Annotated in this window: 107 protein-coding genes, 12 tRNA genes, 3 rRNA genes, 2 pseudogenes, 1 riboswitch and 3 other annotated features (2 of these 128 only partly in view); of the genes and pseudogenes, 15 read left to right on the top strand and 109 right to left on the bottom strand. The window is 40.4% G+C overall.

All coding sequences use genetic code 11. The annotated features are described in order from the left end of the window. The 5 genes from ACSVI6_RS04860 to ACSVI6_RS04880 all read right to left on the bottom strand — a co-directional run. On the bottom strand, positions 1-3,540 hold the start of the coding sequence (locus ACSVI6_RS04860; RefSeq protein WP_491720567.1) for a mucin-binding protein. Its footprint begins 22,518 nt before the window's first position; the window shows 3,540 of its 26,058 coding nt (coding positions 1-3,540); it begins with the start codon at positions 3,538-3,540; its stop codon lies beyond the left edge, outside the window. Between the two features lie 207 nt (positions 3,541-3,747). Next, the gene (glnA, locus tag ACSVI6_RS04865) at positions 3,748-5,091 is read right to left on the bottom strand and encodes a type I glutamate--ammonia ligase (protein WP_491716348.1); all 1,344 of its coding nucleotides are present in this window, start codon (positions 5,089-5,091) and stop codon (positions 3,748-3,750) included. A 33-nt stretch (positions 5,092-5,124) separates the two neighbouring features. Then, a complete protein-coding gene (locus ACSVI6_RS04870; protein WP_491716349.1) occupies positions 5,125-5,505 on the bottom strand; it encodes a MerR family transcriptional regulator in 381 nt (126 codons plus the stop codon). 87 nt (positions 5,506-5,592) lie between these two features. Continuing rightward, positions 5,593-6,513 (bottom strand): tRNA (adenosine(37)-N6)-dimethylallyltransferase MiaA, encoded by a 921-nt coding sequence (miaA, locus tag ACSVI6_RS04875; protein WP_491720568.1) that lies wholly within the window; start codon positions 6,511-6,513, stop codon positions 5,593-5,595. Continuing rightward, positions 6,514-7,248 (bottom strand): glycerophosphodiester phosphodiesterase family protein, encoded by a 735-nt coding sequence (locus ACSVI6_RS04880; protein WP_491720569.1) that lies wholly within the window; start codon positions 7,246-7,248, stop codon positions 6,514-6,516. A 113-nt stretch (positions 7,249-7,361) separates the two neighbouring features. On the opposite strand from ACSVI6_RS04880, the gene ACSVI6_RS04885 reads away from it, so the two are divergent. Then, the gene (locus tag ACSVI6_RS04885) at positions 7,362-7,538 is read left to right on the top strand and encodes a DUF3042 family protein (RefSeq protein ID WP_491716352.1); all 177 of its coding nucleotides are present in this window, start codon (positions 7,362-7,364) and stop codon (positions 7,536-7,538) included. Between the two features lie 37 nt (positions 7,539-7,575). Here ACSVI6_RS04885 and ACSVI6_RS04890 read toward each other — a convergent pair whose 3' ends face one another. From ACSVI6_RS04890 to ACSVI6_RS04920, 7 genes are all read right to left on the bottom strand, one after another. Further along, positions 7,576-7,971, bottom strand: coding sequence for a rhodanese-like domain-containing protein (locus ACSVI6_RS04890; protein ID WP_491716353.1), 396 nt, complete (start codon positions 7,969-7,971; stop codon positions 7,576-7,578). A 28-nt stretch (positions 7,972-7,999) separates the two neighbouring features. After that, positions 8,000-8,977 (bottom strand): ROK family glucokinase, encoded by a 978-nt coding sequence (locus tag ACSVI6_RS04895; protein WP_491716354.1) that lies wholly within the window; start codon positions 8,975-8,977, stop codon positions 8,000-8,002. Positions 8,978-8,979: 2 nt separating this feature from the next. Next, positions 8,980-9,207, bottom strand: coding sequence for a YqgQ family protein (locus ACSVI6_RS04900; protein WP_491716355.1), 228 nt, complete (start codon positions 9,205-9,207; stop codon positions 8,980-8,982). 34 nt (positions 9,208-9,241) lie between these two features. Beyond that, entirely contained in the window at positions 9,242-9,856 is a 615-nt protein-coding gene (locus ACSVI6_RS04905; RefSeq protein WP_491717299.1) for a rhomboid family intramembrane serine protease, read from the bottom strand. 75 nt (positions 9,857-9,931) lie between these two features. Then, positions 9,932-10,456 carry a 5-formyltetrahydrofolate cyclo-ligase gene (locus tag ACSVI6_RS04910; RefSeq protein ID WP_491716356.1) on the bottom strand — a complete coding sequence of 175 codons (525 nt, stop codon included), beginning with the start codon at positions 10,454-10,456 and terminating at the stop codon, positions 9,932-9,934. Between the two features lie 47 nt (positions 10,457-10,503). Then, positions 10,504-10,653 carry a 50S ribosomal protein L33 gene (gene rpmG, locus ACSVI6_RS04915; RefSeq protein WP_219054531.1) on the bottom strand — a complete coding sequence of 50 codons (150 nt, stop codon included), beginning with the start codon at positions 10,651-10,653 and terminating at the stop codon, positions 10,504-10,506. Between the two features lie 128 nt (positions 10,654-10,781). Then, a complete protein-coding gene (locus ACSVI6_RS04920) occupies positions 10,782-12,842 on the bottom strand; it encodes a peptidoglycan D,D-transpeptidase FtsI family protein (protein ID WP_491716357.1) in 2,061 nt (686 codons plus the stop codon). Between the two features lie 124 nt (positions 12,843-12,966). Between ACSVI6_RS04920 and ACSVI6_RS04925 the strand changes: the two genes are divergently transcribed. Then, on the top strand, positions 12,967-15,585 hold the full coding sequence (locus tag ACSVI6_RS04925; RefSeq protein ID WP_491720570.1) for a YfhO family protein: 2,619 nt from the start codon (positions 12,967-12,969) through the stop codon (positions 15,583-15,585). Between the two features lie 51 nt (positions 15,586-15,636). Here ACSVI6_RS04925 and greA read toward each other — a convergent pair whose 3' ends face one another. The 8 genes from greA to ACSVI6_RS04965 all read right to left on the bottom strand — a co-directional run bounded on the left by greA (position 15,637) and on the right by ACSVI6_RS04965 (position 23,429). After that, positions 15,637-16,113: a transcription elongation factor GreA gene (gene greA, locus ACSVI6_RS04930; protein WP_491716359.1), complete on the bottom strand. Its 477-nt coding sequence runs from the start codon at positions 16,111-16,113 to the stop codon at positions 15,637-15,639. 23 nt (positions 16,114-16,136) lie between these two features. After that, entirely contained in the window at positions 16,137-16,811 is a 675-nt protein-coding gene (udk, locus tag ACSVI6_RS04935) for a uridine kinase (protein WP_491716360.1), read from the bottom strand. A gap of 15 nt (positions 16,812-16,826) precedes the next feature. After that, on the bottom strand, positions 16,827-17,957 hold the full coding sequence (mltG, locus tag ACSVI6_RS04940) for an endolytic transglycosylase MltG (RefSeq protein WP_491720571.1): 1,131 nt from the start codon (positions 17,955-17,957) through the stop codon (positions 16,827-16,829). A 43-nt stretch (positions 17,958-18,000) separates the two neighbouring features. Beyond that, entirely contained in the window at positions 18,001-20,415 is a 2,415-nt protein-coding gene (gene pheT / locus ACSVI6_RS04945) for a phenylalanine--tRNA ligase subunit beta (RefSeq protein ID WP_491720572.1), read from the bottom strand. A 13-nt stretch (positions 20,416-20,428) separates the two neighbouring features. Next, the gene (gene pheS / locus ACSVI6_RS04950; RefSeq protein WP_491719569.1) at positions 20,429-21,469 is read right to left on the bottom strand and encodes a phenylalanine--tRNA ligase subunit alpha; all 1,041 of its coding nucleotides are present in this window, start codon (positions 21,467-21,469) and stop codon (positions 20,429-20,431) included. A gap of 42 nt (positions 21,470-21,511) precedes the next feature. Beyond that, positions 21,512-21,729, bottom strand: a binding site (T-box leader). Between the two features lie 43 nt (positions 21,730-21,772). Continuing rightward, positions 21,773-22,111 (bottom strand): winged helix-turn-helix transcriptional regulator, encoded by a 339-nt coding sequence (locus ACSVI6_RS04955; RefSeq protein WP_491716364.1) that lies wholly within the window; start codon positions 22,109-22,111, stop codon positions 21,773-21,775. 52 nt (positions 22,112-22,163) lie between these two features. Beyond that, a complete protein-coding gene (locus tag ACSVI6_RS04960; RefSeq protein ID WP_491720573.1) occupies positions 22,164-22,649 on the bottom strand; it encodes an HD domain-containing protein in 486 nt (161 codons plus the stop codon). Positions 22,650-22,661: 12 nt separating this feature from the next. Beyond that, on the bottom strand, positions 22,662-23,429 hold the full coding sequence (locus ACSVI6_RS04965) for a TrmH family RNA methyltransferase (RefSeq protein WP_491720574.1): 768 nt from the start codon (positions 23,427-23,429) through the stop codon (positions 22,662-22,664). A gap of 93 nt (positions 23,430-23,522) precedes the next feature. Here ACSVI6_RS04965 and ACSVI6_RS04970 point away from each other — a divergent pair, with 93 nt between their 5' ends. Next, entirely contained in the window at positions 23,523-23,795 is a 273-nt protein-coding gene (locus tag ACSVI6_RS04970; RefSeq protein ID WP_491716367.1) for an acylphosphatase, read from the top strand. A gap of 77 nt (positions 23,796-23,872) precedes the next feature. Next, positions 23,873-24,787, top strand: coding sequence for a membrane protein insertase YidC (yidC, locus tag ACSVI6_RS04975; RefSeq protein WP_491720575.1), 915 nt, complete (start codon positions 23,873-23,875; stop codon positions 24,785-24,787). A gap of 44 nt (positions 24,788-24,831) precedes the next feature. On the opposite strand, the gene ACSVI6_RS04980 is transcribed toward yidC, so the two are convergent. The 27 genes from ACSVI6_RS04980 to ACSVI6_RS05110 all read right to left on the bottom strand — a co-directional run bounded on the left by ACSVI6_RS04980 (position 24,832) and on the right by ACSVI6_RS05110 (position 50,046). Beyond that, positions 24,832-26,394 (bottom strand): sensor histidine kinase, encoded by a 1,563-nt coding sequence (locus tag ACSVI6_RS04980; protein WP_491719570.1) that lies wholly within the window; start codon positions 26,392-26,394, stop codon positions 24,832-24,834. Further along, on the bottom strand, positions 26,391-27,077 hold the full coding sequence (locus ACSVI6_RS04985) for a response regulator transcription factor (RefSeq protein ID WP_491716370.1): 687 nt from the start codon (positions 27,075-27,077) through the stop codon (positions 26,391-26,393). The genes ACSVI6_RS04980 and ACSVI6_RS04985 overlap by 4 nt, the downstream gene beginning before the upstream one ends. Before the next feature lie 141 nt (positions 27,078-27,218). Next, complete coding sequence (gene rpmF, locus ACSVI6_RS04990) at positions 27,219-27,401, bottom strand: 50S ribosomal protein L32 (protein WP_491716371.1); 183 nt, start codon at positions 27,399-27,401, stop codon at positions 27,219-27,221. A gap of 53 nt (positions 27,402-27,454) precedes the next feature. Then, positions 27,455-28,012, bottom strand: coding sequence for a DUF177 domain-containing protein (locus tag ACSVI6_RS04995; protein ID WP_491720576.1), 558 nt, complete (start codon positions 28,010-28,012; stop codon positions 27,455-27,457). A 76-nt stretch (positions 28,013-28,088) separates the two neighbouring features. Next, on the bottom strand, positions 28,089-29,231 hold the full coding sequence (locus ACSVI6_RS05000; protein ID WP_491720577.1) for a nucleotidyltransferase: 1,143 nt from the start codon (positions 29,229-29,231) through the stop codon (positions 28,089-28,091). Positions 29,232-29,234: 3 nt separating this feature from the next. Further along, positions 29,235-29,966, bottom strand: coding sequence for a class I SAM-dependent DNA methyltransferase (locus ACSVI6_RS05005; protein WP_491719573.1), 732 nt, complete (start codon positions 29,964-29,966; stop codon positions 29,235-29,237). After that, on the bottom strand, positions 29,966-30,322 hold the full coding sequence (gene rsfS, locus ACSVI6_RS05010) for a ribosome silencing factor (RefSeq protein WP_491717300.1): 357 nt from the start codon (positions 30,320-30,322) through the stop codon (positions 29,966-29,968). The genes ACSVI6_RS05005 and rsfS overlap by 1 nt, the downstream gene beginning before the upstream one ends. Before the next feature lie 6 nt (positions 30,323-30,328). Continuing rightward, positions 30,329-30,952: a bis(5'-nucleosyl)-tetraphosphatase (symmetrical) YqeK gene (yqeK, locus tag ACSVI6_RS05015; protein ID WP_491716375.1), complete on the bottom strand. Its 624-nt coding sequence runs from the start codon at positions 30,950-30,952 to the stop codon at positions 30,329-30,331. Then, a complete protein-coding gene (locus tag ACSVI6_RS05020; protein WP_491717301.1) occupies positions 30,945-31,577 on the bottom strand; it encodes a nicotinate-nucleotide adenylyltransferase in 633 nt (210 codons plus the stop codon). Before ACSVI6_RS05020 ends, yqeK begins: the two co-directional genes overlap by 8 nt. A gap of 12 nt (positions 31,578-31,589) precedes the next feature. Beyond that, entirely contained in the window at positions 31,590-31,901 is a 312-nt protein-coding gene (yhbY, locus tag ACSVI6_RS05025; protein WP_491716376.1) for a ribosome assembly RNA-binding protein YhbY, read from the bottom strand. Between the two features lie 10 nt (positions 31,902-31,911). Next, positions 31,912-33,030 carry a ribosome biogenesis GTPase YqeH gene (gene yqeH / locus ACSVI6_RS05030; protein ID WP_491716377.1) on the bottom strand — a complete coding sequence of 373 codons (1,119 nt, stop codon included), beginning with the start codon at positions 33,028-33,030 and terminating at the stop codon, positions 31,912-31,914. 2 nt (positions 33,031-33,032) lie between these two features. Continuing rightward, positions 33,033-33,560: a YqeG family HAD IIIA-type phosphatase gene (locus tag ACSVI6_RS05035; protein ID WP_491716378.1), complete on the bottom strand. Its 528-nt coding sequence runs from the start codon at positions 33,558-33,560 to the stop codon at positions 33,033-33,035. A gap of 117 nt (positions 33,561-33,677) precedes the next feature. Beyond that, positions 33,678-34,034 (bottom strand): 50S ribosomal protein L20, encoded by a 357-nt coding sequence (gene rplT, locus ACSVI6_RS05040; RefSeq protein ID WP_491716379.1) that lies wholly within the window; start codon positions 34,032-34,034, stop codon positions 33,678-33,680. A gap of 36 nt (positions 34,035-34,070) precedes the next feature. Next, a complete protein-coding gene (gene rpmI / locus ACSVI6_RS05045) occupies positions 34,071-34,262 on the bottom strand; it encodes a 50S ribosomal protein L35 (RefSeq protein ID WP_491716380.1) in 192 nt (63 codons plus the stop codon). Between the two features lie 46 nt (positions 34,263-34,308). Continuing rightward, positions 34,309-34,818 (bottom strand): translation initiation factor IF-3, encoded by a 510-nt coding sequence (infC, locus tag ACSVI6_RS05050; protein WP_491720578.1) that lies wholly within the window; start codon positions 34,816-34,818, stop codon positions 34,309-34,311. 35 nt (positions 34,819-34,853) lie between these two features. Next, positions 34,854-34,983 (bottom strand) — a sequence feature (ribosomal protein L20 leader region). A gap of 45 nt (positions 34,984-35,028) precedes the next feature. Further along, positions 35,029-36,972: a threonine--tRNA ligase gene (thrS, locus tag ACSVI6_RS05055; protein ID WP_491720579.1), complete on the bottom strand. Its 1,944-nt coding sequence runs from the start codon at positions 36,970-36,972 to the stop codon at positions 35,029-35,031. A 356-nt stretch (positions 36,973-37,328) separates the two neighbouring features. After that, positions 37,329-38,243: a primosomal protein DnaI gene (dnaI, locus tag ACSVI6_RS05060; protein WP_491716383.1), complete on the bottom strand. Its 915-nt coding sequence runs from the start codon at positions 38,241-38,243 to the stop codon at positions 37,329-37,331. 20 nt (positions 38,244-38,263) lie between these two features. Beyond that, positions 38,264-39,670 carry a DnaD domain protein gene (locus ACSVI6_RS05065; protein WP_491720580.1) on the bottom strand — a complete coding sequence of 469 codons (1,407 nt, stop codon included), beginning with the start codon at positions 39,668-39,670 and terminating at the stop codon, positions 38,264-38,266. Continuing rightward, complete coding sequence (nrdR, locus tag ACSVI6_RS05070; protein ID WP_491716385.1) at positions 39,670-40,155, bottom strand: transcriptional regulator NrdR; 486 nt, start codon at positions 40,153-40,155, stop codon at positions 39,670-39,672. Before nrdR ends, ACSVI6_RS05065 begins: the two co-directional genes overlap by 1 nt. An 18-nt stretch (positions 40,156-40,173) precedes the next feature. Further along, complete coding sequence (coaE, locus tag ACSVI6_RS05075; RefSeq protein ID WP_491720581.1) at positions 40,174-40,764, bottom strand: dephospho-CoA kinase; 591 nt, start codon at positions 40,762-40,764, stop codon at positions 40,174-40,176. Next, positions 40,757-41,596 (bottom strand): bifunctional DNA-formamidopyrimidine glycosylase/DNA-(apurinic or apyrimidinic site) lyase, encoded by an 840-nt coding sequence (gene mutM, locus ACSVI6_RS05080; protein WP_491720582.1) that lies wholly within the window; start codon positions 41,594-41,596, stop codon positions 40,757-40,759. Before mutM ends, coaE begins: the two co-directional genes overlap by 8 nt. A gap of 14 nt (positions 41,597-41,610) precedes the next feature. Continuing rightward, the gene (gene polA, locus ACSVI6_RS05085) at positions 41,611-44,250 is read right to left on the bottom strand and encodes a DNA polymerase I (protein WP_491720583.1); all 2,640 of its coding nucleotides are present in this window, start codon (positions 44,248-44,250) and stop codon (positions 41,611-41,613) included. A gap of 120 nt (positions 44,251-44,370) precedes the next feature. Next, positions 44,371-45,069 carry a Bax inhibitor-1/YccA family protein gene (locus ACSVI6_RS05090; protein ID WP_491719579.1) on the bottom strand — a complete coding sequence of 233 codons (699 nt, stop codon included), beginning with the start codon at positions 45,067-45,069 and terminating at the stop codon, positions 44,371-44,373. 89 nt (positions 45,070-45,158) lie between these two features. Then, on the bottom strand, positions 45,159-46,490 hold the full coding sequence (gene murC, locus ACSVI6_RS05095) for a UDP-N-acetylmuramate--L-alanine ligase (protein ID WP_491716390.1): 1,332 nt from the start codon (positions 46,488-46,490) through the stop codon (positions 45,159-45,161). Between the two features lie 72 nt (positions 46,491-46,562). Further along, entirely contained in the window at positions 46,563-49,004 is a 2,442-nt protein-coding gene (locus ACSVI6_RS05100; RefSeq protein ID WP_491720584.1) for a DNA translocase FtsK, read from the bottom strand. A 63-nt stretch (positions 49,005-49,067) separates the two neighbouring features. Continuing rightward, entirely contained in the window at positions 49,068-49,703 is a 636-nt protein-coding gene (ytpR, locus tag ACSVI6_RS05105) for a YtpR family tRNA-binding protein (RefSeq protein WP_491720585.1), read from the bottom strand. Between the two features lie 22 nt (positions 49,704-49,725). Next, positions 49,726-50,046: a thioredoxin family protein gene (locus ACSVI6_RS05110; protein WP_491716393.1), complete on the bottom strand. Its 321-nt coding sequence runs from the start codon at positions 50,044-50,046 to the stop codon at positions 49,726-49,728. Between the two features lie 117 nt (positions 50,047-50,163). On the opposite strand from ACSVI6_RS05110, the gene ACSVI6_RS05115 reads away from it, so the two are divergent. Beyond that, entirely contained in the window at positions 50,164-50,475 is a 312-nt protein-coding gene (locus ACSVI6_RS05115) for a hypothetical protein (RefSeq protein WP_491716394.1), read from the top strand. Here ACSVI6_RS05115 and trmB read toward each other — a convergent pair. Genes trmB through ACSVI6_RS05130 form a run of 3 tightly spaced genes read right to left on the bottom strand, consistent with a single transcriptional unit; the run spans position 50,462 to position 53,045 of the window. Further along, the gene (gene trmB, locus ACSVI6_RS05120) at positions 50,462-51,106 is read right to left on the bottom strand and encodes a tRNA (guanosine(46)-N7)-methyltransferase TrmB (RefSeq protein ID WP_491716395.1); all 645 of its coding nucleotides are present in this window, start codon (positions 51,104-51,106) and stop codon (positions 50,462-50,464) included. The two genes, ACSVI6_RS05115 and trmB, sit on opposite strands and share 14 nt — an antisense overlap. 11 nt (positions 51,107-51,117) lie before the next feature. After that, on the bottom strand, positions 51,118-52,314 hold the full coding sequence (locus ACSVI6_RS05125) for an ABC transporter permease (RefSeq protein ID WP_491720586.1): 1,197 nt from the start codon (positions 52,312-52,314) through the stop codon (positions 51,118-51,120). Continuing rightward, a complete protein-coding gene (locus tag ACSVI6_RS05130; protein ID WP_491720587.1) occupies positions 52,314-53,045 on the bottom strand; it encodes an ABC transporter ATP-binding protein in 732 nt (243 codons plus the stop codon). Before ACSVI6_RS05130 ends, ACSVI6_RS05125 begins: the two co-directional genes overlap by 1 nt. A 125-nt stretch (positions 53,046-53,170) precedes the next feature. Here ACSVI6_RS05130 and ACSVI6_RS05135 point away from each other — a divergent pair, with 125 nt between their 5' ends. From ACSVI6_RS05135 to ACSVI6_RS05145, 3 genes are all read left to right on the top strand, one after another. Continuing rightward, entirely contained in the window at positions 53,171-53,599 is a 429-nt protein-coding gene (locus ACSVI6_RS05135; RefSeq protein WP_491720588.1) for an HIT family protein, read from the top strand. A 2-nt stretch (positions 53,600-53,601) separates the two neighbouring features. Continuing rightward, complete coding sequence (locus ACSVI6_RS05140) at positions 53,602-53,907, top strand: hypothetical protein (protein ID WP_491720589.1); 306 nt, start codon at positions 53,602-53,604, stop codon at positions 53,905-53,907. Positions 53,908-54,033: 126 nt separating this feature from the next. Further along, a complete protein-coding gene (locus ACSVI6_RS05145; protein WP_491716400.1) occupies positions 54,034-54,933 on the top strand; it encodes a peptidylprolyl isomerase PrsA in 900 nt (299 codons plus the stop codon). Between the two features lie 59 nt (positions 54,934-54,992). On the opposite strand, the gene ACSVI6_RS05150 is transcribed toward ACSVI6_RS05145, so the two are convergent. From ACSVI6_RS05150 to ACSVI6_RS05165, 4 genes are all read right to left on the bottom strand, one after another. Beyond that, entirely contained in the window at positions 54,993-57,134 is a 2,142-nt protein-coding gene (locus ACSVI6_RS05150; protein WP_491720590.1) for a transglycosylase domain-containing protein, read from the bottom strand. Between the two features lie 133 nt (positions 57,135-57,267). Further along, the gene (gene argS, locus ACSVI6_RS05155) at positions 57,268-58,968 is read right to left on the bottom strand and encodes an arginine--tRNA ligase (RefSeq protein ID WP_491720591.1); all 1,701 of its coding nucleotides are present in this window, start codon (positions 58,966-58,968) and stop codon (positions 57,268-57,270) included. A 243-nt stretch (positions 58,969-59,211) separates the two neighbouring features. Beyond that, positions 59,212-59,282 (bottom strand) — tRNA-Gly (locus ACSVI6_RS05160). Positions 59,283-59,351: 69 nt separating this feature from the next. Then, positions 59,352-60,272, bottom strand: a complete 921-nt coding sequence (locus tag ACSVI6_RS05165; protein WP_491716403.1) for an L-lactate dehydrogenase — start codon at positions 60,270-60,272, stop codon at positions 59,352-59,354. A 147-nt stretch (positions 60,273-60,419) separates the two neighbouring features. On the opposite strand from ACSVI6_RS05165, the gene ACSVI6_RS05170 reads away from it, so the two are divergent. Beyond that, positions 60,420-60,758, top strand: a complete 339-nt coding sequence (locus tag ACSVI6_RS05170; protein ID WP_491716404.1) for a DUF1516 family protein — start codon at positions 60,420-60,422, stop codon at positions 60,756-60,758. Between the two features lie 39 nt (positions 60,759-60,797). On the opposite strand, the gene ACSVI6_RS05175 is transcribed toward ACSVI6_RS05170, so the two are convergent. Genes ACSVI6_RS05175 through asnB form a run of 4 tightly spaced genes read right to left on the bottom strand, consistent with a single transcriptional unit; the run spans position 60,798 to position 66,217 of the window. Beyond that, a complete protein-coding gene (locus ACSVI6_RS05175; protein WP_491716405.1) occupies positions 60,798-61,511 on the bottom strand; it encodes an aspartate/glutamate racemase family protein in 714 nt (237 codons plus the stop codon). Positions 61,512-61,516: 5 nt separating this feature from the next. Beyond that, on the bottom strand, positions 61,517-62,767 hold the full coding sequence (locus ACSVI6_RS05180) for a carboxylate--amine ligase (RefSeq protein ID WP_491716406.1): 1,251 nt from the start codon (positions 62,765-62,767) through the stop codon (positions 61,517-61,519). Between the two features lie 4 nt (positions 62,768-62,771). After that, on the bottom strand, positions 62,772-64,310 hold the full coding sequence (locus ACSVI6_RS05185) for a UDP-N-acetylmuramoyl-L-alanyl-D-glutamate--2,6-diaminopimelate ligase (protein ID WP_491720592.1): 1,539 nt from the start codon (positions 64,308-64,310) through the stop codon (positions 62,772-62,774). Between the two features lie 26 nt (positions 64,311-64,336). Beyond that, complete coding sequence (gene asnB, locus ACSVI6_RS05190) at positions 64,337-66,217, bottom strand: asparagine synthase (glutamine-hydrolyzing) (RefSeq protein ID WP_491716408.1); 1,881 nt, start codon at positions 66,215-66,217, stop codon at positions 64,337-64,339. 249 nt (positions 66,218-66,466) lie between these two features. On the opposite strand from asnB, the gene ACSVI6_RS05195 reads away from it, so the two are divergent. Further along, positions 66,467-66,551: transfer RNA gene (locus tag ACSVI6_RS05195), tRNA-Leu, on the top strand. Positions 66,552-66,588: 37 nt separating this feature from the next. Here ACSVI6_RS05195 and ACSVI6_RS05200 read toward each other — a convergent pair. The 17 genes and pseudogenes from ACSVI6_RS05200 to ACSVI6_RS05280 all read right to left on the bottom strand — a co-directional run bounded on the left by ACSVI6_RS05200 (position 66,589) and on the right by ACSVI6_RS05280 (position 84,368). Next, positions 66,589-67,095, bottom strand: a complete 507-nt coding sequence (locus tag ACSVI6_RS05200) for an NUDIX domain-containing protein (RefSeq protein WP_491720593.1) — start codon at positions 67,093-67,095, stop codon at positions 66,589-66,591. 16 nt (positions 67,096-67,111) lie between these two features. After that, positions 67,112-68,179, bottom strand: coding sequence for a dihydropteroate synthase (gene folP, locus ACSVI6_RS05205; RefSeq protein WP_491719592.1), 1,068 nt, complete (start codon positions 68,177-68,179; stop codon positions 67,112-67,114). A gap of 1 nt (position 68,180) precedes the next feature. Beyond that, positions 68,181-69,515, bottom strand: coding sequence for a bifunctional folylpolyglutamate synthase/dihydrofolate synthase (locus ACSVI6_RS05210; protein WP_491719593.1), 1,335 nt, complete (start codon positions 69,513-69,515; stop codon positions 68,181-68,183). Then, positions 69,516-70,561: pseudogene (folE, locus tag ACSVI6_RS05215) on the bottom strand (GTP cyclohydrolase I FolE). It lies immediately after the preceding gene. Between the two features lie 5 nt (positions 70,562-70,566). Further along, positions 70,567-70,923 (bottom strand): dihydroneopterin aldolase, encoded by a 357-nt coding sequence (gene folB / locus ACSVI6_RS05220; protein WP_491719594.1) that lies wholly within the window; start codon positions 70,921-70,923, stop codon positions 70,567-70,569. 110 nt (positions 70,924-71,033) lie between these two features. Then, entirely contained in the window at positions 71,034-72,284 is a 1,251-nt protein-coding gene (gene purD / locus ACSVI6_RS05225; protein ID WP_491720594.1) for a phosphoribosylamine--glycine ligase, read from the bottom strand. Between the two features lie 20 nt (positions 72,285-72,304). Next, complete coding sequence (gene purH, locus ACSVI6_RS05230; protein ID WP_491720595.1) at positions 72,305-73,837, bottom strand: bifunctional phosphoribosylaminoimidazolecarboxamide formyltransferase/IMP cyclohydrolase; 1,533 nt, start codon at positions 73,835-73,837, stop codon at positions 72,305-72,307. A gap of 1 nt (position 73,838) precedes the next feature. Beyond that, the gene (gene purN / locus ACSVI6_RS05235; protein ID WP_491716415.1) at positions 73,839-74,435 is read right to left on the bottom strand and encodes a phosphoribosylglycinamide formyltransferase; all 597 of its coding nucleotides are present in this window, start codon (positions 74,433-74,435) and stop codon (positions 73,839-73,841) included. Next, on the bottom strand, positions 74,410-75,444 hold the full coding sequence (gene purM / locus ACSVI6_RS05240; protein ID WP_491719596.1) for a phosphoribosylformylglycinamidine cyclo-ligase: 1,035 nt from the start codon (positions 75,442-75,444) through the stop codon (positions 74,410-74,412). Before purM ends, purN begins: the two co-directional genes overlap by 26 nt. After that, positions 75,445-76,893, bottom strand: a complete 1,449-nt coding sequence (gene purF / locus ACSVI6_RS05245; RefSeq protein WP_491716417.1) for an amidophosphoribosyltransferase — start codon at positions 76,891-76,893, stop codon at positions 75,445-75,447. Next, complete coding sequence (gene purL / locus ACSVI6_RS05250; RefSeq protein ID WP_491720596.1) at positions 76,869-79,094, bottom strand: phosphoribosylformylglycinamidine synthase subunit PurL; 2,226 nt, start codon at positions 79,092-79,094, stop codon at positions 76,869-76,871. Before purL ends, purF begins: the two co-directional genes overlap by 25 nt. Before the next feature lie 5 nt (positions 79,095-79,099). Continuing rightward, a complete protein-coding gene (gene purQ, locus ACSVI6_RS05255; RefSeq protein WP_491716419.1) occupies positions 79,100-79,765 on the bottom strand; it encodes a phosphoribosylformylglycinamidine synthase subunit PurQ in 666 nt (221 codons plus the stop codon). 6 nt (positions 79,766-79,771) lie between these two features. Beyond that, positions 79,772-80,020 (bottom strand): phosphoribosylformylglycinamidine synthase subunit PurS, encoded by a 249-nt coding sequence (gene purS, locus ACSVI6_RS05260; RefSeq protein WP_491716420.1) that lies wholly within the window; start codon positions 80,018-80,020, stop codon positions 79,772-79,774. A 13-nt stretch (positions 80,021-80,033) separates the two neighbouring features. Then, positions 80,034-80,741: a phosphoribosylaminoimidazolesuccinocarboxamide synthase gene (purC, locus tag ACSVI6_RS05265; protein ID WP_491716421.1), complete on the bottom strand. Its 708-nt coding sequence runs from the start codon at positions 80,739-80,741 to the stop codon at positions 80,034-80,036. Positions 80,742-80,754: 13 nt separating this feature from the next. After that, on the bottom strand, positions 80,755-81,876 hold the full coding sequence (gene purK / locus ACSVI6_RS05270) for a 5-(carboxyamino)imidazole ribonucleotide synthase (RefSeq protein ID WP_491719598.1): 1,122 nt from the start codon (positions 81,874-81,876) through the stop codon (positions 80,755-80,757). Next, entirely contained in the window at positions 81,860-82,345 is a 486-nt protein-coding gene (gene purE, locus ACSVI6_RS05275; RefSeq protein ID WP_491719599.1) for a 5-(carboxyamino)imidazole ribonucleotide mutase, read from the bottom strand. Before purE ends, purK begins: the two co-directional genes overlap by 17 nt. A 163-nt stretch (positions 82,346-82,508) precedes the next feature. Next, positions 82,509-84,368 (bottom strand): S53 family peptidase, encoded by a 1,860-nt coding sequence (locus ACSVI6_RS05280; RefSeq protein ID WP_491716423.1) that lies wholly within the window; start codon positions 84,366-84,368, stop codon positions 82,509-82,511. Between the two features lie 314 nt (positions 84,369-84,682). Here ACSVI6_RS05280 and mscL point away from each other — a divergent pair. Then, positions 84,683-85,033: pseudogene (mscL, locus tag ACSVI6_RS05285) on the top strand (large conductance mechanosensitive channel protein MscL); the annotation flags it as partial. A 185-nt stretch (positions 85,034-85,218) separates the two neighbouring features. Then, on the top strand, positions 85,219-85,854 hold the full coding sequence (locus ACSVI6_RS05290) for a deoxynucleoside kinase (protein ID WP_491720950.1): 636 nt from the start codon (positions 85,219-85,221) through the stop codon (positions 85,852-85,854). Between the two features lie 67 nt (positions 85,855-85,921). On the opposite strand, the gene pepV is transcribed toward ACSVI6_RS05290, so the two are convergent. Then, positions 85,922-87,328 (bottom strand): dipeptidase PepV, encoded by a 1,407-nt coding sequence (gene pepV / locus ACSVI6_RS05295; RefSeq protein WP_491720597.1) that lies wholly within the window; start codon positions 87,326-87,328, stop codon positions 85,922-85,924. 115 nt (positions 87,329-87,443) lie between these two features. Between pepV and ACSVI6_RS05300 the strand changes: the two genes are divergently transcribed. Further along, the gene (locus ACSVI6_RS05300) at positions 87,444-88,271 is read left to right on the top strand and encodes an NAD(P)H-hydrate dehydratase (RefSeq protein WP_491719601.1); all 828 of its coding nucleotides are present in this window, start codon (positions 87,444-87,446) and stop codon (positions 88,269-88,271) included. 36 nt (positions 88,272-88,307) lie between these two features. On the opposite strand, the gene ACSVI6_RS05305 is transcribed toward ACSVI6_RS05300, so the two are convergent. Further along, a complete protein-coding gene (locus ACSVI6_RS05305; protein WP_491716426.1) occupies positions 88,308-89,984 on the bottom strand; it encodes a putative polysaccharide biosynthesis protein in 1,677 nt (558 codons plus the stop codon). A 162-nt stretch (positions 89,985-90,146) separates the two neighbouring features. After that, positions 90,147-92,567 carry a leucine--tRNA ligase gene (leuS, locus tag ACSVI6_RS05310; RefSeq protein ID WP_491716427.1) on the bottom strand — a complete coding sequence of 807 codons (2,421 nt, stop codon included), beginning with the start codon at positions 92,565-92,567 and terminating at the stop codon, positions 90,147-90,149. A 51-nt stretch (positions 92,568-92,618) separates the two neighbouring features. Further along, positions 92,619-92,835: a binding site (T-box leader), on the bottom strand. Positions 92,836-92,899: 64 nt separating this feature from the next. Here leuS and mnmM point away from each other — a divergent pair. Further along, positions 92,900-93,487: a tRNA 5-(aminomethyl)-2-thiouridylate-methyltransferase MnmM gene (gene mnmM / locus ACSVI6_RS05315; protein WP_491720598.1), complete on the top strand. Its 588-nt coding sequence runs from the start codon at positions 92,900-92,902 to the stop codon at positions 93,485-93,487. Positions 93,488-93,497: 10 nt separating this feature from the next. On the opposite strand, the gene ACSVI6_RS05320 is transcribed toward mnmM, so the two are convergent. The 16 genes from ACSVI6_RS05320 to ACSVI6_RS05395 form a co-directional block, all read right to left on the bottom strand. Further along, positions 93,498-94,970, bottom strand: coding sequence for an MDR family MFS transporter (locus ACSVI6_RS05320; RefSeq protein WP_491719604.1), 1,473 nt, complete (start codon positions 94,968-94,970; stop codon positions 93,498-93,500). A 62-nt stretch (positions 94,971-95,032) separates the two neighbouring features. Further along, the gene (gene metK / locus ACSVI6_RS05325; protein ID WP_491716430.1) at positions 95,033-96,226 is read right to left on the bottom strand and encodes a methionine adenosyltransferase; all 1,194 of its coding nucleotides are present in this window, start codon (positions 96,224-96,226) and stop codon (positions 95,033-95,035) included. 2 nt (positions 96,227-96,228) lie between these two features. Next, positions 96,229-96,310, bottom strand: a riboswitch (SMK box riboswitch). Positions 96,311-96,424: 114 nt separating this feature from the next. Continuing rightward, positions 96,425-96,509 (bottom strand) — tRNA-Leu (locus tag ACSVI6_RS05330). A gap of 16 nt (positions 96,510-96,525) precedes the next feature. Further along, positions 96,526-96,596: transfer RNA gene (locus tag ACSVI6_RS05335), tRNA-Cys, on the bottom strand. Between the two features lie 72 nt (positions 96,597-96,668). After that, positions 96,669-96,741 (bottom strand) — tRNA-His (locus ACSVI6_RS05340). 12 nt (positions 96,742-96,753) lie between these two features. Next, positions 96,754-96,824: transfer RNA gene (locus ACSVI6_RS05345), tRNA-Trp, on the bottom strand. 6 nt (positions 96,825-96,830) lie between these two features. After that, positions 96,831-96,913, bottom strand: a tRNA-Tyr gene (locus ACSVI6_RS05350). Between the two features lie 5 nt (positions 96,914-96,918). Further along, positions 96,919-96,991 (bottom strand) — tRNA-Phe (locus tag ACSVI6_RS05355). A gap of 47 nt (positions 96,992-97,038) precedes the next feature. Continuing rightward, positions 97,039-97,112, bottom strand: a tRNA-Asp gene (locus tag ACSVI6_RS05360). 42 nt (positions 97,113-97,154) lie between these two features. Then, positions 97,155-97,226, bottom strand: a tRNA-Glu gene (locus ACSVI6_RS05365). Positions 97,227-97,239: 13 nt separating this feature from the next. Continuing rightward, positions 97,240-97,330, bottom strand: a tRNA-Ser gene (locus ACSVI6_RS05370). 5 nt (positions 97,331-97,335) lie between these two features. Next, positions 97,336-97,408, bottom strand: a tRNA-Asn gene (locus tag ACSVI6_RS05375). A gap of 6 nt (positions 97,409-97,414) precedes the next feature. Then, positions 97,415-97,531, bottom strand: a 5S ribosomal RNA gene (gene rrf / locus ACSVI6_RS05380). A 71-nt stretch (positions 97,532-97,602) separates the two neighbouring features. Then, a 23S ribosomal RNA gene (locus tag ACSVI6_RS05385) occupies positions 97,603-100,518 on the bottom strand. Positions 100,519-100,739: 221 nt separating this feature from the next. Continuing rightward, a 16S ribosomal RNA gene (locus ACSVI6_RS05390) occupies positions 100,740-102,315 on the bottom strand. The 16S, 23S and 5S rRNA genes sit together here with 10 tRNA genes alongside, the layout of an rRNA operon. Before the next feature lie 301 nt (positions 102,316-102,616). Continuing rightward, entirely contained in the window at positions 102,617-103,207 is a 591-nt protein-coding gene (locus ACSVI6_RS05395; RefSeq protein WP_491716431.1) for a peptidylprolyl isomerase, read from the bottom strand. Between the two features lie 175 nt (positions 103,208-103,382). Here ACSVI6_RS05395 and ACSVI6_RS05400 point away from each other — a divergent pair, with 175 nt between their 5' ends. Then, positions 103,383-104,021 (top strand): VTT domain-containing protein, encoded by a 639-nt coding sequence (locus ACSVI6_RS05400; RefSeq protein ID WP_491716432.1) that lies wholly within the window; start codon positions 103,383-103,385, stop codon positions 104,019-104,021. Between the two features lie 23 nt (positions 104,022-104,044). Here ACSVI6_RS05400 and ACSVI6_RS05405 read toward each other — a convergent pair whose 3' ends face one another. The 15 genes from ACSVI6_RS05405 to comGA form a co-directional block, all read right to left on the bottom strand. After that, positions 104,045-104,671 carry a TIGR01906 family membrane protein gene (locus ACSVI6_RS05405; RefSeq protein WP_491716433.1) on the bottom strand — a complete coding sequence of 209 codons (627 nt, stop codon included), beginning with the start codon at positions 104,669-104,671 and terminating at the stop codon, positions 104,045-104,047. After that, complete coding sequence (locus tag ACSVI6_RS05410) at positions 104,664-105,446, bottom strand: TIGR01457 family HAD-type hydrolase (protein ID WP_491720599.1); 783 nt, start codon at positions 105,444-105,446, stop codon at positions 104,664-104,666. The genes ACSVI6_RS05405 and ACSVI6_RS05410 overlap by 8 nt, the downstream gene beginning before the upstream one ends. Before the next feature lie 19 nt (positions 105,447-105,465). Further along, complete coding sequence (locus ACSVI6_RS05415) at positions 105,466-106,038, bottom strand: YutD family protein (protein WP_491716435.1); 573 nt, start codon at positions 106,036-106,038, stop codon at positions 105,466-105,468. A gap of 14 nt (positions 106,039-106,052) precedes the next feature. Continuing rightward, positions 106,053-107,444, bottom strand: a complete 1,392-nt coding sequence (locus tag ACSVI6_RS05420) for a bifunctional metallophosphatase/5'-nucleotidase (protein WP_491720600.1) — start codon at positions 107,442-107,444, stop codon at positions 106,053-106,055. Positions 107,445-107,458: 14 nt separating this feature from the next. After that, the gene (locus tag ACSVI6_RS05425; RefSeq protein ID WP_491719607.1) at positions 107,459-108,067 is read right to left on the bottom strand and encodes a metallophosphatase; all 609 of its coding nucleotides are present in this window, start codon (positions 108,065-108,067) and stop codon (positions 107,459-107,461) included. 102 nt (positions 108,068-108,169) lie between these two features. Further along, complete coding sequence (locus tag ACSVI6_RS05430; RefSeq protein WP_491720601.1) at positions 108,170-109,534, bottom strand: amino acid permease; 1,365 nt, start codon at positions 109,532-109,534, stop codon at positions 108,170-108,172. 208 nt (positions 109,535-109,742) lie between these two features. Further along, positions 109,743-110,936, bottom strand: a complete 1,194-nt coding sequence (locus tag ACSVI6_RS05435; protein WP_491716439.1) for an acetate/propionate family kinase — start codon at positions 110,934-110,936, stop codon at positions 109,743-109,745. A 23-nt stretch (positions 110,937-110,959) separates the two neighbouring features. Then, positions 110,960-111,988, bottom strand: coding sequence for a class I SAM-dependent methyltransferase (locus ACSVI6_RS05440; RefSeq protein WP_491720602.1), 1,029 nt, complete (start codon positions 111,986-111,988; stop codon positions 110,960-110,962). Between the two features lie 85 nt (positions 111,989-112,073). Beyond that, positions 112,074-112,238, bottom strand: a complete 165-nt coding sequence (locus ACSVI6_RS05445; RefSeq protein WP_491719441.1) for a hypothetical protein — start codon at positions 112,236-112,238, stop codon at positions 112,074-112,076. A 6-nt stretch (positions 112,239-112,244) separates the two neighbouring features. Next, positions 112,245-112,685: a competence type IV pilus minor pilin ComGF gene (locus tag ACSVI6_RS05450; protein WP_491716441.1), complete on the bottom strand. Its 441-nt coding sequence runs from the start codon at positions 112,683-112,685 to the stop codon at positions 112,245-112,247. Then, complete coding sequence (locus ACSVI6_RS05455; RefSeq protein ID WP_491716442.1) at positions 112,651-112,836, bottom strand: hypothetical protein; 186 nt, start codon at positions 112,834-112,836, stop codon at positions 112,651-112,653. Before ACSVI6_RS05455 ends, ACSVI6_RS05450 begins: the two co-directional genes overlap by 35 nt. Continuing rightward, positions 112,829-113,260, bottom strand: coding sequence for a competence type IV pilus minor pilin ComGD (gene comGD / locus ACSVI6_RS05460; protein ID WP_491716443.1), 432 nt, complete (start codon positions 113,258-113,260; stop codon positions 112,829-112,831). The genes ACSVI6_RS05455 and comGD overlap by 8 nt, the downstream gene beginning before the upstream one ends. Then, positions 113,247-113,558 (bottom strand): competence type IV pilus major pilin ComGC, encoded by a 312-nt coding sequence (comGC, locus tag ACSVI6_RS05465; RefSeq protein WP_491716444.1) that lies wholly within the window; start codon positions 113,556-113,558, stop codon positions 113,247-113,249. The genes comGD and comGC overlap by 14 nt, the downstream gene beginning before the upstream one ends. Further along, positions 113,558-114,547 (bottom strand): competence type IV pilus assembly protein ComGB, encoded by a 990-nt coding sequence (gene comGB / locus ACSVI6_RS05470; RefSeq protein WP_491716445.1) that lies wholly within the window; start codon positions 114,545-114,547, stop codon positions 113,558-113,560. Before comGB ends, comGC begins: the two co-directional genes overlap by 1 nt. After that, positions 114,540-115,343, bottom strand: the 3' portion of a protein-coding gene (gene comGA, locus ACSVI6_RS05475; protein ID WP_491720603.1) for a competence type IV pilus ATPase ComGA. The gene runs 177 nt beyond the window's last position; only the last 804 of its 981 coding nucleotides appear in the window; its start codon lies beyond the right edge, outside the window; its stop codon occupies positions 114,540-114,542. Before comGA ends, comGB begins: the two co-directional genes overlap by 8 nt.

The following is a 115,343-nucleotide window of genomic DNA, read 5'->3' on the forward strand; positions in this document are numbered from 1 at the left end:
TTGGGAGCTAGCTTGCAGGGCAGCACTAGCGGCAATGCTGGCGTAAGATGATGCAAATGAATTTTCGTTCGTTGCTCCAGAATAGTTCCCGTTCGAATTATATTGCACCGCTTGGTTCGCATGTGAACTGGCTTGGGAACTAGCAGAACTAATTACGGAATTCAAACTATTGATGGCACTAGCAGCACTGCCATATGCCATACTGGCACTGTTGGCCAAGCTACTCTGGTTATTAGCATCGGAATTCAACGAGTTTAACCCATTCCCATTGAAATTAGATGCAATCACATTTTGGGCGCTAGCGATGGCCGAATTCCCAGTGATGGTTGCAGCAATGCTATTGACGCTTCTGGAATTATCCATTGCAGAATTGTAGATACTATTCGTTCCACCAGTGGCTGAATTAGTAGCACTGGCGTCGCTACTAACGTTATTACTTGCACTGACAGCACTGACCGCACTATTCCCAGTTGTTGAAGCTGATTGAGCCGTGCTATTGGCAGAACTGGCGTTGGCTGAGGTATTTGCAGTTTGGGAAGCAACAACGACGCTGTTAGCCCCAGAATTGGCCTGGCTAATTGCGTTGGCAGCTGAACTAACAACGCTCATATAACTGTTTGCTTGGGATGCTGCAGTATCAGCAGCTGATCTTTGGCCACTGGCAATTTGGGAAAAGCTACTTGCCGATTGCGCATTTTGGCTCGCCAAAGAAGCGTAGCTAGAAGCGCTTTGGGCGGCAACTGAAGCGGCACTTGAGTTGCCCTGCGACATGTAGCTATTCGCACTACTGGTTTGTGCAGTGGCGGCTGCGTTATTGGAACTCGCCGAACTAGCGGCAGCACTCGCTGCATTTGCCGCTGATTGGGTATTGCTGGCAGCCACACTCGCCGTTGAACTTAAAACACTAATTTGAGCATTAGCACTTTGGGCCGATTGACTGGCAGTGCTGGCCTGGGAGGCATATGATTGCACCGCAGGATTACCAGAGTTAGCACTAGCTAACGAGCTTAGTTGTGAATTTTGGCTACTAGCGCTATTAACCGCATTGCTAGCGTTACTACTGTTATTTTGAACACTACTGGAATCCTGACTCGCAGTCGTTGCATCACTTTGGGCCCCTGAAGCATACGATGAGGCACTAGCAGAAGCGCTCGCGGCGTTGTTGGCGTACGATGAGGCTAAACTCCCCTGGTCAACGTTGTATACGACGGTCGTAACGATGTTGCCAGTGCTATCACTAACGTTACTAGTCGTTGCTACGCTAGTTTGATTTGCAGTATATCCGCTAATCGTTGGTGAAGGAACAGCGGCAAATGAATCGCTACCCTGAGCAGTCCATTTTCCGTCAGTGACCTTCCCAGTAACTTTATTAGTGGTCTGAATCTGGTTAAACGTAATCGTTTGGTTCACATCATTCGCAGCAGATGATCCATTTGCGTATTGATAATGGATGGTCCGATTTACGGTTTTAGTATTAGTTACCTGAGTAGTTCCTTCGTGCAAGAGCACGTAGTAGTTTTGATCCACTAAGTCGTTATTATCAAAGTAAGTATTGTCGGAGCTATTGGTAAAGCCATCACTATCTAAGACATAACCACTATTAAGATAACTATTCAGGCGATTCTTGGTGTTGTAGTTTAGACTTCCACCACTATCCCCTTCCAAAGTATCCCGTTGTAAAATTTGGCCAGTCGTCTGATCGACGTAGTTAATATTGGCTTTTTGAATCGAGGTGTAGGTCATGCTGTTTAACTTAATTGTTTGGGTCGCTGCAGAATAACCAGTCGCTGCCGTTAAGTTAAAGTAGGTTGCTGGATCGTTTTGATCATAGGTAATTCCCTGCGAAAATGTAACTGAGTTAGCACCACTACTATCATAGATGGTCGCAGTTAATGTTCCCTGTCCAGCAGTACTGGAAGGAGTGTAGGAAATCACGATCCGATGTGCATTCCCATCGGTTGCATTGATTCCACTATTGGCGTCAATACTTTGAACGGTATCTTCGTTAATATGTCCGTAACCGCTAGAATCGGTATTTACAAATGCCCCGTAGGGTGATGGATATGAATCTCCAGCAGACTTAATCTTGGTCCCGAAAATTCCGTTCAAATAGTTGCGATAAATATCTTTTTGATAGGTATCCAAATCCCCATCCAATTGCGTCGTCGTATTTCCGTTGGCAGGAATATCGGGGAACGTATCGAGCTTAAAACCAACGGCATTCGGAATTCCGTTGATCCCAATTCCACCACCAGCAAGCCCCTGTTGATTTCTAGAACCCTTGTAGAGCACGAACCCGATCCCATCAGCGTTACTACTGAGGGTCACATTACCGTCCAGTGTAAAGGACTGTCTTAGGTCCAGTGAACCATTGTAGGCAACATTGGTACTCTGGGATTTGTCATTAGTCAGAGTCAGGGTATTCGATGAAATGTCTAGGGATGGGACTGGATTATTTCCAGTTAGCGTGGAGGTCCCATTGGCAGTCCCGTTCAGAGTGAAGCTAGTTCCGAACTGTTGAGGACTATTCAAAGTCGTTTGGGTCCCAGAAAGATCTTTATTAACAGTGGTAGTGGTGTTATTTGGGGTCACTTTAGAATAGTCAGTCGTTTGGGTCGTGGTATCGCCAATTCGATCACTTAGCCCCGCAGCGTCCACTTGATCTGGATATTCACTGTTCATGACCACTACGGCGTTGCTGGCGGCCAGATAGGCGTTCGACATCATGGAATAGTAAGCCGAATTAGCAGCGACTAAAGAAGCCAGTGAATTTTGATCACTAGCATTAAGTACTTCGGCAGTGAGTTTGGTGGAAAGTAACTGCGCAGCAGTACTTTCGGCACTCCCGTTGGCGCTGTAGGATTGAGCCACTTGGTAGGCAGACGAAACAGCACTAACGTTACTATCGTTAGCGCTGATGGCTCCACTATTTTGAATCGTGACTAATGCCAAGCTATTAATGGCACTAGCATATGAGTCAATCTTTGCAAGGCTACTCTTCACCTGTGCAATCGCACTGGCATTGCTTTGGTGCGCAGCATCAGATTGGCTATCCGCTGATTGACTAGTGTTATCACTACTACTGGATTGATCGGCACTAGCACTCGATTGACTATCGTTGCTAGTACTATCCAATGCACTAGTCGTACTTGCTGAGCTCTGGGTATTACTGATAACACTCGAACTGGTGGTTGAATCAGCACTCACCGAAGCATCAGTGGTGCTGAGTGCAGAACTACTAGAGCTGGCACTTTGTACACTATCTCTCTGTTCGCTGTTACTATTTGTAGCATTAATCGAACTTGATTGCACTGCATTGGTTGATGATGAAGCAATACTTGACTCGTCATCATCGGCATTACTATCACTTGCCGATTGAGTTAGCGTACTGGCATTAGCGGTTGCATCTTCATGCGCGATTACGCTACCTCCGCCCATTACAGTCAGCATTGATAGCGATACCACTACCCAATGCTTTTTAATCTTTTTAAGCTTTTTCTTATCGTTTACCTTGTTAAATCTAAGTTTATTATAAAGCATTCTAACATTCCCTCTTCGCAATCCATTTACGGCACTATACACTTAATATCATACAAAATGAGCACTCACATGTAAAGGTCTTTATAATTATTAAAGGTAAACGAGGGCAATAAATATACATATTATATATATTCATCATATTTATAATCAATAAAAAAAGAGACCATGGAATAAAACCATAGTCTCATCGATAAATTAATTTTTATTTTAATAGTGTTCCATGTATTGCTTACGTTCCCATTCAGAAACTTGAATCTTGTATGCGTCATATTCAAGGTGCTTAGCAGTCGTGAAGCCCTTGATCAAACGTTCGCCAAGTGCGTTCTTAATAACGTCGTCCTTAGCTAATTCATTCAAAGCATCCTTTAATGTTTCTGGAAGACTTTCGATATCGTTATCAGATCTTTCTTCTGAATCCATCTTGTAGATATTACGGCTAGTTTCAGGCATTGGCTTGATCTTGTTCTTTAATCCATCTAAACCAGCTTCTAGTAGCACTGCAATGAACATGTATGGATTAGCAGTAGGATCACCACTCCGTAGTTCCAAACGAGTCCCCATTCCACGAGAAGCAGGGATCCGAACAAGTGGTGAACGGTTTGAAGCAGACCATGCAATGTAAACAGGAGCTTCATAACCAGGTACTAAACGCTTGTATGAGTTAACGGTTGGATCACCAATTGCAGCAATGGCCTTGGCATGCTTCAATAATCCACCCAAGAAGTAATAAGCAGTTTCTGATAATTCTAATTCACCATTTTTGTCAAAGAAGGTGTTACCATCTTCGTTAAATAATGACATGTTCATATGCATCCCTGAACCATTAATTCCACTAAGTGGCTTTGGCATAAAGGTTGCATATAAACCATGCTTCTTAGCAATCGTCTTAACCACGATCTTAAAGTTTTGGATATTATCTGCAGTTTCTAACGCATTTGCGTATTTGAAATCAACTTCATGTTGACCTGGAGCAACTTCGTGATGGGCAGCTTCAACATCAAAGCCCATCTTTTCCAATGTAAGCACAATTTCACGACGACAATCTTCACCTTGATCCATTGGAGCACGGTCAAAGTAACTACCTGAATCATTCAGCTTTGTAGTAGGATTGCCATTTTCATCCATCTTGAACAAGAAGAATTCTGGTTCTGGTCCAATGTTAAATGATGAAAAACCAGCCTTTTTCATGTCTGATAAGACCCGAACAAGGTTATTTCTAGGGTCCCCTTCAAAGTATTCTCCGTTTGGCTTTCTAACTGAACAAATCACTCCAGCAATCTTGCCATGTTCTTCACTCCATGGGAATGTCATCCAAGTAGAAAGGTCTGGGAATAGGTACATATCACTTTCTTCAATTCTAACGAATCCTTCAATTGAAGAACCATCGAACATAATCTTATCATCCAATAATTCATCTAATTGACTAATTGGTAATTCGACGTTCTTAACAGTTCCGAATAGGTCGGTAAACATTAATCTTAAAAAGTTAACGTTATCTTCCTTAACCATTCGTCTGATGTCATCTTTTGTGTAATCATGCTTAGTTGCCATAAATAAATCGCTCCTCACGTTGGAAATCAATTTTTACATCGGATTGTTAAAAGGGTTACCATTATCAGCTAGTCCACCGAGATTTAAAAACTCCTTATGCAATAAACGCCTTGCTTCATCATCTGAAATCGACTTCGATAATGATTCTTGTTCCTGCTTGCGTTTAGCCTCTCGTTTGGCAAAGACCGCTTGAATATCCGCAATGTTAAACCCTTCTCCTAAGAAGTCCTTAATCTCCAAGATTCGATCGATATCATTTAGAGAATACATGCGACGGTTCCCCTCGTTACGCTTGGGTAATACCAATCCCTGTTCCTCATAATATCTAATTTGTCTTGCAGTCAAGTCGGTTAATTTCATTACAGTTCCAATCGGCAATACCGATAATGAACGGCGTAGTTCTTTTTCGCTCATAACGTTTCCCTCCAACATCTATAATCATATCATCTTTTTTCCATCCGTCAAGGATTTATGTTACTTTTTATAACATCAGAACCCGTTTTATTTATTTAACCACGTTTGAACGGTTTCTTCAACCATTTTTAATGTCGTCGGGTGTTGTAATAAGTTAAACCACTTAACATTCATTTTATTCCGAAACCAGGTTAGTTGTCGTTTGGCATAGTGTCTTGAATCCTGTTTTATTTTAGCAACTGCGACGTCTCGTTCAATGGCTCCACTTAAGTATGGATACAGTTCTCGATAACCAATCCCCTTTCCAGCAGGTAAATCGGTTCCACCTTGTGCCAATAGCCACTGGGCTTCATCGAGCAATCCGTCTTGTAACATCAAATCAACGCGTTGGTTAATCCGCTCATAGACTAACGCACGTTCTGCATTCAATCCGATCAAAAGCGAGTCATATTGATTCGATGCCAATTGGGGTTGTTCAGAGAATCGGTGCCCCGTCTTTTGGTAAACCTCTAATGCCCGAATTACCCTGCGAACGTTGTTAACTGGAATTTGCGTTGCAGCAACGGGATCAACTTGCTTTAAACGTTGCCACATTGCGTAGTTACCAATCGACTGCGCCCGAGCTTTTAATTCAGTTCTGAGCTTTCGATCGGCTTCATCATCGCCCCCCAAAGCGAGGTTATCCAAGAGGGCCTGCAAATAAAAGCCAGTCCCGCCAACAATAATTGGTAACCGTCCCCGTGCGCTAATGTCATCGATCCAATGGGTCGCATCTGCAACAAAATCAGCAGCTGAGTAGCGTTCGTTAACATCTTTGATATCGATTAAATGATGGGTAACACCATTCATTTCCTGAGGCGTCACCTTAGCCGTTCCAATATCTAAATGACGATAAACCTGCATCGAATCTCCTGAAATAATCTCGCCATTGAATTGCTTTGCTAATTGAATGGATAATGCTGTTTTACCAACCGCAGTTGGCCCTACGATTCCTAATACCTTTTGCAATTAAATATCCCCTTGAATTTTTTTGCGCATTTGCAACGCTAGCCGCGGATAATCAGTGATCAATCCGTGATAGTGACGATGCAAACAAAATGCGATTTCGAACTTTTGGTTGACGGTCCACGGTCTGAAGTAACGATGGAAACTAAAAATGGGGTGGGCCATCAATATCCTAACTTCTGGATGAAAATTATGAATTAATTTTTGTTTAAATAGATGCCGCATCGAACGGTAATGATAAATCATCAGTCCCGCAGTTTCGACCTGCGGAGCTAGTCGAGCCATCTGCTCCGTAGTCGCCAGGTTAAAGCTAGAGTAAATCAAACTAAAATCATAATCATGGGTCGCAAAGTAGTTAGCAACTAATTCCTCAATCCCTTGATAATGAATATGATCAGTTTTAATTTCTAGGTTCAAGGCCCCCGTAAAATGATTTTGCACCAAGCATTGGACCATTTCATCCAATGTCGGAATCCTCTGCTTGCCTAATTTCGGATGGGTTTGATTAGCATTTAGCTGTTTTAATTCTGCCAAAGTAAAGTCCTTAACTAAACCATGCCCATTAGTGGTTCTTTGAACATCCTCATCATGAATAATAACTAACTGCCGATCCTTTGTTAAATGAACATCAGTTTCAATTCCATCTACGCCCATTTGAATCGCCATTTCAAATGCTACCAAGGTGTTTTCCGGTGCATCATGTTTAGCGCCACGGTGTGCAAAAATCATTGTTTTCATAATTAACAGCATCCTTTGCCTTAAATATTAAAATTCTTATCCATCATACTGGATAAATTACTATAAATAAAGCATAATATAATTGAAAGTAAATCTAAAGAGGAGGCTTTATTATGCGCAATTTCAGTAAAGGATTTTTAGCTGGCGTATTCGCAACTGTCGGTTGTGTTGCAGGTGCAATGTTTTCATTCAAAAAAGCAGTCGTTGATCCAATCGAAGATCAAGAAGCTAAGTATGAAGAAAACAGAAAGCGTTCATTAAGAAAGAGCCGTTCTGCACACCAAGGCTAAATCAATAATAACTAAAAAAAGAGGTGCTTATATTAAACTAAGCATCTCTTTTTTTAGTCTTGCCATTCCAATTTCGATAACCATTTTTTAAGACGTAGATCTGACGATACCCCTTTTTATGCAAAAGCAGTGCCGCGCGTGTACTAATGGTTTGCCCTTGATCATATAAAATGACTGGTAAATCAGGCCGAATATCGCCATAAAATTGACGAATAGTAGAATACGGAATACTCCGTGCTCCCAAGATATGGCCAGCGTTAAAATCACGTTTTTCACGCAGATCAACAATTTGGGCGCGTCGTTTTAACGCGTTAAATTGGGTTTCATCAATTACATTTGCGACTTGTTTTAGTCGGTAACGATTAATGAGAAACCATGCCCCCCAAACGGCTAAAATAACAATAAGCGTAATGAAAAATGTTAAGCCTGACAAAATTTAATCAGTCCCCTCATGCAAAAAATTATTTGCTACTTCCAAATGCCTTTTCAGCTAATTCGGCAGCTCCCATTACCCCTGCATCGTTCCCTAATTGGGCTAAACGAATGCGAGTAGAGTCACGAACTGGCTTAAATGCATTTTCTTGGAAGTATCTAGTCGTTGGTTGTAAGAGGGTATTTCCAGCGTTAGAAACCCCTCCACCAATCACGATACTTCCTGGGTTAAAGATGTTTCCGATGTTTCCTAATGCAAGTCCTAAGTATGAACAAACTTGATCTACGACTTGGTTAGCTAAAATGTCACCATTATCTGCTAAGTAGAAAATGATCTTAGAAGTAATTTCTTCGCGGGCATCTTCTAATTCCTTTAACCGAGAAGTCCCAGTAAAGTTAGCAGCTAAGTCCTTGGCAACGTGAACGATCCCAGTAGCAGAAGCGTATTGTTCTAGACAACCACGCTTTCCACAAGTACATAGGTAACCGTTTTGAACTACGGTAATGTGACCAATTTCACCAGCAGCACCGTTGATTCCGTGAACTAATTCACCATCAACGATAACTCCACCACCGACTCCGGTTCCTAAGGTAACGAAGACAACATCGCTTTCCTTACTTCCGGCCCCGCGCCATGATTCACCTAATGATGCAGCGTTGGCATCGTTATCAGCAACGAATGGAAGGCCAACACCCTTTTCAATTTGTTCCTTAATTGGTTGTGGAGTGGTCCAATTGAGGTTATATGCCCCTGTAACAGTTCCCTTTTCACGGTTTACAGTTCCTGGGGTCCCCATTCCAATTCCAATGAAATCACTTTTAACGTGGTTAGCATTATCCATGGTTTCATTGATTGACTTAATAATATTTGGAACGATGTGACTACCATTTTCACTAACGTCAGTATCAATTTTCCACTTGTCCAAAATTTGACCGTCAGTAGTTAAAAAAGCCATCTTGGTAGTAGTCCCACCTAAGTCAATTCCAATTAATTTATTTGCTGCCATTACTAAATTCCTCCTAAATCGTGTTTCCGCGCTTCTTTTCGTTCTTCAATCCTATGTTCATGATTCAGAACTAATTTTGCGTTGATAAAAGATTTGTCAGAAATAACGTGAGCCTCGTGTAAATGATCCAATTCGAGGGCCATTACTTCGATATCCCACAGTCGTTTTCCAACATAAACATAAATTCCAAATTGTTTTAGTAATTGTTGAACATCATACAACGTTTTCATTGTCCCACATCCTAAAGTAAAATGCACTAATAATTTAGTACTTTCCAACATATCCGACATAGAATAAGGCTACTGCGATGATAACTAGTGTGATTGTAGCTAAAATCTGCTTAGGTAATGAAATAAAGCGCTTTCTTGGTAGCCCAACAAAATAGGCGGATAGGAACCCACCTACTAAACCACCAATGTGCCCTGCGATATCGATGCTGGATGAAAAAAGATTAAATCCTAAGTTCAACAAAATAAAGAAAATAAATGATCTCGTCATTTGCTTAATATATGGATTTTCCCAAAAGACTTCTCCAATCATCAAAAAGGAGCCGAACAATCCAAAGATCGCAGTACTAGCCCCTGCGGACAGCCCATCATTAAATGCAAAACTAGCTAAATTACCAACAATTCCTGAGATAAAGAAAATCAAAGCGAACCGAGTGTGGCCAAATAACGTTTCTAGTTGAGTTCCCATATAGTATAACGTAATTCCGTTAAATAAAATATGGGTAATGCTCAGGTGAATAAAGATCGGGGTTACTAATCGCCAGAGCTGACCATCAATAATCAACGGATTATATTTAGCCCCGAAGCGAACTAGATTAGCAACATCGGCAGTTCCACCATCCAGACTCATCACTATGAACACCAATCCCATTATCCCTAATAGTGTATAGGTAACGAACGGTTTCGAATTGATTTGTGCTCCCCTATTTTTCAAAAATGCACCCCATTAGCTAATAATTGTTTTTACCCTTATATCATACTTGTTTACGTCCCAATTGGGAACCGCACACAATTGAGCAGGTAAAGCTAAGCTAATCGTATTGCCTAAATAATCAGCCAAGTAACGATCGTAAAATCCGCCCCCAAAGCCAAGTCGGTCATGGGTCTGGGTGGCAAACGAGAGCCCTGGTACAATGATCAGGTCAATCAAATGCTTTTCGATCACCAGTCCATTCGTTGGTTCCATAATCCCGAACTTCGTTTTAAACAGTTTTGTCGTGGCATCATAAGTAACAAATTCCATTTGAAAGTCGGGTAGCGTGCGCGGTACTACGACGCGTTTACCAGCCTTTAAAGCTTGTGCAATGATTGGAGCGGTATCAAGCTCAATCGCAGAACTAAGCGTAATTGCGACTGTCTTAGCAGATTGCCAATCTGGATGCGTAAATAGCTGTTGATATAAATTTTGATCTACATGCTGTGTGTTTTTTAAAGCCGCTATAATTTGATTTCTAAGTGCTTTTTTATTCATTTTAATTATCCTAGATAATAAAAAAGGTTTGGGTTAACCCCCAAGCCTTATTTTGTTTCACGGTGTAAAGTAACTTTACGGTCACGTGGACAATACTTCTTTAGTTCTAGACGATCGGGGTTGTTCCGACGGTTCTTGCTAGATAAGTAGTTACGTTCGTGACATTCAGTACATTCTAAGGTAATGTGTACGCGCATTATTATCCCCCCAAACATTAATTAGTTTTTTAATTGAGTTTAACAACTATTGACTAAATCATTCTATCATTTTTTCAGTCATTTTGCTAGTAATTTCAAAAAGATTGTTAAGGAAAATTACTTAACAGTTAATTTGCATTGCTCAATGTCGAAGTTGATTGGACATATTTCCAGTAAGCAGCGTAAATTTCCTTCGCCAAATTAGTGTTATTGTCTTCTGCATCGGTTGGCAAGTTCGGAATTGCTAGGGCCACCACCACTTGTGGATCTGATGAAGGGGCATACGAACCTAAACTCAGTGTAACCGTTTCGTTACCGTGTTTACCACCATAGTAAGTTTGCGCAGTCCCCGTCTTAGCTGATACGGATGGCTTGATCGTATTTAAGTTAATTCCAGTCTTGTACTCATTAGTCCCATGGACAACATCATAGAATCCATCGGTAACGACCTTCTTTTGGGCCTGCGTCATGTTGATTTCGTTCAAGACCTTTGGTTCGAATGAATACTTCACCCGTCCTAGCTTACCACTCGCAGTCGTTCCTCGAATCGATTGGACGATATGAGGTTGTAGGCGATAGCCACCATTTGCAATCGTCGAAATATATTGTGCAATCTGTAAAGTAGTGTATGCATCATAGTTCCCAAATGAAAGGTCTAAGGCATGCCCGATATTAGCAGCGCCACCTAGCCCTTGAATTCCGGCTGATTCTCCAGGAATATCAATTCCCGTTTTCACACCGAGACCAAATTGATTAAAGTAACCACGCATCGTATTAAAGACGTCTGGGTTCATGGTCAACGGACCACCTTCGACATACTTAAAGTGGCCTTCCTTCATGGCTAATTGCATCATATAGGAGTTAGATGAAACTTCCAAAGCGGTCGAAGCATCGATATTCATGTTCGCTTCACCATTTTTATTAAACCAAGAAGTCTTCTTAGTTCCACCAGTGATAATTGGTTTTTCAGTCAAAATATCGTTCGTCGGTGTAATCACACCATCCATCAACGCTCCTGACACGGTTGCTCCCTTTACCACGGACCCCATAACGATGGAGTTATTAATCGCCCCTAGTTCATTGGAAGTGACCTTACCAGTCTTTGGATCGCGATTGACACCGGCCATCCCGATGATCGCACCTGTATGGGGATTCATTACCACGGCATAAGCACCAGTTGAATCACCAACACTACCACTTTCAGCATCGCGCACTAAACTTTGCAATTTGTTTTGGAACTTATTATTGATGGTCAACTGCAGGTTATCACCCTTTTGTCCACCATACTTTTTAATTTCTTTGGTCACACTAGTGCCCCTTGTTACTTCCACTTGGGTCTGGGCCTTCGTTCCCATTAACGTTGGTTCATACAACTGTTCCAAATAACTTTGTCCAACGCTATCATTTCTAGAGTATCCTTCAGAAAGCAATTCATTGATCCGATCACTAGGCAAACCGACCTTTTCAGATGACACCGTTCCGATGATACTTTGAATGGCACTGCCCTGTGGATATTCACGTGACCAACTCGTCCCAATTTGAATCCCAGGCATTTCGGAGATGTGCTCACCGACTTCAGCCACTTCCTTGTTACTTACGTTATTGGTCTTAATGTAAGTCGTTGAAAGTTGATAAGCCCCGTTCATCTTGGTATAAATCGTTGCTGGATTCTCCATTTTACTATTTAAATCAACGTTTTTTAAAACGTAGTCGACTTCTTTTTCAGTCAAATTATCAGTCGTGTAATTACCATTGAGCTTATTTTTAACGTTTTCAGCGTTAGTAGGATTGGCAATATAGTAATTCGCCATTTGCCGTTTGGTTAAGGTATCGGTCGGTACGGTAATGTATTGACTTAATGCATTTGCAATTTCATACATTTTAGATGGTAAAACATTGATCCCCTTAGTGTATGTAATCGCGCGGTGTGTATTATTACCAACTAATAACTGTCCCGTCGAATCATAAATCATCCCCCGTTGGACATTATCAGTTTTGATCGTCGTATCTGAACGATTAACTTCAGCCTTGTATTGATTCCCATCGATCACTTGCAAATACGCTAATTTACCAATTAACGCAGCAAACAAGATTCCAACGATTACGAATATAAAATTCAATCGGAATGAAATCTTGGATTCACCATCTTTTTTATGGTGACTAAAAAGGCCCTTAAAAAAATTATTCAAAACAATTAAATCCCCTTACGCATTTCATAATTATTCCTATAATGATATTTTATTTACTTCTGATTGATTGTACAATAAAATTATTGCTTTTTTAACTTATTTTATATTTGAGGTGCGAAATTTAATGAAACGCTTTTGTAAAACTTATTGGTTCTTATTTCTCAGTTTTTTAATTCCATTTGTTATTATGGCATGTTACTTCGCTTATCGCAACATGGCGCCATTTGGTGACCAAAGTATTTTAACTGTCGATATGGGCCAACAATACGTCGATTTTTATGCCTATTTTAAGCACGCCATCATCTCAGACCCGACCAGCATCTTTTATTCATTCTCTAAAGCTCTCGGGGGTGAAATGGTCGGTTTATGGGCTTATTACTTAACTAGTCCCATTAACTTAATATTATTATTGTTCCCGTTAAAAAACCTCGCAAGCGGCATTTTATTGGTCACCTTAATCAAATACGGATTGTCAGGACTGAGCTTTGGTTATCTCGTTTTCAAAAAAACCGCTACTTCAAAGATTTTAATCCCAGGTTGGGCAACCGTATACGCACTGAACGGCTGGATCATCGCTAACCAACTTAACTTAATCTGGTTAGACGCAATGTATATGTTACCATTGATCGTCTTAGGAATTGAACTACTCATCGATGAACAAAAGTGGAAAACATACCTATTTAGTTTAGCAGCAATGCTCATCATTAACTACTATATGGCCTACATGATCTGTATTTTTTCAATTTTGTATTTTGCATACTATTCAATAACCAAATGGCATTCAAAACGCCAATTTATTGGCAATACAATTCGGTATGCAATCAGTTCCTTACTTGCGGGAGGACTGGCCGCCTGTTTATTAATGCCGACTTTTGCGGCCCTGTTAATCAGTAAGGCGAGTTACACGGTCACCAAATTCAAATGGCAGTTTGAATACGCTCCACTCAAGATGCTAGCTAAGTTCTTTAACGGCGCATTTAACTTTAACCAGATGCCGAACGGAACGCCGAACGTCTTTGTCGGTAGCGTTGCCATTATCGGATTCGTTTCATTTTTCTTTATCAATCGATTCAAACTTCGCCAAAGAATCGCTGCTGGAATGATCACTGGGTTTTTAGTTATCTCGATGATGTTCCAGCCACTCGATTTGTTCTGGCATGCAATGCAATTCCCAATCTGGTATCCATACCGCTTTTCATTTATCTTTTGTTTTTGGTTGGTCTGGATCGCTTGTCAAGCGCTTAATCAAATCGACTTCCTTCGCGAATGGGCCAAAGTAGTGGTAATTGCAATCATTGCTAGTGGGATCCTTTACATTACGTTCAATTTTAAGACCTTCAATAATTTCTTAACGGTAGAAAACGTTTCCATCGGGATTATCCTGATGATTGCAGCCACCCTATTGATATTTTGGGTGCGCAACAATAATTACTTTCCAGTCGCTATCATTATCCTGATCTGCGGAGAAATGGGTTATAACGTCTTTAGTTCATTGAACAATATTTCATACGTTACCAATTCCAATTACGTTGATTACACCAGCAACTTAAAACGGCCGGTCGATCAAATCAAGGATAATGACGATTCATTTTACCGTATCGGCAAAACATTTTACCGAACTAAGGATGATCCATTCGAGGTCAGCTATAATGGTGGTGACCATTTCTCCTCTACTTTCGAACGGGCCACGCCCCAGTTCATGGAAAACATTGGTCAACCAGATGGGGATGGCTTTACCGAATATTCGAACGGAACCGTGCTATCAGATTCACTGCTCTCAATGAAATATTGGCTCAATGCCGATAATCCCAGCTCTGATCAATATTTACAGCCACTTACGACTCGACCAGACTTGAATCGTTACCACCTTTTGCGAACTAGGGATCACGTGCAAACGTATGAAAACCAAGAAGCCCTCCCGATCGCTTTTGCAAGTAACAAACAGGTCTTCCAAAGTAATCTAGCGACTGATCCGACCCGTTATCAATCAAATATCATAAATAATATGATGGGTAACGATACCAATGATCGCCTATTTACAGCCATCAATTTTGATAGTTCAATCTTTAGAAACGTTCCACACCAATCCAATTTGACAGGGACGTTTATTCAAAAACAAGATCTATTAAAACCAGCCAGCATGATGCTGACGTTTACACCAAAGACTAATGACTCGTACTACCTAACGTTCGGCAGTTCAATCAACTTCGGTAGTTCTCAAGATAGCCAAAACGTGAAGGTCTATCGCAATGGATTGGTTTTAAATCAATACCCTACTTTTCGTAATACCGTGATTGCAAACGTAGCCTCAAATGACAAGGGTAAACCGATCACGATCAATATTGAATTATTGAAAACGAATTTATTATTGCAAAACTTTACGCTCTACCAATTCAACAACCAAGCCTTCGAAAAACAAGTAAATCAATTAAAACAACACGCCGCCAAGATCACCGCATTTAACAGCCGCATGTTCAAGGGGCAGATCGAGATCACAAAGAATCAACAAGCCCTAACAACAACGATTCCTTATTCGAAGGGCTGGCGATTGCTAGTGAACGGCAAACCACATCCAATTAAGAAGTGGTCGAATATGTTCATTGGGGCCCAGCTCAAACCAGGGAAGTATGATTTCGAACTATCATATTGGCCACCATTACTCACTCCAGGATTGATCATATCAGCCGTCTCTCTGATTATCATCGGTGGATTAATAATCATCAAACGCAAACCAAAAGCATAAAAAAAACGAGTTCAGCAAACTGAACTCGTTTTTTTTACGCTTATCTAAGCATTACTCAACCTTAGTGATCTTAACGGTCATATCACCGGCAGGAATTTTAATGGTCACAACATCATTGACCCGATTGCCTAATAGGGCCTTTGCAATTGGCGAATCGTTAGAAATCTTTCCTTCCAGTGGATCTGATTCAGCAGCTCCCACGATTTGGTAAGTTTCTGCATCACCATCTGGTTGTTCAACAAAGGTAACCTTTTTCCCAACGTTCACGATGTCAGAATCAGTATCTGCATTATCAACCACTTCTGAATATTGAAGCATGTGTTCAATGGTCGAAATACGCCCCTCTAGCATACTTTGTTCATTCTTAGCGGATTCGTATTCGGAGTTTTCTGATAAATCACCATAACTCCGTGCAATCTTAATTCTTTCAATAATTTGGGGCCGTTGATTCAAGCGAAGATCGTCTAATTCCTTTTCGAGGTTCGCTTTCCCCTCAGCAGTCATTGGAAATTTTTCATCAGCTGGCATTTAAATCATCCTTTCAAGTTTAATTAAATTGATGTGTCAATGTTATTTTCAACACGATGATCACCGTGTTGAATTAAAATGGACTTAATTTTAGTGGTTAATAAATCAATTGCCACTTCGTTCTTTCCACCTTCAGGAATAATGATATCTGCATTCCGTTTAGTTGGTTCGATAAATTCATGATACATTGGACGAACCGTATCCAAATATTGCTGGATTACTTCATCCACCGTCCGTCCCCGTTCTTGGGTATCACGTCTAATTCTTCTGATCAGTCGAATATCATCATCAGTATCAACGAACACCTTGATGTCCATTAGGTCACGAAGTCTTTTATCATCCAAAACTAAAATTCCCTCTAAGATGATAACATCCATTGGGTCTTGATGCACAGTTTCGGTACTTCTTGTTAAATGGGTGTAATCATAGACTGGCTTTTCAATGGATTTATAATCCAGTAGTTGATTGATTTGTTCAATCAATAAATCAGTATCAAAAGCTAATGGATGGTCATAATTGGTTAATTCACGCTGTGCCATCGTTTTATGTGATTGATCCTTATAATAAGCATCTTGTTGTAAAATCATTAGCGAATTGCCTAGTAAGTGGTTAAAAATGGCCCGACTAACAGTTGTCTTACCACTTCCGGAACCACCAGTAACACCAATTACAACCGGCCGTTTTCTTTTTTCTGTCATAATTATAAATCTCCCCTAGTCATCTTGCTTCGTCGTGTCTTTACTAATGCTTTTTAGTGAACTGATCTGATTTTGAGAATAAAAGACGCGCTTATTGCTCTGATCATTTAAATAATACAAATAACCCTTTGATTGTTCCTTGGGATTTAATGCCGCAAGGATAAAGTTTAAACTGGGGTTATTGACCGGACCTGGTCCGAACCCAGTGTAAATCGAAAGGTTATATTCTGATTTTACCAGATAATCGCTTTTGGTCAATTTATGCAAATAATTATTCGAAGCATATGCTACCGCAATTGAAGAATTCAAAGGTAATCCAGCATTGATTTTATTATATAAAACTCCAGCAATAATTGCACCGTTTTTAGTATTAACATTTTCCCCCTGTACTAGTGAGGCAATCGTCAATAGCTGTTGAACGGTTAAATTCTTTTTCTTGATTTGATTATAGTATGGTTTTAATTCCGCATCGGACTTAGCAACCATCTGGGTAACTAATTGCTTCAAATTACTGGTGCCATTCGCACTATAAGTAGCAGGGTATAAATACCCTTCTAATTGATAGCGTAAATCCTTACTCTTAGTCTGTGAAGATAGCAGTTTTGGATAACGTTTAGCAAGTTCCTTAACAAAGCTTTTATCATTGACTAAACTAAGGAATTCGTTACGACTGTAATTAGTTCGTTGGGCCACCGTATCGGCAATCGTCGATATATTGTCACCCTCTTTGATCACTACCTTACCACGTAACGCCCGAATGGATTCAGCAGAGCCACCCTTTTTTAAAAGACTCGCAATTTGGTGCAAGCTCATTGAGGGTGAAAATTCATAGTACCCGGAACGAAAATTATTAATATTATGGGCTTTTACATAATAATTAAATACGATCCCGCTTTTCACGATCCCTTGATCTTGCAAAATCGAACCAATTTTTTTATCCGAGGCCCCCATTGGAATATTGACCTCAGTTGTTTGGTGATTGTTTGGATTCAAAGGCTTTAAAGATGTTTTAATGTAATTATGCCCCAAAAATACAATGAATATGAATAAAATGATTAAAATCGAAACGATCCAAAGAATGATCTTTTTACCAAATTTAGCAACTTCCTGCGGATCTTGATCAGAATCAGAATGATGTTCGCTCAATTAATCCGCCCCCAATCGTTTTGAACATTTGAGCGGGTTCAAATTAACGAATTGTGACATCAAATTCATTTTGCAGTGCCTTTGTAACCTTTTCAAATGCTTTATTAACATCATCATCAACCATTGTATCATGCTTATTTTGATAGGTAAGTGAATATGCAACTGATTTTTTACCAGCTGGAATCCCCTTGCCTTCGAAAATATCAAAGAGGTGGACGTCAGTTAAAAATGCGCCCCCCCGTTTCTTGATGACGGATACGATCTGTTGGTTCGTAACCGATTGATCAACTAGCATTGCGATATCACGACTAACTGAAGGATATTTAGAAATGGCTGTTGATTGTTGGTCTTGTTTAGGCATATCAATTAGCTGTTGTAGATCAAATTCAAATCCATAGGTCGCCTTGATCTTGTATTGCTTAGCGACACTCGGATGAATCTGGCCCACAAACCCTACAAAGTGTCCGTGGACATAAACGTTAGCTGTCCGCCCTGGGTGCATATCTGAATATTGATCGGTAGCCTTATACTCAACATCCCCAGCAACGTTCAATTCAGCTAACAATAAATCGACAATTCCCTTAATTTGATAGAAGTCGGTCTCAGTCGACTTGTGATCCCAAGCACTAGGGGTCAAAGAACCCGTAATTACCCCGGCAACGTGTTCCACTTCAATTGGCCGTGATTGTGATTCTTCATCCTTATAAAAAACGCGTCCTTGTTCATATAAAGCTACATCGTTGACGCTGCGGGCTTGATTATATGCAATATCATCCAATAACCCACTTAAGAGGTTCATCCGAAGGGTCGTATGATCGCTACTCATTGGGAAACTTAGGTTCGTAGCAAAACTTGGCCGCATCATAAATGAATCTGCCTTATCAGCGGAAGTTAACGCATATGAAATCGCATGGGTCAATCCAGCGCCCTCTAAAACGTTGCGCGTTTTTCTAATTAGCGCTTGTTTAGGCGTTAGGCGCCCAACCGTCGTCCGACTAAGTGGCAATGTACTAGGGATGTTATCGTAGCCATAAATTCTTGCGACTTCTTCGAACAGGTCAGCTGGGATACTGATGTCCCAACGTCTCACTGGGACGGTCACGGTATATTCACCACTATTTTCCACAACTGAAAAGCCTAACCGTTCAAAGATTGCAGTGATTTGAGCAATGCTTAGTTCAGTTCCTAATACCTGATTGATCCGCGCAGCAGTGGTTTTAACCACGCGTGGTTGGGCATGGTCATCGCTGGCCGTTACCATTCCATTTTCAACGACCGCGTTCCCATCAGTACTAATCAACTCAGCAGCGGCATTCAAAGCTTCTTGAACACTACCATGATCAACACCTCTTTCAAAGCGTTGGGAAGCATCGGTATGAATCAAATGACGTTGTGCAGTCTTTCTGACCTTAACTGGATCAAAAGTAGCACTTTCTAACACAACGGTCTTGGTATCAGCAGTCACTTGGCTATCAAAACCACCCATTACTCCAGCTAACGCCACTGGTTGCTTAGCATCTGCCACCACGATGTCATCTGCCACCAATTCATTATCATTTTCATTTAGGGTCTTTAATTGTTCCCCGTCCTTGGCGTGCCGAACGACCAACTGATGATCCACGAGTTGATCGTAATCATAAGCATGCATCGGTTGTCCATACTTGAGCATGATGTAATTAGTAGCATCAACAACGTTATTAATTGGTTTAATTCCAGCATTCCAAAGCCGAATCTGCAACCAGAGGGGACTACTTTGAACCTTGACGTTCGATAATACCCGTACATTAAAGTTCGGTGCGATGGAATCATCAGCAGTAGCACTAATCAGATCGCTAGTTTTATTGCTACCAGTTTCCTTTAAATCAGGATGGTCTAATTTCAGTGGTAAATCATAGATCGCTGCTAGTTCATGGGCCGTGCCGTAAATGCTCAACATATCTCCACGGTTAGGGGTAACGTCTAGGTCGATCAATTCATCGTCCATCCCGATGTATGGATAAACATCATCGCCCACCTTAGCATCTGATGGCAGGAAGTAAATTCCTTCTGACCATTCCTTTGGGACCACATCCTTAGCAAAACCAATTTCATCTAACGCACAAAGCATCCCGTTGGAAACTACGCCCCGCATTTTACTACGTTTGATTTTTAAGTTATCGCCAACCCTAGCGCCTACTTCAGCGACGATCACCTTTTTATCAACTTGAACGTTCGGTGCTCCACACACGATTTGAATCGGTTCATCTTCACCGACGTCAACTTGGCAAATATGCAGGTGATCTGAATCGGGATGGTCTTCCATTGAAACGACCTTCCCAACTACTAATTTTTTAAGCCCATCAGCTGGACGCACTACGCCATCAACTTCAACGGCCGTTCTTTCGATCTTTTCGGCTAATTTATCGACAGGGACGTTCAAGTCCAGGTATTCTTTTAGCCATTTATAAGAAACAAGCATGTTTTAACACTCCTTAGTTAAATTGAGATAGGAAGCGGACATCATCTAAATAGAAGTCCCGAATATCTGAGACCCCGTATTTCAACATTGCAAGCCGATCAGGTCCTAAACCGAATGCAAAGCCAGTGTATTTTTCAGGATCGACGCCTGCATTTTTCAAGACGTTTGGGTGCACCATTCCAGCCCCCAAAACTTCAATCCAGCCGCTGCCCTTACATACGCTACAACCCTTACCCATACAATTAAAACAGGTAATATCAGCCTCAACTGATGGTTCGGTAAATGGGAAGTAACTTGGCCGTAGCCGCACGTTAAATTTATCGCCAAATAACTCATGGGTCAATAGTTCCAAGGTCCCCTTTAGATCACTCATCGTAACGTTTTCAGAAACCACCATTCCTTCAACTTGATGGAATTGATGTGAGTGAGTGGGATCATCAGTATCACGTCGATAAACAACCCCTGGTGAGATCATCTTTAGTGGACCCTTGGCGAAGTCATGCTTTTCAAGCGTCCGCGCCTGCATTGGTGATGTTTGGGTCCGCATCAAGATTTCATCTGTAATGTAAAAAGTATCTTGCATATCACGTGCTGGATGGTCCTTTGGTAGGTTCATCATTTCGAAGTTATACTTATCTTCTTCCACTTCGGGACCGCTAAGCACTGAATAACCCATCCCTAAGAACAAGTCCGTAATTTCATCAATGATCGACTGAATGACATGGGGATGACCCTTGGCTACTGGTGTACCAGGCAACGTCACGTCAATTTTTTCATTAGCCAATTGAGCATTCAATCGCTTGGCTTCTAATTCAGCGACCTTAGCATCCAATGCAGTTTGTAGGTCATCTCTAATCTTATTAGCATAGCTACCGACCTTGGGCCGTTCTTCAACTGCAAGGTCTTTGATCCCCCGTAACGCCTTAGTAATGGGACCCTTTTTCCCCAATAGCTTTACCTTTATATTTTCATGAATCGCTTTAATATCAGTCGCATCATTGATGGCTTTAATTCCACGATCATGAATTTGACTTAATTCATCCTTTAAACTCATCTTTATCCTCCTTAATTGCACAAAAAAAGCCTCATCCCTACAAAAAGGGACGAAGCTGCGCGGTACCACCCTACTTTAGATGCTAGATCAAAGCCATCTACTCTCAAAATCAATAACGGTGATCACCGGATATTTTTTGTTCATTAACAAACTCCCAATATCTGTTCAGAAAATGAATTCAATCGACCTATAGCTACTTTCAGCATCTATAGCTTCTCTGTGAAACGGTCAACCTACTAATTTTTCATCGAAACATATCTAGTTTGATATTAAACTATTCATAGCAATTAATCAAGCCTATTTTTAGGCGAACCACTTATTCGCCCAATTATGAACTGAGCTCATAATGGGCTCTAGCTCTAGTCCCTTTGCGGTCAATTGATATTGGATCAATGAAGAATCCTTAAATGTATTTCTGGAAACGATTCCTTCGGCCTCTAGTTCTTTAAGGCGTTCAACTAAAACTCGATCACTACACTTACTAATCGTCTTAGCAATGTTCTTAAATCTGAGGGGGCCTTCATTTAGTAATGTTTCGATGATCAATCCATTCCATTTTTTGCCTAAAATCGCAAATGTCTTTTGAAACTTTGGGCAAAGGTGAAAATCTGGAGCACATTGATCAGCTTTTAATTCGTCCATAAAAAATCCCTCCTGTAATAAATAATCATGTATTATCCATTTTATCGATATTTCAAATTTTTTCAAATATTTTCCTTACTTTTCGGTTAAACGGTCCTAAAAATTCATGAATTGCTGCATAATCATCGACTAATGATACAATAACGCTCTCTTTGTATTTTGGTCGTGCCAATGTAAAGCCCCACATATGTTTTAATATAATATCGCGTTCCATTGGTGAAAGATCAGTTATTTTTTCAGCGTTCTTTAATGCTACGCGGGGATGAATAAAGGCGTGCGAACCTAAATTGAACTTGGTGACCCGCCAGTCATAAAAGAAAAAATCGTGTAACAATCCCCCACGCGCGGTGGCCCGATAGTTCAAATGGAATTTTTTAGCAATTCGATAGCTAACGTATGAAACGTAAATCGAATGATTAAGCCTAGTAGAGTGATGGTGTTGGACGATCGTGGCCATCCGCTTTACTAACGGTTGCGCCAATAAATCTGAAACGATTGAGACGTACTCCTTATCATTGCGCCAATTAGAAGCATCCAAAATGATTCCTCCCTACTTTTGTAAGTGAAACATTACGATTCCAGCAGCAATCGCCACGTTCAAGGATTCGGCATTTCCCTTCATTGGGATAAATAAATTAGCATCAGTGGTCGCAAGCAACGCCGATTGCATTCCATTCCCCTCGTTGCCCATTACCAATGCAAAGTTGGATTGTGGAGTAATTGTACTTAGCGCAACGGCGTTCGGATTTAACTCAGTCCCATAAACTGGATAACCCTGTTCATGATATTCGTTAATCCATTCAGCGAGGTCTGCTTCAGCAATTTGAACGTGGAACTGGCTGCCCTGCATTGCTCGTGATACCTTTGGAGAATACTGACTAGCCGTTCCAGAACCAAAAACGACTCCAGTTAGCCCCATTGCATCGGCAGTCCGAACCATCGTTCCGATATTACCTGGATCTTGAACTTGATCCAATAGTAGCCATCCGCCTTGAGCATAATTAGCTGCTACTTGGGAACTCGGCTGAATTTCAACCACGGCAAAAATGCCCTGGGGGGTTTTAGTATCACTAATGTGGTTCGCAACTTCATTAGTCACTACGACATAATCATATTTATCAACAAAGAAATCCCCGTCAGCATCTAGCCGCGCTTGGGTCACGATTATCGTAACGATTGGTTGATCATAATTAATGGCTTCAGAAACTAAGTGCCATCCTTCTAATAGGTATTGGCCAGCCCCTTGACGCCCGTGTTTGGTTTTTAATTTCGTCCAGGCTTTGACCTGGCGATTTTGATTTGATGTAATTTTTTCCATTATTTTCTCCTGTATAATCCGCAATTAATATTCTAACATATTTATTGTGATATAATTTTATTGTTAACTATTTTTTAAGTAAGAGGTAATGAAATGAAACCAACTTTAGAATTAATCGTTTATGGAACCGTCCAGGGGGTCGGGTTCAGATGGGCAACCAAACAAGTTGCTGAACAACTCAATATTAATGGTTCCGTCGAGAACCTAGCGGATGGATCAGTACGGATTTTGGCTCAAGGTGAGCACAAACAATTAGATCAATTCGTAGATCAAGTTAGACAACCATCAAACAGTGCTGCAGAGGTAACTGATATTAACCTTAGTTTCACTAAGCACGATGCTTTTCATAATTTTACCACGATTTAATTTGCAAATTCACCGTGATTAAATTACGATATTTAAATAGCATATTATGATGATTATAGGAAGGATTTTTGATTTAAATGAAAAAGTTAAAACGACTGAGTGCACTAGCAATGGCTGGTTCATTAGTCCTATTATTAAGTGGTTGTGTCCAAACCGATAAGAACGGCCAACCATACGGATGGTATTATGATCTATTCGGTAAGACAGGCGAAAGCATCATGAATTTGATCGCTAAGTTCGTTGGTGGTTATGGTTGGGCATTGATCGTCCTTACCGTATTAGTTAGATTAGTGCTATTGCCACTGATGGTTAATCAAATGCGTAAGTCTACTACTCAACAAGAAAAGATGAGCCTGTTAAAACCACAACTAGATGAAATCAAAAAACATCAAAAGGCTGCTAAAACCCAAGAAGAACAGGCAGCTGCCAGCCAAGCAATGATGTCGCTATACCGTGAAAATGGGGTCAGCATGACTGGTGGAATCGGATGTTTACCAATTTTGATTCAATTACCAGTGTTCGCCGCACTGTACGAAGCAATTCGATTCTCACCCGAACTTTCCAAAACCATTTTCTTTGGAATCAAGCTTGGCGATAAAAACATCGCATTAGCAATCCTCTCATTCGTTGCTTATATTATTCAGGCCTTATTATCCAAACAGGGACTACCAAAAGAACAACAAAAACAAATGCAGGCAATGCTATTCATTAGTCCCATCTTCATATTAATAATTGCCTTTCAAGCTCCTGCTGGATTGGGAATCTACTTCTTCATTGGCGGAATTTTTGCATGTATCCAAACCCTGATCATTAATCTGTACCGTCCAAAGATCAGAAGAGAAGTGGCCGAAGCTGCTAAAAAAAATCCACCGAAAAAAGTTGATTTATCATCCTTAGTAGCCACAGAAAATAAGCCTAAGCAAACTAATCAATCCAGTAATAATAAACAGAGAAATCGGAACCGTAATGCTGGAAAACAAAATCGCAAGTAAATAAAAAGAATTGATAATTTTAAAATTATCAATTCTTTTTTTATCTACAGGTTAGCTTCATTATTATTTTCAGCATCCCTTGCTTCTAACGCCAATCGTTGTTCCTTGCTTAAAATTGGCAATGAGACACTAAAAATCGAACCCGAACCAACTGAACTTTCGACGGCAATCTTACCATGGTAAGCCTCAACCAATCGTTTTGCGATCGATAGACCTAATCCATTACCACCTTGATCACGGCTTCTTGACTTATCAACTCGATAGAAACGATCAAAAACATTGCGCATATTTTCTTGACTGATTCCTTCACCGAAGTCTTGAACCGATAATTCAACACTTCGCATATTGCGGGATAATGAAACGTGAATGATCTTACGCTCGGCTGAATATTTAACCGCATTGTCCAGAAGAATGATCAATAACTGTTCGAGATGGTTACGGTAGATCTGTGCATAAACCGGTTTTCTAACGTCATTATCAAACGTGAAGTTAAAGTCTGGATGCAACATCTTAAAATCATTAAATTGCTGTTCCACCACTTCTTCCACATTCGTGATGCGATCTCGATAATTTAAACTGGCCTGTTCCACACGGGATAGCTCAAGCATCTCATTAATCAAGCTTTTCATTCGATTAATTTCAGCAATCGATGAATCAATCGACTCATCAAGCACGACTTGATCTTTTTTCCCCCAACGCTTTAGTAGGTCCATGTGGCCTTGAATCACCGCCACAGGCGTCCTTAATTCATGTGAAACGTCTTCTACAAAGCGTTGTTGTTGCTCAATATAACGTTGCATCGTATCAAGCATTTCATTGAACAGGGTCCCTAAATCAGTTAATTCATCATTTTGATTTAGCTTGGGCACCCGCTTAGAAGTCTTCGGGGAATCACTAACTTCATCGATGGTGCGCCTAATTTTATTAATTGGTCGTAGCAAGTAAGCAGCCATAGCATACGCTAGTAGTGATGATATCGCAGTTGTCATGATCAATAATAATAGTAAAATAGCGACTAACTTGTTCGTTGATGAGTGATAATCATTTAACTGATCAACGATTCGAACGTAACCAACCACGCTCCGCGTTCCCCGTTTAAAGATGGGAGCATCGCCAATTAACACAAGTGAATGGTTCACTCGATCGCTGTACACCCGTTTACTAGTGATCGAATGCGTCAACGGCTTCGGATTAGAATTACCCACCATAAATAAAGACTGTTTTTTCGCATCAGAAACACTGATCGAAGTGTTATTACGCGATAAATCGTTGAACACTGAATCAGGAGCCACTAATTGGTCATCGCGCTGATTTGGATTTAAGCGCGGTGATAATACATTGTAAACGTTATCGTGATCGAACTTATCGAGTGATTCCAAACGATTCGTAACGCTATTCAAAGTACTTTTGACATGGTCCATTTCCTGATCTAATAATACATCAGAAAAGCGATTATAAATTAAGAATGAAAAAATTGATACAACTAGAAAAACAACTACCGACGTGCCGACAGACCATTTCCATTTTAAGGAAATCCATCTTCTCCCGTTACTAACGTCATCAGATGATGCGTTTTGTGATTGTTGCTTATCTTGTTTTGAAATCATGAACGCATCACGTATCCTGTCCCACGCACGGTTTGAATGTAACTCTTGTCGCCGTCGCGATCAATTTTATTTCTCAGGTAACGAATGTAAACATCAACCACGTTCGTTTCAGCATCTGAATCGTAACCCCACACCTTGTTCAAGAGAACGTCACGTGCTAAGACAACGTTTACATTTTCCATTAACGTTAGTAGTAATTCGTACTCCCGCTTGGTAAGGTCAATTACCTCATCACCGCGCCGCACGATTCGACTTTCCTTTTCGATCGTAAGGTCCTTAAAGTGAACCACCTTTTGTTCTTGGGCTTTTTGATGACCTTCGATCTTAATTCTCCGTAAGAGGGCCCGAATCCGCGCAAGTAATTCTTCAATTGCAAATGGCTTTACGATGTAATCATCGGCTCCATGATCGAATCCAGATACACGATCAATTACTGAGTCACGTGCGGTCATCATAATAATTGGGGTATCCTTCTTTTCACGTAATCGCCGTGCCACTTCCATTCCGTTCAATTTAGGAAGCATTAAATCGAGTAAAATGACATCAAAGTCATCATTAATTGCTTCTTCAAGTCCATCCCGACCGTTTCCAGCAACCGTAACGTCATATCCTTCATGCTTTAGCTCTAATTCAACGAAACGAGAGAGACTTTTTTCATCTTCAACAATCAATACATTGGTCATAACTGTCCCACCTTCAATTTTTTCATATAATTCCATTTTAACATAAATTAGATATTTTTAAGCAACGTCTAATCGTTTTAGCAGAAAAATAAAAAGCTTTCAGAACCCATGGTGTTCTGAAAGCTTTTTTAATCCTGATAATTAGTTATTAGTGTTACTAATAACATCTTTACCATCGTAATAACCACAACTTGGGCAAACGAAGTGTGACTTACGTAATTCACCACAATTTGGGCATGGAGTCAAACCAGGGACATTCAACTTAATGTGACCCCGACGCATGCGCTTCTTAGCTTTAGAAGTTCTTCTTGCTGGTACAGCCAATATAAACCCCTCCTTCTTTTTAAAATATCCACTAGTGAAATTTTTAAGCCTTACTAATCTTGATTAAAGAAATCTTTTAACTTGGTAAGACGTGGATCAACTGGTTTATCATCTGTCTTAGGATGTTTATAGTCATCCTCCGAAATTACTTGCCAATCATCACCTTCTGGCATAATGTTTAGTTCGGACTCTTTCGGTGACAGAATATGCATTGGGATTTGCAGAATGATATTATCAGCTACGGATTTATCAAAATCAATGGCCCCATCTTCATCGGTGACCAATGCAATCTCGTTAGCGTTACTATCATCTTGTTCGAAGCTCCTTAAGGTAGCTTCATCTGGAACATAGACTTCATTAATGCTAAAGTCTAATGGCAATTTAACAGGCGTTAATGAACGAGATGACGGAACCGTAATTTCGCCCTTGACCTGTGCATTCACAATTGCCTTCCCCTGATTATAAAAAACATATGATTCAACATTTACAGGCTGAACATCAATGATTTGATCAGAGTATCTAGATAAAAGGTCATCCTTTAAATCTAATTCAACTTTTTCAGAAAGTGGTACAGCTTTGTAATCTTTTAAATCACTCAAATACCATTTCATAGCAGTTCCTCCTAATGCAACGTGATTAATTATACATATTAGCAATTTTAATGTCAAGGTAATTTCCTTGATAGCTTCATTTTTTAATAATTGGGTGCCGATACAAATCCTCGAACTGATTGGTTTGCATCTGAATCAACATCCCAGCCTTAAATTCAACTGCCAACTGTGATTGTAGCACTGATTGACTTATCTTTGAAATAATTGGCCACTCAATTTGTTTTTTGACCTGATTTAAATACTGTTGACCAAGTGGACTAAAACCTAATACCCGAATGTATGGAGATTGACCAAGCATTTGGTGTGCGTCCAATTTTAATAATGTGGCCACTAATAACCGCTGAATCCGCGGATAGGTATAGCGCTTGGTCTTAACGGCATCAATAAAGTCAGTGAAACGAGCATTTTGAATGGCAGCTTGTTTTAGCCTTGATTCAATACCCTCGGTCATTTGATAAACCGATCGTAAATCAGCCAGTGAAGTCGTTAATAACTGATAACGCAACTGGGGCCAAAAAAGTGACCAATCCAACAGCTGCGGTGTTGATGATAACAATAGCTTCCGCGAACTTGCTGGCAACACTTCTGATAACCCTGCATCATCGTTCTTCGCCAATAGTGCACGACGAATGGCAGTTGCACTAGCAAATTTAGTCTGCCAATTTTGATCATGATGTTGACTACCGATTCGCTCGATGGGCACCAATTTAATCGGACTCGCCAATTTATGAACTGCACGCGCATAGTTAAAAGCCAAGATATCATTAGGTTGGTCGATTGCCACCCCTAACTGAGATTTAACCGCTGCTTGCAATAAAGCAGGATAGCTCTGCTGATAATCTTTAAAGTGCTGTTGATCACCCTTCATTTTAAATTGGCCCAGCCGTTTAAAATCATAGTTCGAATGTTCACAGCCGAACGCTAAGGCATCACACTTTAATTGATCAACGATCCGAATGGCTTCATACGCGAAGATATCAGCAGGCTGAACTGCTCCAAAAACTGGTAACTCGACTACTAGATCGACGCCACCCGCCAATGCCATTTCAGTCCGCTGCCACTTATCAACAATTGAAGGAGCGCCTCTTTGCACCCAATTACCACTCATTACGGCAACTGTAACGTCAGCGTGGACTAAGCGTTTTGCCATTTGGAGCTGGTAAAGATGCCCGTTATGAAACGGATTATATTCTGCAACAATGCCGACAGCCGATAACATCAGTTACTCCTTTTTCGCAACGAAAAACCACCGTGTCGTATCAGGTTGAACCTCGGCATCACCGAAATCAGCACTAGGTTTAACGTTAGTGAATCCCGCCTTCTTGAGCGTCTTAAGATAGGTTGGCATTGGATAGGTCCGTTCTAAATGTAATTCAGATATCTCATCGTAGGCTTCTTTAGCTGGATTATAGTTAAAAAACGATAGATCATGTTCGACCGAATGGGGGGCATCCCCTGAATATGAACGCCACATGAAGGCCCTTGATTCATCATGATAATTATACATATACCCTGGATAAACGACATCGGTCTGATAAGGGGTGATCACATCGAACAAGAAGACCCCATCTGCACTCAAGTGTTGTGCGACCTGGGTAAACATTTGTAACAACTGGTCTGCATCTTCTAGATAACAAATTGAATCATCAAAACAAGTGATGGTCTGAAAGGCATCCAAGCCCTCTAGATCAAGCATATTCCCATTTAACAAGGGGAAATGCACTCCGCTTTGATCCGCCTTTTGACTGGCAATCGCTAGCATGTCGGTGGATAAATCTAGCCCTACTGGTTCAAACCCCCGCTTGGCAAGTTCGATATCCATTCGTCCGTTCCCACATGCTAAGTCTAAAAATGCTTTGGACTTAGCATATTTTTCAACAAAGCCAACCCACTTCACGTACATTTCTGGATCGAACAATTCGTCGTATAACTCAGCGAATTCACTGTAGATCATTATTCAACGACCCAGCTGCTCAAATCTAATTCAGCAGCGTCAGACCATAATTTTTCAATGTCATAAAATTCACGTTGTTCCTTTTGGAAAACATGAACGATAACATCCCCTAAGTCGATCAAAATCCACTTAGCTTCATTCTTGCCCTCAACTTGTTTAACATTGATCGATGCTTTTTCTGATTCATCAACGATCGCTTCAGCAATTGCTTTTACCTGCCGATTAGAAGCAGCGTCCATAATCACAAAATAATCAGCCATCAAACTGACTTGTTCAACGTTTAGAGCCACGATATCGTGAGCTCTTTTATCATCAGCAGCTTTTACAACGACTTCTAATTTTTCTTTACTATTCATCATTTATTATTTATCCTCTCTGTACAATGCGGAGTTAGGTACCCAAGCATTAAAAGTATCAATTGTTTTTGGAAAAACCGCAACATGTTGATTGACTAGATAATCTAACGTATGGAAGGTTTGATAAGCCACTCCATTCGCTAAATTGTCAAACGTAATCGCACGGGCTTCTTCCACCCCAGGAAAATCACGACCGGTTTCGATATAATCGGCCATGTAGACAATTTGTGCCAACTTACTCATGTATGGAGCACCAATCGTGTGATACTTAACGGCATTTAAAACATCAATATTGTGAATGCCCAATTCATTTTTAACTAGGATCCAACCAACGTAACCATGCCAAACTGCATTACCGTAGTTGAGCAAAGTGGGGTCTAATCGATATTCCTTAATCGTTTTCACAAAGTCCTCATCGGGGCGTTGTTTCGCGTAATCATGAACTAATCCGGCGATACTGGCCATTTCTGTATCCACGCCATTCAATTGGGCTAATTTAATCGCCATTTGTTCAACTCTTTGCACATGGGCAAATCGCTTAGGACGCAGTGCCGCATTTAAACGCTTTAATAATTCGGCTCGATCATACGAAACAATATTTTCTTGATAATTCAAAAATACTTCACTCATAAAGATGATTCTCCCTTATATAATTAGTAACTGCACTGGGTACTAAATAACGAATCGACTGGCCTTGGTGAACCTTGCTCCTAATCAGCGTTGAAGAAACATCCATCATCGGAACATCGACCCAAACCACTGGGTACTTGGAAGTGATTGGATAGCCACTTCGCTTAACCCCAACGAATTGGACCATCTTAATCAAGTCATTGATTCGGTACCATTTTGGAAGATACTCTACCATATCACCACCAATAATAAAGTAATAGTTATTATTAGGAAAGCGTTGGGTCAACTCCTTAATCGTATCAAAACTAAAACTCTTCCCGCCCCGCAGGACTTCGGATAATTCAATCCCTAATTTAGGGTTATCCTCTGTTGCTAATCGTAACATATTAACCCGATGGCTCGCATCAATTGCGCGCTTTGGATCAACATGTGGGGGGACGGCATCTGGCATTAATAAGACTCGATCCAAGCCCAGTTGGCTTCTCACTTGATCTGCAATAATTAAATGACCAGTATGCACTGGGTTAAAAGTCCCACCCAATAAACCAATGTTTTGCCCATTTTCACGATGACCAATTATTTGCGTTAGCGTTTTAACATTACTTTGATATACGACCTTATTCATCATCAATTACCTCTAGATTTGTTTAACATCCTCAGAAATATGCCGATTTTTAGCTTGATCCGCAATCTTAAATAATAAGACCGTGCGGCCAATTGTTTGGACTACTTGAATTTCACTATTATGTTCCACAAATTCACGAACATCTTCGGGTTCTACCGCAGAGTTTTGTAAGATGTTGACCTTCATTAATTCGCGATTGTTCAACGCATCATTAACTTGGTTCAACCAATTATCACTGAGCCCTTCCTTACCAATCGAAAACAATGGTCTCATTCGGTTCGCCTTCGCTCTTAAAAATCGTTTTTGTTTCCCTCTTAAGTTCATTTAAATTCTCCTATATCATTGAACGCCGCATTAAAACGGCAACCTGCTTGGGAGCCCATCCTGCAACCACTACGCCTGCAGGAACGGTTACCCAACCTAATCCTTCAATTACTAAATCACTTTTTTCAGTGGTTTTAAACTCATGCCGCACTAATTTCGGAAATTGCTTTAGATCATCCCCACTTGGCGGGGTCAATAGATCACCAAGGTGTTTTTCATAAAATGCATCAGCATTCATTAACTTCGTCCGATGGACAAAAAGATTATTCTCAACGTATGCAGTAAAACCATGCTTACGATCACCTACAACATAGTCAAAGCGTGCCACGCCACCAAAGAAAAGCGTCTGTTCTGGATTTAATTGGTATGAACGTGGCTTAATTTTTTTCTGTGGTGCCACGATTTTTAAATCCCGTCCGTTCAAATAATGGGCCATCTGTTGAGCGTGAATGATCCCTGGAGTATCAATAATCTGTTTCCCATCGGCTAGTGGGATTTCAATTTTATCTAACGTTGTCCCAGGAAAACGGGAAGTCGTAATCAATTCCTTAATCCCCGTGCTTTGTCTAATAATTTGGTTAATCAAGGTCGACTTACCAACGTTGGTCACCCCAACTACGTAAACGTCGCGACCCTTGCGTTTCTTATCGATCACTTCTAGTAGGTGGTCAACCGAATCGTTAGTTTTAGCGGACACCAATTCAACATCAATTGGCCGAATCCCATTTTTATTGGCCTGCTGGCGAATCCAGTCAGCCAATTTACTCCGCTTAAATGAACTAGGTAATAAATCAGACTTATTTCCCACCATCAAGATGGGGTTATCACCGACGAAACGATGTAATCCTGGAATTAAGCTTCCGTTAAAATCAAAGATATCCACTACATAGACGATCAAGGCATCGGTATCTTGAATTTGACTTAGCAACATTCTAAAATCATCATCAGTCAAACTTACTGGTGAAATCTCATTATAATGACGCAATCTAAAACACCGTTTACAGTAAACATCCTCATCATTATCAACTGCATTTTTAAGGGCTGATGCAGGAACAAATCCCAAACCATCTGGGTCCGTGGTCTGAATCTTAGCTCCACAGCCAACACATCTTAATTCTTCATCTTCCATTATTAATTAATATCCTCCTGCCATTTAAGATTCGGGTACTTTTGTTGTAACTTTCTTATTACCCGTTTTTCAATTTTACGATTCACTCCGGTAATCCAAGCATCACTATTCACGAGTGGCTTGACCAATACACTCCGCACGCCAGCATTATTTGCGGACCAAACATCGGTCATGATTTGATCTCCGACCATAATGACTTGATCACGATCAAGTTGATATTGTTTTAAAGCCCGCTTGATGCCATTCGGCAGCGGCTTCATCGCCCGTGAAATAAATGATAATTTTAAATTACTAACCGCACGCTTAACTCGTGAATGCTTGTTATTAGAAATGACCACAAGGCGAATATTGAACTCGGCTAAAGTCGAAAGCCAAGCTCGTAATTGAGGAGTGCCGTCTGGATTGTTCCAAGGGATAACCGTATTATCCAAATCTGTGAATACTGCTTTAATCCCCATTGATTGTAAACGCGCCGGCTTTAAATCATAAATTGCTGAAACCATCCAGGTTGGTTTTAATTTTTCGATCATAGCTTCTCCCCATAGTTAAATATTATGTAACCGTGTTTAGTGTAAACAACACGGCAATCCAATTTAGATAAAAAAACTTTCACCAAGTAAAATGTCTGGTGAAAGTTTTAATTTCTGTTATGCTAAAGCTTTTTTAGCAGCTTCTGCGAATGCCTTAAATGCATCTGCATCGTTAACAGCTAAATCAGCTAACATTTTACGGTTAACTTCGATATTTGCTAACTTCAAACCGTGCATAAGCTTGCTGTAGCTTAAGCCATTAATTCTGGAAGCAGCATTGATCCGTGCAATCCAAAGCTTTCTGAAGTTGATTTTGTTGTTACGACGGTCACGGAATGCATAAGTACGTGACTTCATAACTTGGTCTTTAGCAGTCTTGAACAAACGGCTCTTAGCACCGCGGTATCCCTTAGCTGCTTTTAGCATGCGCTTACGGCGTGCATGTGTAACGGTTCCACCTTTAACTCGTGGCATATTAAATTCCTCCTAAATAATGGTTCTCAAATTAAATTACTTTAATAACTTAAGGTACTTCTTAGTGTTTGATGCTGAGATTACGTGAGTTCCACGTAATTGACGACGTTGCTTCTTAGTCTTACCGTGGAAACGGTGACTAGTAAAAGCATGCGCACTCTTTAAACCACCCTTAGCAGTCTTCTTGAAACGCTTTGCTACGGCGCGGTTAGTTTTGATCTTAGGCATTATAAATATCCTCCTTCAAAAATAATAATAATTATAATTTTAATAATTATTTCTTTTCATTGTCGTTTGGGGCAAGCATTAAGAACATGCTCCGCCCTTCCATTTTAGCTCTTTGAGTAACAACCGCAACATTCTTAGTTGCATCGGCCATCTTATTTAAGACATCCCGACCAATTTCTTTATGGGTAATTGCACGCCCCTTGAAACGAATTGAAACTCGCACTTTAGCACCCTTGCTTAAGAATGTTTGAACACGCTTTAACTTCGTATTAAAGTCATTCGTGTCGATGGTTGGACTTAAACGAATTTCTTTGACGCTGATTGTCTTTTGACTTTGACGAGACTTGCGAGCCTTTTTTTGTTGTTCGAAACGGTACTTACCGTAATCGAGAATCTTTGCAACTGGTGGCTTTGCTTTAGGTGCAACTAAAACAAGATCTAAATTAGCATCCTCTGCTAACTTCAATGCTTCAGCCTTAGTCTTCACACCGAGTTGTTCGCCTTGAGCGTCAATTAAACGGACATCGCGAGACCGAATTCCTTCATTGACCATCATATCGTTTGCTATGGTAATCCACCTCCAAATAATTTAAAAAGCAGAAAAAGCGGGCGCACTAAGGCACCCGCTTTTTAATCCGAATCAAATTCAGATTTTTTACCGTACATTTGCCCAGCGACAATTATCACTCAGGCGAGAAGCGGGATGCTTCTGCTTTTTATCGTTACTAATAATATAACAGTTTCTAACTAATCCGTCAAGAATGAATTAATCTTCTCGAGAATAGTTATTGATATCATTTTTAATTTGTGATTCAAAATCAGCAAATGATTCTGTATTACTTTCTTCATGTCCATAACGACGAACGGAAACGTTTTCGTTCTTCACTTCTTCGTCACCGACCACGATCGTGTATGGAATCTTATGGGTTTGGGCATCACGAATCAAGTAGCCCATCTTTTCAGCCCGTTCGTCAACTTCGGAACGAATTCCTTCCTTGCGAAGTTTTTCGTTAACCTTGCGAGCGTAGTCACCATGTTTTTCTTCACTAACTGGGATAATCTTAACTTGCTTTGGTGCTAGCCAAGTTGGGAATGCACCCTTGTATTGTTCGATCAAGTAAGCCACGAATCTTTCCATCGTTGATACTAATCCACGGTGAATCATAACTGGACGGTGTTCCTTACCATCTTCTCCAACGTAATGAAGATCAAAACGTTCTGGTAACATGAAGTCTAATTGGATCGTGGAAAGCGTTTCTTCATTACCTAAAGCAGTGTAAGTTTGAACATCAAGTTTTGGACCGTAGAATGCAGCTTCCCCTTCGGCTTCCACGTAGTCTAAGCCAAGTTCATCCATGGCACCCTTAAGCATTGATTGAGACTTGTTCCACATTTCATCATCATCAAAGTACTTTTCAGTATTCTTAGGATCACGGTAACTTAATCTGAAGTGGTATTCCTTAATGTCAAAGTCAGCGTAAACTTCCATCATTAAGTGCAAGATTTTCTTGAATTCTTCTTGGATTTGGTCTGGTGCAACGAAGGTATGACCATCATTTAAGGTCATTTCACGAACCCGTTGTAAACCACTTAATGCTCCTGACTTTTCAAATCTGTGCATCATTCCTAATTCAGCTACCCGCATTGGAAGGTCACGGTATGAACGGATATGGTGGTTATAGATTTGAATATGACTAGGACAGTTCATTGGCCGTAATTCTAGTTGTTCACCATCACCCATGTCCATTGGTGGGAACATGTCTTCACGATAGTGTGCCCAGTGTCCTGAAGTCTTGTAAACGTCTAGATTCATCAATACTGGCGTAACAACGTGTTGGTAGCCGTTGTTTACTTCCTTGTCGATAATGTAACGTTCGATGACCCGACGGACCGTAGCACCATTTGGCATCCAATAAGCAAGCCCAGCACCCACTTTAGGGTCAACGAAGAAGAGGTCCAATTGGTTACCGATTACTCGGTGGTCACGTTCCTTTGCTTCTTGGCGTTGCTTTAAGTCTGCTTCTAAATCATCCTTCTTAAAGAATGCAGTTGCGTAGATTCTTTGTAACATTGGGTTAGATGACTTCCCTTCCCAATAAGCACCAGCAACTGAAAGGAGCTTGAAGAACTTAAGTGGTTTAGCATCTGGTAATACGACCCCTTCGCCTAAGCTCAAGTAATCGCCGATTTGATAGAAGACCACCTTATCGTCCTTAGCTAACTTACGAACTAAAACAGCTTGGTAAGGATCACCATCAACTTGCTTTAAAGCATCTTCAAGTGATAATTCCTTGCGTTCTAATTGTACATCATCCTTAACTAATTGGTTGATCTTATCAGCTAAACCATCTAATTCATCAGCACTGACTTGACGATCGTTCTTATCAGTATCAACAAAGAAACCATCTTCATCAGAAGTACTTTCCCCGAAGCGAATGTCTGCGAATGAGTCTGCTAATACGGCCTTTAATAATTGTGCAGCAGTCCGCCGTAAAACAGTCAAACCTTCTGCATCGTCCTTAGTAACAATTTCAATCTTACCACCCTTTTGAAGTGGTGTTTTCAAACCAAATGATTGTCCATCAACCTTACCAGCAACTGACTTTTTAGCCAAACTGATTGAAATTGACTTTGCGATATCTTCTGTCGTAACGCCAGCGTCAAATTCTTTTACGCTGCCGTCTGGAAATTCAAATGAAAGTTGAGCCATATTTATGATCCCCTTTAATATTATTATCTTTACTAGACTAAAAAACGTCCCATGCGTACTTCAATGAGCACACATGGGACGTCGTAATAAGCGCGGTTCCACCCAATTATCCATAGTAAATAAGCCTATGAACACTTAATTTAGTATCTAACGTTAACCAAACGACCTATTATTTCCAATAGGCAGTCAAATGAAGTGGTAACTTCCGACCAAATTAGAAGGACTTTCAGCAAATGCCCCTCTTCCCTAATAAATTTGGATTCGCAAATCATGTCTTCAAACACTTTTAGCTAGTAAAGATTTTTCAATTATCATTAAACTATTATTTAGCAATAATGTCAAGTAAAACACCTAGCTTACTGCAAACGCATATTTTTACCATCCATCTGGTACTCATTCGCTAGAAAACGAATTCTTTGCATAATTCTTCCAGAACGGACCTTATCTTCTTGATTCCGTTTATCGTAGGGTAAATGATCTTCTTCTAGGGCATTCATCGAATAATTTGAGCTAAATAGTGTCGGCAACTCATTTTGCATTCGATACTCTAAAATAACTCCCAATACTTCATCTCGAATCCATTCAGAAAGCACGTCGGCTCCAATATCATCAATCATTAAAATTGGGGCCTTCTTGACTGAATCAATTTTAGCACCAGTCGTATTAAATTGAATTGAATTTTTTAATTCAACCGTGAAACTAGGAAAGTTAATCAAAGTCGAAGATAAGCCTTTTTTAGCAAGCTCATTTGCGATTGCTCCGAGGGTATATGTCTTACCAACCCCAAACGTTCCCCAAAGATACAGCCCCTTAACAAATTGATCAGGATGATCAGATAAACGATGGATAAAATCCATTGCAACTTCTAGGAGGTGCACCCGTGCGTCACTGCTCATTAGATAACTGTCAAAACTAGCATCACGAGTTTGCTTTGGCATTGCAATCGACTTAACCCGATCCTTCATTGCCTTCGTCTTTTGTTTTTCAATCGTCGCTAGGGTCGGTGAGTAGGTAATATCGATCAACTTCCCATCAAATGTCAATTGTGGTTGATATCCAGGGATCATTTCCCCACCGCGTGATAACTTATTCTTTTGTTGAACGTATTCATAAATGCGGGAGGCAGAATGGCGAACCGCATCGTTACTAATATGATGTTCATTAATAAACTTTTTAACATCAGGATCAGAGCAAGCTTGATTCATTAAATCACGGTAACTACTTTCATTGCCAGTATGATTTTTCAACACGTTCTGTAATTCTTCTTCCAACTTTTTAATATTTACACCCCCTAATTATCTTCACGGAATTTTCTAAGCATTTCCTTGCCCTTCTTTAGGCTTTCCTCACTGATTGGCTTTACATCGGGTTGATAGTCCTTTCTTAGCCAATATGGGACCGGCTTTTTGACCATTGGTTGCTTTCTGCGATAGCCACCATTTCCCTGAAAATTACGGCTACCATTATTACTGCTAGCCTCTTTTTTACGATTGTAATCCTTAATGGCAAGCATTGCATCCCGCGTCGTTTTAACATGATATTTTTGAACCCACTCGTTTGCGATTCGTTCAAAGCTATCTTGATAAAGCTGGGTTTTGTTCATATCCACTAAAATGTGGTAGACCAACATATTGATTACGCTCGTGTTCATTACGTTACGGTTCAACATTTCTTCAATCATTTTATTTTCAGAACTGGAGGGAAAACCACCCAGTTGATGTTTTAAATTCTGTAAAAATTGAAGTGGTGGAAATTGATTTACATTTTTTAATAGTAATTTTTCCTGATCACTAAAATCATCATTTTGAGTTTCAGCATCATTATTAGCACTTTGATTAGGTGGCACCGATTGTTTTACTGGCGCTTTTTGATACATCCGATTGACCAAAATCTTTAATTTTTCAGGATCAAAAACATTGTTCTTAATGTTAGTCGACTGAATGATCAACCTAGCCAATGAGAGCTCGTCAATGCCATACAAACGGTGTTCATTCAAGATTAAATTATAGTTCTTTTTCACCTGATCAATCCGCACATACGACTTTGCAACACTGTCTAAGACCAATTGAAAATCAAAATCATCACTAGCCGTTAATTGAGGCTGTGAATTAGGGGTTGGTTTCTGGGTATCATTCAAATCGTATTCTTGCTTTAAATTACCAATCGTATTCGGTTGATTGGTGAGTTGATCAGCATCGATCTGAAATGAATCCAAGAAATCTTGAGTAATTTCTGACGCATGTTCCATTGGAAAGGGCTTGATCAACAGGCGGTCGGCAAGCTCGTGATACATCTTTTCACCAATGTTTTCCAATAGTGCCAAGCTTAATAAATCGTCATTAAAAAACTGGCGATTCGTTAGTGGGGGCACTAGTTGATATAACATTATCGGTTTAGCATCCGTTGGTTGCACGAACGTTTTCAAAAGCCCCGCCCCTTCTAATTTGATGCGACATTCCGTAAACTCCCTAAAATCAAATTGAAGAAACGAAAATAAGTCATAGTGAGAGCGTTGTCTATAATCAACCTTTTGTTCATTACTATATCTCCAAAACAAGCGAATCAATGCAGTCGCATTGCAGCCAATTATTGGTTGATACAACAAATCAATGGATTCACTCGCTAAATCAGATAATCGTTCATTTTTAACAACAATAAAGCCTGCCTGAGGATCATTTTGTGTTAATTGATTAGCCATTATTTATCATTATCCTTTGATTCCTTATCATGATCACGGTTCATGACTTCTTTCATTTCATTATAAAATACCGTCATATCCTTAAACTGCCGATAAACACTTGCAAAACGAATATACGCAATTTCATCAACATCTGATAAAGCCTTCATCACATACTCACCAATTAGTTGGCTGGAAACCTCTGTTTCGCCGATCGATCTAACCTTAGCTTCAACTTCATCAACGATTTTAGTCATTTTATCCATTGAAACGGGTCTTTTCTCGGCAGAGCGAATAATCCCGCGTAACATCTTATCACGACTAAATTCCTCACGATTCCCATTATGCTTAATCACTAATAGTGGTGCCGACTCAATTCGTTCAAAAGTGGTATAGCGATATCCACATTTTTCACATTCACGGCGTCTTCTAATTACAGTCCCATCATTGGTAGGTCTGGAATCAACTACCTTTGAACTATTTTTATGACAATGGGGACATTTCATCTTAATCACCTCATCGTTTTATCGTAATTTATCCAGTAATTTTAACACTTGTTGGCTAGTTTGACTAATCGAACCTGAGTTATTAATGACCACATCTGCTAAATTTTGCTTAATTGATTGCGGCCACTGCTTACCAATTAAACGAACTGCTTGTGCGGTACTAATGTGATTACGCATTTTAAGTCGCGAAACTTGAATTGTTGGATCACATGTAACCATCACTACCAAATCAACATAATTTGCATACCCTAATTCATATAACAAAGGTGCATCTAAGACCACCAAGTCAATTTGTTTTAGGCTATAATCATGAATTTGATCTAAAATCATCCCACGAATGTATATATCCATCGTCCGATTCAATAACAACAGTTTAGCAGGGTCTGCGAAAACGATTTCCCCCAAGCGTTTTCGATCGATGGAATATTCGCCCGCAATCTCATTGCCAAATTTTTCTACAAGCTCATTATAACAATCGGTCCCCCTTAACTGGAGGGTGTGGGCAATTGCATCCGCATCGATAATTGGAACGCCATGGGCTGACAATTCCCTACTAACGGTCGATTTACCAGTCCCAATGCTACCAGTTAAGCCTAATAACTTAGTCATTAGCACTTACGATTCGTTGACAATTGGGACAAAAGCTAGTCCCCCGTTGAGCAACTTTGATTTTTTCAATCGGGGTTCCACAACATTCACAAGGTTGGCCCTTTTTGCCGTACACATGCAATTGACTTTGGAACTGGCCTGCTTCACCAAAGGCATTCGAATAAGAATGAACGGTCGTTCCATGCCCCTTAATTGCCAGGGCAATTTCTTTAATAATATTCTTCCGTAATTCGCTGATCTGTTCATCTGAAATCAAATTAGTCTGTTGTTCTGGATGAATTTTACTCATCCAAAGGACCTCATCAGTATAAATATTACCTAATCCAGAAATATGGTCTTGGTTCAATAAAAATGGCTTGATTTTCCCACGACTTTTATTCATGATCCGTTTCATGTAATCAAACGTTAAATCTGATTCGGTTGGTTCGGGACCAATCGTTCCTAATCCTGAAAGGGTCTTTTCGTCACCATTTTTAATTAAATACATACGACCAAATTTCCGACTGTCGTTATATCTTAATTCCCGACCATCGGCCAAATGCATAATAATATGGGTGTGCTTACTAGGCTTAGTGCCGTCTTTTTCAACGTCGTACTTACCTTCCATTCGTAAATGTGAAACAACGGTATGCCCATTGTCCAACCTAAATAATAGGTACTTCCCCCGTCTGTCAATCTTAGTAATTGTACTATCAGTTAGGCAGTCGATAAATGTTTTCGGTTCTACGTTTAGCATCTTAGGGTAAATTACATCAACACTTTTGATGTGAGCACCCTTAACTAATTCGGTCAGTCCCTTACGGACGGTTTCAACTTCTGGTAATTCTGGCATTTTTTAACCTCTCTTTATTTACTTGCATCGTACCAAGTAGCGCCAAAGTGACTAGCTACCTTTAGCGGTACATGTAACTTAACTGCGGAATCCATTACCTTAGGAACCAGCTTTTCGAGAACGGGAATTTCTTCCGCTGGGGCCTCAAAAACTAATTCATCATGGATTTGTAATAACATCTTTGCTTGCATCCCACTAATTGCTTTTTCCATATTAATCATCGCAATCTTAATAATATCAGCGGCACTTCCCTGAATTGGTGAGTTCATCGCCGTTCTTTCAGCAAATGAACGAAGGTTGAAATTACGAGAATTAATATCTGGCAAATAGCGCCTACGGTTGGTCAGCGTTTCAACATACCCCTTTTCATGGGCCTGTTCAACTGAATCTTGCATATATTTGTGAACGTTTGGATATTCAGCAAAGTACTTCTCAATGAACTGTTTAGCATCAGCACGGCTAATCCCTGTATTACGAGCTAATCCGTAGTCACTGATTCCATAAACAATCCCAAAGTTAACGGCCTTAGCCTGTCTTCTTAAATTAGGGGTCACTTCATCGTTAGAAGTCAATCCAAAAATCCGCCGAGCAGTTGAAGCGTGAATATCATCATTGTGCAAAAATTCGTCTTGCATATTGGTATCACCACTGATCGATGCCAAGACCCTTAATTCAATTTGTGAGTAATCAGAAGTAAAGATCTGCCAATCGGGATGGCTAGGGACGAACGCGCGTCTAATCTGGCGGCCTTCATCAGTCCGAATCGGAATATTTTGTAAGTTCGGATCAACTGAAGACAGTCTTCCCGTTTGTGTTAAAGTCTGCAAATAACGCGTATGGACCTTATTATCTGCGGATGAAACCACTTTTAGGAGCCCATCAACATAAGTCGATGATAGTTTCGCTAATTGACGATATTTTAAAATATCATCAACGATTGGCGCATCAGGAGCTAACTTTTCTAAAACGTCCACTGAGGTGGAATAACCCGTCTTAGTTCGCTTAATAACTGGTAATTTTAATTTCTCAAATAAAATGGTGCCGAGTTGTTTGGGTGAGCCAATATTAAATTCTACGCCAGCTTCATTATAGATGGCCTGTTCAAATTCGGCAATCCGCTCAGATAGCTTACTGCCCATTGCGCTCAATTGATCTTGGTCGACTGCGATTCCATTAATTTCCATCCGTGCCAAAACGAATGCAATTGGCAGTTCAATTTGCTCGTAGAGTTTCGTTTGATCGTGATCGGCTAGTTCTTGAAACATTTTCGTCTTTAATTCTGAAATCGCATTTGCCTTGGCTGCCAAGTGGCCAAATAAAACGTCATCATCTGCTGGAATGGTGCGTTTAGCACCCTTCCCATAGACGGTTTCATCACTTTGAACATTGTAGTAACCATGTTCACTAGCAACCCTACTTAAATCATTCCGATTATCATTAGTATTCAAAAGATAAGAAACCAATAGCATATCAAAATCAACATGATTAAGCTCAACGCCAAGCCGATGTAATCCTACATAGGCCCGCTTAGCATCAAAAACATCAATCTTAATGGCAGAATCAGCCAATAAATCCGCTAGCGGGGATTGCTTTAATAATTCCACATTCCTCGATACGTACCAACCAGCACTCGTACCAATTACAAACCCTACAAACGGTGCGGTGTGATAATTATCACCATCCATCGCTAGGTAAAAAGTCAATTCTGAGCCTAAGTCCGATAATTCATTAATATTATTTTCATCTAGGACCGTAAATTGAACATCAGGATCGGGTTGACTATCCATTTCACTTAGGAATTTTCTGAAATCCATTTTTTGATAAAAAGCAGTTAATTCAGCTGATTGATCTCCTAAATAAGCCAAATCAGATACGCCAATTTTAATCGGTGCATTACGGTCAATAGTAGCCAATTGCTTAGATAATAACGCCTGGTCATGATCTTCAATCAAGTGCTCCTTTAACTTTTTAGCGGTAATTTCATCAATATGCGCATATAAGTTTTCGATCGAACCGTACTGCTTAATTAATTTATCAGCTGTCTTGGGTCCCACCTTATTAACACCAGGATAATTATCGGAAGTATCCCCCTGTAAGCCTTTTAAATCAATGATTTGAGCTGGTGTAATCCCCATCGTTTCTTTCACGTAATCCGCAGTGTAATGTTGAGTTTGACTAACACCAGTCTTAGAAATGCTAACAGTAGTTTTGTCAGAACATAGCTGGGTGAGATCGCGATCCCCAGTAACGATGGTCACTTCATAGCCATCAGCTTCGGCCTGTTTAGCGAGCGTCCCGATAATATCGTCTGCTTCATAGTCTGGTAACTTGTAACTTTTAATTCCGCGAGCATGCAAAAGCTCTTCAATATATGGGAACTGTTCTATCAATTCTACTGGTGTTTTTTTACGACCACCTTTGTATTCATGGAACAACTTAGTCCTAAAAGTAGTTTTACCAGCATCAAATGCAGCCAATGCAGCAGTGGGCTTAACAACATCTAACATATTGTCTAACATTGTGTTAAATCCGTAGATGGCGCTAGTATGTAAGCCATCATGATTAGTAAATCGATCGTCATATTGATAGAGGGCATAAAAAGCTTTAAATGCGATGCTATTACCATCAATTAATAGTAGTCTCTTATCAGCCATGTATAATCTCCTTAGTCGTTATTTTCGAATTATTCCTTATAACATTATATAACAATTCAAAGCGATTTAAAAAAGAGACCTTCGATATTATCATCGAAAGTCCCTTCTTTTTAGTAATGATTAGTTACGGTTATTACCGCCTGCTCCAAAGATTTGTAATAAGCTCAAGAACAAGTTAATGAAATTCAAGTAAAGCATCAATGCTCCACCAATAGCAATTCCAGTAGCGGAGCTACTATCACCATTTTGGTTATAGAATTGCTTTAGCATTTGCGTATCGTAAGCAGTCAATCCGGTAAAGATCACCACTGAAACGATTGAGATGATAAGTGATAACATCCCGATGTGTAAGAACATGTTAATCAACATCGCCACGATGATGGCGATCAATGCCGCCGTCAAGATCGTGCCCATCTTAGCTAAACTCTTCTTCGTGATAAATCCATACACACTCATCGTAATGAATAGGCTCGCACTCGAAACGAATGCTGCTACGATCGATGTACTCGTGTAGACCATCAAGATGTTCGAGAATACGAACCCGGTCATTGCCGAATAAATAAACAATAACGCCAAGCCTAACCCGGCATTACGCATCGCTGCGTGTTGAATGAAGAATGGGATAAACGCCCAAACTAACATTAGTACTAGTGCGGCACCACCAGACATCGAAATCCCATTTTTAACTACTAAGAATGCAACCAATGCTGAAATTAAAATCGAAGAACCCATCCAACCGTAAACACGGGCAAAAAATGAATTGACCCCGACGGCGTTGTTAACAGCTCTTCTATCTGTTGGTTGATCAAAATTATTCAAGGAAATCCCTCTTTTCTATAAATTACATCTATATAAACTATTTAGACAATTATACCAAACTAATTGGTAATCATAAATCATTTTAACCATTAATTTACGTTTGGCCGTAAATCATTTAACAAATTTTCATAAATTTTTTCATACTTTTGAATATCACCAGCCCCCATAAAGATGATTACGGCATTTTTATAATCGAGCAGTGGTGATAGGTTTTCAGCTTGAATCAATCCACCGTCCTTAGTGATTTTATTAACTAAATCTTGACTCGAAACATTCCCCGTTTTTTCACGTGGTGAACCATAGATTTTAGTAACGTAGACTTTATCCGCCTTATTCAAGCTCTTAGCAAAGTCATCTAAATAGGCAATCGTCCGACTAAAAGTGTGGGGTTGGAAAACCGCAACAATTTCTTTATTAGGGTATTCTTGTCTAGCAGCATCCAAAGTGGCATTGATTTCCGATGGGTGGTGCGCATAATCATCAATAATGACCATGTCTGAGACCTTGCGCTGTGCAAACCGTCTTTTAACCCCCTTGAAAGTTAAAAGCTCGTTTCTAATTTCAGCCAAATTAACATCTTCAAAGTATGAAACCGCAATGACTGCAAGTGAGTTCAAGATGTTATGTTCACCAAACAGTGGAATCTTAAAGTTACCTAGTTCCTTGTCATTGTGAATGACATCAAAAGTTGATCCCTCAGTTGTCCGTTTAATATTTACGGCTCTAAAATCATCATCCTTATTAGTCCCATAAGAGTAAATCGGCACGTTAGCAGTTAATTTCCGTAGGTTTTGGTCATCACCCCAAATAAAGATTCCCTTCTTAACCTGATTAGCAAAAGTTTGAAAAGCATCGAATACATCATCGATTCCAGTATAGTAATCGGGATGATCAAAATCAATGTTAGTCATAATTGCGTAATCTGGGCTAGTGGCTAGGAAATGACGACGATATTCATCAGCTTCATAAACAAAGAATCTAGCATCTGGCACACCCTTCCCACTACCGTCACCAATTAGGTAATCAGTAGCAGAAATCCCACTCAAAACATGGGCTAATAAACCAGTTGTACTGGTCTTACCATGGGCACCAGCGATTCCAATGCTAGTATAGCCATTGATCATTTCACCAAGTAGTTCATGATAGCGATAAATCCTTAAACCCATTTCACGGGCCTTCGCAATTTCTGGATGATCATCTTTAAATGCATTTCCAGCAACGATGGTGAGTCCTTCATGAATATTATCAGGATCAAATGGTAAAATATCGATCCCTGCTTGTTCCAATCCCCGTTGCGTAAAAGTATATTGGTCAATATCAGAACCCTGAACTTGATAACCCTGATCATGTAAGATCAAAGCCATCGCACTCATCCCAGTTCCTTTAATCCCAACAAAATGGTAAATTGTATTCTTATCCAACTTTATTTCCCCCTACCTATTCTGGCACTCTTTTATATTAGCAGAATCCCCCTGAATAGCTACTAATTATTATTAAAGATTTAATTTTTTATAGTCATCTTCAGTAAGATATACTTCACGTGGCTTAGAACCATGTTGACCAGAAATATAATTCTGTTGTTCTAAATCATCGATCAAAGTGGCTGCACGGTTATAGCCAATTGAAAAGACCCGTTGTAATTTCGAAGTGGAAACCGTATTTTCCTTTGCAATATAAGCCAATACTTCAGGCATTAGTTCATCTTGTTGCTGAACCATATTGACCTTTTTCAACAACGACTTCGGATTAAACGCATACTTAGGCGTCCCTTGGGTCCTAACCGCAGCAGTGATGCGCTCAATTTCTTCATTGGTAACGAACGTTCCTTGAATCCGCAACGGCTGACTCTTTCCATTGCCTAAATAGAGCATGTCACCACGTCCCAAAAGACGTTCCGCACCCGCAGTATCAATAATCGTTCTAGAGTCAACTTGACTTGAAACCATGAACGCAATTCGAGTTGGAATGTTGTTCTTAATGGTCCCCGTAACAATATCAACACTTGGCCGTTGTGTGGCAACGATCAAATGAATTCCCGCTGCCCGAGCCTTTTGGGTGATTCTAACGATGTAATCCTGCACCTCAGTTGATGCCACCATCATTAAGTCAGCCAACTCATCAATGATGATCACAATGTATGGCATTTTCAATTCAGGTTGATTATTTTCATCAGCCTTGGTATTGAACTGCTCAATATTCCTAGCACCACCAGCGGCTAGCTTTTCATAACGTTCATCCATCTCCTTGACAGCCCACTTCAAAGCAGCGGAAGCCTCATTTGGTTCTGATATTACTGGGGCCAAGAGGTGTGGAAGCTTATTATAAGGGGCTAGTTCGACCGCCTTTGGATCAATCAATAATAACCGCAGTTGCGCTGGGGTCGCTTTATAAAGCAGCGATACCAATAGGCTGTTGATGAACACACTCTTCCCTGAACCAGTGGCACCGGCAATTAACCCATGGGGCATTTTTGAAATATCGGTTACCTGTGGCTTTCCAGTTAGATCGACCCCCAAAGCAATCGTCAACGGTGATTGTGCATTTTTAAATGATTGATCATCTAAAACTTCTGATAGCATTACTGGGCGCGGCTTGGGATTTGGAATTTCGACCCCCACCGTCGTCCGCCCAGGGATTGGGGCTTCAATTCGGATGTCCTTGGCGGCTAGCGCTAGTTTTAAGTCATCGTTTAGATTAGTAATTTTACTAACCTTAACCCCCAACGCTAACTTCACTTGGAACTGGGTAACGGTCGGCCCATTGGTCCAATCAACAACTTCAGCGTTAACGTGAAATGCATGTAAAGTTCGATCTAAAATTTCTGATTGTTTGATGATCCAATCATCCAAATCATCATCATCTTGGAAGTGCGGTTCATTTAACATGCTAAAGCGCGGGAACTGATAACCATGCTCGTATTCAGTCCCGCTGCTTAATAGTTCATGGCCAGATTTATCACTATCATTATTATTTGCTGGTTCGTCAGTCGGCTCATCATCAGGTGTTGGTTGCAGTGTTTTTACATCCGATGGTCGTGCGATAGCCTTAGGGTGTTCATCTTCCTGGGCTGCTTTCACTTCTTTCAAACCATCTTTGAAAAATTCCACATCTTTTTGGGCATCTTGTTCATTATTTAAGATCGCAGAAAGCGGATGCCCTAACCCACGCTTAGGGGTTTTAGAATTAGCGGACTGTTTGGTATCAACAAATGCCGATTCAGAACGCTGCGTCTTATCCTGCGGGGTTGCTTCGCTACTACTTTTACTTCGATCAACGGAATCATTCATTTCATCGGCATCGTTATCACCAACCTCAACTGATTGAGAATCAGGTTCAAAATGATGCGATGCTTTAGAAGACGGCGCTACATCAGAAGCAGACTGGATCCCCTTATCTGCATCGGATTGCTCATTTTGTAAGCGTTGATAGTATTCCTCATCACTTGTCGGATTAGCATAATGACTGCTGGCTGCTGATTCAAACCCACTGACATTTTCACTAGCATCGCTAGTGAAATCATCTGAAAATTGCTCAGCAGCAACACTTTCTGGATGTTCATCAACAGCGCCAAATTGAATTAGATCCGAATTGGCACGTGTATCCAACCCATCGTCAAATAAAATACAATCAAAATCCTGCTTATCTAATTGCTGAATTATTTTCAGATAGTAACGGCCCAGCTTAGACTCGTTTAAATATTCATCACCAACGACTCTTTTCGCATAATTGCCCTTTGGCGTAAAGGCATTTGTCATTTTAGAAATCATGTTCTCACCATTAGTTCTAAAATTCCCACTACTAGAGTCACCCGTGCCTCGGATATCTTTTCGATTGCCCCTAGTCATCTTATTGTTAGAATAACTATCTTGATTATCATTTGATTTTGGTTTTTGTAAAAAGCGTCTATAAAACGCTGGTCCATCATAGTGATTCATTTTATTCACCCTTAATTTACGTTAAATTATTAGATTATGTAAAAATAAGGAGTGACCAACTCCTTATTCAAATAGATTTTGTGCTTTTATAAAATCAAATTTAGTGCCAACTTGGTAATCATCAGGTAAGATCAACGCCCCAGGTTTTTGAGGCGCGTTCGGCAACCTAAGTTCCCTTCCAGAACAGATCATCCCATCGCTTGTAACGCCCTTTAATTCACCAGGCCAAATTATCAAGCCACTTGGCATCATCGTCCCGACTTCTGCAACCACAACTTTGATGTCTGCTTGCATGTTCGGAGAACCGCTGACAATTTGAAGGGTCTTGCCATCTTGGACCTCAGTTTCAGTGATTTTAAGGTGGGTCGACTTAGGATGGTCAGTAACCGTCTTTACGTACCCCACCACGAATTTAGGCTCTTCATCAACGACTAGTTGATCTGTAAAACCAGCATCCTTTAGAACAACGTTCAATTTAGCAACGTCATCTGCGGTCATAGTTACTTGTCCGTTTTGATCCTTTAACGCTGGTAAAATCTGACTCGCTGCAAAAAAGTTAAATCCCAAAGTTTGTCCAGATTCTGCTGCTGAGACTTTGAAAACATCACCTTTATGTTCAACGACTTGGTCTTCAACATCTGGGTGCATTATTACAACTAAAACATCCCCCATTTGGGATGGATTATAACTTGCTATCACTTTTGTATCATTCCTTCTAAAATTAGTTTAAAGAGCCGATAAAGTTTTCGACTTGCGCTTGCGTCTTGCGTTCCTTATTAACGTATCTGCCCACTTCTTCACCGTTTTCAAAGGCAACGAAGCTGGGAATGCCAAAAATATTTAATTCAGCAGCTAAATCAATGTTATCATCTCGATCAACTGAAAGAAAAGTGTATTCGGGGTGATTGGCAACAATTTCAGGCATTGCTGGTTTAATAACAGTACAGTCAGGACACCAACTAGCGGTGAAAAAAAGCATGTACTTACCGTTGGCAATCTTTTGCTTTAGTTCTGATAAGTTCATTGGTTGTAATTCTTCCATGGTTATTCCTCCCTTTAAATCCATGCTAATAATTATAACTTAAATCACAAGCAAATTATTCTGTTTTGATTATAATAATAGTATAGCGTCAAATTCAATAGAAATCAGGTGTAATTATTGAAAAATAGAACGAAAATGAAAATGGGGCTCAGCATTATTGCTGTTGCAGCTTTAGGATTTATCAAAGCAGGCGTGCACGCTAAAATTGAAAAAAGAATCTATCAACAACTCCACCGCCAGTTTGCGCTTCAAAAGATCTATGGAACATGGTTACGGCCCGAATATCAATTAATTACCGAAAATTATTACCTCGGTGGGATCAACATCTTAGATCATCAAACAATTATTGAATATCAATTTACTGCCAATCAACGAGGTCAAATCATCGATCTTTATAAAACAGATATACACCCAATTAAGCAGTTTTAAACGTTATCACAATTTTATAGATTGGGCCGTTTTGACTAAACTTAGCTTCGTATTCAGTTTCAACGTTTTCAGCCTGTTCAGGACTATTGTGTAGATCTAAAGATACAAACTCAAAGTTGGTCCCAAACTGATTGAACGAAATCAATGAATATTCAAACAGTCCCCGATTATCAGTCTTAAATTCAAGTTGATGACCAGCTTTTAATACGTCTCGATAGCTAGCTAAGAAATCAGGTGAGGTCAATCTGCGCTTGGCATGCCGCTTTTTAGGCCAGGGGTCAGAAAAGTTAAGGTACATCTTATCAATTTCTCCCGCCTTGAACAGCGTATTGACCAAAGCGCCGTCGGTTTCCACTAATTGAACGTTGGTCAGACCCTCTTCGACTAACTTCCGCAAGGCGACCGCAATTACTGACTCTTGTAGTTCGATTCCGATGAAATTGATTTCGGGATTGCGTTTGGCCATTTCAATGATGAATTGCCCCTTCCCAATCCCGATTTCTAAGTGGATCGGTTGTTGCTTTGTAAAGCGTTGGTTCCATTTTCCCACCCATTCTTCGGCATTGGTAACGATTAGTTCAGGTTTAGATTCGATGTAGGGCTTGGCCCATGATTTATGTCTTACTCGCATTTGAAACTCCTTTAGTTTAACTTCTTGTTAATTTTATTAGTGATCAATTGATTCGTGAGCGCCCAAACCTCAGCAAGATTTAAAATCAAGCTAAGCCCAGCTGTGACGATTGAATGACTTCCAATCAAGGTCATGATCGAGAAAATAACGGCTGAAACCAGCAATAAGATTGAAATAATCCTTTTAAAACTGGCAATTTGGAGCTGGGGAGCAACTGGATAGACGTGGGTGAACACATTGTTAGCAAAGTGAAAATAAAATGGAATTAATTGAAAACCGATCAAGTACAGGAACAACAACCCAATTAAAATTGGGAGGTAGGTCCCACCAACCCCAACTAATAGGATTGCGCCAATCACCGTTAACCTAATGTGTAAGCCACTATATTCACCATTTCTGACGATTGAGCGCCCGTAAAGGTATAAATAAACGTTCTTGGGCGTCACTTTGATTCTATTGATCAAGAAATCAAGGTAGCGGCGCCGTTTAGTCGTCCCTTGAATGTTTGGAACGTCGGTAAAGAGGTTGAAGAACTTGTAAAGCGCAAGCATTCGCGTATCTTCCATTTCGATTAAATAACGCCAATCAAGCGATTTATTAGCAAGGTGCCGTTGTTTAGCAGCTGTCATAACCAGATATAAAGCGCTGATCAGCATCCCTAAAGCGGGAATTAAAACTGTAATCCCTAGTGCAACCACGTTTAGCAGCCACTTAAGTCGCAGATGCGATTGGTGGTAGTAAGCTTGATTCAAAGCTCCATCAATGTCGGCACTCTTCAAGAAGACCATCGTCAATAAAACCCCCACCAGATCGAACAAACTCCAATTCATCGTTACCCGCATAAATGGTAATAACACGAACCAAATTGCTAATTGGGGGAGCAACGCCATTAAAATACTATAATTACGTGCTGATTTTAAATAATTGACCATCTCGGCTTCCCGTGGAATTAAGAAAACCCGATCAGCTGGTTCGATCAGCGTTGCGAGGTGACTAAAAACTTGGCCCATTAGGGTCACTAATAAAATAACGATTCCTGACCACCAAAGCCCAGGGTGCAATTGCTTCAAGAGGTTCGAATATGATAGTCCCAGCCCCCCGATCAAAAACATCAGTGCAATCACAAAAAAGTCATTGAATACATAACGCATATACTTGGCCATTTCACCTAGATGGTGGGCTAAACGTTGTTTAAATAAATCGCTCATTACGCCTCACCCTTGGCTAGCGCAAGATAGATGTTGTTCAAAGAATCGCCCGCATTCGGGAATGCTTCCTTGATTTTAGCTAGGTCCCCTTCAATCTTAATTTGACCATCGTTGATCAATACAAAGCGATCACAAAAGCGTTCGGCAGTGTCTAAAACGTGCGTTGACATTAAAATACTGCAGCCCTGTTTTTTACGATCTTTAATCAACGCCAATAAATCGTTAACTGCCAGCGGATCAAGCCCTAAGAATGGTTCGTCGATCACGAACATCTTGGCATCGGTCATAAACGCACAAACGATCATCACCTTTTGCTTCATCCCCTTGGAAAAGTCAACGGGGAACCATTCCAGTTTGTTATCGAGTCGAAACGTTTTTAATAGCTGGTGGGCCTTTTCCCACGCCTGATCATGGTCAAGTGAATACGCCATGATCGTCATTTCAATGTGTTCACGCAGCGTTAATTCGTTATATAACACCGGAATTTCTGGAATGTAGGCGAGCTGTTGTTTATACTTTTCATTATTGTTGGTAATTTGATACCCGTTAATCTCGATCGACCCTGAAAATGGGGTTAATAACCCGATAATGTGGTTGATCGTAGTGGACTTTCCAGCTCCGTTGAGCCCAATCAATCCCACTAGTTCACCGTCTTGAACGTCAAATGAAACATCCTTTAATACGGGAACTTGTGAATAGCCCCCAATTACGTTTTTTACCTCTAAGGACAATTCAATTCCTCCTCTATTTTTGGTTTAACTATATTATAGCATAATGAAAAGATGACCCTTTATTTTCAAAAGCATTTTTGGATAGTGTATAATTAACTTAATAAATAATAAGGTAGGTAATTAATATGACTGATTGTATCTTTTGTAAAATTATCAACGGGGATATCCCCAGCTACACTGTTTATGAAGACGACGTTATCAAAGCGTTTTTAGACATCTCACAAGCCACTCCTGGCCACACGTTAGTGATTCCTAAAAAGCACGTTCCAAACATCTATGAATATGATGCTGACTTTGCCAGCCAGGTCTTTGCCCGCATCCCTAAGATCGCCCGTGGAATCCGTAAATTCAACCCTGATATCAAAGGGATGAATATCGTCAACAACAATGGTGAAGTGGCCTACCAATCCGTATTTCACTCCCATTTTCATTTAATTCCTAGATATTCAAATAAGGACGGCTTCAGCATGGACTTTGCGGATAATTCTGGGCAATACGATGACGCTAAATATAATGAAATTGCACATGCAATTAAGGAACAAGTGGAGGAATAAGCATGAAGGGATTAGCCAAGTTAGTCGGTGTTTCAGCTGGTGCGCTGGTGGTCTATTTAGTGGCAAACCGTGAATCACCTCAACAATTCTTTACGAATGTTAAAAATTTTGCAATTCAAAAAACTGAGCAAGCCCAAAAATTTAATCATGACCGCGCTCAATTCACGGATGCGTTGAATAAATTCAAAGCTGAATTAACCAGAAGTCAAAAAACAATTAATGACGTTCAAACTATCATCAGCGAATATTCATTTGAAATTCAACCCCACCTCGATATCATCAATCAAACGATCAAAAAGTTAAAATAGTCGTTTCATTTAATTTTTGTTTAAGGTCAATTTTGCATGTGTCGATGAAATCCGAATTGTGTTATATTGGAACATGTTGAATATCAATACTTATATTAATTTTGTACGAATGGATGTGTTTTTTTTATGAAAAAATGGCTAGTTGGAGTAGCCGGAGTATTTTTGAGTTTAACCTTAGCAGCCTGTGGTAGTTCCGCTGTTGCAACTACTAATGGTGGTAAGATTACTCAAAGCCAATACTACAGTAGCTTGAAGGAAACTTCTAATGGTAAACAAGTCCTTCAACAAATGATTTTGAACAAGGTACTTGAAAAAAACTATGGTAGCAAGGTTAAAGATTCACAGGTTAACAAGCTATTTAATCAATACAAGTCCCAATATGGATCACAATTTAGTGCAGTTCTTCAACAACAAGGACTTACTAATTCAACTTTCAAGGGCCAAATTAGAGATAACCTCTTGTTAGAACAAGCAGTTCGGGCTAACACTAATTTCTCCGATTCAGCACTTCAAAAGCAATTCAAGAGTTACCAACCTAAGATTACTGTTAACACGATCTTAGTTGCTAAGAAGTCAACCGCTGAAACTGTAATTAGCCAACTTAAGAGCGGCACTAGTTTCGCTACCTTAGCTAAGAAGTACTCTACTGATACTTCCACTAAGAACAAGGGTGGACGGCTACCAGCATTTGATAACACTTCATCATCTGTTGACTCCGCATTCAAGAAGGCAGCATATAAGCTTGAAAAGAAGGGTGACTACACTACTACCCCTGTTAAGACTCAATATGGTTACCAAGTAATTCAAATGGTTAACCACCCTGCTAAGGGGAGTTACAAGGATCACGTTAGCGAATTGAAGGATCAAATCGTAACTTCAGAAATGTCAGATAGTACTGTATTACACAACATCGTTGCGAAAGTACTTAGAAACGGTAACGTTGACATCAAGGATAACCAATTAAAGGATATTCTAGCTAGTTACATCACTTCAGAAAGCTCCGATTCATCAAGTAGCAAAAAATAATTAACCAAAAAAAGTCCTACTGAATTTAATATTCAGTAGGACTTTTTTAGTCCGTAATTTTACTTGCCACCAAGGAATTGTTTAGCATCATTGAACCATTTACTAGTTTGTTTTTTCACTTTATCAAAACCACTTTCAATGTTCTTACCAATGCTATTGCTGCCATTCTTAACATTATCCCAAATGTTAGAACTACTACTACTGTTATTACTACTGTTTCGTTCATCAATAATCGTTTGGGCATCCTTAACGTCAAATTGAGTCTGCTTAGTAGTCGGAATGATTGAGGTCATTTCACTCTTAAATAGAGGCCCAATTCCAGTTCCACTAAGGTTTTCAAGATGATGATTGCTATTGGTATCATCAAAGCCTTCCCAAGTAGCGACCACCGCATTCGGCGTATAACCAATGATCCACTTATCACGAGTTGCATCAGCATCGGCTGTCGAATCGGCCTCTGTACTACCAGTTTTTCCGGCCACTTGATAGCCATATGGCTTTGCATCGACTCCGGTTCCGTTATCAAAAACGCCTAGCATCATACTAGTCATATTTTTAGCGGTCGTCGCAGACATCACCCGCGTCCCCTTTTGTTGCGCAGTATTATCAATCACCACGTTCCCAGAGGCATCAACGATTTTACGAATATAGTAAGGTTTGGTAGCTACCCCATCATTGGCAAACGCTGTATATGCACCAGCCATTTGTTGGGGAGAAACCCCAGTTGAAAGTCCACCTAGTGCTAATGAAAGGTTCTTATCACTATTAGAAAGCGGAATTCCAAATTTCTTTACCGATTCATAACCACTTTGAATCCCGATCTTGTTTAATAACCAAACTGCAGGCGCATTCATACTTTGGGCCAATGCTTCATACATTGGGACCTTCCCAGTATATTGGTCGTCATAATTTTGTGGGGTATATTTATTTTTACCATACGACTTCTTTGCGTTGACTAGTTCTGAGTCAAAATTATAGCCATTCTCCAACGCTGGAGTATAGACCGCAAGTGGCTTCATGGTCGAACCAGGTTGACGTTTCATCTGGGTAGCACGATTATAACCCCTAAAAACGTGTTTACCACGACCACCCACCACTGCATTTACGCCCCCAGTTTGTGGATTGACAGAGATCGAAGCCGCTTGGACCTTGGTTCCATCAGCAGCATTGTTCGGGAACATGCTAGGATCATTAAAGTTATTTTGCATTGCAGTTTGCTGACTTTGGTTCAAGTTAGTATAAATTTTATATCCACGGTTCATAATATCAGCTTCACTCAGCCCGTACTTACTAATCGCTTCATTGATAACTGCATCAAAGTAATAAGGATAACGATAACTATCCTTATAGGTATAATTATCCTTAACTTCAATTGGTTGCGCCTTGTACCTAGCAGCTGCCGCCCTAGTCAGTTTGCCATTTTCGACCATTAAGTCCAAGACGGTATTCCGACGTTGTAAAGCTAATCTAGGGTGATCAATCGGATTATAACCACTCGGATTCGTCAACATCCCTGCTAGCACCGCTGCATCTTGAACTGGTAGGTTCTTGACCGATGTCCCAAAGTAACGCTCTGCGGCATCGCTGACCCCATAGACGCCATTACCAAAGTAGGCATTATTCATGTACATCGTTAAAATTTGATTTTTAGAATAGACGTTTTCAACCTGAATCGAAATAAACAGTTCCTTCAACTTTCGAGAAAAGGTTTGTTCTTGTGATAGATAGGCGTTCTTCACTAGTTGTTGGGTGATCGTACTTCCCCCACCACTAATGTAATCATGCCCTAAAACTTTATTTTTCAACCACAAGAGGCCGGCACGGCCAAACCCGCTAACTGAAAAACCATGTTCACTATAGAAATGCCGATCTTCAGTAGATAGGATCGCATCTGGAACGTTTTGCGAAATGTTTTTCATTCCAACGTAGGTTCCCTTTTGAGAGTATAACTCCCCAGCCTTTTTATTACTAACATCGTAGATAACAGTTGAACGTTTTAACGATGAATTAAGATTTTGAACGTCCATTGTTTTGGCAACGAACGTTAAATAGGTGCTCATCGAAAAAATAATTCCCATTACGACCATAATAATCCAACGATTAATATGATAACGATGCCAAATATACTTTTGCACTTTTCTAAATTTTTGCCAGTAGGTGTGTGTGAATTCCCCCACCGAACTAGATTGATTCTGTTTCATTAAAGGCATTTCGCCCCCTTCAAATATTAACCTTAATTGTACCATAATTAAGATATTTGATATGATTTTGGTAATAATTTTAACGATTTAAACCAAAAAATCTGCCATTATAAAATGACAGATTTTTAATAAATTACATTTCATCGGGTGACTTAACACCTAATAGTCTTAATGATTCCTTCAATACGATTGAGACACTCTTAACTAATGATAAACGGGCATTTAGCATTTGCTTATCATCAAGGATGCGAGTATGGGCGTAATATTTATTGAATGCCTTTGCTAAGCGTAAGGAATACTTCGCAATTACTGATGGTTCAAAGTCAGCACATGCGTCCTTAACGATCATTGGGAAGTCATTCAATAATTTGATGATCTCCCATGATTCAGGATCGTCTAAGTCACGGCTGCTACTGTCTGCATTGAATTCTGGAACCCGTCTTAAAATACTTTCTGCCCGCACTCTGGAATATTGAACGTATGGACCTGTTTCCCCTTCAAATCTTAGTTGATCTTCTAGCACAAAGTCGATACTATCCATCTTATCGTTCTTCAAGTCACCAAAGATAATGGCTCCCACACCAACTTCTTGAGCCACTGTATCCTTGTTCTTAAGATCTGGATTTTTCTCTTCGATTTGTTGCTTAGCCAATGCAATCGAATCATTCAATACTTCGTCCAATAGGATGATCCGCCCAGAACGCGTTGAGAGCTTCTTACCGTTCACAGTGATCAAGCCAAATGGAATGTGGTGTAAGTCCTTAGCAGAAGGCACACCCATTTCTTCTAGGACGGCCTTTAGTTGCTTGAAGTAATAAGTTTGTTCTGAACCAACCACGTAGAGGTTCATTGCGGGATGGTATTCACGATCACGGTAAATTGCAGTCGTAATATCACGGGTAATGTATAGTGAAGCCCCATCGCTCTTTAAGATCAAGGCAGGGTTTAAGTTATACTTGCTCAAGTCAACGATTTGCGCCCCCTGTGATTCCTTTAAAAGATGCTTATCTTTTAACATTTGAATCACTTCTGGCATCTTGTCATTGTAAAATGCTTCCCCATTATAGGTATCAAACGTAACACCTAATTTAGCGTAAATTTGGTTGAAGGCTTCCAATGATACGGAGCGGAACCACTTCCATAGTTCAGTGGCTTGCTTATCACCATGTTCTAGCTTACTGAACCATTCCCGAGCTTCATCGTCTAATTCTGGGTGTTCAACGTCTTCCTTATGGAATTTAACGTAGTATTTCACTAAGTAGTTGATTGGATCGCGTTTAACGTCTTCTTCGTTCCCCCACTTCAGATAAGCGGTGATCAACTTCCCAAATTGGGTCCCCCAATCACCTAAATGGTTATCCTTGATTGGGTGGTAGCCGTTCTTAGCTAAAATGTTGGCAACGGCGTTTCCAATTACAGTTGAACGCAAGTGCCCCATTGAAATGGGCTTGGCAATGTTTGGTGATGACATATCAATTGGCACGTTCCCATTTTTACCATCTTGATTTTGACCGTAATCTGCTTTTTGGGATAGAACGGTCGTTAAAACATCACGACTAAATTCAGGCTTGCTCAGGAAAAAGTTAACATATGGTCCCATTGCAACGACCTTTTCAAAACCAGTTGCATCGATCTTATCAACTAGGTCATTGGCAATCATTTGCGGTGCCTTGCGTAAGACCTTCGCCAATGTAAAGGTAGGAAAGGCAAGGTCCCCCATCTTGGAGTCCTTGGGCCGTTCGATTTTTTGTAATACGGTTTCTTGGTCTAAGCCAGATTCAGCATCAAGTGCAGAACTAATCAACGCAGCAACTTGTTGTTTGTATTTATCCATGTCATTTCCTCCTGAAAAATTAAAAAGTCCCTTGCAAATAAAATTTGCAAGAGACGGATGGTTTTATAATCCGCGGTACCACTCTAATTGATATGATTATCCGCTTAATATTCAAAATTTAAAATCTAAAAAGCACGCCTTCAAGACCATGGATAATTCGGCTCGCACCATCCCGAAATCGCTACATATTCATAAGTCCCTACTACTCTTTTATCATTGATTGATTTATCGAAGATTCGATAAAGCGGGTAACGAGAATCGAACTCGCGACCTAAGCTTGGGAAGCTCATATTTTACCACTAAACTATACCCGCATTACAATAAAATATTGTAACACATTCAAAATAAAAAGTCACTACCTAAATGGTAATGACTTTTTATTTTTAGCTATACTTCTTTACGTTCCCCTTGATAAAGTCAGCTGATTTTTGTAACTTGGCTTGTTCTTCAGGAGTTAAGTCTAATTCAACTCGTTTTACAACACCCTTCCGACCAACAACGGCTGGATATGATAAGTAAACGTCTAAATCAGGTTGATAGTTAGAAACTGGTAACACGCTCAATGAATTGGATAAAACAGCATTGGCTAATTTAACTGCGGCAGTGGCCACCCCGTAATTAGTGTATTGCTTCCCCTTGAAGACTTCGAAACCACCCTTACGAGCACCATCATCTAAAGCATCTAGATCTAGGCCGTTTTCAGCAGCTAATTCTGTGATTGGCTTATCAAAAACGGTTACGGTCGACCAAGCAGTAAATTGAGAATTACCGTGTTCCCCTAAGTTGTAACCATGAACTGAATGGGGGTCAACGTGTAATTGTTCACTGACTTCACGTAACATTCGTGCTGAATCCAATAAAGTTCCAGTCCCGATCACTTGATTCTTTGGTAAGCCAGTGTATTTTTGATAGAATGAAGTAATTACATCACAAGGGTTAGAAATATCAACTAACACCCCGTTAAAACCAGATTCTTTAAGGTTTTCAGCAACTTCTTTTACCTGAGCACTGGTAAATGGTAATTCAGCAAATCGGTCTGAAGATTCACTACTTTGTAAGCTAACCTTCCCCATTGCTGAGATCACTACGTCGGCATCCTTTAATGCTGAATAATCATTAACCGTAATATTTGTATGGAATGGTAAATTAGGCATTGCATCTCTTAAATCAACTGCATCTGAGACGACCTTGGCTTCATTGGTGTCGATCATCACCAATTCATCCGCAAATCCTGCTGAAACTATGTAATGGGCAACCGTTGAACCAACGTGCCCACTTCCGATTACACCGATCTTTCTTGTCATAAACAATCACCTCAAAAATTAATTTTTAATTAGAATACAGTAACAATATAACACTTATATTATTATTTTGCACGCATCCTTTAATAATTCTTAAATTTAAGTATGCTAAAATGAGAATATAATTTAATTTTAAAGGGGGCCATCTCGATGTGGGTCACATTGAACTTTGTGCTATGGGGATTATTGATTATTTCACTCATCACTGGTTTCACTCGCGACTATGCAAAACGAATTATTCAATCGCTGATTTGGTCCAGGATCTTTTATTTTTTGATCATCAGTAGTCAATTCGTGATTAGCATTCGGATCTTTCACCATAGTGCGATTTCCGTTATCATTAGTGACGTGCTTTGCATTATCTCAGTCGCAGTGATCGAACGGAGTTATCAAAAATTAGAATCACAAGTCCTAACGCGCTTGGATACACTTGGATTATCTTGCACTATTTTAGCGGCAATCATTGCCCAATCACTTGCACTAAGGTAAAAAAAGATCCCAAAAGTTATTTCAACTTTTGGGATCTTTTTATTTTGCTTTTCGATACTGTTCAGCTAGTGCGATCGTGCGATCTACTAATACTGATTGCGCATCCATTACGGGATAGGAATGGTTACCAGCCCGTTCTTCAGCAACAGATAACTCGGTACAGCCCAGGATGACGATGTCACTTTTTAATTCGTTGACCATTCGATCTAAAATATGGTGATAACGCTCCTCATTGACCGTCCCGTTTTCCTTGATGTCATGATAGATCAGGTTCATGGTCTCATTTCTGATCTCATCAGTAGGCTTCACGACTGTTAAACCGGCCGCCTTGATTTCATGGTCATAAACCCCGTCATGTAGCGTTCCGTTAGTGGCAATCAATCCGACACGCTTAACAGCTGGATACTTATTTTTGATCTCCTTTACCGCTTCACGGGGCATGTGTAAAATTGGCACGTCCGTTTGCGACTGTAACTCATCAAAAAAGTAGTGCGCCGTATTACAGGGTAACGTAAAAAAGGCGGGATGCAACTGTGATTGTTGTTTAATATCTTCAATTAAATCAGGGAGCGGACTGGGTTTGGTATGGTCCAAAATGTACTCAGTCCGATCTGGGACCGTCGCATGGTTAACCAAGATATAATTTAAATAGTCTTGATCGCGATGGGCCGGTGTCCGTTGATTCAAAAGGTGGATATAACTTTCAGTCGCTTCGGTCCCCATTCCCCCGATAATCGAAAAAAAGTGCTTCATTCGAACTACCCCTTATTAATTGCAAAGTACTTCGCAAAATTCTTACTATAATTGTGGAACATCCACTTCATCAATGCCCACCGTTTTAAATTGCGGTCCTTGGAATACCAGAATGTCGTGCCGTATTGATGCTTATCAATCAGTTTCAGCGCGGCATGCTTTTCAACATTGTCCTTGGCGTATTGCTTGAAAACTGAAACACTGACCCCTAACCAGAGGTAATATTTTTCAGGATCATCATTCGCATAGACGGTTGGCTTAGTATCGAGGGAGTCAAAGGCGTAGTCTTGGACGACCCAATCCGCTAAATTATAGCCATTCAAGGTAACAAAGAAACTACTCCGCCCTTGCCGCAGATTAATTTCAAATAACTTGAACGAACCATCCCGCACGTCGTATTTCATATCAAAATTAGCGTACCCAGTAAAACCAATCTTTTCTAAAAACGTTTTAATTTGATCATAGATGACCTGGTTGTACTCTGGAATAATCGCAACGTAATTGCCGATCGCAGATGGTGCACAATCTTCTAATAACGGATGACCTAAACACATCATCTTAACATGGTGGTTCTTATCCACATAGGCATTCAAGACCCGCATATTACTGTCGTCACCCGGAATGAAGTCCTGCAAGATCAAATCAGATTGGTACCCATTATCATAAATCTTGCCAACGATTTCATTAAATTCCTTTTCAGACTTGATCGTAAACGCCTTTTTGCGTCCCTCGAAGTGCACATCGAGCCATTCCACACTGTTCGTCGGTTTCAAAGCGACTGGATAGCCAAATGGTTGCTCGATTGGCTCAGCGTCTTCATACATATCCTTGCTGATGATCTTAGTCTTTGGGTAGGGCAGGTCATACTTATCACAGGTCTTGTAAAAATTTTCCTTACTGTTCAATTGCCGAATCAAATCATAATCTACGTACGGACAAACGAACACATCTTCTAACTCTTTTTTATGCTTCGAGATCAATTCAGCATAACCATCCCCACACCCAATTAAGATGACGGGTTCTGGATGATTAGCATAACGTTCTTTTAATTTTAACATTGCTTGGATCCATGCTGGATCTTCACTAAAGCCTGGAATCAGCTCTAAATCAACGATCTTAGTGAACCGTGTCGGCGCTAACTGAATTTCGGCATACGCCTTCACTGGTTTACCATACTTTTCATAAAGTGAGCGTGCCATTCCATAACAATTAAAATCACTCCCCAACAAAATCGGGGTAAATTCTGTTTCACTCATTATTTTAGAATCCCTTCAAGATATTTTTAACTACTACCGAATCGGTTTCGTAGGGCACATCGACGCCATTGATCTTTTGATATGGATCGCGTCCCTTACCAGCGACTACGACCATGTCGTGTTCACCAGCTGCATTGATTGCCCGTTCAATCGCTTGTTTGCGGTCCATTTCAAAGTGCACCTCAACTCGGTGATGATCAATGTGGGCATCGATTTCATTTGCAATTGCTTTTGGATCTTCAAATGCTGGATCATCAGTCGTAAGAAAAGCCACATCGGCGCTTTCGGTCAAGGCCTTGCCGAACCCTTCACGCCGATCTTCACCCTTATTTCCAGGACTACCGACCACAACGATTACCCTCCCTGCTGGATTTTCACGTTTTAAGAATCCTAGCAGGGCGTGCATACTAGCGTAGTTATGGGCATAATCAACGTAAACCGTTCCATGGCCATTAGCATGATAACTTTCCATTCGTCCAGGAATCAAAACGCTAGCCAGCCCGCGATCAATCTGCTCTGCATTGGCACCAGCCAAAGCAGCGGCAATGATTGCAGCCATCGCATTCGATTCATTATAATCACCAGCAAGCGCTAGTTGATAATCAGCTGCAATTGATAACCGCTTTGCCCGTTCATCATTTGCAAATACCTTAATTGCATTATGTTCCAGGGTATCTGCAGTACTGATGTAACTAAAATCGATCGGTAACGGTAATTGAGTTTTAGCATGTTTACGAGCGAACAAATAGATATCAGCTGGTTGAGAAGTCGCCTTGGCAGTTTGATAAACGTCATTCAAGTAATCAGTCTCAGCATTAATAATGCAGACCTTCGAATTGACCAATAGTTGTTCTTTGCAATGCAAGTAATCAGCAAACGTCGGGTGTTCATTGGCTCCGATATGATCTGGTGAAATGTTCAAGAAGATTCCGACGTCAAAGTGTAATCCATAGACCCGATTTTTCTTGTATGCTTGCGATGATACTTCCATCACCAAAGTTGTCATCCCGTTAGTAACTGCCATTCGCATATTCTTAAAAACATCTAGTGATTCTGGAGTAGTCAGATGGGACTTAAAACGTTGACTCGCTTTGGGCCCAACGACCGTATCAATGGTTGAAAACATTGCGGTCCGCCCGTTCGTTACTTCCTGCAAACTAGCATCGGTAAAGTAAGAAGCAGTCGTTTTCCCCTTCGTCCCAGTATAGGCGATAATGAATAGCTCATTTTGGGGATAACCATAAAATGCCGCTCCTAATAAGGCCATTGCTTTTTGCACATCACTGACAATGATTGCAGGTAAGGAAGCCGCAGCAGTGGGCTGTTCTTGTTCAGCTAAGTAACCAGTGGCACCATTGTTAACGGCAGCCGTCAGGTATTCGGGTTTAAAATTGCCCTTGCAACAGAATAACCCATTGGCTTTGATCGCCCGAGAGTCATATTCAATATTTGTAAAGCTAACTTGGTCGATCGGCCCTACGACCTTGGTCAACAGTGCGTGCTCTTGTAGTAGTGTGATAATTTCCGCGCTTTTTAAAGCCACTGCAATTCACCCTTCCTAAAACAAAATTATTTTGTTTTATGAACTTTTTTGATCGTATCAGCAGATGTATTTTCTGGGAAAAATACTTCGTACCAAAGAATGAAAGTATAAATTGTGAAAATCTTTTGCATATTTGATTTTCCGCTTGCGTGTTCCTTTACGATTCGTTGTAATTCATCAACATTAAAGAACCGTTGCGCAACGTCAGAAGTGAACGCTTCTTCAATTTGTTCGTGGAATTTAGGCATGTTCATCCATGAAGCAATTGGGGATGGGAAACCTAATTTTTCCTTATTAGCAACCTTTTCGGGTAACGCAGCCATTGCTGCTCTACGCAATGAGACCTTAGTTTCCCCCTTATGGATTCGGGTCTTGATTGGCATCGTAGCAGCAAACGCAGCCACTTCACGATCGACCAATGGAGTCCGCACTTCCAAGGAGTTACACATGCTCATTCGATCGGCCTTGTGCAAAATATCAAATGGTAACCACGTATTGATATCGAAGTATTGCATTTGCGTCATTTCATCCTTACCACTGACTTCATCAAAGATGTGCTTAGTGAATTGTCCTGAATCCTGGTTGAGCGATGGATCCTTCAAGACTTTGGCACGGTCATCGTAGTTAAAGACGTAGTTGACCCGATAGTAACGTTCACTAAGTGGTTGGGCCCCTCTGATCAAGAAGCGCCGACCATGGAACCGTGGCATTTTTTCAGCCACTGCAGCCAAGCCCTTCCGAACTGCCTTAGGAACCCATTTTTGGTAGCGTTCAAACGGAAATGCTTCTAAGTAAGTATTGTAACCACCGAAAAATTCATCGGCTCCTTCACCAGATAGTGCGGCTTTTACATCTTGGCGCGTCCGCTTGGATAAGTAGTAAAGTTGGACGGCGGATGGGTTGGAGAGCGGTTCGTCCATGTAATACATCATGGTTGGTAAGAAATTAAAGTAATCATCCCCATTAATGTATACGGGTGTGTTCTTTTGACCAATTTCCTTCGCAAATTCTGTTGACCATGCTAATTCACTGTACTTAGAGTTTTTAAAACCAAGTGAAAATGATTGAATTGGCTTTAGCTTCGAAGCCTCATTCAATACGTAACTGGAATCAACACCACTTGATAAAAAGCTCCCCACTGGAACATCTGAGATCATGTGTTTTTCAACGGAGTCCTTAACGATCTTACTAATTTGCTTAGCGTCACCATCAATGGTTTGATTTTCATCAACGTGATCGTAATTAAATCTAAAGTAGCGGTGCAATTCAGTCTCGCCGCCAATGTGGTGAATAAAGTATTGTCCTGGCAATACCTTATAAACATTTTTGAACATGGTATCGCGAGATGGAATAAATTCAAAACTTAAGTGGATTGGCAACATATCAATATTTAACTCTTTATTGAACATTGGGTTATCCAAGAAAGCCTTAATTTCTGAACCCCACATGAAGGCATCACCATCATCGTAGTAATAAAGTGGCTTAATCCCAAAGTGATCACGAACCCCAAAGATTTCTTGCTTCTTGCTATCATAGATAACAAATGCGTACATTCCACGGAGCTTTTTAAGTAGTTCTGGACCCCATGCTTCATAACCGCGAATTAAAACTTCAGAGTCAACGTCAGTATAGAACTTGTAACCCTTTTGCTTTAATTCTTCTCTGATTTCTTCATAATTATAAATTTCACCATTAAAAGTCAAGACCTTAGTATTGTCCTCACTAAACATTGGTTGCCCACCATGTGCTAAATCAAGGAAGGATAAGCGCCGAAATCCCATCGAAATATGATCATCTTGAAAGTATTGTTCGTCATCAGGACCTCTATGTCTGATCCGATTTGCCATATTAACGATCGTATTGCTAGGGACATCCTTTTGATTTACATAACCAGTGAATCCACACATATTAATTTTCCCCTTTGTTATTATCAATTCTTATTTATTTTTAAATTAAGTTTAAATATTCTTCAAATACTAATTGTATCAAAAAATAGTTTAGCAAACTACCAACGTTGCCATTTCTTAACAAAAGTTGAAAAGCAGTTTACCATAATTCCTAGTTATTTATAATAACCATTTCTCGTAATTTAGCAACTAAATTATGATAATCAGCTTTATTTTATTTCCAAACTATAGTAAAATGAATGTTGCTTTGCCCCAATGGCGGAATTGGCAGACGCGCAGCGTTCAGGTCGCTGTTTGATTTTATCAAGTACAGGTTCGAATCCTGCTTGGGGCATTCTAATAAAAAGGAGAAGACAGTTGTCTTCTCCTTTTTATTTTCGCTGATCAAAATATTTATGAAATTCACCTGGGGCTTCACAACGATCAATCAAAAAACTAGGCAGTTCGGCTTGGGCCCGTTGTTGGGAACTAATCGCTAATTCATACCGCAAATCAACGTGAAAATGAGCCCCCTCATTTTTTAATGGATTAGCAGGAATCGAAATGATATTTAAGTCCCGCAAGCCGTTCAATGAATCATTGATTGGATGGGTCGCAAAGCCAGTCTCTTCACGATACTCACGCTGCGCAGTCATTAATGGAGTCTCACCCAGTTCGACGTGCCCCGCTGGTAATAAGATCGTGTGGAGGTAGGGATGCTTAATGAACCAAATCGATTGATCCTGCCAAGCAAACGCACTGGCGCTAAAGTGACCATGCATGTTTTTACGATCGAACATTGCGGCTGAATTTTGTTGAATGAATTGCCGCGCCGTTTGGTAAGCGGTCTCTTTGATCTGGTATCTAGAATCATGGAGCCGCTCAATTAATTGAAGCATTGCACGCGCGTCCATCCTATTGGTTGCTCCTTGGAAATTCCAGTTGCTTACGCATCTGTAACATTAGGTTGGTCTCTTCATAATCGTGCACCCGAATGATTTGGCCCCCCATGTGGACCATCATCAATTCTGCCACCAGGGTGGACCAAATGTTTTGCGAAGCATCGATGCCAAACAACTTCTTGAACATGCTCTTGCGCGAGATGGCAATTAACGTTGGGATGTTCATTTCACTCAATTCCCGAATCGTTCTGATCAAGTCGATATCTGTGGCCTGACTATCCTTAGCCAAGAACCCAACTCCTGGATCAATGACCCAGTTATCATCATGAATGCCAATTTCAGCGAACATCTTTTTCCGATTGGCAAAGAACTTCGGTAGTTGGTCTGGTCCCCATTGACTAATCCGATTATTATACATCGCAACCAATGCGGGATGGTATTCTTCAACCAATTTTAGCTTGGCGGGATTATCTTCAAATCCGTTCACATCGTTAATGATGTCAGCCCCAGCATCCAAGACAGCCTTAATTACATCGGGCTTATATGAATCGACAGAAATGATGGCCTCAGGGAAGGCTTTTTTGATCATTTTAATGTATGGAACGGTTCTTTTAATCTCCACTGCGGGAGTGATCTCTTGATAACCAGGGCGCGTTGATTGGCCCCCTAGATCAATAATCTTAGTGTTATTAGCCATAAATGATTCGACCTTGGTCAAAATCTTTTGATCGTTTAGGGTCGCATCGCCGTCAAAAAAGGAATCAGGACTAGTATTCAAAATGGCCATTACCGCAGGATCGATGGTAAGGTCCAACGCAAAGTTAGCCCCCCGCAGCATAATTTGGTGGCGCTTGTAAATGGCGGTCAGCTCAGTAACTAAATCGGGATGCAAGATTTCCTTGCTATTTAGGAGTTGGTGTAGTTGAACCTTGCTAATCACCATTGATAGTGGATCGGCCCCCCAGTTGTTAATGTGTAAGAGCTGCAACAAATTACGTAGTCGCTCATTCACATAGGCTTGTGGAATCTCAATGTTGATTAAATCATTTTGGTTTTGCATGGGTACTTCTTTAACTGGCATGTTAAGCTTCCTTTCCGTTGATCACTTCCATCACGCCCCTGACCGTATAAAAGGAGCCAACGACTAATTTTAAATCTTCTGATTTTGGATCAACTTCATCAAATGTTTTGGCCGCCTCAGCAATGGTTTCCACATTAAAGACCGAATTGGTACCAGATTTGACTTCCGGTTCATTTTGGAACAATTTGTATAGTTCTTTGGCAGGTAAGCTGCGATCTGGATTATCAGGTGTCACGGTCAAAAAAATGGCGTGTTTGATCCCCTGTAATTCATGAACACATTGTTCGACTTCCTTATCAGCTAAAAAACCGACCATAATCAATTTAACTTGTTGTGTCCCTAACTCATTAACGGTATCTACGAATGCACGGATGGCATCTCGATTATGAGCCCCGTCAACGATCCACCCATTCGAAAGGGTGCTAAAGCATCCGAGCTTTTCAGTCACTTCAATTCCTTTTGATAATTCCCCCCTATCAATTGAATCGGGGTGATCACGTTCATAGACTTCCCACCACTTAATGGCCAGCTTGATGTTTTCAGACTGTGCCCTACCGTGTAAATTAGTGGTGAGTGGCAGCACATAATCATGATAGACCAATAATAAAGCCATGAAATCAGTAGGAGAACTCATTATCACATCGAATGTTTTAATATCATTAGCAACGTTAACCGAAGCGTGGCGGGCATTGGCCACTTGGTCAATAATTTTCGCCACTACGGGAGGCTGGTTCGGATAACTGATGACCTGTTCTCCTTCACGAATCATCCGCGCCTTCGTTGTCGCAATCTGTTCGAGCGTGTCCCCCAAGAATTTAAAATGGTCCAACCCAATCAAAGTAAAAATGCTATAGTCCGAGTGGTCAATCGCATTGGTCGCATCCAACTCACCACCCATTCCACATTCCAAGATCATGAAATCGACCTTGGCCATAATGAACGACTGCACCGCAATCAAAAACCAGGTCTCAAATTCCGAAATGTCATTTTCAAAATCGATTCCCAGTTGGCTTACCTTCGTTCGAACTGCTTTTTCGGCTGATAAGAATTGATCTGAAGTGATTTGGTGGCCCTGCAAATGAATTTGTTCTAGGGGATCTAGGATGTATGGACTGGTAAATAGCCCAACTGATTTGTTAGCTGATAATAAAATATTATTGATCAGCTGAGCCGTGCTTCCCTTTCCATTAGTTCCAGCCACACGAATAACGGTTCTTTTCGGCTGATTTTCAACCATCTTATTAACAATTTTGCTGAGCAGGTCGATCCGTTCCATTCCATCGTATTTCATAGTGTGGTTAATTTGATTGAGTCCATCTTGATATTCCTTATTCAACTAGTTCAGCCTCATTTCTTCTAACAATTCACGTTTAGTGGTTGGATCCTTAAAAATGCCTCGATAATAAGTGGTTCTAGTGCTGCCGGCTTCTTTTTTGACCCCCCGCATCTCCATGCACATGTGGCGAGCATCGGCAATTACGGCGACCCCCTTTGGATGAAGAATGTCATCTAGTTGGACCCCAATTTGGTGGGTAATGTTTTCCTGAACGCTGGGCCGACTAGCCACAAAGTCGACTAAGCGCGGAATCTTGCTTAATCCGATAATTTTGCCATCCCGTGGGACGTATGCCACGGTCACCTTGCCAAAGAATGGTAATAAGTGGTGTTCGCACATCGAATAAAATGGGATGTCACGGACGATCACGGTCCCGTTATCCTCAACGTCTGAATTAAAGACCTTATAATTAGTAAACTGGTTATTGAGGGATGAAAAAACCTCCCCGTACATCTTGGCCACCCGCTTGGGGGTTTCAACTAGGCCCTCACGATCGGGATCTTCGCCGACCGCTGTTAGGATGTCCCTAACTGCTGATTCGATTTTATTTTGTTGTTCTTCATTCATAACTTGATCAAACTTCCAATCCCTTCAATTTCTTGGCCATCGATTCGATCATAGGCCGCTTGTAATTTAGTAGCATCACCGTCATAGATCTGCATCAATGGTCGTAAAACAAACTTACGATTATTCATTTCTGGGTGGGGAACCACCAGTGTCTCGCTAACGATACGTTCGTTGCTGAATAAAATAATATCAATATCCAACGTCCGAGGTCCCCAGTGAATTTTTCTGACCCGATGTAGTTTTTGTTCGATTGAATGAATCAAACTCAACAGCAGTTCGGCACTCAAACTAGTTTGAACTTGGGCCGCAATGTTATAAAAGTCATCCTGCTTCACCCCACCGACTGGCGATGTTTGATAAACATCAGAGACCTTAGTAACGGTGACGTTAGCAGCTTGATTCAATAGGTCGATGGCTTGTTGAAGCTCATTTAGCTTATCGCCTAGGTTACTCCCTAAACTTAAATATGCAGTTGTCAAAATAATTACCCTTCCAATTCAATTTCCACGTTATCCAAAACCCCGTCGATCGGCAGGGCGATTTTTCTGATCTTGACGATCAGGCGATCCAATTGCGCACCGTGGTGCTTTTGAACCTCGGCAATGATGCTTGCCCCTAAGGTTTCAATTAATTCGACTCGGCTGTTGGCCACTACGGAAGCGACCTCATCAAATACCAAACCGTAGTTCAAAGTATCCTTTACGTCATCAGATGTTACTAGTTGTTTAAAGTTGGTTTTCATTATCACATCGATTTGAATATCCTGCCCGACAACGCGTTCTTCAGGCAATACCCCAATGTGGGAATGAAATTGCATGTTGTTCAAACGAATCGTTTCCATTTTTTTCACCCACTAATTTTGTTTATATACAGTCTATCATGCCAAATCATAAAAGAAAAAACAACAAAAAAAGAAGCTAGATTTTAAAAAATCCAGCTTCTTTTGGATTATTATTTAAAAGCTTTACTACCAATATCAGTTCGGTACTCATAGTCATTAGAATTAACAAATTGGCTCAGTGCTGAATTTACTTTGGTTTGAGCTTGCTTTAAGTCTGAATCGTTAGCAATGACCATCAACACTCGGCCACCATGGCTGACAAGTTGGTTGTCAACTTCAGCGACCCCGGCATAACTAACGCTGATCTGATCATCATTAAACCGTGGCAATGGTAAGTGGTCCTTATGTTCAGCTGGATAACCGGCAGCGGCAATCACTGCTCCTAAGTAGTATTGACCAGTCTGCCACTTTGGTTTCACAGTTTTTCCTGCCATTAATTGTTCAATTACGGACCCGAAGTCATCCTCTAATTGGGGTAAAATAACCTGGGTTTCTGGATCACCCATCCGCACGTTGAATTCAATGACCTTAGTGCCGTTCTTAGTTTGAATCAAGCCGGCATAGAGAAATCCGGTAAAGGGATGCCCCTGGGCCTTCATTTCTTCTAAGACGGGCATGATGATGTCCTTCATTGCCCCGTCCACTACGGACTGGCTAAACTGCGGAACGGGACTGTAAGCCCCCATCCCACCGGTGTTAGGTCCTTGGTCGTCGTTTTTAAGCCGCTTGTGATCTTGGGCAATCCGCATTGGGACCACATTAGTACCGTTCGCCATTACGATAAAGGAAAATTCTTGCCCCGCCATGAATTCTTCGATCAATACTTCAGAATCAGGTTTGAGTTCAAAAAGGTGGTTAATCGAATCCACGGCATTCGCTTCGTCCTTAGCGATGATGACACCCTTCCCAGCGGCAAGGCCGTTCGCCTTGATCACCACCGGAAAGCTGCCCTTGCGAACGTATTCGATTGCTGCAGCTGCCGATTGAAATTCCTGGTAGGAAGCGGTAGCCACGCCACGATTTGCCATGATCTGCTTTGCATAGGCCTTGGAGCTTTCCAATTGGGCAGCAACCTTAGTCGGGCCAAAGATATTGAGACCATTTTCCCTAAAAACATCCACGATTCCCATCGATAATGGGGCTTCGGGGCCCACGATCGTCCAGTCAATGTGATTTTGCTTTGCAAATTCCACCAGGGCTTGAAAGTCCATTTCATCAATGTCAACGGTCCCCACGTTTTGAATCTGATTCATCATTGGGTTTCCTGGAGCTACGTAAACGTTGCGATCGCCATTTTCAACTAACTTCTTTGCGATTGAATATTCACGGCCACCAGAACCAACCAAAAGCCAATTTTCCATCATAATCTCTCCCAAATATATTAGTGCTTAAAGTGACGGGCGCCACTGAATACTAATGCGATACCGAGTTCATCGGCCTTTGCAATTGAATCTTTGTCCTTAATACTTCCCCCTGGTTCAACGATGGCCTTGATGCCATGCTTAGCGGCAAATTCAACACAATCATCCATTGGGAAGAATGCATCGGAAGCAAGAATGGCGTTAGCAAAGTTAGGCTTGTCAGCAGCCTTTTCGATCGCAATCTTAGTTGAATCGATTCGGTTCGGTTGCCCAGCCCCTACTCCTAGGGTTTGGCTATCAGTCGTAACAACGATGGCGTTACTCTTAACGTGTTTAACGGCGTTTTGACCAAATGCCAATGCCTTTAATTGAGCCTCGGTTGGTTGAACCTTGGAAACAACCTTGAAGTTAGCTGGCGCTTCGTGAAGAAGATCGCGGTCTTGAACTAACATCCCACCGAGCACACTCACTTCGTCCTTGCCCTTAGGATCGATTGGGCCAAATGGCAATGTCAATAGTCGAATGTTCTTCTTCTTAGCTAAAACGTCGTAGGCTTCATCAGTGAATGAAGGAGCAATGACGATTTCTAGGAAGATTGCGTGCATCTTTTCAGCAGTGGCTAGGTCGACTTCGCGGTTCAAAGCGATGATTCCACCAAAGATGGAAACAGGATCTGATTCATAAGCCAGGTTCCAAGCAGTTAATAGGTCATCAGCAGTCCCGATTCCACATGGGTTCATGTGCTTTAATGCCACTACCGCAGGCTTTTCTGGGAATTCAGCGATAATCCGCAGCGCAGCATCTGCATCACGGACGTTGTTGTATGATAATTCTTTCCCGTGGAGTTGCTTTGCGTTTGCAAGTGAGTACTTTTCAGGAATTGGTTCACTGTAGTAAGCAGCCTTTTGGTGACTGTTTTCACCATAACGCATGTCTTGAACCTTTTCGTAAGTTAAAGTGAGCTTTTCTGGGAATTCTTCCTTGGTTAAGTATTGAGCGATCAAGGCATCGTATGCTGCAGTGTGACGAAAGACCTTCGCAGCCAAGTGGCGATGGTAAGCAGCATCTAATTCATCGGCGTCGTAGCGCTTAATGAATTCAGAATAGTCGTTCACGTCGGTAATGACGATCACATCTTGGCTGTTCTTAGCAGCTGCTCTTAACATTGAAGGACCACCAATATCGATGTTTTCGATTGCATCAGCATCGGTTACGTCTGGTTTTTCAATCGTTTCTTTGAATGGGTAGAGGTTCACACATACTAAGTCGATTGGATCGATGCCTTGATCTTTAATTTGTTGCATATGTTCTTTGTTATCACGACGCGCTAAGATTCCAGCGTGAATGCGGGGGTGTAAAGTCTTAACCCGACCATCAAGCATTTCATCAAAATTCGTAATTTTTTCAACTGAGATTGCGTCAACCCCACCATCCAATAATGCTTTCAAAGTTCCGCCAGTGGAAACCACTTCGTAGTCACGTTCTTCCAGTTGTTTGGCGAAATCGACGATTCCAGTTTTATCAGAAACACTTAATAATGCTAACTTTTTCAATTTAGAGCACTCCTTTTTTTATTAGTTCAAAAATTGTGTTTGGATATAGTTGATGTTCAACATCATGGATCCTAGTTTCTAAATCTTCAATCTTATCATCTGGGTACCGATCAACACTTTGTTGGGCGATAATTTGACCCGTGTCGACCCCAGAATCAATATAGTGAATTGTCACCCCAGTTTTGGAAACGTTGGCTGCATAAGCATCCTCAATTCCGTGCAATCCTGGAAAATTAGGCAGTAATGCCGGGTGAATATTGATGATTTTCTTGGGGTAAGCATCCAATAAAGTCGGGCCAATGATGCGCATGTAGCCAGCTAAAAAGATGGCCTCGACCCCAGCGGCCCGTAAGTGGGTCAACATGATCGATTCGCGATGTTGCTTAGTAACACCCTTCTTTGCTTCCACCACCAATGCTGGGACGCCGAACTTAGCGGCCCGCGTTAAAACGTATGCATCATGGTGATCACAGATCAATAGTTTAATATCGATCGGTAAATCAGCCTTCGCAATCGCTTCAAAATTGGTCCCGTTCCCAGAGGCGAAAATGGCGACTGGAAGGGGCTTGGCATTAGTTGATTTCGACTGCTGCTGCATTGCGTTTCACCACCTTACCAATTTGATAATATGCTTGTGATTGTGCCGCTAAGTTCTTTTCAACGGCGGCCACGTTTGTTTTTGGAACCACTAATACCATTCCAATTCCCTGGTTGAAGACCTGGTCCATATCACTTGTGTCCAAGTGACCCCATTCTTGCAGTGCCTTAAAGAGCGTTGGGACTTGCCAGCTACTGCGGTCAATCTGGGCGGTCAAGTCATCTGGAATGCTGCGTGAAAGGTTATCAGCGATCCCCCCACCCGTAATGTGGGCGATCGAGTGAATCAAATCGGCTTGAATCGATGGGTTGACCGCATGGTAGTAGAGCTTAGTGGGTTCTAATAACGCGTTAATCAACGGCTGATCGAACCCAGGATAGGTCTTATCAACGTCTAGCTTTGCGTCTTTGATGATCTTACGGACCAACGAGAAACCATTTGAATGCACCCCGCTAGAAGCCAGGCCAATCAAGACATCGCCTTCCCTAACGTTATCGGCACTCAACAATTCATCCTTATCACCAATCCCAACGGCAAATCCACTTAAATCGTAGTCGCCATTGGTATAGATGCCGGGCATTTCAGCCATCTCACCACCAATTAGTGATAAGCCAGCTTGCTTACACCCATCCGCGATTCCAGAAACAATCTCCTTCATTTGAGCAGGGTCTAGTTTGCCGACCCCGACATAATCCAAGAAGAAGAGTGGTTCTGCACCCTGGGCCAAAATGTCATTTGCACACATTGCAACTAAATCGATTCCGATCGTGTTGTGGAGGTGGGCTTGAATTGCTAACAACAACTTCGTCCCCACCCCGTCAGTTCCAGAGATCAAAACTGGGTTTTTGAACTTCGTAAAGCTGTCCTTCAAACTATATTCGGCACCAAACCCACCGATGCCACCAATCACATTTGCATCCTGGGTGGCTTTTACGATCGATTTGATCTGGTTAACCGCTTGGGCGCCACTTTCAATGTCAACGCCCGCTTCTTTATATTGGTCGGCCATCTAATTCATCCCTTCATATAGGTGTAAACGCTTTGCTTCCTTTGCATACATTTCTTCATAATCATAAAGTGGGGTGGGGTACTTACCATCAAAGTAGGCCGTACATAACCCGTGGTACTTGTTATTAGACTTTAAGCCGATCGAATCGATCAACCCTTCTACACTAAGGTAGCCGAGTGAGTCGGCACCGATTTGGTCACGAATGCCATCAACACTGTAGTTAGCCCCGATCAATTCACTTGGCTTTTGAATGTCGATTCCGTAAAAACATGGGAACTTCAAGTCAGGAGACGCAATCCGCACGTGAATCGACTTTGCACCCGCATCCCGCAATAATTGTACGATGTAGCGACTAGTGGTTCCACGCACGATCGAATCATCGACTAAGACGATGTCCTTGCCTTCAATAACGGGCTTGACCACGGATAGTTTCATTGAAACCCCGCGTTCACGCTTCTTTTGGGTTGGTTCGATGAAGGTTCTAGCAACGTATTGGTTCTTGATCATTCCCATATCGTATGGGATTCCACTTTCGTTGGCATACCCAATCGCAGCGGAAAGTGATGAATTGGGCACCCCGATTACGACGTCAGCCTTAACGGGATGTTCGCGGGCAACTTGGGCTCCCATGCGCTTTCTAGCTTCGTGGACGCTGACCCCGTGAATTACGGAGTCTGGACGGGCAAAGTAAACGTATTCCATCGAACACACTGTTAATTCGGTGTCAGTTGTATAATGGTCGATCTTAATCCCGTCGTTGTCGACCTTGATCAATTCCCCTGGTTCGAGGTCACGGATAAATTCGGCCTTGACTTGGTCTAGGGCACAGGTTTCACTACAGATCACGACACTACCGTCGGCGCGCTTCCCCATTACCAATGGCCGTAAGCCGTTAGGGTCACTAATCGCATACATTGCATCGGTTGACATCAAGACGTATGCAAAACCACCGTGCATTCGGTTCGCAGCATCCTTGATTTTGTCAGTGAAGTCATCCATTTCAGAAACTTCGATCAAGTCCCCGAAGAGTTCACTATCGGAGTCGGATTGGAATTGAACGCCCTTGGCCTTTAATTCCTTCTTTAACGTATCCGCATTCGTCAAGTTCCCGTTATGCGAAATGGCGAAGTGATTCTTGGTGTTTTCAAATAAGAATGGTTGGATGTTGTTAATGCTGTGACTTCCAGCAGTGGCATAGCGAATATGACCAATTGCTGAATTTCCATTCAAGATTTCCAACGTTTGTGGGTCTTCAAATACTTGGGCCAATAAACCTAAACCGCGGTATCTATGAAGTTGGTTATGGTCATTAGAGGCAATTCCAGCCCCTTCTTGCCCCCGGTGTTGTAATGCATGTAACCCGTCGTACGTTAAGCGGGTTGCATCAGGAGTCCCCCAGATTCCAAAGACACCACATTCATCATTTAAGCTTTTGACTTCATTAGCCATGAGAGTCCCTCTTTCCAAATTTGATTCATTTCATTTACATCTAATTTTAAATTATCGTTGCTTAATGCTAGGTTCAATTCATGATCATCAGTGGTCGTTCCTAATAATGTCGCGTGATCACCAACTAGTTGTTCAAATGCTGCTTGGTCGGCTTTGGCAACGGTGATCACAAAGCGGGATTGGGTTTCCGCAAATAGTTGTTCACGGGTCAAGTCAGCCTTCCCGTTAAAGCCGAGACCGTTTGCAAATAGGGTTTCTAAGAGGGTTACGATCAGTCCCCCTTCGCTAACGTCATGGACACTGTCAACGAGCTTGTTGACAATTGCTTCATGAACGAGCTTTTGGTTTTCAGCCTCAGTTGCTAAGTCAAAGTGGTCGATCTTACCACTGATCTTACCAGCTAATAACTTTTGAATTTCTGAACCACTGTAGTCATCAAAGGTTTTGCCGACTACGTAGACGAGTTCATCAGCAGCCTTAGCATCCGACTTAGTAATATTGTCGTTTGATTCGATCAACCCGACCATCCCAATCAATGGGGTTGGGTAAATCGCTTGATTATCAGTTTCATTATAAAGTGAAACGTTCCCGCCAATTACGGGTGCATCGAATTGTTCACAGGCCTTTGCGATTCCTTCAGCAGACTTGCTCATTTCGAAGTAGCTTTCAGGATCATCGGGGTTACCAAAGTTCAAACAATCGGTAATCCCAATTGGCAGCGCGCCACTCGCCACGATATTTCTAGCGGCTTCGGCAACGGCGATCTGACCCCCTTGGAATGGATCCAAGTAGATGTAACGGGCGTTACAGTCAGTTGTCATCGCAAGCGCCTTCTTAGTGCCACGGATCCGAACCACTGCGGAATCACTTCCGGGTGCTAAGACGGTGTTGGCTTGAACCCGACTATCGTATTGGCGATAAACAGACTGCTTCGAAGCAATCGTTGCTTGGCCTAAAATTTGCTTGACCATTGCCCCTAAATCATCAAATTCAGGTGTAAATTCAGCAGCGGGGGCTTTGAGCCGAGCTGGTTCAACTAGTGGGTGGGTGTATTCTGGAACGTCATCGACTAAGGTCTTGGTTGGAATATCACAAACCAATTGACCGTGTTGAGAAAGTCGGTATTGGCCATCATCATTAACGTTCCCAATTACGACTGCATCTAAACCGTACTTTTCAAAAACATCTAAAACGACTTGTTCATGGCCCTTCTTAACACAGAGGAGCATTCTTTCTTGTGATTCGGAAAGCATGATTTCATAAGGCGTCATCCCCTGTTCGCGTTGGGGAACGAGGTCCAAGTTCAAATCAACTCCACTGTCAGCCTTAGCGGCCATTTCAGCAGAAGATGAGACCAACCCAGCGGCTCCCATATCTTGAATCCCGACTAGGATATCACTGTGGTTGTGCGTAATTTTGAGACAGGCATCGACCAAGAGCTTTTCCATGAATGGATCCCCGACTTGAACGGCAGAACGGTCGGATTCTTCTTCCTTACTGAATTGACTAGAAGCAAAGGTCGCACCATTGATTCCATCGCGCCCAGTCTTTGCACCAACATAGATAATCGAGTTCCCAGTTCCATGGGCCCGACCAGCTTCAATATCAGCTTGATCCATGATTCCGACACACATAACGTTAACAAGTGGGTTACCATCGTAGCACTGGTCAAAACTAATTTCACCACCGACGGTTGGAATCCCGATACAGTTACCGTAACCGGCAATTCCAGCTACGACCTTATCTAATAAAAAGCGGTTCTTAGGGTTAGACAATTCACCAAAGCGGAGGCTATCAAGTGAAGCAATTGGCTTGGCACCCATTGAGAAGATGTCACGGATAATGCCCCCCACTCCGGTCGCAGCCCCTTCGTATGGTTCCACGAAACTTGGGTGATTATGACTTTCGGCCTTGAAGACAACGGCTTGGCCATCGTTAATGTCTAACACCCCAGCCCCTTCACCAGGCCCTTGAATCACGCGGGAGCCCTTGGTCCAAAACTTACGTAGAATGGGCTTGGAGTTCTTATAAGAACAATGTTCACTCCACATTCCAGAATACAAACCAGTTTCAGTAAAATTTGGGAGGCGTTTTAAAAGTTTTTTGGAAATTAAATCATATTCACCATCAGTTAATCCCCAGTCACGATAAATTTTTTGATCTCTAATTTCTTCGGGGGAAAGTTCAACTTGTTTTTGCACTGCTATTAGCTCCTCACTTGATTTAAGATTGATTGGAATAAAGTTAGGCCGTCGGTCCCACCTAAGATGGCTTCAACCGCTCTTTCAGGATGGGGCATCATTCCCAAGACGTTCCCTGCTTTGTTGGTAATTCCAGCAATGTTTTCGTAACTGCCGTTCGGATTATCTTCGTAAGTAAAGACAATTTGATGGTTATCCTTTAATTCTTGTAACGTTGCATCATCACAGTAGTAATTTCCTTCCCCATGGGCGATGGGAATGTTAATGACTTGATTTGGTTGATAGCCGTTCGTGAACATCGTATTAGGGTTGACCACCTTCAAAGGGGCCCAATCAGAAATAAATTCCATGCTAACGTTATTTTGCAGTGACCCTGGTAATAACCCAGCTTCAACTAAGATTTGAAATCCATTGCAGACCCCAAGGACTGGCTTACCAGCATCTGCCAACTTCTTGACTGCTGGCATAACGGGTGCAAAACGAGCAATCGCACCACTTCTTAAGTAGTCACCATAAGAAAAGCCACCAGGAATCATTACGCCATCGTATTGATCCAAATTAGTTTCATCTGATCTGACCATGTCAACATCTTCACCAAGCGCATCTTTAATTGCGTAATACATATCCCAATCACAGTTAGAACCGGGAAAACTAATTACAGCGAATTTCATTGGTCTCTATCCTTCCTCTACTTCATAACGGTAGGTTTCCATGTTTTGGTTCACTAACAAATCTTTACAAATTGATTCGATCGTTTTAACCGCAGCATCCTTACTATCAGCCTTGATCTTTACTTCAAAGAACTTTCCTTGTGAAATGGATTCGATTGAAGTGTAATCCAAACGGTGTAAAGCATTCTTCACAGCTTCACCTTGTGGATCTAGAATTGATGGTTTGTGCGTAACGTAGATTTTAGCTAAATACATTTTAAGAATCCCCCTATTGTAGCGCTGCTTGTAATTTTGATAGAATTTCGCGATAACCAGTCATCATGTCACCAGTTTGCTTTCTGAACACATCCTTATCTAGGGATTGCTTTGTGTCAGCATCTAAAAGACGACATGAATCGGGTGAAATTTCATCAGCAAGGATAATTTGGCCGTCATCAGTGATCCCAAATTCAACTTTAAAGTCAACTAGGATGATGTTCATTGATTCAAATAGTTGCTTCATTAACTGGTTAACCTTTAAGGCGGTCTCACGCATCGTTACCAATTGGTCTTCACTCGCAATATCAAGTGCTTCGGCATCAGAATCGTTAACCAATGGATCGTGGAGTTCGTCGCTCTTAAAGAAGTATTCTACGACTGGCTTCTTTAGGGCTTGTAAATACTTAGTTCCAAACCGTTTTTGGAAATGCCCTGAAGCAAGGTTTCTAATTACCACTTCTAGTGGAATCATGTGAACGCTCTTGTTCAATTGATCAGTGGCGTCCAATTGTTTCACGAAGTGGGTCGCAACGCCCTTGGAATTCAAGTAGCCAAAAATCAAACTCGAAATTTGGTTATTGACTGCTCCCTTATCTTCGATCAATTCATTTCTTTCCCCATCACCTGCAGTGGTGTGGTTAGTGTAGTGAACGCGTAATACTTTCGGATCGTCTGTAGTGTATAATTCTTTGGTTTTTCCTGAAGCAACTAATGCCATTTGAATGCACTCCTTATTTAAATTGGTTAACTTGTGCTAATAAATCGTCGAATGAATCCCCGATTACGGTGATGTGGCCCATCTTGCGACCTGGTCTAATTTCAGCCTTCCCATAATCATGGAAGTGCCATGCGGGGTTCTTTGGTAAATCTTCGCGCGCTTTTGTAAGGTTATCACCTAATAAATTGACCATCACTGCTTTGTGGTCTTGGGTAATTGTGGGAATTTCGAGTCCACAAATACTTCTGATGTGGGCCTCAAATTGTGAAACATTGCAGGCCTCAATCGAATAATGGCCTGAATTATGGGGCCGTGGTGCCAATTCGTTGACCAATAGTCGTCCATCAGCCATTAAGAAAAATTCAATCCCTAATACCCCAACGAGTGCTAAGCCATCGGCAATTTTAGTTGCAATTTGACTGGCTTGTTCGTGCACTTCTGAATCGACGCGCGCTGGAACGATACTGGTATGAAGGATGTGGTGTTTGTGGATATTTTCACTCAATGGGAATGGAATGATCTTGCCACTAGCATCCCTTGTGACCATGATTGAAACTTCCTTTACAAATGGTTGTTTCTTTTCAAAGATCCATTCACGATCGTTCAACTGGCTAAGCGCTTTTTCAACATCTGATTGATCATTGATGTCGATTTGGTCATGGCCATCATAACCACCCTCACAGGTCTTGAGAATGCCTGGAAAACCAATCGTTGCAACCGCTTGTTTTAGATCATCAGCCGTGTTGACAGCGGCAAATTCAGTCACTGGAACGCCATTATCCTTTAAGAAATTCTTTTCATGCAGCCGATGACTAGTAATCGTTAGTTCATCGATTGCTTGGGGGACATCAGTTAAGTTCGTCACTTTTGAAAGGGCTTTTTGATCAACGTTTTCAAATTCATAGGTTAAAACGTCTGATTTTTGAGCCAATTCTTCGAGTGCGGCTTGATCATCATAATCAGCCACGACTTGAAAGTCAGAAACTTGGGCTGCAGGTGCCCCTGGGGTTGGATCTAAGATGCCCACTTTATATCCCATTGACTTAGCGGCTAGTGCCATCATTTGGCCTAATTGGCCACCCCCTAAGATTCCAATGGTGGCTGGTGGCAAAATAGTCTTAATTGAGTTGGTCATTACTCTTGATAGCCTCCTCGGTTTGTTCATTTCTGAACTGAACTAGTTTTTGATTTACATCTTGATTGTGTAATGCAATGATCTGAGCAGCTAAAATTGCTGCGTTCTTAGCACCAGCATTACCAATCGCAACGGTCGCAACTGGAACTCCAGATGGCATTTGAACCATTGATAACAATGAATCCATCCCGTTCAAAGCCTTGGTCTGAACAGGGATTCCAATCACTGGAAGCGTAGTATTAGCAGCCATCATCCCAGGGAGATGGGCAGCACCGCCAGCAGCAGCAATAATCAACTGATAATGTTCGTCTTTTGCTTTAGAGCCAAATTCCTGTAATTGTTCTGGCATCCGATGAGCAGAAATGACGTGCTTATCATAACTAACTCCTAATCTATCAAGCATTTCAGCAGTTTGCTTTACTACTGGCCAATCTGAGATTGATCCCATTACGAGTGCAACTTCCATCAAAAAGTCTCCTTTATTAATTTGGTACTTTAATGATACCAATTGAATGGAAATCCGTCAACAAAAACACGAACAATTAGAAATAAAGATCATCTTAAAGTTCGGTTTACTGTAAAAAGGCTGTAAAAATATTGTAAAAAAATAACGCCCACCATGGGCGTTATTTTTATTTTTGATTGCTAAAGGCAGTATTTAATTTACCAAAGTCAACCGTTCCTAATCCAGTTGCTTGGTTATATAATTTACCAGGTTGTCCCGTATAGTAAAGATTATTATTATTAGTCGCGCTATCTAACGGGGTAAATGGTGAGTTAGAAGCCGCTGCAAACCGATAAATTTGCGGATTCCAAAAGCCCATTCTTTTCCCCTGCGCACTGTTGATAACAGCAGCCATCCCTGCAATTTGGGGACTGACCACGCTAGTGCCACCTGTAACGAACCATTTTCCATTATGATAAGAAGAATAGCCTGTATTTGGATCAGCATTGGCAGAAATATCAGGAAGGTTCCGTCCTTCACGAGTTCCAATGATCGTTTGGGGATTATTTAAGCGGTTCAAATAGCCCTTACTATATTCCCAAATTTGACTCGCCCGAAATGTTCCAACCCCACTAAAGCCAGATTGGTAATCAGGGACAGAATTGAGGGTACTAAAGCCCCCACCACCACCTGAAAAGTAACTTGTTATCCACTTGGCAGGGTTCTTAGTAGGTGTTAGCGTTGGTTGATTATCAAATTTAGGATATAGAAAGTCATTACTCCATGCCCGTTCTTGAGCAACAGTATATTTCTTTCCATTAATAGTGTAGTTTCTTGGTAACGTTGTTCCACCAACTGCAGTTACATATGGTGAGTTAGCTGGTGTATCAACCGTTAACTTCGGGTACCGATTCTCACCCATCCCATCATAAGCACCGTTATCACCAGAAGAAGCAAATACGCTAATCCCTTGAACCGCAGCTTGTTGGAATAATAAATTCATAATTTGATTATAGTTAGCTGGTAGTAGCCCACTTTTAATCTGACTTTTAACCTGGTTTTCACTTTGTCCCCAACTAACCGATAGGGTGCTGACCACATTTTTGGAAATCGCAGTTGCAAATGAATTGATCATTCCAGTTGCGGATGGATTGCTTACGTAAACATTAATATTGGCTTTAGGAGCAACTGCACCAGCTTGCTCAACATCCATTGCAGTTTCATCCTCACCATTATAGGAACTCTTCCCAATTTGATAGGTTTTGATTCGGTTCGCCTTGGCAGGAATTCCTTCTGAGTCCCAAAACTTATTTGCATCGCTAGCATGGAACTTCGCAAATGAAATAATTCCGATGGTTTGCCCTGCGCCAACGTGGTTATTCTTATAAAGTGCTCCTGCATTATAGGTATCCATAAATTTTTGAGGCGCTCCCTGATAAGTATTAATTTTGCTTTGTTGACTAGATAGTTTTGCAGTGATTGTTTTTTCAGGATTAGTATAAGTATTATTATTCAATCCAAATATGCCTAACGTCTTGTTGTTAATATTGTTAGGTAACTTATACTTATGATTAGTTTTTTGATAACTATCCCCAGTTACCTTAATATTATTTAGCTTAACTTTGAATGCCTTTTCAACATTCTTAGTTTTACCGGTAATCTTAACGTTTAAGTTCCCAGAATACACGGTCGTCTTAAGATGATACTTTTTAAAATACTTAGTAATAACGTTAATCGTCCCACTAGACTGACCATATGTTTTAGCAAACTGTTTGGGGGTTAAGTACTTACGGTAATTATCGTTACCCGGCGTAACAGTGCGATCGATATAATTACTCAGTTGATTTTCAGAGCGTGGTTTTAAAATTAAGTTAATCGTTTGGCTTTGATTACCATTAACGGCTGTTACCACTTTTTTAGTTGTAACTTTTTTAGCGTAAACACTAGTTTCTAAAACTGAAAAAGTCGTTACACTAAAAGTAGCGATTACTCCGAATCGCATGAACGACTTTAAAATTTGTGAATATTTATCTTTAATTTTAATCATTCCTCATCTTCAGATTTATGTTGCTGTTTTATTTTTTGTTTAGTTTTGATAATAATTACTGAAGTTAAAGTAATCTGTAACAAAATACAAACAATTACCCACGTTGTAATGATTTGAAATTCGCTAATGTTTAAATTCATCGTGATTACAAAAGTAGTAATTACCACTATCAATATGAAAACAATTAGCCAAATATAATCCTTTTTATTCAATAAACCACCATTTCTACATTTTATTATAAGATTTACAAATTATCTGTTAGAATATAAATATATTATATAATATCTAGCTATGCTAAACAAAGGAGAGTCATTATGCTTAAAGATTTTAAAGCTTTTATTGCTAGAGGAAATGTAATTGATTTAGCCGTCGGGGTCATTATTGGATCTGCATTCACTGCTATCGTTAAGTCCCTTACTTCTGACTTGATCAATCCATTAATTGGAATTTTCTTAGGAAAAATTGATCTATCCGGAATCGTGTTCACAGTGGGCAAAGCCCACTTTAAGCTAGGTTCTTTTATTAACTCCATCATTAACTTCTTAATTATCGCATTTGTAGTTTTCATAATTGTTAAAGTCGTTAATAAACTTGTTAAACGCGATACTAGTACTAAGATCAGTACTACCGATCAATTATTAACTGATATTAAGGGGTTAATTCAAACGAATGGTCAAAACCCAAATGGAGATTCTAATGCTGACTCTGCTAGTAATGCTTCAAGCAGTGCTGCTGATTCATCATCAGCAACTAGTCAAAACTCTAGCAAATAGCCCATTAAAAATGGCATTTAACTAATTAAATTGGTTAAGTGCCTTCTATTTTATGTTGTTAAGTAAAGGAAGGTTAAATTTTGATAATTACTTCTGGAATGATCGGCGTTGGTAAAACGACCCTGACCGGTAAACTTGCTAAGCACTTCAATAGCCGCCCTTATTATGAACCTGTAGGTGACAACCCCGTATTACCATTATACTATCGTGATCCAAAGCGATATGGTTTTCTACTACAAATTTTCTTTTTGAACAAACGTTTTAAGATGATCAAAAGGGCATTAAAACAAAATCACAATGTTTTAGACCGTTCAATGTATGAAGACGCCCTGTTTACAAAACAGAATAATATCGATGGTAATATCTCAGATACCGAACTTGCGGTCTACAATGAACTATTAATGAACATGCGCAGTGATCTTTCTTCGATTCCCAATTCTCATCAAGACCTCATGGTATATGCTTATGCTGATTTTGATACGATTCTTAATCGAATCAAAAAAAGAGGGCGTGAATATGAACAATTTGATACAAATCCGGAATTAAAGAACTATTATTATCGATTATGGAAAGCATACCAAAATTGGTTTGCTGAATATGATGAAAGTCCTAAGATTAAAATCGACCTTCAAAAATATGATTTATCCAATCCAAGTAATCTGCCCATTGTATTAAAACAAATTGATGCTGCCGTGCTAAAATTTAATGTTTAAAAATTAAAATCCGTCTAAAGTTGAATTCACCCTGAATTTAACCTTAGACGGATTTTTGATTTAGTTATTATTCATTCAATTTAGCTAAAGCTTTACCATAAATCGCCATTGCTAACATTAAATCATCAATTGGCTGAAATTCATTAGCTTGGTGCATCGTATTCTTAGTCCATGGGAAAAGGGCTCCGAAAGCGACCCCTCTTTCCATTAGCCGTGCAAATGATCCTCCACCAACAACGTGTGGCTTTGCTTCATCATCGCCACTTAGGTCTTTGTATACAGAGACCAATGTTTTAACGATTGGATCATCGGCTGATACATAGTGGGGACCCATATCATCTTCTTGGGTCACTTTGCCACCCTTAGCACCTGCATTTAACCCCTTCATAATATCAGCGGGTCCCATGCCCTTTGGATATCTGAAATTAGTGTTGACCATTCCACCATCCTTAATATCGAAACGCATGATTCCAATGTTCATTGTTAGATCACCCATTACATCGTCAGTTAAGTTAATCCCTAAATGGTGACCTCTGGAATCGTTGTGCAGTTTATTAACAATAAATGAAATAAAGTTATTTGCATCACCCGCAAATTGGTATTGACTGAGGAACAGTGCTAAATAAGTCCCCGCATTTACACCATCGTCTGGTTCCATTCCGTGAGCAGATTTACCAATCACGTGCAATTGCAAGCCCCCATCGGTAACTTGAGAATCACCGCTAACTGGGTATGAATCCAAGAATTTAGTAAAATCATCTGAAACCTTTTCATTATTATCAGATTCCAATACTGCAAACGCATCTCTTGGGACCATATTATCACGTAATCCGGATTTAAAACTACGGAGGGTAAATTCGGTATCTTCTTCACCATTATTATTACCACTAAATGTGGTTACAAAAGTAGTGTTTCCCTTCTCACCATTAATGACTGGAAATTCAGCATCAGGAGAAAAGCCAAAGTCAGGTGCTGGTTCTAATGATAAATAGTGTTTGATTCCAGTCCAGTTACTTTCTTCATCAGTCCCAATTAAGAAGCGGATCTTAAATTTAGGTTTAATCCCAGCATCTTTTAACATCTTTAATCCGTAATAAGCTGCTAGTCCTGGGCCCTTGTCATCAGAAGTTCCCCGCCCGTAAAGAACGTTATCCTTAGTCGTTAATTCAAATGGATCGGTGTTCCAACCTTCACCAGCTGGCATTACATCGGCATGCACAATGATTCCTAGGGTCTGATCACCATCACCGTATTCAATATAACCAGCTAAGTTATCATAGTTTTTGGTTTTAAAACCATCCCGTTGCCCAATTTCTAAGTACTTAGCCAATGCAGCTGCAGGACCTGGTCCAAGTGGAAATTCATCAGTTGCATGTTCATCATCACGTTCACTATCAATTGATACGAGTTCCTTTAAATCTTGTAAATAATCTTCTTGATAAGCCTTTGCTTTTTGTTTCCAATCAACAGTCATAAAGATTAACCTCCTAAATTTATGTAGCTATTTCAATTTTAGCATAACTTAAAATAGTTGACATGTTTAAAGCAGCTAAAATAGAATGGTATAATAAATTCAAGAGGTGGAAACAATGAAATACATTAATAAATCGATCGTCGAACAAACGATTAGAGTTAGACCTGATAATAGTTTTAAGGGTACGTACGGCCATATCACGCTAGTTGGTGGCAACGCTAATTTCGGTGGTGCGATTATTATGGCCACAATGGCCGCCGTCTATTCAGGAGCGGGATTAGTCACGACTTTGACCGATCCTGTCAATCGCACCAGCATTCACTCCCAACTACCAGAAGCAATGGTGGCCGATTATCATGACTCGGCTACTTTAAAGACCTCAATAAGTGGTGCAGATGTAATCGTAATTGGGTGCGGACTTGGTACTGATGATGAAGCGTTAGCGGTTTTAAAGGCGGTTTTTGAAACCGTTAAGCCGAACCAATTTTTAGTGATTGACGGATCTGCGATCACAATGGTAGCTAACCAGCACTTATCCTTGCCAGATGCCCACCTAATCTTTACTCCCCATCAAGTTGAATGGCAACGATTATCTGGAATCAAACTTGCTGATCAGTCAGATACTAATAAGAACCGCTCCGTTCGCGATCAACTAAATGCCATTGTTGTTTTAAAGTCGCATCGAACCCAAGTCTATACTAAAGACGCGGTTTATGAAAATACAGTTGGTACTCCTGCTCAAGCCACTGGTGGAATGGGTGATACGCTTGCTGGCATGGTCGGTGGCTTTGTTGCTCAATTCGCTAATAAGGAAAATGCCGTCGTTGCTGCAGTTTATACCCATAGTGCCATTGCAGATCAACTAGCTAAAAGCCAATACGTTGTTTTACCACATCAAATTATTCATCACATTCCCCAATTTATGAAGACGTACGAAGCATAATAAAAATCCTCCTAAGCCATTAGCTTAGGGGGATTTTTATTTAATGTGTAGCGTCGTTCTTAAGCGCCCGATGCGAGCACCTAGGACTTGATCTGCGATACGCGTCTTTAAGGTTAAGTATAAATAAACAAAGCCACCCAGGCAGACAGCAAAAAGGGTCACGATTCCACTCCCCACCGTGGATTGAATATTCATAAAGTGTCCTAATGACCAGTTAAGCGCAAAAACTGATATCAAAGCAGTAACGTATGTCAAAATCGAAAACAGCAAAATTTGATTAGTTCTCTTAACCACTAGCCGATAACTAATATGAAATTGGCGCGTCAAGGAACGCAGAATTAACCAATTTGTTACTAAGAAGCCCAGCAAAGTTGATACTAACGGCCCGAAAGTTCCAAACATTGCAACTGCTGGAACCTGACAGATTAATTTGACAATGGTCCCAATAATAAAGAACTTAACCGCCAATTTATTTTGATAAATCCCCTGCATGATAGCAGAAATGACCGTGAATAAACCGAGGACGATCGAGACAATTGAATAAAACGAAAGGATATTAGCAGATAAATGGCCATAACCAGTTCCGTTAAATAAACGGTTCAACGGTCCTGCAATGGCAGCCATCCCCAACGCTGATGGAATCATAATAAATTCAAATAGAATCAATCCACTAATAATTTCACGACGAATTCCGTCAGTATCATTATTAGTATAAGCTTTAGACAGCAACGGTACTACTGTAATTGCCAATGCAGAAGCTAATGAAATCGTAATCATCACTAACTTATTAGCATTTCCCGCATAAATGGCAAAGAGTTTTTGTAAAACAACTTCTGGATAATTCCTGAAAATCCGCATTAAATCAAAAAAGGTAAACTGATCGATCAATTGAAAAATCAAAACGCCGGCTCCCAATATAATGAATGGAACGGCTTGGGTGATGATTTCTCGATATAGTTGAATGGTCTTAACTTCTAATTGATTGTTACTATTATCAACTAGGCGACGGTAGTAATTCCGCCGTTTAAAATAGTAATAACCTAAAACTAACAATCCCGCTACCGCACCCATAAAGGCAGCAAAAGTAGACTGAGACACAGCGGTGATCCAATCACCCTTGATCACGCCAAGATGCATAATCAATAGCGCTGTTACCAACATGTAAGCAACCCGAACTAATTGTTCCACGAATTGCGAAATTGCTGAAGGCGCCATGTCTTGATACCCTTGAAAAAAGCCCCGCGTTAAACTCATTGTAGGAATGATTAAGATTGCCCACGCTAACGCTCGCATTACCGGAATTACATTTTGATCGCCATTATCTAAAAACGGTGCTGCAAAGTATAACAATCCCGCAAAGATGACCCCGGTACTGATCGATAATAACAGCCCCCGTTTATAAAGCTTAAAGCCGATTCCATATTCATTTAAAGTATTATAATGAGCCACCTGTTTAGCAACCGCAGATGGAATCCCTGCAATGGCTGCAATCAATAACACTCCATAAACGTTATATCCCTGAACATAGAGGGCGTTCGCCTGAAAGAAGAATCCTGCAAACCAAATTCGCCATGGAATGATGTACACTGCTCCCAAGATCCTAGATAAAATACTACCAGCGGTCATCCAAGCGGAGCCCCTTAGCATTGTATCTCGCGATTCTGTATCCCCAGAAGCTAATTCCACTTCAGATTCCCTTTGACTTTCTTGCATTTTTATTTCCTACTTTCTAACCCGATTTCTTGATAAAAAATTACATAACTTGTTTATTCTAATCAAAAAAGCAAGCGATATCAATATCTATTTGCCATTTGATAATAAAGCTTAAATAAAAAAGTCCACCATTTGGCGGACTTTTAAAAAATGAAAATTATTTTAATCAGTGACGATATTAACGATTTTACCAGGAACTACAATTACCTTTTGAACCGTCTTACCATCAGTAAATTCTTTTACCTTTGGATCTGCTAAGGATTGCTTTTCAACTGAATCCTTGTCAGCATCCTTAGATGTCTTGATGTGGGCACGGACCTTCCCGTTGACTTGAACTACCATTTGCACAGTGGATTCAACTAACTTACTTTCATCATAAGTTGGCCATTCTTCGTATGCAATTGATTCATCGTTACCACACTTGCTCCATAGTTCTTCAGCAATGTGGGGAGCAATTGGTGAAAGCATCTTAATAAAGCCTTCCACATAAGCAAATGGTAAACTATCAGCCTTGTATGCTTCATTGATGAAAACCATCATTTGTGAAATTGCAACGTTAAACCGCATCTTTTCAATGTCATTAGTTACGGTTTTAACAGTTTGGTTATAAACCTTATCTAATTTACCATCATTAAAGTTCGTTACCCGATCACGGAGATGGTTATTATCATCCATGAATAACCGCCAAACACGGTTCAACCAACGATATGAACCTTGAATTCCTTCGGTACTCCAAGGTTTGGCTTCAGTCAATGGTCCCATGAACATTTCGTAAAGCCGCAGCGTATCAGCACCATATTCCTTCACGATATCATCAGGGTTAATAACATTGCCCTTGGACTTGGACATCTTTTCGTGATTGGTTCCTAGGATCATCCCTTGATTAACTAACTTTTGGAATGGTTCCTTGGTTGGAACGACGCCGAGATCGTACAATACCTTGTGCCAGAACCGTGCATACAATAAGTGCAAGACCGCATGTTCAGCTCCCCCAACGTAGAGATCAACTGGTAGCCAGTACTTTAATTTTTTAGGATCTGCTAGTTGCTTGTCGTTATGCGGATCGATGTAGCGTAAGAAGTACCATGAACTCCCAGCCCATTGTGGCATGGTGTTGGTTTCACGCTTCCCCTTCCGACCGTTTTTATCAACAACGTTGACCCAGTCAGATACATTAGCAAGTGGACTTTCACCAGTTCCAGATGGCTTTAGATCACTGACATCTGGTAGTTTCAATGGTAATTCATCTTCTGGTACTAAAGTGGTTTCACCATCTTCCCAGTGGATAACTGGAATTGGTTCTCCCCAATATCTTTGCCGTGAGAAAATCCAATCACGAAGTCGGTAGTTGACCTTCTTATGTCCAGCATCATGTTCAGTTAACCAATCAATGGCGGCCTTAATGGCGGTCTTTTTATCCATTCCATCTAAGAAGCCTGAATTAACGTGCTTTCCATCACCAGTGTATGCTTCCTTAGTGGTATCGCCACCTTCGATGACTGGCTTAATTGGTAAATCAAACTTCTTAGCGAATTCATAATCACGGTCATCATGGGCAGGAACAGCCATGATGGCACCAGTTCCGTATGATGAAAGAACGTAATCACCAATCCAAATTGGCACTTCTTCACCGTTAATTGGGTTGATTCCGTAAGCTCCAGTGAAGACCCCGCTCTTATTCTTGTTCAAATCGGTTCTTTCCAAATCGGACTTGGTTGAAACTTCCTTGCGGTATGCAGCAACGGCATCCTTTTGGTCAGGGGTGGTAATTTGATCAACTAAGTCGTGTTCTGGAGCTAAAACCATGTATGTAGCCCCAAATAAAGTATCTGGACGGGTGGTAAATACTTCTACCTTCTTGTCTTCATGACCCTTAACCTTAAAATCAACACTCGCTCCAACGGAACGGCCGATCCAGTTACGTTGTTGTTCCTTGATGCTTTCAGGCCAATCCAAGTCGTCTAAGTCATCGATCAAGCGATCAGCATAGGCAGTAATTCGTAAGACCCATTGGCGCATTGGAACCCGATAAACAGGGAAGCCACCCCGTTCGGTCTTACCGTTGATTACTTCTTCGTTGGCAACCACGGTCCCACCCATTAAATCAGGTGCCCAGTTTACTTCGATTTCATCTTCGTAGGCTAAGCCCTTCTTATATAATTGTTCGAAAATCCATTGGGTCCACTTGTAGTACTTAGGATCCGTGGTATTCACTTCACGATGCCAATCATATGAGAAACCAAGCGATTTAATTTGTTTTTTAAAGGTTTGAATATTTTCTTCAGTAAACTTACCAGGATGGTGGCCAGTCTTCATTGCGTATTGTTCAGCAGGGAGCCCAAATGCATCCCACCCCATTGGATGTAAGACGTTCTTACCCTGCATCCGCTTCATCCGCGCCATAATATCGGTAGCGGTGTATCCTTCTGGATGACCAACGTGTAGTCCTTTTCCAGATGGATAAGGGAACATATCCAAAACGTAGTATTTTTCTTTATCATAATCATCACTGGTTGCAAAAGTATCATGCTTATCCCAGTAGCGTTGCCATTTCTTTTCAATATCTGTGTGATCGTAAGGCATTTATATTCCTCCCTTTTCTTAAACAACAAAAAAGCCCCATAGAAAAAAATTCTATAGGACGATTATTCCGCGTTACCACCTAAATTCTTTACCCAAAAAGGCAAAGCACTCGAGTCCTTAACGCGGAAAACGTTTTAATCTACTTATTTATTAGTTTCAATTAAGAATTAATAACGATGAGTTCGTCGGTTAATTATCTAAATTCACACTAACCATTTAGTCTCTGAAAAAAATTAAGCCCACTACTATTTCGTCTAATTTATGTTGTTCAATTTAATGTTATAATAGCAAAGTTAACTCATAAAAGCAAGCGAACTACTCATTTAATTTTAATGAAGGGACGAATCGTTATCATGAAAATCAAACCCGCTTTATATTACAGCCATTCATTACTCCAAACGGTCGTTGAACCCGATGATACCGTTATTGATGCAACCGTAGGCAACGGCAATGACACAGAATTTTTAGCAAATTTGGTAGGACCCAATGGAATGGTTTATGGTTTTGACATTCAAGAATTAGCAATTGAGCATACCAATAAACGACTGGCAGAGCAAAATTTATTGAACCAAGTAAAACTTTATCATCGCGGTCATGAACAAATAAATAATACCCTTCCACCTGAACAACTAATTCGGGCTGCAACCTTTAATTTAGGCTATCTGCCAGGTAGTGACCATAAAAAAATTACTACTGCTAATACAACCATTCCAGCAATCAAGGCGTGCCTGGCACGGTTACAGCCAAATGGTATCATAACGATCGTTTTATACTATGGACACCCTGGGGGTAAAAATGAAAAAGAACTTGTAATTCAATTTTCTGAACAACTCAATCAAAAAGAGTTCACAGTATTAAAATATCAATTCATCAATCAGGTCAATAATCCACCCATTTTGATTGCCATCCAAAAAAGATGATGCCTAAATTCTAGGCAACATCTTTTTTACGATAGGTAATATTAATAATTAAAGCTAAAGCCACAATAACCGTCCCCACTAAAAAGACATCATGCAGGGAGTTATACAAAATATTTTTTAAATTAGGGAGTAACTTAGCCGGAAGTGTTGCTGCTGTGACTGGATCCATTAACTTGTTAATCATTTTAATTGAAGTTCCAGAAACTTGCAGGGTCCCGACCCTTAATGAAGTATTCATAAAGATTCCAAAAATTGCAATAAATAAGGTTTGTCCAACCGTTCGACACAAAACATTAAATGAAGTGGCAGCCCCAACATTATTGTCAGCAACTTTATTTTGTACTACGACAATCGGATTCGTAGTGGCAATCCCAAATCCTAACCCACAAATTGATGTTAATAAGATAAATAAATTAAATGCCATTGTTTGTGGAGCAAGCACTAATCCAAAAGCACCTATTAATACTAAAACGATTCCAATGGTCGTAACATCTCTGGAATGTAATCGCGTAATTAACCAACCTGATACAAATGAACCTAATATCCAAAGAATCGAGCTAGGTGTAATTGCTAATCCAGCAAGGGACGCCCTTAATCCCATTAATCCTTGAATCCAGTTGGGAACATAAACTTCAATACACATTACAAAGCCACTAATAAAAAACGTTACAATATTTTGAGCAACAAAGGAACGATGTTTAAACATGCCCATCGGAATAATTGGTTCGACACATGAATGTTCTCTTCGAATAAATAAAATAAAGCTAACGAACAAAATAACAAATAAAAACGCTAGTCGACCTAAATTAATATTGCGATCACCAATGAGTTGAATCATTGCCATCAAGGATAATAGAATTACTGCTAAATAAATCGTCCCTAAGTAATCAATATTCATTGTCTTTCGATCATGATCTTCATTCAAATAGAATGCAATTACCCCTAATATAATTAAACCAATTGGAATATTTAATAGAAAAATCCAACGCCAATTAAATGTATCAACGATAAATCCTCCCAATAATGGTGCAATTACAGCTGAAATCCCCCACCCTGCTCCGTTTAAGCCAATTACTTTAGAACGTTTGGAAAATGGATAGATATCAGCAATTATTGCATATGAAATGGGTAAAATCACGCCCGCACCAATTCCTTGAATTGCACGCCAAATAATCAACGTTTGCATACTAGTAGCTAATCCAGATAATAATGAACCAGCAATAAAGACACTCAATCCAGTAATTAAAACTCTTTTTCTGCCAAGTTGATCAGATAATTTCCCATAAATGGGGGTTGCAACTGAACTGGTTAATAAATAAATAGAAAAGACCCAATTCATTAGTGAAACTCCATGTAGTTCTCCAACGATCGTTGGCATTGCTGTTGACACAATTGTTCCTTCGATCGAGCTTAAAAAAGTTCCAACAAATAACGCAATTGTAATAATTAAGGTATTCTTTTCACTATTTTGTTCGTTATTCATATTTCCACCTATCTTAAATAATAAAAAGCCCACCCGTTAATATAGGTGGGCTTTTTATTTAATTATTTATTAAATAATGATTTTAATTCATCAACTTTATCTGTGTGTTCCCATGGTAGATCAACATCAGTTCTACCAAAGTGTCCATAAGCAGCAGTTGGTTCATAAATTGGTCTTTGAAGATCAAGCATTTTAATAATTCCAGCAGGTCTCAAATCAAATACCTTTCGAACAGCTGTCGTTAAAGCTTCCTCTGAAAATTCACTCGTGTCATAAGTATCAATTGAAATCGAAACAGGTTCTGCAACCCCAATGGCATAAGCAAGTTGAATTTCAACTTTATGAGCAAGCCCTGCTGCAACGATATTTTTAGCAATGTATCTTGCAGCATAACTAGCAGAACGGTCTACCTTAGTAGCATCCTTACCTGAAAAAGCTCCTCCACCATGATGAGCAGCCCCACCATAGGTATCAACAATAATCTTTCGACCAGTTAAACCAGCATCACCCTGTGGACCACCAATTACGAAACGACCAGTTGGATTAATGAAATACTTGGTTTTATCATCGAGTAAATCATTAGGGATAACTACTTTAATGACTTTATTTATAATATCTTCCCTAATTTGATCTAAATTAGCCTCTGGACTGTGTTGAGTACTAATAACAACTGTATCAACTCTAAATGGTTTATCGTTGTCATCATATTCGACCGTAACTTCAGCCTTAGCATCAGGTCTTAAATAAGAAATGGTACCATTTTTTCTAACTTCTGCAGTTTTGCGCATCAATTTATGGCTAAGTGAAATTGGAAGTGGCATTAATTCAGGAGTTTCGTCAATCGCATACCCAAACATAATTCCTTGATCACCAGCACCAATTTTATTTAAAATATCGTCGTCTGATCCTTCACGGCTTTCAAGAGCATCATCAACCCCTTGTGCAATATCTGGTGATTGTTCATCAATTGCAACCATTACAGCACAAGTATCAGCATCAAAGCCTAAAGAACTGTTAGTATAACCAATTCTTCTAATTGTATCTCTAACTACTTTCTGAATATTTACATATGCAGTCGTAGAAATTTCACCAAATACAAGCACTAATCCAGTTGTGACTGAAGTTTCACAAGCAACCCGTGCATTTGGATCCTTTGCAAGTAGTGCATCTAAAATTGCATCACTAATCTGATCAGCAATTTTATCTGGATGGCCTTCAGAAACAGATTCTGAAGTAAATAAATGTCTTTCTCTCATAATATATTAATTCCCCCTAATTATTTTGGTTACAAGGCAGCTTCACTGAATGTGAATCCTATCGGGAATAGACTCATAACTATATAAGAGTATCATAAAAGTAATCGAATTAAAAGAATGGTATGATTCAATTGTTCAAAAATTAATCAAAAGCACAAAAAAAGATTCTCATAGTAAATATGAGAATCTTTTTTAAGATACCGGAGGTGGGGTTCGAACCCACACGACCTAAACGGTCACTGGATTTTGAGTCCAGCGCGTCTGCCAATTCCGCCACTCCGGCAAAAAATATAAAACAAAGGCGGTAACCGGATTTGAACCGGTGATAAAGGTTTTGCAGACCTCTGCCTTACCACTTGGCTATACCGCCATTTCAAACTATTAAAGAAAGTTATCACCATGGGATAAAGCCTAATAATCAAACTATTTAGTTTGAATTAAGGGCGGTATGTGGGAATCGAACCCACGCGTGTCGGATCCACAAACCGATGTGTTAACCACTTCACCAATACCGCCATAGCATTAAACAGGGATAGTAGGAATCGAACCCACATCAACGGTTTTGGAGACCGGTATTCTGCCCTTGAACTATATCCCTAAATTATGGAGGGGAGTGGATTCGAACCACCGAACCCGAAGGAGCGGATTTACAGTCCGCCGCGTTTAGCCAGACTTCGCTACCCCTCCGTAAATGGCGCGGGACAGAATCGAACTGCCGACACACGGAGCTTCAATCCGTTGCTCTACCAACTGAGCTACCGAGCCAAAAAAATTGCTAGGGTAAATATTTAATTTTTGAATTAATCAAAAAACGGTCCGTACGAGACTCGAACTCGTGATCTCCGCCGTGACAGGGCGGCGTCATAACCAACTGGACCAACGGACCATTTTTTTGCAATTTTATATCATTAGTAAAATTAATTACTAATGACCCGTACGGGATTCGAACCCATGTTACTGCCGTGAAAGGGCAGTGTCTTAACCACTTGACCAACGGGTCATACAACATAGTATGGAGAGTGAGGGATTCGAACCCTCGAAACAGGCTTTAACCCGTTTACATCATTTCCAATGATGCTCCTTCGGCCTCTCGGACAACTCTCCAAGAACTCCGGCAGGCGGGCTCGAACCGTCGACAACCTGATTAACAGTCAGGTGCTCTACCAACTGAGCTATGCCGGAATAATTGCGTGGCAACGTCCTATCCTTGCAGGGGGCGATCCCCCAACTACTTTTGGCGTTCAAAAGCTTAACTTCTGTGTTCGACATGGGAACAGGTGTATCCTTCTGGCCATCATCACCACACTATTTATCTGTGAGAACTTCGTTCTCTCAAAACTAGATAATATTTTATTCTTCCGTGAGAACAACCTTACTTGGTTAAGTCCTCGACCAATTAGTACTGGTCCGCTCCATGCATCACTGCACTTCCACTTCCAGCCTATCTACCTGATCATCTTTCAGGGGTCTTACTTCCATAAAGGAATGGGAAATCTCATCTCGAGGTGGGTTTCACACTTAGATGCTTTCAGCGTTTATCTCATCCATACATAGCTACCCAGCGATGCGCCTGGCGGCACAACTGGTACACCAGCGGTATGTCCACTCCGGTCCTCTCGTACTAAGAGCAGCTCCTCTCAAATTTCCTACGCCCGCGACGGATAGGGACCGAACTGTCTCACGACGTTCTGAACCCAGCTCGCGTACCGCTTTAATGGGCGAACAGCCCAACCCTTGGGACCAACTACAGCCCCAGGATGCGATGAGCCGACATCGAGGTGCCAAACCTCCCCGTCGATGTGAACTCTTGGGGGAGATAAGCCTGTTATCCCCAGGGTAGCTTTTATCCGTTGAGCGATGGCCCTTCCATACGGTACCACCGGATCACTAAGCCCGACTTTCGTCCCTGCTCGACCTGTATGTCTCGCAGTCAAGCTCCCTTCTGCCTTTACACTCGTCGAATGATTTCCAACCATTCTGAGGGAACCTTTGGGCGCCTCCGTTACTGTTTAGGAGGCGACCGCCCCAGTCAAACTGCCAACCAGACACTGTCTCCCACCACGATCAGTGGTGCGGGTTAGAGTGTTCATACAGCGAGGGTAGTATCCCACCAATGCCTCCATCGAGACTAGCGTCCCGACTTCTATGGCTCCTACCTATCCTGTACAAGCTATACAAACACCCAATATCAAGTTACAGTAAAGCTCCATGGGGTCTTTCCGTCCTGTCGCGGGTAACCTGCTTCTTCACAGGTATCTCAATTTCACCGAGTCTCTCGTTGAGACAGTGCTCAGATCGTTACGCCTTTCGTGCGGGTCGGAACTTACCCGACAAGGAATTTCGCTACCTTAGGACCGTTATAGTTACGGCCGCCGTTTACTGGGGCTTCGTTTCTGGGCTTCGCCGAAGCTAACTCATCCACTTAACCTTCCAGCACCGGGCAGGCGTCAGCCCCTATACTTCATCTTACGATTTTGCAGAAACCTGTGTTTTTGATAAACAGTCGCCTGAGCTTTTTCACTGCGGCTGCACATAGTGCAGCACCCCTTCTCCCGAAGTTACGGGGTCATTTTGCCGAGTTCCTTAACGAGAGTTCACTCGCTCACCTTAGGATTCTCTCCTCGACTACCTGTGTCGGTTTGCGGTACGGGTAGTTAACTACTAACTAGAAACTTTTCTCGGTAGTGTGACATCAACGACTTCCCTACTAAATTTCGGTCCTCATCACACCTTGTCAACACGGTATTAAGCATTTGACTCAATACCTGACTTAGTGCTTGAACATCCATATCCAACAGGATGCTACGTTTAGCCTCCTACGTCCTTCCATCGGTCAAACATAGTTAACTAGTACAGGAATCTCAACCTGTTATCCATCGCCTACGCCTCTCGGCCTCGGCTTAGGTCCCGACTAACCCTGGGAGGACGAGCCTTCCCCAGGAAACCTTAGTCATTCGGTGGATCAGATTCTCACTGATCTTTCGCTACTCATACCGGCATTCTCACTTCTAAGCGCTCCACCAGTCCTTACGGTCTGGCTTCATTGCCCTTAGAACGCTCTCCTATCACGCAACATAAGTTGCGTCCACAATCTCGGTAATATGCTTAGCCCCGGTAAATTTTCGGCGCAGGATCACTCGACTAGTGAGCTATTACGCACTCTTTAAATGGTGGCTGCTTCTGAGCCAACATCCTAGTTGTCTATGCAACTCCACATCCTTTTCCACTCAGCATATATTTAGGGACCTTAATTGGTGGTCTGGGCTGTTCCCCTTTCGACGGTGGATCTTATCACTCATCGTCTGACTCCTGGATATAAATCAATGGCATTCGGAGTTTATCTGAATTTAGTAACCCAAGACGGGCCCCTCACCCAAACAGTGCTCTACCTCCATGATTCTCGACTCCAAGGCTAACCCTAAAGCTATTTCGGAGAGAACCAGCTATCTCCAAGTTCGTTTGGAATTTCACCGCTACCCACACCTCATCCCAGCACTTTTCAACGTACACGGGTTCGGCCCTCCGGTGTGTTTTACCACACTTTCAGCCTGGACATGGGTAGATCACCTGGTTTCGGGTCTATCACAACATACTATGGCGCCCTATTCAGACTCGCTTTCGCTACGGCTCCGACTTTTCATCTTAACCTTGCATGTTATCATAACTCGCCGGTTCATTCTGCAAGAGGCACGCTATCACCCATTAACGGGCTCTAACTGCTTGTAGGCACATGGTTTCAGGAACTATTTCACTCCCCTTCCGGGGTGCTTTTCACCTTTCCCTCACGGTACTGGTTCACTATCGGTCACTAGGGAGTATTTAGCCTTGGGAGATGGTCCTCCCGGATTCCGGCAATGTTTCACGTGTATTGCCGTACTCAGGATCCTGAACTGAGGGAATTAGATTTCGTCTACAGGGCTATCACCTTGTGTCGCAGAACTTCCCAGATCTTTCGACTATCTAATTCTTTGGTAACTCAAATGTTCAGTCCTACAACCCCACCGAGTAAACTCGATGGTTTGGGCTGTTCCCCGTTCGCTCGCCGCTACTGAGGGAATCGAATTTTCTTTCTCTTCCTGTGGGTACTTAGATGTTTCAGTTCCCCACGTCTGCCTTTCAATGAGTATGAATTCGTCATTGAATAATAAACGATTAAATTTATTGGGTTTCCCCATTCGGAAATCTCCGGATCAAAGCTTACGTACAGCTCCCCGAAGCATATCGGCGTTAGTCCCGTCCTTCATCGGCTCCTAGTACCAAGGCATCCACCATGCGCCCTTAATAACTTAACCTATTACCACGTAGTGGTATTTGGTTAATTGAGTAAATACGAATAAAACTAATTTAAAAAACTCAAAATAACGCGGTGTTCTCGGTTGAAATTGTATTTAATACAATTCAATAATTTGGAAAAATTAAAATATTATCTAGTTTTCAAAGAACCAAGTTTGAGAGTAGACCTCTCAAAACTAAACAAAACTATGACTGTGTAAGGTTCCGAATTATTCCTTAGAAAGGAGGTGATCCAGCCGCAGGTTCTCCTACGGCTACCTTGTTACGACTTCACCCTAATCATCAGTCCTACCTTAGGCGGCTAGCTCCTCAAAAGAGGTTACTGCACCGACTTTGGGTATTACTAACTCTCATGGTGTGACGGGCGGTGTGTACAAGACCCGGGAACGTATTCACCGTGGCATGCTGATCCACGATTACTAGTGATTCCAACTTCATGCAGGCGAGTTGCAGCCTGCAATCCGAACTGAGAACGGCTTTAAGAGATTAGCTTGACCTCGCGGTTTCGCAACTCGTTGTACCGTCCATTGTAGCACGTGTGTAGCCCAGGCCATAAGGGGCATGATGATTTGACGTCGTCCCCACCTTCCTCCGGTTTGTCACCGGCAGTCTCACTAGAGTGCCCAACTGAATGCTGGCAACTAATAATAGGGGTTGCGCTCGTTGCGGGACTTAACCCAACATCTCACGACACGAGCTGACGACAACCATGCACCACCTGTCATCCTGTCCCCGAAGGGAACGGCTAATCTCTTAGCTTTGCAGGAGATGTCAAGGCCTGGTAAGGTTCTTCGCGTAGCATCGAATTAAACCACATGCTCCACCACTTGTGCGGGTCCCCGTCAATTCCTTTGAGTTTCAACCTTGCGGTCGTACTCCCCAGGCGGAATGCTTAATGCGTTAGCTGCGGCACTAAAGGGCGGAAACCCTCTAACACCTAGCATTCATCGTTTACGGCATGGACTACCAGGGTATCTAATCCTGTTTGCTACCCATGCTTTCGAGCCTCAGCGTCAGTTACAGACCAGACAGCCGCCTTCGCCACTGGTGTTCTTCCATATATCTACGCATTTCACCGCTACACATGGAGTTCCACTGTCCTCTTCTGCACTCAAGTTTTTCAGTTTCCGATGCACTTCTCCGGTTAAGCCGAAGGCTTTCACATCAGACTTAAAAAACCGCCTGCGCTCGCTTTACGCCCAATAAATCCGGACAACGTTTGCCACCTACGTATTACCGCGGCTGCTGGCACGTAGTTAGCCGTGACTTTCTGGTTAAATACCGTCAAAGCTTGATCATTTCCTATCAAACTTGTTCTTCTTTAACAACAGAGTTTTACGAGCCGAAACCCTTCTTCACTCACGCGGCGTTGCTCCATCAGACTTGCGTCCATTGTGGAAGATTCCCTACTGCTGCCTCCCGTAGGAGTATGGGCCGTGTCTCAGTCCCATTGTGGCCGATTACCCTCTCAGGTCGGCTACGTATCATTGCCTTGGTAGGCCATTACCCCACCAACAAGCTAATACGCCGCAGGTCCATCCTAAAGTGATGCAAACGCATCTTTCAAACAAAAACCATGCGGTTTTTGTTGTTATGCGGTATTAGCACTTGTTTCCAAATGTTATCCCCCGCTTTAGGGCAAGTTACCTACGTGTTACTCACCAGTTCGCCACTCACTTCGATGTTAAGTCAAGTTAATGCAAGCATCAACTATCATTAACGGAAGTTCGTTCGACTTGCATGTATTAGGCACGCCGCCAACGTTCGTCCTGAGCCAGGATCAAACTCTCATCTTATGATGAAAAGCTTAACGTTAGCTCTTCTTAATTTTGTTACTTTTTAAAGCGAATTGACTTCGCATAAGTTTTTTGTACTTCATTTAAAATGAAGTTCCTTACACATTTTTTGTCATAATTTTGTTCAGTTTTCAAAGATCTACTTCAGTCAGCTTCTTTTATGATTTGAAACTAACTATTAAATGTTATCACAAAGTGTTGATTAATGTCAACATCTTTTGAATTTATTTTATAAATCAATCGATGTCTTTATGACAACAAAAAATATCTTAACAAGATTAACAGTTTAAGTCAACCCTTTTTATTTAGAAATTTTAATTTGATCAATTAAAACATCTTGCAATGGTTTGTCAGCTGAATCAACCTTAACATTAGCTATCTTGTCAACAACGTTCATTCCACTAACCACTTGGCCAAAAACAGTGTGTCTAAAATCTAACCACGGGGTCCCACCATTCTTCTTATAAGCATCAATAATTGGTTTTGGAAAATTAGCGTCTTCAAGTTGATTTAATATTTCAGCATTGATTTTCTTACTTTGAACAATAAAGAATTGACTTCCATTTGTATTCGGACCAGCATTAGCCATCGATACTGCACCACGAATATTATAGAGTTGATCAGAAAATTCATCTTCAAATGGTTGATGCCAAATACTTTCACCACCATTACCCGTTCCGGTTGGATCGCCAGTTTGAATCATAAAATCATTAATCACCCTATGAAAGCTACAATGATCATAATAATTAGCATTAGCTAATTCAACAAAATTTTTTACAGTATTAGGGGCTTCATCAGGAAATAGTTGAATTTTAATGTTTCCCTTGCTGGTTTCGATAGTAGCATATAACCCATTTGCTTTATTCGTTTCTAATTGTGGGTATTCAGTCATTTTAATCCTCCTACTTGTTCAAAATTAATTAATCAAACACTAAATATTATCCATGGTTTTGCAGATAAAATCAAATGCTATCTTTTATTTTTTTATAAATTAGATTGCAAAAGCGAATCGGCTATTACCTTTTCTGCTAGAATGTAATTACTAAAATTTATGAGGAGCGAGTCTTTTGGGACAATTAATCGATTTCACACTAAACATTGATAAACATATTATCAATATTGTTAACAACTTTGGAAACTGGACTTATTTAATTTTATTTCTAGTCATATTAATTGAAACTGGTGCAGTCATCCTACCGTTTTTACCGGGGGATTCATTATTATTTGCTGCTGCAGCACTATCTGCAAATGCTAGTTATTCTTTAAATATTTGGATTTTTATTGGATTATTTTTAATTGCATCAATCGCTGGAGATTCAATTAATTTCTTAATTGGTTCGAAAGTAGGAACAAAAATGCTAAATAACAAATGGGTGCAAAAAGTAATTAAACCAGAACAGATCGAAAAAACAAACTACTTTTTTAAAAAGCACGGTTCTGCAGCAATCTTTTTAGCTAGATTTATGCCGATCATTCGGACATTAATCCCATTCGTTGCTGCTAGCAGTAAAATGAATTACAAACGATTCGCTATCCACAACATTCCTGCATGTTTCACCTGGGTATTAATATGTTGCGGTGCTGGATACTTCTTCGGTAATATTCCTTTTATCAAAGAACATTTTTCAGCAGTTATTTTAGGAATTATTTTGATTTCATTAATGCCAGCGATCATCGGGCTAATCAAAGAAAAAATTAGTAAATAAAAACCACCGTAACGGTGGTTTTTTTATTTTAGATCGCGTTTACCAAGATAATACAATAAGCAATTTAAAACGGCGATGAAAATAATTAATAGCAAAAATGATTGAACGAAAAAACCAATTGGCAGTGCATTAATAATGGGATCGTAATCGGGATTAAAAATCCAATCTTGGTTTCTAAAAACCAATTTGTGAAAAAGGATAAACCACTTATCAAAATTAACTAATACAACCGTTACCAATGCTAATAACGTAATCATTAACACCTTAATCGGTACCATCATTCTCCATCGCTGCTTTAACAATGATAATTTTATTATTCCCCTCAAAGTAAACAACCCTGAAACAACCATAAAAAGATTGTTGAAAATAATTAAATGTTTAACATCACTAAAATGCTTGATTCCATTAGCAGTTGAGGCAAAATGATGAAATTTTAAGTGTTGATAAAAAGGATTTTGAATATAGTTTATGATTCTTAAATAATCACCCATAATAAAATTCGCTTTGATTCCAGTTGACCGTTCTAAATTCATTAAATGAATATCAATCCAGTAAAGCGGTGTTAAATTAACGACTAAAAAAATTGCTAAACTTAAACAAAAAAGCTCTAATAATAGGCAAAAAAGATAATCTCGCCAATTGCTAATCATTAGTTAATTTCCAATCATCCAAAGAATTAATTTGCCAAGTTGGCTTAATATCCTTTTGAGCAATCTGTTCTCTAGTTGATACTCCTGTATATACTAATAAAGTATCAATTCCGAAGTTGATTCCAGCCGAAATATCAGTCATATAGTTATCACCAACCATCACCACTTCTTCTTTTTTTAAGCCAATAATTTTTAAAGCATTTTCTAAAATGATTGCCTTAGGCTTTCCGATTAAAGTGGGAACAGTTTGAGTTGCATAACGAACTAAGTCTACTAATGATCCAGCACCTGGCAACATTCCGCGTTCATTTGGGATATTAGTATCTGGATTGGTTCCAATGAACTTAGCCCCATGTTGAATCGCAAGGGTCGCTACACAAAATTTTTCATAAGTGACCTCAGTATCTAATCCAACTACTACATAATCAGGATCATCACTAGTAATTTCAAAATTGCGGGCTTCAAGTGCATCTACCAAACCTGTTTCCCCAATTACATATGCCTTACGATGAGTAGCATCTGCATCATCATTCATAAAATCAGCAGTCGCTAGCCCAGCTGTATATACATTTGATTCATCAACATGAATATCGTGGTTTTCTGATAAATTTGCGACCACATCCCTAGGTAACTTGGTCGTATTATTAGTAACAAATAAAAACGGAATTCCTGCTGCCTGAAGCCGCTCAATAAAACGCTTAGCCGCTGGAATCCTTTTTTTACCAGCATAAATGGTCCCGTCTAAATCAATAAAGTATCCCTTATAACGTTTCATAAATTAAATTGATTCTCCTTTACTTTTGCTTCTGTCTAATTTTGAAATGTCGTTTGCCCTTTTCCTTTGATTCAGAAACGATCATTGACTTTCGTTTTTCCAACGGCGGCTTTCTTTTAGTCACTTTCTCCTCAATAAAAGCATGCTTAGCACTTGTCCTCCGACTGCGGCCTCGATTGCTATTGGTTGAGCGACTATTACGATTACCCCTCCGTTTAGTTGGTTTTACTCTCTTTACTTCTTGATTGTGTAAAATAAAATATGGAGCACCAAAATTACAATATTCAACTAAAAAATCGCTTACTGCACTAATCTTATTAGTCGGATTAACATTTCGATCATCAGAATAAAAACCCGTTAAACGTAGTTGACCATATCCAATATCACCCAAAATATAATCATACTTACTAAAAAAGGTATTGTAAGCAAGCCTTAATTCTTCAATATCGAACGCTTCGCCCTTATTCGTAACTAATTGATAATGATAGCCATTAATCAATAAATCCGTATCATTCGTTTGGCTAATTTCTGCCAATGGTTTTCGACTGGTTCGACTTTCTTCAAATAGTTCTTCAATTTTGTTTCGGTCCAAGATACTCCTCCGCTCTAATTTTTATTCAGTGGATATTGAGTTGCTAAATAATCACTGAAGACATCCCGTAATGGTTGATCATAATACATGTGATTCTCACCCGCAATTGATACAGTTGGAAAAAATGGAATAAATAAATAGTGGTCCAACAATGCGATCGAGTAGCGTTCTTCATTTTTTACCACTGTCCCATCAAATTTTACAATATCATTTTCAGCATCATATTCAATCCCTGATAACTCTATTTTACCAAAAATATCACCTCGAAAGCCCATTCCCTTTTGCGGAAAACGACTTAAAAAGCGTTTATTTTTTTCAACTTCCCTCATCAAGCGCCATAAGTTATAGCCACTTAACGTCGTTTTCATTACATGCATAGAATGGGGCAGCAATTTATGAATTTGATTTTTATCAACTACCCCCGCTGGTAAATCGGTCAAAAATAAACCCGCATTGATAATTGCCGCCTTAGTGCCTGCCTTGTGTTTCATTGCAGCGAGCCCAATTTGACTGAATTCTCCACCATGAACCCAGTCCATCTTCATCTGATGGTCAATTGCTGCTACTTTGCGGTTCGCCAAGAGTTGCTCGCCCTTTAGTTCATATCCATCAATTTTGGCTTGATCACTAGCCAGTGTCGGTAAATCAGCTGTTTTTACAACGGAAGCCGATTTACTTATGACTTTATGATCATCGCCAATTTCTAGTTTTACCGTTCCAACATAATGACCCCACTTTTCACAACCAGTAAGGAGGGTATCATTATCCAATTCACCATTTACTAATAAGTGATGCGTATGTGAACCGAAAATAACATCAAATTGAGGATACTTAACTGCATTGGAGCGATCATTTCCAATCCCTAGATGCGATAACATAAACAAGACATCATATTGGCCCTTATATTGTTCAAGCATTTTTTGAATGGCCACTTGCTCATTAATAGGCTGCCACCCCACTAGCGGATAGGTCAATATGTATGGAGCTGTGAACCCCATAATCAATACTCGCGTCCCCTGCTTCGTTACGATTTGCTTGACGGGTTTAGCCCATTTCGGTTGTTCGCCAGTCTTTAAATCCTTTAAATTGCCCAACACAACGTCAAAATTCGCATCATCATAAAGATGATTCATTTGAGAATGTGTATTCGTGAGCCCCTCGTTATTACCAATCGTAACGGCATCATATTTAACTTCGTTCATTAGATGGATGTTGGCTTGACCGTTAGTCGCTTCCGTTAGTGGGTGGGCCCGATCAAAAGCATCTCCAACGTCAAAAACTAACACCTGATAACCATCAGCCTCTAATTTATTACGCTGGTTATTGATGTAACGTCTAATCTTTGGCCAATTTTCAAAATGTGAATGCATATCATTGGTATGCAGAATTGCTATTTTTTCTGTCAACGAAATCATCCCTTCTAATGTCTTTTTGCAAAATCAATTGCCTTTTGCTCAATTATCGTTTCGATTTCTGCTTCAGATAATGGGGCGCCAAATGGGGGGCGCTTTGCCAGGTAATCCAATTCTGGACTATCAATGCCGACGTTAATGTTCTCCTTAATTGGAACTGCGTAATGATGAATATGCCCATGTAAATTAATGATTTGATGAACAATTCCTAACATCATTGGGTAATGAGTCATATAGTATTGCCGATGATTGAACTTAATGATTACGCCTACGTCATGGAATTGAAACTTAGGTTTTCCATTCACAATAAAATTATGTTTATCTAAGTACTTAAAAAAATCACGACTATCATGATTACCCTTGATCAAAATTAAATTACCGTTTAATTGTTTAAGCACTTCAAAAATCTGTCGATAGGCTTCTTTTATGGGCTTAATAAAATATAGGGCAATGTCACCTAGATGATAAACGGTATCGGTTGGCTTGACGCGTTCATTCCAGTTTTGAATAATGGTTTGATTCATTTCAAAAACATCTTTGAACGGCCGTGGTGCAAAGTCATTAAAACCTAAAATATCCTTATGAAAAAAATGCGTATCTGCTGTAAAATAATTCATCTCAATCACCCTCATATTTAACATTATATTACATCGTTTTCGGTTTTTTCAAAAAGAAGCTACAAAAAAACTACTTTCCAAATTGAAAGTAGCTTTGCAAAATTATTTATTTCTTTTGGTACCGATCACGTAAACCATGTAAATTACGATCAACCAAATAATCGAACCAACCAACGCAATTAAAGTATCAAATTTAAATAGTAACACAACTGCGACCATTCCTAAGAATGCAATTACAAAATAGTCGGATAACGGGAACCAAGGGGTCTTAAATTTTAGTTTATCCTCTTGATTATCAGCTTTGACTTGCTTTCTGTACTTAATATGGGTAACTACGATCGAGCCCCAAATAAAGATGAAACAAGTCGTTGCCACACTGGCGATGAACGTAAAGACTCCTTCTGGAATCACCATGTTCAAGATTACGGCAATCGCAATGATTAAAGTCGAAGCTAAAATGGCGTTGCTCGGGACCTTTTTCTTAGAAAGTCGATGCATCTTTTTACTGAACCGATTTGATTCGTTGCCAGTCAACGAATAAAGCATCCGCCCAGTGGTAAAGACCGCACTGTTACATGCCGAAGCAGCGGCGGTTAAAACCACGAAGTTAATGATCGCAGCCGCAGAAGTAATTCCAATGTTTTCAAATACTTGGACGAACGGACTGGCATTTTGACTAATATCGTTCCAAGGATAAATCACCATCAAAGCCATTAATGATCCAATGTAAAAGAGCAGGATTCTAACTGGTACCGAATTAATACTCTTTGGAATGACCCGCTCTGGATTCTTCGTTTCAGAAGCGGTCATCCCAATTATTTCAATTCCCACAAAACTAAAGATCACCATTTGAAAAGAAAGAAAGAAGCCCGCTGCCCCGTTGGCAAAGAACTTACCATGGGTTAAATTACCAATGCTAACTGCTCCCACTGAAGTTTGGTAATGAATCAAAAGTAATACGACTCCAACAACAATCAGAGAAATAATTGCCACCACCTTAACGATTGCAAACCAAAATTCAGTTTCACCAAAAGCAGATACGGTAATCGAATTTAATAAGAATAAAATAATCAAAATTACCAACGCGGGTAGCCATTGTGGCATCCACGGAAACCAGAATTTCATATACAGACCAGCGGCAGTGACTTCCGCCATCGCAATTGCAATCCATGAGACCCAATAGGTCCATCCAGTAATGAATCCCCATTTAGGACCCAAGTATTTAGCAATAAAATCAATATATGAGGTACTATCAGGATTGGACATCAATAGTTCCCCTAGTGAACGCATTAAAAAGAAACAGGCAATTCCAGCAACTATGTATGCAAGTAGAATTGATGGCCCAGCAAAATGAATTGACTGACCAGCTCCTAAAAATAGTCCCGTTCCAATCGTTCCGCCAAGCGCAATTAGCTGAACATGGCGTTCTTTAAGTTCTTTGGACATTTGTTCATCTTTTTGTCCCATTTTAAACACTCCTTTATAATGTAAATTAGTATAAACTGGGTTCATAAAAAATCACAACCAAGTTAAAAAAACGCTAGCACCAAGCGAGAGAGTAATTTAGCGTTATATCAATAATAATTCACTTTATAAAAAGTTAAATGAATTTATTTCACTTTTAGTTGAAATAAAAAAAGTAGCCGATCAGCTACCTTTTTTATTTGATAATGATTTAGTTCTTTTTCAATCTTTCAACATCCCGAACAATCATTAATTCTTCATTAGTAGGAATCAACAAAGTCTTAACCTTAGCATCATCAGTACTAATATCACGTTCTTCACCGCGAATATCATTCTTCTTTGGATCAACTGCAATGCCAAAGTAGCCTAATTCGTCGGTAACTTCTTGTCTAATCATGATATCATTTTCACCAACACCGGCAGTGAATACGATCGCATCAACACCATTCATTTCAGCAATGTATTGACCAATGTAGCGAATGATTCTATTCTTGTACATTTCTCTTGAAAGATAAGCCCGATGATTCTTATCTTGAACCCCTTCGATTTCACGCATATCAGCAGAAACGCCTGATACACCAAGTAATCCAGATTTGTTGTTCAAGATCGTGATCATGTCACTAAGCTTATCAATGCCTTCCTTTTCCATTACGTATGAAAGAACGGAAGGATCAACATCCCCAGAACGAGTGGCCATCATCACACCAGTAAGTGGGGTAAATCCCATTGAGGTATCGTATGACTTACCACCCTTAACGGCACACATTGAAGCTCCTGCACCAATATGCATGATGATCAACTTAAGGTCTTCAACTGGCTTACCAAGCATTGCGGCAGCTCGTTGGCTAACGTAACGGTAACTAGTTCCGTGAGCACCGTACTTACGAGCACCATATTTTTCATAATATTCATAAGGAATTCCATAGGTATAGTTCTTTTCAGGAATTGTGGTATGGAATGAAGTATCAAACACAGCAACACTAATAACGTTTGGTAAAATCTTCTTAAATGCCTTAATCCCTAAGATATTAGCAGGTTCATGAAGTGGTGCTAATTCTGATAAGTCTGCTAGCTTTTGTAAGACATCATCATCAATAACAACTGAATCTTTAAATTCTTCTCCACCAGCAACGACCCGATGACCAACCCCAGTGATTTCATTGTAATCACTAATAATGTCAAGGCTCAATAGCTTGTCTAATACCAACTTGATTGCTTCTTCATGGTCCTTAACATCTAGGGTATCCTTATATTTCTTTCCGTCTCCATACTTAATCGATACGGTTGAATCGGGCATCCCAATTCTTGCGATATCCCCACTAGAAATTAATTTTTCAGATGGCATTTCGAACAATTTGTACTTCAAAGTTGAACTACCAGCGTTAATTGCAATTGATTTTCCCATAATTATTCTCCTTAAAAATAGTATTATGACTTAGCTAATAAATCCTTTTGTTCCCATTCAACGATTTCTGCAATAAATTTTTGAAATGCAGATTGATCCTTGAATGAAGGAAATTCACCAATCATGATTTTATTCACTTGCTTTGCACCATCACCGTGGCGTTGTAAGATCATAATTGCCTTTTGAGTATTTTGATTTGAAAATAGCTCACGAGGCAGGTTCAACATCCCTTGCAGGTATGCATTATCTTGCATCCACTTCAATAGTGTTTTTGACTCCTCAGTTTGAAATAAATTACTAGGAACCAAGAATACCCCAAAACCACCTGGTTTAACATGGTTCATTCCCTGCTCGATCAATAGATGATGGGCGAAAGAATGACCATTTTTAGAACTAGTGGCATAATTTCGTACGTTTTCATCAATCGGATAATATCCAATTGGTAGATCTGAAATTACTAAGTCCACATTGTTTACCAAAATGTTATTGATCGAATCTTGGTGGATTAATTCTACTGGTAATTGTTGCATCTCAGCGTTAATCCCAGCAATTGATAATAGTGAATCGTCATTATCGATTCCAATGCCATGCACATCCGCATGTAATTCAGAAGATAATTGATGCATCACTGCCATTAATAAATTCCCACTACCAACTGCTAAATCCAAAATATTAATCTTAGACTGGGACTTAAAGATCCGCGTAAGCAAATAGCCAATGATGAACGCAATTGTATCAGGTGTTAATTGGTGGTTAGCCTGAATTTTATCCTGAACGACTGCCTTAATCATAATCATTTGAATGGCCTTACGAACATCTTCAGAATCCATATTTTGATAATCAACCTGTTCATATAGTGACTTTAATTGGTCAGCAACATCGGAATTTGGTTGATTATTTTCAATATGAACATTATTATTATCTAACATGTTATTTCCATTTTCAATAAATGAATCTAGATAAGATAAATTCAATGCTTTTTGCAATAACTCAGTCGATTGATCCAATACCTTAAAAAGAGTCTCAGTATCTTTTTTAGCCAGTATTCTCAACCTCCTTAGGTAAAGTGATTAGACAATAACCAACATCAATATTACCAGAAAATTGTGAATAAATTCAAGATTGACAACGATTTAATTATTTTTGCGATTTTAAAACCAATTCCACCCGTTTTTGATAGTCGAGACTAATTGAGTTATTAGTACGAATCTCCCCATTGATTGCCTTAATTTGAAAATATAGCAGTGTTGTCATTAACAATAAAATAATTATTGCAATCAAAGTCATTGAAGCTGTTCTCATTATTGACTACCCCGTTTTTGGTAATAATGATCTGGCATTAAATACATCCCCATTTTCCATTATTAACTTACTTTTTAAAATTCGATTATGATAACTCCATTCAACACGACTAACCCCATCGATTAATGGGACGTATCCACCATGATCGGTAGTCATTTTAATACTATTATTTGATAATGAAAGCTGATATTTTTTATGGTGAGCAGTTAAATTAAGCCTGTCTAATTCATTTGAAACGTACTTAAATCGATATTCATCAGATTCGAGCATTTGTAAATACATATGAAAAGCAGTCAGATGATTCTCCTGCTGGCGTCGATTCAAGCTATAGTTGATAATTATTCCACAAAGTAAAACCACCATTGAGGCAATCATCAATGAAATAATACTTTCTACGATGGTAAAGGCGTTTCTAGTGCCTACTTTGTTCCATAATAACTTTTTCATACCGTTCCCGTTCTCGTTCCATTCTAATCCTACTATTCATCAATTTAACATTAATCGTTTGCAAAAACGTCAAATAAAAGGTTACTGCTGTGCTGATGATCAATAACGCTAATAATGAATCGGCTAAAGTAAATCCATCCCTATTATTCATACTTGATTCGATAAACTCCCCACCCTAATTGAAAAGTTTGTTTGACTTTTCGTTGATAATTTTGTGAATCCCAATTAATCGTTTTGGGGCTAACGTGCCCATTACTTTTGATAATCACTTCTTCTCTTGGCTGTAAATTAACCAGTCCCTTTGGGTAGTTCAGTTGTTCTAATGGCGTATCATTAGCATAAATAAACTGTAGCTGATGTTTATAAAAAACAACCCTTACCTTAATTTGTTTTTCAACCGCTAAGCGTTCTGAATATTGCCACTGTTTTTGAAAAGATTGCCAAAAGATTCGTTCTTGCATTCGACCAGCGCTATGACCATTCACACCAATTATTCCAATCATTAATACCATAATTGCAATCACCATTACGATCAAAGATTCTAGCAGTGTGAATCCAGATCTATTTTTGAGCATTATTGTCAACAATTCGAATCCCATTTTGCTGGGCTTGTTTAGCTTGTTTTTCACTTAAGTATCCATTGCTTACTAGCATTGCATAGGTGACCTTATCATCACTGTTTTCATTCAAATAACTATCAATTTGGGTTTGCACCACTGATTCCATCGCAGTACCATGAATTGATTTGGCATTGTTTCTTTGGTTGGTTAAATTCGGAATAACGATTAAAATCAAAAGGGAAATAATGAATAACACGATCGTCATTTCAATTAATGTGAATGCTTCTCTTTGGCTTTTAAATTTAAATTTCATTACTTATAAACCTCGCTTAATGTATCGTACATCGGTAACAACATATTTAAATAGGTGATTACGATTACCGCTCCAATCACCACAAAAATAACTGGTTGAACAATTGAAATGAGGCGTTGAGACTGATTCCACATCTTATCAAAAGATAATTTAGAATAAACAGCTAGTTTCTTAGCAACTAACTGAGCTTGATCGCCATGATCAAAGAATAGTCCCGCCTCATTCGGTAAAAAAGCATGTCGTTCAATAATACTATTAATTGAGCGACCAGACTGAATCGATAATTCCAACTCCCTGCCAATTTCAAATAAAATTGAATTAGCTTGAAATCGTTTTAAAACAGTGGCAATCGATCTGGCTTCTAAACCACTGGCCATTAATAATGAAATGTTACTTGCAAAAAAGTATGCATAATATGATTGAATGATTCCACCAATAATAGGCACCCGCGCATAAAACTCAGCTCGCTTAATTCGAGTTTGTTGGCGCAGCCACATTCCAAAACAAATTAGGCTGCCACAAAAAAGCGGTAACAATAGCCACCACCAAATTTGACCATTATTTTTTATTGAATCTGAACCACCAATCATGCTTAATTGGGGACTTACGAATAACTTAATTCCCACAATAATGATCATCAATAAGCCCACTAGGAAGAACGGATAAATCAATAGTGCATTCAGTTTAGTTCGCTGCTTATTACGTTCTTCAATAAATTTTTGGATGCTTTGAAGGGTATTAACTAGCTGTCCATGTTGTTCAGCAATTTCAATTTGATTAACGATATCAACTGGAATGTAGTTAATCAATCCGTTGGCAAAGGATTCCCCAGCATTCAATTGATTTATTATGTTATCAATAAATTGATCCTTAACATGTAATTCACTGATTAATTTAATTGCCTCACCAATCGAAAATCCGTTTTGTAAAAGTGCATTTAAGGATTCAAAAAATTGTAATTGCTTTTTAATTGAAAGTCGCTTATCCATACCACACCCGCTTTCGCTCCTCATCACCAATTAGTTTAGCGCTCACTAGTTGATCTAAATCAGTGCGCCAGGTTTTAATTGAATCGGTTTGGGTTAAATGTTGTTCAAAAATGTCTTCAGCCGTGACTAAATTAAAGAGGGCCTTAGGTTGCTCATCGTTGCTAAACAAGAGCCGTTGATATGAAATTGTATTTAAACATTGTTTTAAATAATCGAGCTGCACCCCTAAATTAGTTAAACGCTCGATCACGCCTAATGGACTTTTAGCATGCAGGGTGGTCAACACTAAATGACCACTTAAAGCAGCCTGAACTGCTGCTTGAGCGGTACTGGCATCACGAATTTCACCAATGATAAATATATCAGGTCGATTTCTAAGTCCTACCTTTAACAGTTCTTGATAGCTCATCAAAGCATCCGAATTAACCTGTAGCTGTAAAAAACTAGGTTCGTAAACTTCGACTGGATCTTCGATTGTCATAACCTTTTGATTTACGCTATATTCACGTGCCAAATGATAGATCGTAGTCGTCTTTCCAGAACCAGTGGGCCCTGCAAAAACAATTAACCCTCTTTGAACGGACCGCTGCTTTAAACTTTGGTATTGTTCAGGTTTTAAAAAATGAAGCGAATGGCTATCCAGCGGATAAATAAGTCTAATTACCATTGCTTCACGACTTTTAAAATCCCCAACGGTTGAAAATCGTAGATAACAATGATAATTTTCATGGTGCCACTCCATTGCTCCCATCTGCGGACGGCGATGTTCACTAATTAACATGTTCCCATTATATTT

The organism is Nicoliella sp. ESL1106 (genome assembly GCF_058509965.1).

Excerpts from the sequence above, each read along its gene's own strand:
- glnA (WP_491716348.1), bottom strand. The coding sequence starts at position 5,091 with ATGGCAACTAAGCATGATTACACAAAAGATGACATCAGACGAATGGTT.
- ACSVI6_RS04870 (WP_491716349.1), bottom strand. The coding sequence starts at position 5,505 with ATGAGCGAAAAAGAACTACGCCGTTCATTATCGGTATTGCCGATTGGA.
- ACSVI6_RS04880 (WP_491720569.1), bottom strand. The coding sequence starts at position 7,248 with ATGAAAACAATGATTTTTGCACACCGTGGCGCTAAACATGATGCACCG.
- ACSVI6_RS04885 (WP_491716352.1), top strand. The coding sequence starts at position 7,362 with ATGCGCAATTTCAGTAAAGGATTTTTAGCTGGCGTATTCGCAACTGTC.
- ACSVI6_RS04895 (WP_491716354.1), bottom strand. The coding sequence starts at position 8,977 with ATGGCAGCAAATAAATTAATTGGAATTGACTTAGGTGGGACTACTACC.
- ACSVI6_RS04900 (WP_491716355.1), bottom strand. The coding sequence starts at position 9,207 with ATGAAAACGTTGTATGATGTTCAACAATTACTAAAACAATTTGGAATT.
- ACSVI6_RS04905 (WP_491717299.1), bottom strand. The coding sequence starts at position 9,856 with ATGGGATTGGTGTTCATAGTGATGAGTCTGGATGGTGGAACTGCCGAT.
- ACSVI6_RS04910 (WP_491716356.1), bottom strand. The coding sequence starts at position 10,456 with ATGAATAAAAAAGCACTTAGAAATCAAATTATAGCGGCTTTAAAAAAC.
- rpmG (WP_219054531.1), bottom strand. The coding sequence starts at position 10,653 with ATGCGCGTACACATTACCTTAGAATGTACTGAATGTCACGAACGTAAC.
- ACSVI6_RS04925 (WP_491720570.1), top strand. The coding sequence starts at position 12,967 with ATGAAACGCTTTTGTAAAACTTATTGGTTCTTATTTCTCAGTTTTTTA.
- greA (WP_491716359.1), bottom strand. The coding sequence starts at position 16,113 with ATGCCAGCTGATGAAAAATTTCCAATGACTGCTGAGGGGAAAGCGAAC.
- udk (WP_491716360.1), bottom strand. The coding sequence starts at position 16,811 with ATGACAGAAAAAAGAAAACGGCCGGTTGTAATTGGTGTTACTGGTGGT.
- pheT (WP_491720572.1), bottom strand. The coding sequence starts at position 20,415 with ATGCTTGTTTCTTATAAATGGCTAAAAGAATACCTGGACTTGAACGTC.
- pheS (WP_491719569.1), bottom strand. The coding sequence starts at position 21,469 with ATGAGTTTAAAGGATGAATTAAGTCAAATTCATGATCGTGGAATTAAA.
- ACSVI6_RS04955 (WP_491716364.1), bottom strand. The coding sequence starts at position 22,111 with ATGGACGAATTAAAAGCTGATCAATGTGCTCCAGATTTTCACCTTTGC.
- ACSVI6_RS04965 (WP_491720574.1), bottom strand. The coding sequence starts at position 23,429 with ATGGAAAAAATTACATCAAATCAAAATCGCCAGGTCAAAGCCTGGACG.
- ACSVI6_RS04970 (WP_491716367.1), top strand. The coding sequence starts at position 23,523 with ATGAAACCAACTTTAGAATTAATCGTTTATGGAACCGTCCAGGGGGTC.
- yidC (WP_491720575.1), top strand. The coding sequence starts at position 23,873 with ATGAAAAAGTTAAAACGACTGAGTGCACTAGCAATGGCTGGTTCATTA.
- ACSVI6_RS04980 (WP_491719570.1), bottom strand. The coding sequence starts at position 26,394 with ATGATTTCAAAACAAGATAAGCAACAATCACAAAACGCATCATCTGAT.
- ACSVI6_RS04985 (WP_491716370.1), bottom strand. The coding sequence starts at position 27,077 with ATGACCAATGTATTGATTGTTGAAGATGAAAAAAGTCTCTCTCGTTTC.
- ACSVI6_RS04995 (WP_491720576.1), bottom strand. The coding sequence starts at position 28,012 with ATGAAATGGTATTTGAGTGATTTAAAAGATTACAAAGCTGTACCACTT.
- ACSVI6_RS05000 (WP_491720577.1), bottom strand. The coding sequence starts at position 29,231 with ATGTTATCGGCTGTCGGCATTGTTGCAGAATATAATCCGTTTCATAAC.
- ACSVI6_RS05005 (WP_491719573.1), bottom strand. The coding sequence starts at position 29,966 with ATGATCTACAGTGAATTCGCTGAGTTATACGACGAATTGTTCGATCCA.
- rsfS (WP_491717300.1), bottom strand. The coding sequence starts at position 30,322 with ATGAATAGTAAAGAAAAATTAGAAGTCGTTGTAAAAGCTGCTGATGAT.
- yqeK (WP_491716375.1), bottom strand. The coding sequence starts at position 30,952 with ATGAGTGAAGTATTTTTGAATTATCAAGAAAATATTGTTTCGTATGAT.
- ACSVI6_RS05020 (WP_491717301.1), bottom strand. The coding sequence starts at position 31,577 with ATGAATAAGGTCGTATATCAAAGTAATGTTAAAACGCTAACGCAAATA.
- yhbY (WP_491716376.1), bottom strand. The coding sequence starts at position 31,901 with ATGAACTTAAGAGGGAAACAAAAACGATTTTTAAGAGCGAAGGCGAAC.
- yqeH (WP_491716377.1), bottom strand. The coding sequence starts at position 33,030 with ATGGAAGATGAAGAATTAAGATGTGTTGGCTGTGGAGCTAAGATTCAG.
- ACSVI6_RS05035 (WP_491716378.1), bottom strand. The coding sequence starts at position 33,560 with ATGATCGAAAAATTAAAACCAACCTGGATGGTTTCAGCAATTTATGAT.
- rplT (WP_491716379.1), bottom strand. The coding sequence starts at position 34,034 with ATGCCACGAGTTAAAGGTGGAACCGTTACACATGCACGCCGTAAGCGC.
- rpmI (WP_491716380.1), bottom strand. The coding sequence starts at position 34,262 with ATGCCTAAGATCAAAACTAACCGCGCCGTAGCAAAGCGTTTCAAGAAG.
- infC (WP_491720578.1), bottom strand. The coding sequence starts at position 34,818 with ATGATGGTCAATGAAGGAATTCGGTCTCGCGATGTCCGTTTAATTGAC.
- thrS (WP_491720579.1), bottom strand. The coding sequence starts at position 36,972 with ATGGCTCAACTTTCATTTGAATTTCCAGACGGCAGCGTAAAAGAATTT.
- ACSVI6_RS05065 (WP_491720580.1), bottom strand. The coding sequence starts at position 39,670 with ATGGCTAATCAATTAACACAAAATGATCCTCAGGCAGGCTTTATTGTT.
- nrdR (WP_491716385.1), bottom strand. The coding sequence starts at position 40,155 with ATGAAATGTCCCCATTGTCATAAAAATAGTTCAAAGGTAGTTGATTCC.
- coaE (WP_491720581.1), bottom strand. The coding sequence starts at position 40,764 with ATGACTAAGTTATTAGGCTTAACTGGTAGCATTGGGACTGGTAAATCG.
- mutM (WP_491720582.1), bottom strand. The coding sequence starts at position 41,596 with ATGCCAGAATTACCAGAAGTTGAAACCGTCCGTAAGGGACTGACCGAA.
- polA (WP_491720583.1), bottom strand. The coding sequence starts at position 44,250 with ATGGCTGATAAGAGACTACTATTAATTGATGGTAATAGCATCGCATTT.
- ACSVI6_RS05100 (WP_491720584.1), bottom strand. The coding sequence starts at position 49,004 with ATGAATCACTATGATGGACCAGCGTTTTATAGACGCTTTTTACAAAAA.
- ACSVI6_RS05110 (WP_491716393.1), bottom strand. The coding sequence starts at position 50,046 with ATGGAAGAATTACAACCAATGAACTTATCAGAACTAAAGCAAAAGATT.
- trmB (WP_491716395.1), bottom strand. The coding sequence starts at position 51,106 with ATGCGAGTAAGACATAAATCATGGGCCAAGCCCTACATCGAATCTAAA.
- ACSVI6_RS05125 (WP_491720586.1), bottom strand. The coding sequence starts at position 52,314 with ATGAGCGATTTATTTAAACAACGTTTAGCCCACCATCTAGGTGAAATG.
- ACSVI6_RS05135 (WP_491720588.1), top strand. The coding sequence starts at position 53,171 with ATGACTGATTGTATCTTTTGTAAAATTATCAACGGGGATATCCCCAGC.
- ACSVI6_RS05140 (WP_491720589.1), top strand. The coding sequence starts at position 53,602 with ATGAAGGGATTAGCCAAGTTAGTCGGTGTTTCAGCTGGTGCGCTGGTG.
- ACSVI6_RS05145 (WP_491716400.1), top strand. The coding sequence starts at position 54,034 with ATGAAAAAATGGCTAGTTGGAGTAGCCGGAGTATTTTTGAGTTTAACC.
- ACSVI6_RS05150 (WP_491720590.1), bottom strand. The coding sequence starts at position 57,134 with ATGAAACAGAATCAATCTAGTTCGGTGGGGGAATTCACACACACCTAC.
- argS (WP_491720591.1), bottom strand. The coding sequence starts at position 58,968 with ATGGATAAATACAAACAACAAGTTGCTGCGTTGATTAGTTCTGCACTT.
- ACSVI6_RS05165 (WP_491716403.1), bottom strand. The coding sequence starts at position 60,272 with ATGACAAGAAAGATCGGTGTAATCGGAAGTGGGCACGTTGGTTCAACG.
- ACSVI6_RS05170 (WP_491716404.1), top strand. The coding sequence starts at position 60,420 with ATGTGGGTCACATTGAACTTTGTGCTATGGGGATTATTGATTATTTCA.
- ACSVI6_RS05175 (WP_491716405.1), bottom strand. The coding sequence starts at position 61,511 with ATGAAGCACTTTTTTTCGATTATCGGGGGAATGGGGACCGAAGCGACT.
- ACSVI6_RS05180 (WP_491716406.1), bottom strand. The coding sequence starts at position 62,767 with ATGAGTGAAACAGAATTTACCCCGATTTTGTTGGGGAGTGATTTTAAT.
- asnB (WP_491716408.1), bottom strand. The coding sequence starts at position 66,217 with ATGTGTGGATTCACTGGTTATGTAAATCAAAAGGATGTCCCTAGCAAT.
- ACSVI6_RS05200 (WP_491720593.1), bottom strand. The coding sequence starts at position 67,095 with ATGCTTCAATTAATTGAGCGGCTCCATGATTCTAGATACCAGATCAAA.
- folP (WP_491719592.1), bottom strand. The coding sequence starts at position 68,179 with ATGCCAGTTAAAGAAGTACCCATGCAAAACCAAAATGATTTAATCAAC.
- folB (WP_491719594.1), bottom strand. The coding sequence starts at position 70,923 with ATGGAAACGATTCGTTTGAACAACATGCAATTTCATTCCCACATTGGG.
- purD (WP_491720594.1), bottom strand. The coding sequence starts at position 72,284 with ATGGAAAATTGGCTTTTGGTTGGTTCTGGTGGCCGTGAATATTCAATC.
- purN (WP_491716415.1), bottom strand. The coding sequence starts at position 74,435 with ATGCAGCAGCAGTCGAAATCAACTAATGCCAAGCCCCTTCCAGTCGCC.
- purM (WP_491719596.1), bottom strand. The coding sequence starts at position 75,444 with ATGGCCGACCAATATAAAGAAGCGGGCGTTGACATTGAAAGTGGCGCC.
- purF (WP_491716417.1), bottom strand. The coding sequence starts at position 76,893 with ATGGCTAATGAAGTCAAAAGCTTAAATGATGAATGTGGTGTCTTTGGA.
- purQ (WP_491716419.1), bottom strand. The coding sequence starts at position 79,765 with ATGAAATTCGCTGTAATTAGTTTTCCCGGTTCTAACTGTGATTGGGAT.
- purS (WP_491716420.1), bottom strand. The coding sequence starts at position 80,020 with ATGTATTTAGCTAAAATCTACGTTACGCACAAACCATCAATTCTAGAT.
- purC (WP_491716421.1), bottom strand. The coding sequence starts at position 80,741 with ATGGCATTAGTTGCTTCAGGAAAAACCAAAGAATTATACACTACAGAC.
- purK (WP_491719598.1), bottom strand. The coding sequence starts at position 81,876 with ATGACCAACTCAATTAAGACTATTTTGCCACCAGCCACCATTGGAATC.
- ACSVI6_RS05280 (WP_491716423.1), bottom strand. The coding sequence starts at position 84,368 with ATGATTAAAATTAAAGATAAATATTCACAAATTTTAAAGTCGTTCATG.
- pepV (WP_491720597.1), bottom strand. The coding sequence starts at position 87,328 with ATGACTGTTGATTGGAAACAAAAAGCAAAGGCTTATCAAGAAGATTAT.
- ACSVI6_RS05300 (WP_491719601.1), top strand. The coding sequence starts at position 87,444 with ATGAAATACATTAATAAATCGATCGTCGAACAAACGATTAGAGTTAGA.
- ACSVI6_RS05305 (WP_491716426.1), bottom strand. The coding sequence starts at position 89,984 with ATGCAAGAAAGTCAAAGGGAATCTGAAGTGGAATTAGCTTCTGGGGAT.
- leuS (WP_491716427.1), bottom strand. The coding sequence starts at position 92,567 with ATGCCTTACGATCACACAGATATTGAAAAGAAATGGCAACGCTACTGG.
- mnmM (WP_491720598.1), top strand. The coding sequence starts at position 92,900 with ATGAAGGGACGAATCGTTATCATGAAAATCAAACCCGCTTTATATTAC.
- ACSVI6_RS05320 (WP_491719604.1), bottom strand. The coding sequence starts at position 94,970 with ATGAATAACGAACAAAATAGTGAAAAGAATACCTTAATTATTACAATT.
- metK (WP_491716430.1), bottom strand. The coding sequence starts at position 96,226 with ATGAGAGAAAGACATTTATTTACTTCAGAATCTGTTTCTGAAGGCCAT.
- ACSVI6_RS05395 (WP_491716431.1), bottom strand. The coding sequence starts at position 103,207 with ATGACTGAATACCCACAATTAGAAACGAATAAAGCAAATGGGTTATAT.
- ACSVI6_RS05405 (WP_491716433.1), bottom strand. The coding sequence starts at position 104,671 with ATGATTAGCAATTGGCGAGATTATCTTTTTTGCCTATTATTAGAGCTT.
- ACSVI6_RS05410 (WP_491720599.1), bottom strand. The coding sequence starts at position 105,446 with ATGAAACGTTATAAGGGATACTTTATTGATTTAGACGGGACCATTTAT.
- ACSVI6_RS05425 (WP_491719607.1), bottom strand. The coding sequence starts at position 108,067 with ATGAATTATTTTACAGCAGATACGCATTTTTTTCATAAGGATATTTTA.
- ACSVI6_RS05430 (WP_491720601.1), bottom strand. The coding sequence starts at position 109,534 with ATGGGACAAAAAGATGAACAAATGTCCAAAGAACTTAAAGAACGCCAT.
- ACSVI6_RS05435 (WP_491716439.1), bottom strand. The coding sequence starts at position 110,936 with ATGGGAAAATCAATTGCAATTAACGCTGGTAGTTCAACTTTGAAGTAC.
- ACSVI6_RS05445 (WP_491719441.1), bottom strand. The coding sequence starts at position 112,238 with ATGAGAACAGCTTCAATGACTTTGATTGCAATAATTATTTTATTGTTA.
- ACSVI6_RS05450 (WP_491716441.1), bottom strand. The coding sequence starts at position 112,685 with ATGAAAAAGTTATTATGGAACAAAGTAGGCACTAGAAACGCCTTTACC.
- ACSVI6_RS05455 (WP_491716442.1), bottom strand. The coding sequence starts at position 112,836 with ATGAATAATAGGGATGGATTTACTTTAGCCGATTCATTATTAGCGTTA.
- comGD (WP_491716443.1), bottom strand. The coding sequence starts at position 113,260 with ATGCTCAAAAATAGATCTGGATTCACACTGCTAGAATCTTTGATCGTA.
- comGC (WP_491716444.1), bottom strand. The coding sequence starts at position 113,558 with ATGAAATTTAAATTTAAAAGCCAAAGAGAAGCATTCACATTAATTGAA.
- comGB (WP_491716445.1), bottom strand. The coding sequence starts at position 114,547 with ATGGATAAGCGACTTTCAATTAAAAAGCAATTACAATTTTTTGAATCC.